At 39.0% G+C, this 115,343-nt stretch carries 93 protein-coding genes, 1 pseudogene and 1 riboswitch (1 of these 95 only partly in view); of the genes and pseudogenes, 56 read left to right on the forward strand and 38 right to left on the reverse strand.

The genetic code is table 11. From position 1 onward, the window contains the following. Positions 1–50 precede the first annotated feature (50 nt). The 7 genes from ALPR1_RS16975 (at position 51) to ALPR1_RS17005 (ending at position 6,872) form a co-directional block, all read left to right on the forward strand. Entirely contained in the window at positions 51–383 is a 333-nt protein-coding gene (locus ALPR1_RS16975; protein WP_008202531.1) for a hypothetical protein, read from the forward strand. A 44-nt stretch (positions 384–427) separates the two neighbouring features. Then, the gene (locus ALPR1_RS16980; protein WP_008202533.1) at positions 428–2,602 is read left to right on the forward strand and encodes a TonB-dependent receptor; all 2,175 of its coding nucleotides are present in this window, start codon (positions 428–430) and stop codon (positions 2,600–2,602) included. A 153-nt stretch (positions 2,603–2,755) separates the two neighbouring features. After that, positions 2,756–4,066, forward strand: a complete 1,311-nt coding sequence (locus tag ALPR1_RS16985; RefSeq protein ID WP_040302964.1) for an aminotransferase class I/II-fold pyridoxal phosphate-dependent enzyme — start codon at positions 2,756–2,758, stop codon at positions 4,064–4,066. A gap of 95 nt (positions 4,067–4,161) precedes the next feature. Continuing rightward, positions 4,162–5,112: an NAD(P)-dependent alcohol dehydrogenase gene (locus ALPR1_RS16990; RefSeq protein WP_040302966.1), complete on the forward strand. Its 951-nt coding sequence runs from the start codon at positions 4,162–4,164 to the stop codon at positions 5,110–5,112. A 57-nt stretch (positions 5,113–5,169) separates the two neighbouring features. After that, positions 5,170–5,883, forward strand: coding sequence for an SGNH/GDSL hydrolase family protein (locus tag ALPR1_RS16995; RefSeq protein ID WP_008202537.1), 714 nt, complete (start codon positions 5,170–5,172; stop codon positions 5,881–5,883). A 96-nt stretch (positions 5,884–5,979) separates the two neighbouring features. Continuing rightward, a complete protein-coding gene (locus tag ALPR1_RS17000) occupies positions 5,980–6,312 on the forward strand; it encodes a DUF3291 domain-containing protein (RefSeq protein WP_008202539.1) in 333 nt (110 codons plus the stop codon). Between the two features lie 131 nt (positions 6,313–6,443). Further along, on the forward strand, positions 6,444–6,872 hold the full coding sequence (locus ALPR1_RS17005; RefSeq protein WP_008202540.1) for a GNAT family N-acetyltransferase: 429 nt from the start codon (positions 6,444–6,446) through the stop codon (positions 6,870–6,872). An 80-nt stretch (positions 6,873–6,952) separates the two neighbouring features. Here the strand turns inward: ALPR1_RS17005 and ALPR1_RS17010 are convergent, their stop codons facing one another. Beyond that, a complete protein-coding gene (locus ALPR1_RS17010; protein ID WP_008202542.1) occupies positions 6,953–8,629 on the reverse strand; it encodes a sulfatase family protein in 1,677 nt (558 codons plus the stop codon). A gap of 197 nt (positions 8,630–8,826) precedes the next feature. After that, entirely contained in the window at positions 8,827–10,527 is a 1,701-nt protein-coding gene (locus ALPR1_RS17015; protein WP_008202544.1) for a sulfatase family protein, read from the reverse strand. A gap of 240 nt (positions 10,528–10,767) precedes the next feature. On the opposite strand from ALPR1_RS17015, the gene ALPR1_RS17020 reads away from it, so the two are divergent. From ALPR1_RS17020 to ALPR1_RS20855, 6 genes are all read left to right on the forward strand, one after another. After that, positions 10,768–12,213, forward strand: a complete 1,446-nt coding sequence (locus ALPR1_RS17020) for a sulfatase (protein ID WP_008202547.1) — start codon at positions 10,768–10,770, stop codon at positions 12,211–12,213. Then, entirely contained in the window at positions 12,210–13,436 is a 1,227-nt protein-coding gene (locus ALPR1_RS17025; protein WP_008202549.1) for a glycoside hydrolase family protein, read from the forward strand. The genes ALPR1_RS17020 and ALPR1_RS17025 overlap by 4 nt, the downstream gene beginning before the upstream one ends. Positions 13,437–13,474: 38 nt before the next feature. Then, positions 13,475–14,122 carry a TetR/AcrR family transcriptional regulator gene (locus ALPR1_RS17030; protein ID WP_008202551.1) on the forward strand — a complete coding sequence of 216 codons (648 nt, stop codon included), beginning with the start codon at positions 13,475–13,477 and terminating at the stop codon, positions 14,120–14,122. Position 14,123: 1 nt separating this feature from the next. Further along, entirely contained in the window at positions 14,124–15,614 is a 1,491-nt protein-coding gene (locus tag ALPR1_RS17035; protein WP_008202552.1) for a sulfatase-like hydrolase/transferase, read from the forward strand. Positions 15,615–15,721: 107 nt separating this feature from the next. Further along, complete coding sequence (locus ALPR1_RS17040; RefSeq protein ID WP_008202553.1) at positions 15,722–16,342, forward strand: ABC transporter ATP-binding protein; 621 nt, start codon at positions 15,722–15,724, stop codon at positions 16,340–16,342. A 587-nt stretch (positions 16,343–16,929) separates the two neighbouring features. After that, complete coding sequence (locus ALPR1_RS20855; RefSeq protein WP_153231833.1) at positions 16,930–17,403, forward strand: hypothetical protein; 474 nt, start codon at positions 16,930–16,932, stop codon at positions 17,401–17,403. Positions 17,404–17,433: 30 nt separating this feature from the next. Here the strand turns inward: ALPR1_RS20855 and ALPR1_RS17050 are convergent, their stop codons facing one another. Then, on the reverse strand, positions 17,434–17,910 hold the full coding sequence (locus tag ALPR1_RS17050; protein ID WP_008202555.1) for a hypothetical protein: 477 nt from the start codon (positions 17,908–17,910) through the stop codon (positions 17,434–17,436). A 197-nt stretch (positions 17,911–18,107) separates the two neighbouring features. Here ALPR1_RS17050 and ALPR1_RS17055 point away from each other — a divergent pair, with 197 nt between their 5' ends. The 3 genes from ALPR1_RS17055 (at position 18,108) to ALPR1_RS17065 (ending at position 21,781) form a co-directional block, all read left to right on the forward strand. Continuing rightward, the gene (locus ALPR1_RS17055; RefSeq protein WP_040303848.1) at positions 18,108–18,842 is read left to right on the forward strand and encodes a LytR/AlgR family response regulator transcription factor; all 735 of its coding nucleotides are present in this window, start codon (positions 18,108–18,110) and stop codon (positions 18,840–18,842) included. A 146-nt stretch (positions 18,843–18,988) separates the two neighbouring features. After that, positions 18,989–19,417: an energy transducer TonB gene (locus tag ALPR1_RS17060; RefSeq protein ID WP_008202557.1), complete on the forward strand. Its 429-nt coding sequence runs from the start codon at positions 18,989–18,991 to the stop codon at positions 19,415–19,417. 78 nt (positions 19,418–19,495) lie between these two features. Beyond that, the gene (locus tag ALPR1_RS17065; RefSeq protein WP_008202559.1) at positions 19,496–21,781 is read left to right on the forward strand and encodes a histidine kinase dimerization/phosphoacceptor domain -containing protein; all 2,286 of its coding nucleotides are present in this window, start codon (positions 19,496–19,498) and stop codon (positions 21,779–21,781) included. 2 nt (positions 21,782–21,783) lie between these two features. Here ALPR1_RS17065 and ALPR1_RS17070 read toward each other — a convergent pair whose 3' ends face one another. Both ALPR1_RS17070 and ALPR1_RS17075 read right to left on the reverse strand, forming a co-directional pair. Beyond that, positions 21,784–23,328, reverse strand: coding sequence for a carboxylesterase/lipase family protein (locus ALPR1_RS17070; RefSeq protein ID WP_008202562.1), 1,545 nt, complete (start codon positions 23,326–23,328; stop codon positions 21,784–21,786). 455 nt (positions 23,329–23,783) lie between these two features. Further along, a complete protein-coding gene (locus tag ALPR1_RS17075; RefSeq protein WP_008202564.1) occupies positions 23,784–25,592 on the reverse strand; it encodes an alkaline phosphatase in 1,809 nt (602 codons plus the stop codon). 252 nt (positions 25,593–25,844) lie between these two features. Between ALPR1_RS17075 and ALPR1_RS17080 the strand changes: the two genes are divergently transcribed. The 4 genes from ALPR1_RS17080 to ALPR1_RS17095 all read left to right on the forward strand — a co-directional run bounded on the left by ALPR1_RS17080 (position 25,845) and on the right by ALPR1_RS17095 (position 30,808). Next, positions 25,845–26,924: a phosphatidylinositol-specific phospholipase C1-like protein gene (locus ALPR1_RS17080; protein WP_008202566.1), complete on the forward strand. Its 1,080-nt coding sequence runs from the start codon at positions 25,845–25,847 to the stop codon at positions 26,922–26,924. Between the two features lie 17 nt (positions 26,925–26,941). Beyond that, positions 26,942–28,774 (forward strand): metallophosphoesterase, encoded by a 1,833-nt coding sequence (locus tag ALPR1_RS17085; RefSeq protein WP_008202567.1) that lies wholly within the window; start codon positions 26,942–26,944, stop codon positions 28,772–28,774. A gap of 301 nt (positions 28,775–29,075) precedes the next feature. Further along, complete coding sequence (locus tag ALPR1_RS17090; RefSeq protein ID WP_202795639.1) at positions 29,076–30,245, forward strand: sialidase family protein; 1,170 nt, start codon at positions 29,076–29,078, stop codon at positions 30,243–30,245. A 98-nt stretch (positions 30,246–30,343) separates the two neighbouring features. After that, the gene (locus tag ALPR1_RS17095) at positions 30,344–30,808 is read left to right on the forward strand and encodes a hypothetical protein (RefSeq protein WP_008202569.1); all 465 of its coding nucleotides are present in this window, start codon (positions 30,344–30,346) and stop codon (positions 30,806–30,808) included. Positions 30,809–30,841: 33 nt separating this feature from the next. Here ALPR1_RS17095 and ALPR1_RS17100 read toward each other — a convergent pair whose 3' ends face one another. Then, positions 30,842–33,451 carry an alkaline phosphatase D family protein gene (locus ALPR1_RS17100; protein WP_050776408.1) on the reverse strand — a complete coding sequence of 870 codons (2,610 nt, stop codon included), beginning with the start codon at positions 33,449–33,451 and terminating at the stop codon, positions 30,842–30,844. A gap of 270 nt (positions 33,452–33,721) precedes the next feature. On the opposite strand from ALPR1_RS17100, the gene ALPR1_RS17105 reads away from it, so the two are divergent. The 5 genes from ALPR1_RS17105 to ALPR1_RS17125 all read left to right on the forward strand — a co-directional run bounded on the left by ALPR1_RS17105 (position 33,722) and on the right by ALPR1_RS17125 (position 39,944). Continuing rightward, positions 33,722–35,176 carry a PhoPQ-activated pathogenicity-related family protein gene (locus ALPR1_RS17105; RefSeq protein ID WP_008202571.1) on the forward strand — a complete coding sequence of 485 codons (1,455 nt, stop codon included), beginning with the start codon at positions 33,722–33,724 and terminating at the stop codon, positions 35,174–35,176. Between the two features lie 6 nt (positions 35,177–35,182). Beyond that, the gene (locus tag ALPR1_RS17110) at positions 35,183–36,370 is read left to right on the forward strand and encodes a glucuronyl esterase domain-containing protein (protein ID WP_008202572.1); all 1,188 of its coding nucleotides are present in this window, start codon (positions 35,183–35,185) and stop codon (positions 36,368–36,370) included. Between the two features lie 89 nt (positions 36,371–36,459). Then, a complete protein-coding gene (locus ALPR1_RS17115; protein WP_008202574.1) occupies positions 36,460–37,470 on the forward strand; it encodes a sialidase family protein in 1,011 nt (336 codons plus the stop codon). Positions 37,471–37,488: 18 nt separating this feature from the next. Further along, positions 37,489–38,421, forward strand: a complete 933-nt coding sequence (locus tag ALPR1_RS17120; RefSeq protein ID WP_008202576.1) for a dihydrodipicolinate synthase family protein — start codon at positions 37,489–37,491, stop codon at positions 38,419–38,421. Positions 38,422–38,450: 29 nt separating this feature from the next. Then, a complete protein-coding gene (locus ALPR1_RS17125) occupies positions 38,451–39,944 on the forward strand; it encodes a sodium:solute symporter (RefSeq protein WP_008202578.1) in 1,494 nt (497 codons plus the stop codon). A 654-nt stretch (positions 39,945–40,598) separates the two neighbouring features. Here ALPR1_RS17125 and ALPR1_RS21105 read toward each other — a convergent pair. The 8 genes and pseudogenes from ALPR1_RS21105 to ALPR1_RS17165 form a co-directional block, all read right to left on the reverse strand. Next, a pseudogene (locus ALPR1_RS21105) lies at positions 40,599–40,751 on the reverse strand (DeoR family transcriptional regulator); the annotation flags it as partial. 177 nt (positions 40,752–40,928) lie between these two features. Continuing rightward, a complete protein-coding gene (locus tag ALPR1_RS17130; RefSeq protein WP_008202580.1) occupies positions 40,929–42,470 on the reverse strand; it encodes an ATP-binding protein in 1,542 nt (513 codons plus the stop codon). A gap of 5 nt (positions 42,471–42,475) precedes the next feature. Further along, positions 42,476–43,264: a hypothetical protein gene (locus ALPR1_RS17135; RefSeq protein WP_008202582.1), complete on the reverse strand. Its 789-nt coding sequence runs from the start codon at positions 43,262–43,264 to the stop codon at positions 42,476–42,478. After that, positions 43,261–44,514, reverse strand: a complete 1,254-nt coding sequence (locus ALPR1_RS17140) for a DNA methyltransferase (RefSeq protein WP_008202584.1) — start codon at positions 44,512–44,514, stop codon at positions 43,261–43,263. The genes ALPR1_RS17135 and ALPR1_RS17140 overlap by 4 nt, the downstream gene beginning before the upstream one ends. Beyond that, the gene (locus ALPR1_RS17145) at positions 44,511–46,763 is read right to left on the reverse strand and encodes a hypothetical protein (protein WP_008202586.1); all 2,253 of its coding nucleotides are present in this window, start codon (positions 46,761–46,763) and stop codon (positions 44,511–44,513) included. Before ALPR1_RS17145 ends, ALPR1_RS17140 begins: the two co-directional genes overlap by 4 nt. Before the next feature lie 744 nt (positions 46,764–47,507). Further along, positions 47,508–48,893: an NAD(P)(+) transhydrogenase (Re/Si-specific) subunit beta gene (locus ALPR1_RS17155; RefSeq protein ID WP_008202591.1), complete on the reverse strand. Its 1,386-nt coding sequence runs from the start codon at positions 48,891–48,893 to the stop codon at positions 47,508–47,510. Further along, a complete protein-coding gene (locus ALPR1_RS17160; protein ID WP_008202592.1) occupies positions 48,890–49,177 on the reverse strand; it encodes an NAD(P) transhydrogenase subunit alpha in 288 nt (95 codons plus the stop codon). Before ALPR1_RS17160 ends, ALPR1_RS17155 begins: the two co-directional genes overlap by 4 nt. 12 nt (positions 49,178–49,189) lie before the next feature. After that, entirely contained in the window at positions 49,190–50,320 is a 1,131-nt protein-coding gene (locus tag ALPR1_RS17165; RefSeq protein ID WP_008202594.1) for a Re/Si-specific NAD(P)(+) transhydrogenase subunit alpha, read from the reverse strand. Between the two features lie 411 nt (positions 50,321–50,731). On the opposite strand from ALPR1_RS17165, the gene ALPR1_RS17170 reads away from it, so the two are divergent. From ALPR1_RS17170 to ALPR1_RS17210, 9 genes are all read left to right on the forward strand, one after another. After that, positions 50,732–52,198 (forward strand): Gfo/Idh/MocA family protein, encoded by a 1,467-nt coding sequence (locus tag ALPR1_RS17170; RefSeq protein ID WP_008202595.1) that lies wholly within the window; start codon positions 50,732–50,734, stop codon positions 52,196–52,198. Between the two features lie 69 nt (positions 52,199–52,267). Further along, a complete protein-coding gene (locus ALPR1_RS17175) occupies positions 52,268–53,251 on the forward strand; it encodes an SAM-dependent methyltransferase (protein WP_153231834.1) in 984 nt (327 codons plus the stop codon). 33 nt (positions 53,252–53,284) lie between these two features. Continuing rightward, positions 53,285–53,788 carry a DinB family protein gene (locus tag ALPR1_RS17180; RefSeq protein ID WP_008202598.1) on the forward strand — a complete coding sequence of 168 codons (504 nt, stop codon included), beginning with the start codon at positions 53,285–53,287 and terminating at the stop codon, positions 53,786–53,788. 443 nt (positions 53,789–54,231) lie between these two features. Continuing rightward, entirely contained in the window at positions 54,232–55,026 is a 795-nt protein-coding gene (locus ALPR1_RS17185) for an SDR family NAD(P)-dependent oxidoreductase (protein WP_008202599.1), read from the forward strand. A gap of 323 nt (positions 55,027–55,349) precedes the next feature. Then, positions 55,350–56,351 (forward strand): Gfo/Idh/MocA family protein, encoded by a 1,002-nt coding sequence (locus ALPR1_RS17190; RefSeq protein ID WP_008202600.1) that lies wholly within the window; start codon positions 55,350–55,352, stop codon positions 56,349–56,351. A gap of 119 nt (positions 56,352–56,470) precedes the next feature. After that, the gene (locus tag ALPR1_RS17195; RefSeq protein WP_008202601.1) at positions 56,471–56,983 is read left to right on the forward strand and encodes a heme-binding domain-containing protein; all 513 of its coding nucleotides are present in this window, start codon (positions 56,471–56,473) and stop codon (positions 56,981–56,983) included. 445 nt (positions 56,984–57,428) lie between these two features. After that, entirely contained in the window at positions 57,429–58,814 is a 1,386-nt protein-coding gene (locus ALPR1_RS21130) for a DUF6600 domain-containing protein (RefSeq protein WP_008202602.1), read from the forward strand. A gap of 116 nt (positions 58,815–58,930) precedes the next feature. After that, positions 58,931–62,068 carry a VPS10 domain-containing protein gene (locus ALPR1_RS17205; RefSeq protein ID WP_008202604.1) on the forward strand — a complete coding sequence of 1,046 codons (3,138 nt, stop codon included), beginning with the start codon at positions 58,931–58,933 and terminating at the stop codon, positions 62,066–62,068. A gap of 177 nt (positions 62,069–62,245) precedes the next feature. Further along, positions 62,246–63,775, forward strand: a complete 1,530-nt coding sequence (locus ALPR1_RS17210) for a SulP family inorganic anion transporter (RefSeq protein WP_008202605.1) — start codon at positions 62,246–62,248, stop codon at positions 63,773–63,775. A 39-nt stretch (positions 63,776–63,814) separates the two neighbouring features. On the opposite strand, the gene ALPR1_RS17215 is transcribed toward ALPR1_RS17210, so the two are convergent. The 3 genes from ALPR1_RS17215 to ALPR1_RS17225 all read right to left on the reverse strand — a co-directional run bounded on the left by ALPR1_RS17215 (position 63,815) and on the right by ALPR1_RS17225 (position 67,333). Next, on the reverse strand, positions 63,815–65,104 hold the full coding sequence (locus tag ALPR1_RS17215) for a serine hydrolase domain-containing protein (protein ID WP_008202606.1): 1,290 nt from the start codon (positions 65,102–65,104) through the stop codon (positions 63,815–63,817). Positions 65,105–65,230: 126 nt separating this feature from the next. Continuing rightward, positions 65,231–66,739, reverse strand: a complete 1,509-nt coding sequence (locus tag ALPR1_RS17220; protein WP_008202608.1) for a S1C family serine protease — start codon at positions 66,737–66,739, stop codon at positions 65,231–65,233. Between the two features lie 165 nt (positions 66,740–66,904). After that, the gene (locus ALPR1_RS17225; protein WP_008202610.1) at positions 66,905–67,333 is read right to left on the reverse strand and encodes an Hsp20/alpha crystallin family protein; all 429 of its coding nucleotides are present in this window, start codon (positions 67,331–67,333) and stop codon (positions 66,905–66,907) included. A 220-nt stretch (positions 67,334–67,553) separates the two neighbouring features. Here ALPR1_RS17225 and ALPR1_RS17230 point away from each other — a divergent pair, with 220 nt between their 5' ends. After that, the gene (locus ALPR1_RS17230) at positions 67,554–69,104 is read left to right on the forward strand and encodes a ubiquitin carboxyl-terminal hydrolase family protein (protein WP_153231835.1); all 1,551 of its coding nucleotides are present in this window, start codon (positions 67,554–67,556) and stop codon (positions 69,102–69,104) included. Next, positions 69,101–70,099, forward strand: a complete 999-nt coding sequence (locus tag ALPR1_RS17235) for a mechanosensitive ion channel family protein (protein WP_040302969.1) — start codon at positions 69,101–69,103, stop codon at positions 70,097–70,099. The genes ALPR1_RS17230 and ALPR1_RS17235 overlap by 4 nt, the downstream gene beginning before the upstream one ends. A 96-nt stretch (positions 70,100–70,195) precedes the next feature. On the opposite strand, the gene ALPR1_RS17240 is transcribed toward ALPR1_RS17235, so the two are convergent. Then, on the reverse strand, positions 70,196–70,387 hold the full coding sequence (locus tag ALPR1_RS17240) for a cold-shock protein (RefSeq protein ID WP_008202612.1): 192 nt from the start codon (positions 70,385–70,387) through the stop codon (positions 70,196–70,198). 88 nt (positions 70,388–70,475) lie between these two features. Between ALPR1_RS17240 and ALPR1_RS17245 the strand changes: the two genes are divergently transcribed. Further along, positions 70,476–70,967, forward strand: a complete 492-nt coding sequence (locus ALPR1_RS17245) for a SixA phosphatase family protein (RefSeq protein ID WP_008202613.1) — start codon at positions 70,476–70,478, stop codon at positions 70,965–70,967. On the opposite strand, the gene ALPR1_RS17250 is transcribed toward ALPR1_RS17245, so the two are convergent. The 5 genes from ALPR1_RS17250 to ALPR1_RS17270 form a co-directional block, all read right to left on the reverse strand. Next, on the reverse strand, positions 70,964–71,698 hold the full coding sequence (locus ALPR1_RS17250) for an SDR family NAD(P)-dependent oxidoreductase (protein ID WP_008202615.1): 735 nt from the start codon (positions 71,696–71,698) through the stop codon (positions 70,964–70,966). The genes ALPR1_RS17245 and ALPR1_RS17250 overlap by 4 nt on opposite strands. A 36-nt stretch (positions 71,699–71,734) precedes the next feature. Continuing rightward, positions 71,735–73,129: an ATP-dependent protease ATPase subunit HslU gene (gene hslU / locus ALPR1_RS17255; protein ID WP_008202617.1), complete on the reverse strand. Its 1,395-nt coding sequence runs from the start codon at positions 73,127–73,129 to the stop codon at positions 71,735–71,737. A gap of 112 nt (positions 73,130–73,241) precedes the next feature. Beyond that, complete coding sequence (gene lon / locus ALPR1_RS17260) at positions 73,242–75,692, reverse strand: endopeptidase La (RefSeq protein WP_008202619.1); 2,451 nt, start codon at positions 75,690–75,692, stop codon at positions 73,242–73,244. 378 nt (positions 75,693–76,070) lie between these two features. After that, on the reverse strand, positions 76,071–77,390 hold the full coding sequence (gene rseP, locus ALPR1_RS17265) for an RIP metalloprotease RseP (protein WP_008202621.1): 1,320 nt from the start codon (positions 77,388–77,390) through the stop codon (positions 76,071–76,073). After that, entirely contained in the window at positions 77,390–78,556 is a 1,167-nt protein-coding gene (locus tag ALPR1_RS17270; RefSeq protein WP_008202622.1) for a 1-deoxy-D-xylulose-5-phosphate reductoisomerase, read from the reverse strand. Before ALPR1_RS17270 ends, rseP begins: the two co-directional genes overlap by 1 nt. Positions 78,557–78,783: 227 nt before the next feature. Between ALPR1_RS17270 and ALPR1_RS17275 the strand changes: the two genes are divergently transcribed. Both ALPR1_RS17275 and ALPR1_RS17280 read left to right on the forward strand, forming a co-directional pair. After that, positions 78,784–80,226, forward strand: coding sequence for a S1C family serine protease (locus tag ALPR1_RS17275; RefSeq protein WP_008202623.1), 1,443 nt, complete (start codon positions 78,784–78,786; stop codon positions 80,224–80,226). Positions 80,227–80,382: 156 nt separating this feature from the next. Beyond that, entirely contained in the window at positions 80,383–80,796 is a 414-nt protein-coding gene (locus ALPR1_RS17280) for a nucleotidyltransferase substrate binding protein (RefSeq protein ID WP_008202624.1), read from the forward strand. 82 nt (positions 80,797–80,878) lie between these two features. Here ALPR1_RS17280 and ALPR1_RS17285 read toward each other — a convergent pair whose 3' ends face one another. Then, the gene (locus ALPR1_RS17285) at positions 80,879–81,931 is read right to left on the reverse strand and encodes a YncE family protein (protein ID WP_008202625.1); all 1,053 of its coding nucleotides are present in this window, start codon (positions 81,929–81,931) and stop codon (positions 80,879–80,881) included. Further along, complete coding sequence (locus ALPR1_RS17290) at positions 81,928–83,787, reverse strand: TonB-dependent receptor (RefSeq protein ID WP_050776410.1); 1,860 nt, start codon at positions 83,785–83,787, stop codon at positions 81,928–81,930. The genes ALPR1_RS17285 and ALPR1_RS17290 overlap by 4 nt, the downstream gene beginning before the upstream one ends. Positions 83,788–83,916: 129 nt before the next feature. Further along, a riboswitch (cobalamin riboswitch) is annotated at positions 83,917–84,131 on the reverse strand. A 97-nt stretch (positions 84,132–84,228) separates the two neighbouring features. Here ALPR1_RS17290 and ALPR1_RS17300 point away from each other — a divergent pair. From ALPR1_RS17300 to ALPR1_RS17340, 9 genes are all read left to right on the forward strand, one after another. After that, on the forward strand, positions 84,229–85,374 hold the full coding sequence (locus tag ALPR1_RS17300) for an ABC transporter substrate-binding protein (protein WP_008202627.1): 1,146 nt from the start codon (positions 84,229–84,231) through the stop codon (positions 85,372–85,374). Continuing rightward, complete coding sequence (locus ALPR1_RS17305; RefSeq protein ID WP_008202628.1) at positions 85,364–86,392, forward strand: iron ABC transporter permease; 1,029 nt, start codon at positions 85,364–85,366, stop codon at positions 86,390–86,392. The genes ALPR1_RS17300 and ALPR1_RS17305 overlap by 11 nt, the downstream gene beginning before the upstream one ends. 2 nt (positions 86,393–86,394) lie before the next feature. Next, positions 86,395–87,363: an ABC transporter ATP-binding protein gene (locus ALPR1_RS17310; RefSeq protein ID WP_008202629.1), complete on the forward strand. Its 969-nt coding sequence runs from the start codon at positions 86,395–86,397 to the stop codon at positions 87,361–87,363. A 129-nt stretch (positions 87,364–87,492) separates the two neighbouring features. Continuing rightward, complete coding sequence (locus ALPR1_RS17315; protein ID WP_008202630.1) at positions 87,493–87,942, forward strand: MarR family winged helix-turn-helix transcriptional regulator; 450 nt, start codon at positions 87,493–87,495, stop codon at positions 87,940–87,942. A 63-nt stretch (positions 87,943–88,005) separates the two neighbouring features. Beyond that, positions 88,006–89,010: an NAD(P)/FAD-dependent oxidoreductase gene (locus ALPR1_RS17320; protein WP_008202632.1), complete on the forward strand. Its 1,005-nt coding sequence runs from the start codon at positions 88,006–88,008 to the stop codon at positions 89,008–89,010. Positions 89,011–89,024: 14 nt separating this feature from the next. Then, positions 89,025–89,345 carry a 2Fe-2S iron-sulfur cluster-binding protein gene (locus ALPR1_RS17325; RefSeq protein ID WP_008202634.1) on the forward strand — a complete coding sequence of 107 codons (321 nt, stop codon included), beginning with the start codon at positions 89,025–89,027 and terminating at the stop codon, positions 89,343–89,345. 65 nt (positions 89,346–89,410) lie between these two features. Further along, positions 89,411–89,731 carry a hypothetical protein gene (locus tag ALPR1_RS17330; RefSeq protein WP_008202636.1) on the forward strand — a complete coding sequence of 107 codons (321 nt, stop codon included), beginning with the start codon at positions 89,411–89,413 and terminating at the stop codon, positions 89,729–89,731. Positions 89,732–89,909: 178 nt separating this feature from the next. Further along, entirely contained in the window at positions 89,910–90,359 is a 450-nt protein-coding gene (locus tag ALPR1_RS17335) for a YybH family protein (protein WP_008202637.1), read from the forward strand. Positions 90,360–90,420: 61 nt separating this feature from the next. Beyond that, entirely contained in the window at positions 90,421–90,678 is a 258-nt protein-coding gene (locus ALPR1_RS17340; RefSeq protein WP_008202638.1) for a hypothetical protein, read from the forward strand. Positions 90,679–90,791: 113 nt separating this feature from the next. Here ALPR1_RS17340 and ALPR1_RS17345 read toward each other — a convergent pair whose 3' ends face one another. Further along, a complete protein-coding gene (locus tag ALPR1_RS17345) occupies positions 90,792–92,720 on the reverse strand; it encodes a TIGR00341 family protein (RefSeq protein ID WP_008202639.1) in 1,929 nt (642 codons plus the stop codon). A gap of 206 nt (positions 92,721–92,926) precedes the next feature. Between ALPR1_RS17345 and ALPR1_RS17350 the strand changes: the two genes are divergently transcribed. Together ALPR1_RS17350 and ALPR1_RS17355 are read left to right on the forward strand one after the other, a co-directional pair. Beyond that, a complete protein-coding gene (locus tag ALPR1_RS17350) occupies positions 92,927–94,465 on the forward strand; it encodes a M20/M25/M40 family metallo-hydrolase (RefSeq protein ID WP_008202640.1) in 1,539 nt (512 codons plus the stop codon). A gap of 138 nt (positions 94,466–94,603) precedes the next feature. Beyond that, complete coding sequence (locus tag ALPR1_RS17355) at positions 94,604–95,341, forward strand: Dph6-related ATP pyrophosphatase (RefSeq protein WP_008202641.1); 738 nt, start codon at positions 94,604–94,606, stop codon at positions 95,339–95,341. Here the strand turns inward: ALPR1_RS17355 and ALPR1_RS17360 are convergent. Genes ALPR1_RS17360 through ALPR1_RS17370 form a run of 3 tightly spaced genes read right to left on the reverse strand, consistent with a single transcriptional unit; the run spans position 95,333 to position 100,232 of the window. Further along, positions 95,333–96,685: an AGE family epimerase/isomerase gene (locus ALPR1_RS17360; RefSeq protein WP_008202642.1), complete on the reverse strand. Its 1,353-nt coding sequence runs from the start codon at positions 96,683–96,685 to the stop codon at positions 95,333–95,335. The genes ALPR1_RS17355 and ALPR1_RS17360 overlap by 9 nt on opposite strands. Positions 96,686–96,714: 29 nt before the next feature. Beyond that, positions 96,715–98,835 (reverse strand): methylmalonyl-CoA mutase, encoded by a 2,121-nt coding sequence (gene scpA / locus ALPR1_RS17365; protein ID WP_008202643.1) that lies wholly within the window; start codon positions 98,833–98,835, stop codon positions 96,715–96,717. Next, the gene (locus tag ALPR1_RS17370) at positions 98,832–100,232 is read right to left on the reverse strand and encodes a methylmalonyl-CoA mutase family protein (RefSeq protein WP_008202644.1); all 1,401 of its coding nucleotides are present in this window, start codon (positions 100,230–100,232) and stop codon (positions 98,832–98,834) included. The genes scpA and ALPR1_RS17370 overlap by 4 nt, the downstream gene beginning before the upstream one ends. A gap of 362 nt (positions 100,233–100,594) precedes the next feature. Between ALPR1_RS17370 and dnaA the strand changes: the two genes are divergently transcribed. Continuing rightward, positions 100,595–102,013, forward strand: coding sequence for a chromosomal replication initiator protein DnaA (gene dnaA, locus ALPR1_RS17375; RefSeq protein ID WP_008202645.1), 1,419 nt, complete (start codon positions 100,595–100,597; stop codon positions 102,011–102,013). A gap of 16 nt (positions 102,014–102,029) precedes the next feature. Here the strand turns inward: dnaA and ALPR1_RS17380 are convergent, their stop codons facing one another. From ALPR1_RS17380 to ALPR1_RS17390, 3 genes are read right to left on the reverse strand one after another with little or no spacing between them, the layout of a single operon-like run. Further along, positions 102,030–102,770 (reverse strand): DUF3298 and DUF4163 domain-containing protein, encoded by a 741-nt coding sequence (locus tag ALPR1_RS17380; RefSeq protein WP_008202646.1) that lies wholly within the window; start codon positions 102,768–102,770, stop codon positions 102,030–102,032. Continuing rightward, positions 102,767–103,768 carry a methylmalonyl Co-A mutase-associated GTPase MeaB gene (gene meaB, locus ALPR1_RS17385; protein WP_008202647.1) on the reverse strand — a complete coding sequence of 334 codons (1,002 nt, stop codon included), beginning with the start codon at positions 103,766–103,768 and terminating at the stop codon, positions 102,767–102,769. Before meaB ends, ALPR1_RS17380 begins: the two co-directional genes overlap by 4 nt. Further along, complete coding sequence (locus tag ALPR1_RS17390; RefSeq protein WP_008202649.1) at positions 103,765–104,172, reverse strand: hypothetical protein; 408 nt, start codon at positions 104,170–104,172, stop codon at positions 103,765–103,767. Before ALPR1_RS17390 ends, meaB begins: the two co-directional genes overlap by 4 nt. Before the next feature lie 54 nt (positions 104,173–104,226). On the opposite strand from ALPR1_RS17390, the gene ALPR1_RS17395 reads away from it, so the two are divergent. From ALPR1_RS17395 to ALPR1_RS17405, 3 genes are read left to right on the forward strand one after another with little or no spacing between them, the layout of a single operon-like run. Further along, the gene (locus tag ALPR1_RS17395; RefSeq protein ID WP_008202650.1) at positions 104,227–104,766 is read left to right on the forward strand and encodes a CopD family protein; all 540 of its coding nucleotides are present in this window, start codon (positions 104,227–104,229) and stop codon (positions 104,764–104,766) included. Continuing rightward, positions 104,763–105,413: an SCO family protein gene (locus ALPR1_RS17400; protein WP_008202651.1), complete on the forward strand. Its 651-nt coding sequence runs from the start codon at positions 104,763–104,765 to the stop codon at positions 105,411–105,413. The genes ALPR1_RS17395 and ALPR1_RS17400 overlap by 4 nt, the downstream gene beginning before the upstream one ends. A gap of 1 nt (position 105,414) precedes the next feature. Next, complete coding sequence (locus ALPR1_RS17405) at positions 105,415–105,864, forward strand: c-type cytochrome (RefSeq protein ID WP_008202652.1); 450 nt, start codon at positions 105,415–105,417, stop codon at positions 105,862–105,864. On the opposite strand, the gene ALPR1_RS17410 is transcribed toward ALPR1_RS17405, so the two are convergent. Further along, complete coding sequence (locus ALPR1_RS17410) at positions 105,861–106,283, reverse strand: hypothetical protein (RefSeq protein ID WP_008202653.1); 423 nt, start codon at positions 106,281–106,283, stop codon at positions 105,861–105,863. The two genes, ALPR1_RS17405 and ALPR1_RS17410, sit on opposite strands and share 4 nt — an antisense overlap. A gap of 127 nt (positions 106,284–106,410) precedes the next feature. Between ALPR1_RS17410 and ALPR1_RS17415 the strand changes: the two genes are divergently transcribed. Further along, positions 106,411–107,244, forward strand: a complete 834-nt coding sequence (locus tag ALPR1_RS17415; protein ID WP_008202654.1) for an aminotransferase class IV — start codon at positions 106,411–106,413, stop codon at positions 107,242–107,244. A gap of 130 nt (positions 107,245–107,374) precedes the next feature. On the opposite strand, the gene ALPR1_RS17420 is transcribed toward ALPR1_RS17415, so the two are convergent. From ALPR1_RS17420 to ALPR1_RS17440, 5 genes are read right to left on the reverse strand one after another with little or no spacing between them, the layout of a single operon-like run. Then, entirely contained in the window at positions 107,375–107,815 is a 441-nt protein-coding gene (locus ALPR1_RS17420; RefSeq protein ID WP_040303862.1) for a hypothetical protein, read from the reverse strand. Positions 107,816–107,845: 30 nt separating this feature from the next. Then, a complete protein-coding gene (locus tag ALPR1_RS17425) occupies positions 107,846–109,090 on the reverse strand; it encodes an ABC transporter permease (RefSeq protein WP_008202656.1) in 1,245 nt (414 codons plus the stop codon). After that, positions 109,087–109,719 carry an ABC transporter ATP-binding protein gene (locus ALPR1_RS17430; RefSeq protein WP_008202659.1) on the reverse strand — a complete coding sequence of 211 codons (633 nt, stop codon included), beginning with the start codon at positions 109,717–109,719 and terminating at the stop codon, positions 109,087–109,089. The genes ALPR1_RS17425 and ALPR1_RS17430 overlap by 4 nt, the downstream gene beginning before the upstream one ends. A 1-nt stretch (position 109,720) precedes the next feature. Next, positions 109,721–110,896: a hybrid sensor histidine kinase/response regulator gene (locus ALPR1_RS17435; protein ID WP_008202661.1), complete on the reverse strand. Its 1,176-nt coding sequence runs from the start codon at positions 110,894–110,896 to the stop codon at positions 109,721–109,723. Positions 110,897–110,950: 54 nt separating this feature from the next. After that, complete coding sequence (locus tag ALPR1_RS17440; RefSeq protein WP_008202662.1) at positions 110,951–114,373, reverse strand: sensor histidine kinase; 3,423 nt, start codon at positions 114,371–114,373, stop codon at positions 110,951–110,953. 129 nt (positions 114,374–114,502) lie between these two features. Here ALPR1_RS17440 and sucD point away from each other — a divergent pair, with 129 nt between their 5' ends. Next, positions 114,503–115,343 carry the 5' portion of a succinate--CoA ligase subunit alpha gene (sucD, locus tag ALPR1_RS17445; protein WP_008202663.1) on the forward strand. Its footprint extends 41 nt past the window's final position, so 841 of the gene's 882 nt are visible here — the first part of the coding sequence; it begins with the start codon at positions 114,503–114,505; its stop codon lies off the right edge, out of view.

Below are 115,343 nucleotides of genomic sequence, written 5' to 3' on the forward strand. Positions count from 1 at the left end.
AAGTTGAAATTTGACTCTTATTTCTATCGATTGATTTTTACCTTTGGGGCATGAAGGTTTTCGCGATTTTATTGTCACTTTTTTCTTTTTGGCTGACAGCAATGCCTTGCTGCAGCGAAGAAAGCAGCTGCGATACCATCGAGCTAAAACAAAATTCAGACTCAGAACCCCAAGATGATTGCAATGATCATTTGCCCTGCTCACCTTTTTATTCCTGTGGAAGTTGTACGGGATTCTCCGCTGAAAACTTCTCATTCCCTCCACTTCTTTCCTCAGAAGAAGTTAATATTGAGCCCAATGCAGAATGGAGTGTTCCCTTTTCGGAGCAACATAGAAAGAGAATCCTAAAACCCCCAGGCAAAGCTCTCCCCTTATTTGCCTAGCTCAGTATGAGCTTTTCTCCTTTCTTACCCATTATTATAACACCATGCTAAAATATCTGTTAGTAGGCATACTCCTATTTGCCAGTAACTGTGTCTTTTCACAAACCACCTATAAAGCAAAAATCATAGATAAAGATTCCGGCACTCCATTGGTTGGAGCGACCATATTGGTTAAAGAAATTTCGCTTGGAGCAGTTTCAGATGAAAATGGAATTGTGACAATACAAGAAATCCCTGCTGGGAATTACACTTTGGATATCCGATTCTTAGGCTATGAAACTCAAAAAGTCAATCGAACTTTCCCACTAGAAACTTCCGATAAACCAGAGGTATTTTACTTAGAGCATGCGCATGAAGAAATGGAAGTTTTGGTTGTTCGTTCCAATCGAAGTTCCAGAGTAATAGAGGACGTGCCCACTCGAGTGGAGATTATCGCCGGGGAGGAGCTCTCCGAAAAAGGGAATATGAAACCCGGTGACATCCGAATGTTGCTCAATGAAAGTACCGGCATTCAAACCCAACAAACTTCCGCTACGAGTTACAATTCCAGCATCCGTATTCAAGGTCTAGATGGTAAATACACCCAGTTACTACGAGACGGTTTGCCCTTGTATGCAGGCTATTCTTCGGGATTGAGTCTGATGCAAATTGCACCTTTGGACTTGGCGCAGGTGGAAGTTATCAAAGGAGCTTCCTCCACCTTGTACGGGGGAGGAGCCATCGCCGGTCTGGTCAATTTGATTTCTAAAACTCCCGAAGATAAACCTGAACTGTCAATCATGCTCAACGGAACTTCTGCATTGGGCTTGGACGCAAGTGCTTATTATGCTGCTAAAAAGGGAAAAATCGGAACTACTATTTTCACTTCCTATAACAAAGGAACCGCATACGATCCTGCAGAAATTGGATTGACCGCGATCCCTAAATTTGACCGTTTCACTATTAACCCCAAGTTATTTTGGTACATGAATTCGCAATCAAGTTTAGTCTTGGGCTTGAATCTGATGCAGGAAGATCGATTGGGAGGAAATATTGATTTCATCGAAGGAGAATCCATGATCAACCCGTATTTTGAGAAAAATACAACAGACCGTATTTCTACAAGTCTCAACTACCAAAACCAACTCAGTGAAACCTCGCAGCTTACTGTCAAAAACAGTTTGAGCTTTTACGATAGAAGTATCGAAGTTCCAGATTTCCTCTTCTCCGGAAAGCAATTCTCTTCTTTTTCTGAGGTAAATATCAATACTCAAGGAGAAAATTCTGAATGGATTGGAGGTTTGAATTTATGGACAGATCAGTTTACCCAAAAAGAGGGAAATGAAGCCCTTCCCTTAGATTACACCCTGAATACCTATGGGGTTTTCATCCAAAATCTTTGGAACGTTTCGGAACAATGGACGCTGGAATCTGGATTTAGGCTAGATTATCAAAAGGATTATGGGGCATTCCCTTTACCTAAGATTTCTGCCATGTTTAAGCCAAGTGATGCACTCACTTTCAGATTGGGAGGAGGATTAGGATATAAATCTCCAACAGTTTTCACAGAAGATGCTGAGAGAAATCAATTTCAGAATATCCTACCCATTGATCCTAAACTATTCGAAGCAGAAAAATCGGCAGGAACCAATCTGGATATAAATTATAAAGTAGCTATCGGAGATGAACTTTCTTTGGTCGCCAATACCCTTTTCTTTTATACCAGAATTCAAAATCCATTATTGCTGACTCCAGCAGGTAGTAATTATGAGTTTCAGCAGCCACAAGGAAGCCTTGAAACCCAGGGAGTGGAAGTAAACATGAAGTGGAATTACAAAGATTTCAAACTTTTTGTAGGCTATACTTTTGCTGATGTGCAGCAGCAATATAATGACATCAAATCCACCTATCCTTTGGTAGCAAAACACCGGATCAATAATGTGTTGATGTATGAAAAGCATGAAAATTTCTGGATAGGATTAGAAGCTTATTATTTTAGTCCCCAGCAATTGAATGACGGTAAAAGCGGAAAATCCTATTGGATCGTGGGCTTGATGAGTGAAAAGAAATTTGGAGAGAAGTTCTCGATCTTCCTAAATTTTGAAAACTTCCTAGATACCCGACAAACTCGATTTGATACGATTTATACCGGCAGCCTTTCAAATCCGGAGTTCCGGGACATTTACGCTCCAGTCGATGGCTTTGTCATCAATGGGGGAATTAAATTCAGACTATTGTAATTGTAATCCTGATAGGCCTCAGAAATTCTCTGGGACTTTATTTTTTGTGATCGGCCAAATCAGATATCAAGAAATTTCTTAATACTACTATTACTAAAAATTGCAAATCATAAAACCTATTCCTAGCTTTTGAATTCAAAAAAAATAGCCAAAATGAGTCAATCTAGCTTGTCCCAAAAAGGGCAAACCGCTTCCGAAAGTCCAGCCAGAGTAGATATGGAAATATATTTTGAAGCGCTCGATAACCCATACCATCCTACTGACAACCCTAAGGGTGCTCTTCCCATGAACGTTGCAGAAAATCATCTCTGTTGGGAAATGCTGAGGGATAGAATTCAACAAGTGACTCGAGAACATGAAATTCCTGATTGGGTGGCTAGCTATGGTGATCCTGCTGGCATTCCTAGATTTAGGGAGGCCACAGCGAGCTTTCTTGAAAACCACCTTTTTGGAACTCATGTAAATCCAGACAGCTTGGCTTTTTCTGTAGGGGCTACTTCCGTAATAGAAATGACCTCGTTTTTATTGGCTGACCCCAGCGACACAGCTGTCATTCCAGCACCTAGTTATCCAGTTTATACAGGAGATATCGGAGTTATTCCCGGGGTAATAAGATATGATCTACAAACGCACGAGGAATTAGAAGAGTTAAAAAATGGGATCCCCATCAATACTCAAAAATTAGAGCAAGCAAAAAAGGATATCGAAGCCAAAGGAAGTCGCTTTAAAATCTTAATCCTCACGAGCCCAGACAATCCCACAGGAGGAATATACAGCGAAAAGCAACTGAGGGAAACTGCAGATTGGTGTATAGCAAATCAAATTCATTTGATTGTCAACGAAATCTATGGTCTTTCATTGATCGACATTTCTCATCCTGAAATCAAAGAGGATTATCCCAACCCAATTGAATTTGTTTCTTTTGGCAAAATCATGTCTGAATATCAAAACCCCTATCTCCATTTTTGGTACTCGTTTTCTAAGGATTTTGGCGTTTCAGGATTCAGAATTGGTTTACTCCACTCTTTTAACGAGGAATTAATTCAAGCTTATCGAAATGCTGGTTTAAGCCATTCGATCTCCAATTATACGCAATGGGTGATGAGTGAAGTTTTGGAGGACAAAGCTTTTCTAGAGCAATTTTTCTCTACTTACCGAGAGCGCTTGACAGAGTCCTATTTAATCGTGAGAAAATCACTCAAGAGGATGAATATCCCATTTAACCCTTCTTTTGGAAGTCTTTTTGTCTGGATGGATTGGTCAAAATTCCTTTCCGAAGAATCTGCAGAAGGTGAGGAAAAATTATGGATGGAGATCTATCAGCAAACCGGTGTATTACTTACCCCCACCAATGGCTTTGGCCATAAAAAGAAAGGCTTATACCGAATGGTTATCACTAGTCTAAACCAAAGTAAACTCCAGGTTGCCATGGACAAGTTAGAGGACTTCACCAAGAAGAAATAATTCTTAAAAACCATTATTTCAGCACAATAGCTAGAAAACCCAATAGTTATTGAACCAATAATCTCTATTTTTAAAAGTCTTCAATGAAGTCTAGCATGAAAGCAATTACAAAGCATCACTATGGAGGGCCGGAGGTTCTTGGTTTAGAGGAAGTAGAAAAACCTAGGGTTAAGGAAAAGCACTTGCTGGTAAAAGTGAAAGCCAATTCAGTCAACCCCGCTGACTGGCATACTTTGAGAGGTGAGCCTTACTTTGCCAGATTGAGCTTTGGTTTATTTAAGCCAAAAGATAAGATTCTAGGTGCTGACTTTGCTGGAATAGTGGAAGAAGTAGGTCAAGGTGTAAGCCAATTTAAAGTAGGAGATCGTGTTTTTGGGGAATATCTAGATGGAGGTTCATTTGCGGAATATGTCTGCGTTCCTGAATCGGTATGTGGATTGATGCCAAAGGATTCAAGCGAAATTGAAATGGCAGCTGTTCCCATTGCAGGATTAACGGCCCTACAGGCAATAATTACCCATGGAAAGCTGGAGTCCGGAGAAAACGTTTTGATCAATGGATCTTCTGGAGGTGTTGGCCATTTTGCTGTTCAAATTGCAAAAGCTTATGGAGCCCATGTGACTGGGGTTTGCTCAAGTAGAAATGTGGATTTTGTCAAATCACTAGGTGCAGACCAAGTCATTGCTTATGATCAAGAAAGCATCCATGAACACAATGGAAACTATGATTTGGTGCTGGACACTCATGGAAATCTAAATTTTGCCGATTACAAAAGAATGGGAAAACGTGGAGTCTTGATTGGCTTCACAGGTATGGGACAAATGATGGGAGTTTTATTGAAAAAATTTCTGAAAAATTTCCCCATTGCTTTGTTTACTGCCTCTGCAAATACTGATGATTTGGAAACATTAGCTAGGCTTATCCACGAAGGAAAAGTAAAACCACATATCGAAAAGACCTATCCTTTCACACAATTCCCAGAAGCTATAGCCTACATAGAAAACATGAGAACCCGAGGGAAAGTGACTGTTACTTGGGAGATCTAATTTTTGAAAAAGGGAAACTTAAAATCACTAGTCCTTAGCAGTAATCATTAACCCAAAATGAAAGAATTCATACTACTTTTCTTAACCTTAGTAACTTTTTCATTACATACAATTCAAGAAAATAGAATTGCAGATAAATCAAGCTATTTAGCGGATGTAAAAGAAGAATTAAAAAAAGAGTGGCCAAAAAACAGAACCATCAACCTTGTTTTTCATGGACATTCTGTACCCTCAGGTTATTTTAAAACACCGATTGTCAATACATTAGAAGCCTACCCCTATCAATTACTGAGCAAATTAAAAGAGCAATACCCTTATGCAGTGATCAATATAATCAACACTGCCATCGGAGGAGAGAACTCGGTTAGAGGGGCGGAAAGGTTTGATTCAGAAGTGTTAAATCACAATCCGGATGTTCTATTGATAGACTATTCCCTAAATGATCGAGGTCCAGGGTTAGAAAAAGCACAATTGGCATGGGAGGAGATGATTGAAAAAGCACTCAAAAATGACATTAAAATCCTCCTGTTAACCCCTTCTCCAGATCAAAGAGTGAACATTCTGGACGAAGAAAGTGAACTGGAACAGCATAGAAGTCAGGTGATCAATTTAGCGAAAAAACATGGCCTTGGACTGGTAGACAGCTATCAATTATTTAAAGAGGAAGTAAAGGAAGGAAATCCTATTTCTGATTACATGTCTCAGGTAAACCACCCAAATAGCAAAGGGCATCAATTGATTGCTAGTGAAATTTTTGAGTATTTTAAATAAGCTACCTTCTCAAGTCGATTTGAGTCAGATTCTTATGACATTTTCTTAAATTCAAGGGAACTCAAAACGGAAATTGAAAAAAGCCAAAACCTTCCTATGAAAGCAACAATAACATCATTGGAATTAAAAAGTCCATTTCATTTTTTTGCTTTGGCAGCAAGTGCTTTAAATATTTCCAGACAATTAAAAGCCACGAATTGCAAGGAATTTAAAAAGAGAGGTTTTTGGATGAAACACTATACCATGACTCTTTGGGAAAGTGAAAATGAATTGAAAGAATTTGCGAGAAGCGGAGCACATCTTGAAGCCATGAAAGCAAGTAGTCAGATTGCCAAGGAAATCAGAACATTCACTTTTGACACCGAATCCCTCCCAAATTGGGAGGAAGCAAAATTATTATTGCAAAAAGGAAAGGTGATAAATTTTTAAAATCAGCTTCAGAAAGGCAATTCGAGAAATACTTTTTTGCAGAAAAACTCAAAATATCCCAGACAGCTGAAAATCTTCCTGAAAAATTGAATTTACTTTGTTTGTTTTTTAAGAAACACGATTGTAAAAAGATGAATATTGTAAAATTCAAAGAGGAACATAGAGATCAAATTCTGAAAGTATGGGAAGATTCTGTTCTCAAGTCACATGACTTTTTAAATCCAGATGATTTTCAGGAAATCAAGAAATTAGTAAACAGCATTGATTTCAATGATCTCGAGGTGTACTGCTTAATAGATCAAAATAAGGTACATGGTTTTATTGGAGTAGCTGATCAAAATATTGAAATGTTATTCATAGCCCCTTCCCACTTTGGACAAGGGCTGGGTAAACGATTAGTCAATTTTGCTATCCTTGAGCTTGAAGCAAAAAAAGTTGATGTCAATGAACAGAACAGAAATGCAGTAGGATTTTATCAAAAACTAGGGTTCCAAACTTTTGAAAGAACAGAGTTAGATGATCAAGGCAGAAACTATCCTTTACTAAGGATGAAGCTTTAAGGATATATTTCATTCAGAGAACATAAAAAAAAGGAGCCACTGCAAATTAGTGGCTCCTTTTTGTTTCTTAGCAAAACTTATCAATCCTTTCTTCGCTCCAGGATCTTTTCTACTTTTTCTTTAGAGGTCCCGTAGATTCTTCCTTCCGAAGCATCCTCTACATAGCGATCAATATATTGCTGACTAAGCTCTGGGCTGTCTTTGTATTTGACGCGCATCTTCTCCAAACGCTCATGAAGGTCAGCTCGAACTTCTGCATATTCCGGATCATCATACACATTCTTCAGCTCTTTAGGATCTTTATTACGATCGATCAACTCCCATTCATCTTCTACAAAATAGTAGTGGATCAATTTGTAGTCTTTCGTCACGATCGCATAGTGCCTGTTGACCATATGTTCTGCAGGGTATTCGTAGTAATGATAGTACACTTCATCTCGAGTCCACTGATCTTCATTTCCAGTTAGGAGTGGCATCATGCTTTCTCCTTGCATATCAGCCGGAGCGTCTACCCCTGCGGCATCCAAAAATGTCTGTGCGAAATCTAGGTTTTGGACCATCGCATCGGATTTAGTACCTGCTTTGGCTTTTCCTGGCCATGCAACAATCAAAGGCGTTTTGAAGGACTCATCGTAAACAAATCGCTTGTCAAACCAACCGTGCTCTCCCAAGTAAAATCCCTGATCAGAAGTGTAAACGATAATGGTATTTTCCAAAAGATTGTTTTCCTCTAGGTAATCAAGAAGCCTTCCTACATTTTCATCCACAGACTTAATGGTTCCCAAATAGTCTTGCATATATCGTTGGAACTTCCATTTCATCATATCTTCCTCAGTCATGGAGGGATATATTTTCTTAAACTCCTCGGCTACTTTTCCATAGGCTTTGTCAAAATTTGCCTTCTGTTCTGGAGTAAACCTTTTCCAATGATTGACAAATCTACCTTTATCATTCCTAATTTCCTCTATGCCCAGTTCATCCATCGTTTCTGGGTAAAGCTTGTTATCACCTGACCAACCCATATCCTTCAAAATGCTCATTTCAGCTTCAGCAGCAGCATTTGTTCTACCAGAATAATCGTCAAACAAAGTAGCAGGCTCTGGGAATGTTCTATTCGTGAATTCTTCTAAATGGCGCTCTGCCATTAACCAGGCTCTATGCGGTGCTTTATGTAGATACATCAGCATAAATGGGTCTTCTTCTTTTCTTTCATTAGAAAGCCAATCCAAAGTCATGTCCGTAATAATATCTGTTACATAACCCTCCACTTTGATATTGCCTTCATTCTTGGTGATAAAATCAGGATTGTAATATGAGCCTTGACCCGGCAAAATCTTAAACTGATCAAAACCTTTTGGATTATTCCCAAAGTGTAGTTTACCAAACATAGCCGTCTGATATCCACCATCTTGTAATAGCTGAGGGAAGGTCACATTAGTAGTATCAAAAGGATAATAGTTATCAATCTTCCCATTTAAATGCGAGTGTTTACCCGTCAAAATGGTGGCTCTTGAAGGAGCACATATCGAATTGGTAACCGAGGCATTGGTAAACAAAATCCCCATATCTGCAATCCTATCGATATTTGGAGTTTCGATCAGGCTATTATCATAAGCCGAAATCGCCTGATAAGCATGATCATCAGACATGATGAAAATGATGTTGGGACGCTGAGATTTTTCTTCCTTTGCTTCTTGACATCCTGTCAAAAGAGTGATTCCTAGAAAGAATGAAAGAATTAAATGAATGTATTTCATTGGGATTGGTGAATGGATTACGTTTTAAAATCCTCCTTACCCCCTTTTGAAGGGGGAATTGGTTAGAGGTATAATTGAAAATTTCAGATTATTATAAGTAAATATTAAGGCAAATCGGTCAACGTTTTTTAGGCATTGAGAACTGTTTACTGATCACTGAACCCTGTCTGCTGCGACTGCTCACTGCTCACTGCCTACTAATTTTCTGTCGAAAGCTTTCTATCCTTAAAGATCTTATCCAGCAACTCGGTATTCTTCCCTCCTGCATAAGAATTATTCTCCTGCAAGTAATCTAAATACTCATTAAGGTAGCGTTGAGAAATCTGTGAATTATCTCCATACTTTTCTCTCAATCCATCTAGTTGCTCGTGAAGCTCCGCCTGGATCTCGGCATAGGCTGGGTCATCATACACATTTTTGAGCTCCATTGGATCATTCTTACGATCGATAAGCTCCCATTCGTCTACATCAAAGTAATAATGAACCAACTTGTAATCTTGAGTCACGATTGCATAATGGCGCTTCACCATATGCACAGATGGGTATTCATAGTAATGATAATACACGGCATCCCGGGTCCAATTATCTAAATCTCCGGTCAATAATGGCAAGAGGCTTTCTCCTTGCATATCTGCAGGTGCTTCGATCCCTGCTGCGGCCAAAAATGTCTGTGCGAAATCCAAATTTTGAACCATCTCATCCGATTTGGTTCCAGCTTGAACTTTACCAGGCCAAGCCATTAATAGGGGTGTTTTAAAGGACTCATTGTAAATGAATCGCTTGTCAAACCACCCGTGTTCGCCTAGATAAAAACCTTGATCAGAAGTATAGACGATGATGGTATTATCCATTAAATCATTTGCTTCCAGATAATCCAAAACACGACCTACGTTTTCATCAACTGCTTTGATGGTACCGAGGTAATCCTGCATGTAGCGTTGGTATCTCCACTTCATTTTATCTTCCTCTGTCATGTTAGGATACGCTTTTTTGAAGTCTTCTATAACTTTTTCATAAGCCTTATCCCAAACTGCTCGCTGCTCAGGGTTCATACGACCAACTTCACCTTCAAACGCCGCTTTATCCCATCCCGAGGTAGGTTCAATCCCCAATTCGTCCATGACTTCTGGACGAATTTTAGAGTCACCAGCCCAGTGCATATCTTTCAACAGGTTCATTTCTGCTTCTTTTGCTGCTCTTCCTCTTCCAGAATAATCATCAAAAAGCGTTGCTGGCTCCTTAAATGTTCGGTTGGTAAATTCCTCCACATGTCTTCCTGCCGGCAGCCATTCTCTATGCGGCGCTTTGTGTAGGTACATCAACATAAAAGGATCTTCATCATTTCTTTCATTCTCCAGCCAATCCAAAGTCATGTCAGTAATAATATCTGTCACATAGCCTTCTACCTGAATATTACCTTCATTTTTGGTGATGAAATTCGGGTTATAATATTTACCCTGTCCTGGTAAGATTTTATATTGATCAAAGCCTTTAGGACTATTTCCAAAATGAAGTTTACCAAACATGGCAGTCTGATATCCTGCATCTTGTAGAATTTGTGGGAAAGTCACATTGGTCGTATCAAAAGGAAAGTGGTTATCCACCTTACCATTAATATGTGAGTGCTTTCCTGTCAATATTGTAGCCCGGGAAGGAGCACAAATAGAATTCGTTACAGAGGCATTCGTAAATAACATCCCCATATCTGCGATTCTATCAATGTTAGGGGTTTCTATCAGCGTATTGTCGTAAGCTGAGATGGCCTGATACGCATGATCATCAGACATGATAAAGACGATGTTCGGCCTTTTTTGCTCAGTTTTCTCCTCTTGGCTAGTGCAGGATATCAGCAATGGAATCGCGCATAAGCCAATAAGCAAGGATGAAATATTTTTCATAAGAATATAGTATAAATTGGGTATCAGGGTTATTCGACTCTATCAAATCTAACATTAATCTATTCTGTGGCAAAAGCCGAGATCTTGTCGGGAATAGACTTTGTAAGAGGTGAACCTTTCAAGATAAGCTTAAAGTGTGAATATATTTTAAGCTTTAAATCTTTCCTAATAAAATTGGTGCATTTGGACTAATAGTTATAATTTGGCTAACCCAAAATTTATTTATTGACTCAGTTTCCTATGCAAAAGATTTTAATTTTTATTACGTTTTTGCTCTCCATCTCATCTTATGCTCAGGAAGCAAAGAAGCCAAACGTCCTCTTTATTATTGCTGATGATTTGACCACCACTGCAATTGGAGCTTATGGAAATCCCGTTCCCAAAACCCCAGTTATTGATCAGCTTGCGAAGGAAAGTACCGTATTTTCACATGCTTATAGTCAATACCCTGTTTGTGGCCCATCCCGAGCTTCGATGATGTTTGGGTATTATCCCAGCGCAACGCAAACTTATGGCTATGTAAGTGGTAGAAAAAATGTAGGCTCAGACCGACCTTCTTTGGCAGAACTTTTTAAAGAAAAGGGCTATTACACCGCCCGAGTGAGCAAGATCTATCACATGGGCGTGCCAGGAGATATAGAAAAGGGCTCAGATGGTCAAGACGATCCAGCTTCTTGGACAGAGAAATTTAACTCAAAAGGTCCCGAATGGACCGCCGAAGGCAAAGCCGAGTTGGTGCAAAATAATCCTGATGGCAGCATAGAGCGAAAAGGTGGCAATGTGATGACGATTGTCCAGGCAGATGGAGATGACCTTGTTCATTCAGATGGAAAAACTGCTAAAAAAGCCTCTGAATTAATTCGTGAACATAAAGACGAACCCTTCTTTTTAGCGGTTGGGTTTGTTCGTCCTCATGTCCCTTTTGTCGCCCCGGCAAGCTACTTCGACCCTTACCCTTTTGCAAAAATTACTACACCAAAACAAGCTCCGAATGATTGGGAAGATATCCCTGAGCGTGGTATCAATTATGTCACCAGTGTAAATGCGGAGATGAATCAGGAGCAGAAGCAAAAAGCGATTGCAGCTTATTATGCTTCTGTTTCTTATATGGATACCCAAGTAGGAAAAGTACTCACAACGCTAAAAGAAGAAGGCTTAGAGAACAACACTATCATTGTGTTTACATCTGATCATGGGTTTCACCTAGGCGAACATGAGTTCTGGATGAAAGTCAGTTTACATGAAGAGTCTGTAAAAGTCCCTATGATGATCAAAGTGCCTGGGAAAAACCCTGCGGTAGTCCACTCATTTACAGAACTGATTGACCTTTACCCTACTCTGGCCGATTTGGCTGGATTGGATTACCCTAAGGCTATTCAAGGGAAAAGTCTAAAGCCTTTAATAGAAAACCCAAATAAGAAAGTTAGGGACATGGCATTTTCTGTCAGTCAAGGAGGGAGGTCATTTCTGGTCAGAACGGAAAAATGGGCTTATATCCAATATAACGAAGATGCTTCCGCTGGAATGGAGCTTTTTGATATGGAAAATGACCCCAAGCAATTCAACAATTTGGCGAATGACCCAGCATATTCGAAAGCCCTTAAAGAAATGCAATCAAGACTAATCCAAAAGCTAAAGAAAGTCCGAAAAAATGATTTGGAAATTGACTACAACTCTGCGAAATGAAAAGTTCGATTAAACAAATTGCACTTTTTACTTTCACACTGTTAATAAGTGGTGAAGCATTTTCTCAATTTCAGGTCAAGACTCTAGCAGTAGATGCAGAATTGGTTCAAACAGGTAAAAGCACATTTTTGGATGGCCCCTCTGTTTTAAAACTGAAGGACTATTTTGTTTGGGGAGGATCTGTAGTGGAAGGAAATGATGGGAAATACCACATGCTTTTTTCTCTTTGGGAAAGTGGTGATGATAAAGATAGCTTCACCCAATCTTGGGTTTTGGAAAGTAAAATAGGGTATGCTGTTTCTGATTTTCCAGATAAAGATTTTCAATTTCAAAAGATTATTCTCAAAGGGGCAAGGTATGAAGGGAATAAGGATGCTTGGGACGCACAAGGTGTCCATAACCCTCATGTAAAAAAATTTGATGGTAGCTTTTACTTATACTACATAGGGGGAAAAGACCCAGGAAAAAAAATAGCACCAGATGTGGATAAGCGAAATAGAGTACAACAAAGTCAGCAAATGGGAGTCATCCGATTTGATTCATTCCAAGACTTGTTAAACGGAGAATTTAAGCGATCCAAAAACCCCATTCTCAGCCCAAGAACCCGAGTGAAACCAACAAATGTGGTCAACCCCTCGCCCAAAGGGACTATTGCAAAACCAGACAACTTAATTGTTGTCAATCCATCGGTAGAATATAATCCCAAGACCAAGGAATACATGCTCTTTTTCAAAGGAAATATCTATGAACCCTCTTGGAAAGGTGTTCATGGGGTGGCTACCGGCCCCAGCCCTTTGGGACCATTTAAGGCTAGAGATGAATTCATCTTTGATGTACGGATGCCAGACGGGAAAATCGCTAGCACCGAAGACCCCTATGTTTGGTTTTCAAGTAAACACGACAGCTTCTTTGCAATTGTGAAAGACTTTTCAGGAGCGGTGACTGGAGGAGAAAAGAAGGCTTTGGCTCTTCTTAAATCCCATGATGGAATTAAATGGGAAACGACAGAAAATTCTTTATTTATGAAGCGGGAAGTCACATTAAAATCTGGCCAAATAATTCAATTGGACAGAATGGAAAGGCCGCAACTTCTTTTGAATGAAGACGGAGTACCACTCTATCTCTATTGCGCTGCCGCCGTGGAAAATGTGAATCCTAAAAATGATGGGAGCTCATTTAATTTACAAATACCTTTAGCCTTGGGAAACAAAAACCAAAACTGATTTCACTCATTTTTAAGTATTAACAATCAATGCCAATAATGGAAAATAAAATTAAGACGAAGGACAAAATACTTCTGGAAGCAATTACACTCTATAATGAGCAAGGAATCCAAAATGTCACCAGTCGTCATATTGCAAGCAGAATGGGCATAAGTCATGGGAATTTAGACTACCATTATAAGACTAAAGAAGATATCATTTTGGCTATTTACTGCAAAATGAGAAATGAAATGTCTGAGTCCTATGTAACTCGTGATCCTGAAATTAGTGCAATAGGTCATTTCCACCTTCTTATTCAACAACTAGAAGAATTTCAATACAAATACCGGTTTTTCAACCTTGATGTTTTGGAAGTGACTAGGTCTTTTCCAAATGTTTCAAAAATAATTCAGGAAACATTTATTAAAAGGAAAGAAACAACAATTCAGCTATTTCAGGAATTTATTTCTTCAGGATTTTTGAAGGAAATGGAACCAGCTGAACTGCAGCGCTTGGAACATATTATAAGAATGATCATCACTTTTTGGCTTTCGCAAAGAGAGGTAATGACCTCTTACAATTTTTCAGAAATGGGTTCTATGGTCAAGAGTATTTGGACTATTTTGAATCCCTACCTTACTGAATCTGGGAAAGCAGAATATCAAAAAGCAATAAATAATCATGGGGTTACCACTATATCAAATTAACATGAAAATCAAAAACTATCTACTTGCGCTATGTCTCGGCTTATTTATAACGCTAGGACTAATTAGTTCAGCTACACATGCCCAACAAAATTCGCAAAAACCCAATGTACTATTCCTTTTTGCAGATGACCAACGTGCAGATGCTTTAGGAATCAACGGCAACCCATATATCCAAACTCCGACAATCGATCAGCTAGGTCGGGAAGGGAGCCGATTCTCTAATGCTTATGTGATGGGAGGAGTACATGGAGCAATTTGTATGTCTAGCCGAGCCATGCTTTTCAGCGGTAAAAATCTATATAAGGTAACCGACAAACTCAGCGGAGAGCATACCATGACCATGAGCTTTGCAGCAGCAGGCTACAGAACCTTTGGAACAGGAAAATGGCATAACGAAAAGGAAGCATTCGAAGCTAGTTTTCAGGAAGCCAAAAACGTGTATTTAGGCGGTATGGCCGATCATTATGACCTTCCTTTAAGGGATTATGGAGCAGATGGAAAATTAGGCGAGCCTACAAGAAAAGGTTTTTCCACTGAGCAATTTGCGCAAGCAGCAATTGACTTTATCAAAGACCATGGCCAAAGAAACACTGATCAGCCTTTTTTCTGTTACGTAGCTTTTACGGCACCGCATGACCCCTATTCCCCTGAAGCAAATTATATCAACCATTACCCAGATGGGACACTTCCACTTCCAGGAAATTACATGCCCTACCACCCATTTGAATTTGATCATCTGACTGTTAGAGATGAAAATTTAACTGGATGGCCAAGAAAACCCGAGGTAATACAGATGATTTTGTCAGATTACTATGCCTTGGTAACACACTTGGACACTCAGATTGCAAAAATCCTGAATACGCTCAAAGAAACCGGGCAATATGACAATACCATTATTGTTTATGCCGCAGATAATGGCTTGGCAGCTGGAAGCCATGGTCTTCTTGGTAAGCAAAGCCTTTACGAGCATAGCTCAAAAGTACCCTTGATTATCAAAGGTCCTGGCGTCCCTCAAGACCAAGAATTGGATGCTTTTGCTTATATCCATGACCTCTACCCTACCTTGGCAGAGTTGGCAGGTATTCCTGACCCAAGTGACATCGACGGGGTAAGTTTAGTTCCTGTAATCACAGGCGAACAGGATGGAGTGAGAGATGCACTTTTCACTTCTTACCGAGGCACGGTAAGAGCAGTGAGAAACAAAAAATATAAGCTTATTCGCTATCCTGAAAGAGATTACACCCAATTATTCGACTTGGATGCCGATCCTTTGGAAATTAACAACTTGGCTGAGAATACTGAATATCAAAGTAAAAAATCCGAGATGTTTGAGTTGATGGAAAAATGGCAAAATAGCTTCCAGGACACGGTAAAATTGACTGCCGATAAGATCAAACCCATGAAATATGATCCGGACACTTTGGTTAGAAAACCAGATCAATGGCAACCGGAATATACTTTGAAAAGGTATTTTGAAGTCAATAAAAAATAAATGAGCTCGAAAGGCCAGTTTTTATTAAGAACTGGCCTTTTAACTTTTTTAACTAGGTAGGAATAGGTATTTCACCTTATTTTTAACTGCCTACCAATTTCAATTATATGCTAAACCTCCACAATTTCCATAAATCTTACTCAACAGGTTTTAGCATAAGTGTGGATCATTTGGCTTTGGATTCAGGCATTCATTTGATCAAAGGAGCCAATGGTTCAGGAAAGTCTACTCTACTAAAGGCGATAGCAGGAATTCATGATTTTAAAGGAGAAATAAACCTACTGGGTGTTTCTATCAAAAAGGACCCGGTTTCTTATCGAAAAATGGTGAATTTCTCGGAAGCCGAACCGGTATTTCCAGAGTTTTTAAGTTTAGATGAACTGATCAATTTTACTACTTCGATCATTCATGAGGATAAAAACCAAATCCTAGAATTGAAAGAAAAGTTGGATATCAGAGATTATTCTGAGAATCCCATTTCCTCTTATTCCTCCGGGATGCTAAAGAAATCAGCCCTGCTTTTGGCTTTTTTGGGAGAGCCCAAACTGATTATTTTAGATGAGCCATTTACGACTATAGACTTGGCTACACAGGATCATTTGAAAGAGCTGATTTTAAAGAAACAGGAAGAAGGAGTCAGTTTTATCCTTACTTCTCATATGGCAGATTTTGAAGATTTCTTTGCTTACCATTCTGTTCATGAAATCAAGGATGGATCAATAATTTGATAATGAGGGAGCTCTTGCTTAAATCTTTTGTTTACCCTTTTTACAAGGCCTATTTAGGTTTCTTCATTCTAATCCTGACGATTTTTGGTGTTTTCATGGAATTGAAGCAGCATCTTATGCTGGCAGAAAAAATACTGCTGAGCCAAAAGTGGTTCACATTTCTTTTACTTGCTTTCGCGATTTATGTGGTTCTCCAATGGAGTTTTCAAAAAAAACTTATCCACGATCCCAGATACCGACAATTTCAAAAATTTTCGTTTCTAAGCTTTAGAGATTTTGTGCTTTTTTTCTCACCGGTTTGGTTAGCTAATCACAGCTTACTTCTACTCTATTTTTTATTACTTTTCTTTACCGGAATTCCTTTGCTGGCCTGGTCTAAACTAGTCATTCTCATAATCTTTTTAGGTGTTTCTTATGGGCTTTCCTTGTATTACACCTTTCTCAGGTTTAGGAATTTTCATCCGGAAAAACTGGTTCAAAACAACCAAATCATAAAGGAAAAACCCTTTTCGATCTGGTTTCTATTTCATTTAAAAGAAAACAGACCTTTACTATTACTTCTAGTAAAAGGTTTCAGTCTATTTATCTTGAGCGGCTTTTTCTATTCTTTTTTTGCAGGGAAATACGATGCGAGATGGCTTGCCTTTGGATTGCTGATTAGCTGTTTTATTCATTATCCGATCTGGCTGGAAAAATGGGAGTTTGGAGAAAGAAAACTCTACTTTTTTAGAAATCTACCATTGAGGTTTATGCAAAAAATCCGTTTGGAACTTTTGACAATCTTGATGCTGACCCTACCTGAAATAATTTTGATCTTATTCCACGGGAGAGCAATTGAAAGCAATTCCTCCCTAATTTACCTTATCTTTTTTTGGCTTGGCCTCCATCCAGGCATGAATGCACTGTGTCATTTGGCTCAGGTAAAACAACAATACAACCTACTCTATTTCGCTTTTTTTGGAGTCTTCTTAGCTATCATATTCGGATTCAATCTGGCTATCCTGGCTTTGGTTTTCCTTATCTCTTTTGGGTATAGTATTCATTCTCCTCTCAGGATATAAAAAAAAGGGAGGTTAAAACCTCCCTTCAACTTAATTAGTTACTCTTTTGAATTGGATATCACTGAAACAGATATCTCCTTCACATCCTCTTGGAAATAACAAAACAGATTGGTCTTCTATGACTTCAAATGGAATATTACCAAATGAAGCAGGATTATCAAACAATTCATCTTTGGGAACATAGCTTCCGCTAGCGGTATACATGGTAGTCGCATATTGATAATCTGGGACGGACACCTTTCCATCCTCAATCAAAAAGGTTCCTTCTGCATAAAACTGGTAACCAAGATCCTCCTCTGAGCCAGGTTCACGAATTGTTCTAAAGTAAGACATCGTTCCATCAGCTCTATAAATCATCGTTGTAACTGCATCTTTATCCCAATCATCCACATAATAAGATTGTTGCCATTCCCCTATAATCGGTGAATTAATTTTCTCTACATCCTCATTACAGGAGGAAAAAACCAAACAAATGATTAAAAAATTGAAGTAAAACAGTTTTTTCATGGTTGATTTTCATTGGTTATTCCTCATCATTACGAAAGAGATTGTTTAAATGTTAACAACTTAGTTTGAAAAATTCAATTTTTCATTTCTCAAATTAATCTGTCCTTGGATTAGGTTTAATAAGAGAAATCGTAAGAAAAACTTTGGAATCCTGTGGGGCTATTCTTTTATTTATCGAACCCTTAAAATCCGATTCCTTGAGTCAAATAAATATTCTTATTGTTGAAGATGAATTAATCATCGCAGAAGATCTAAAAGATATACTTGAAAGCCAGGGATATCATGTCTCTGGAATTGCCGTAAGTGCTAGAGAAGCCTTACAAATTATAGAAGAGCACCATATTGACATCGCGTTACTGGACATAAAAATCAAAGGTGGTAAAGATGGAATTATGCTAGGAAAGGAAATCCGTGAACATTACCGTATTCCCTTTGTCTATTTAACTTCACATGTAGATACTGCTACACTTTCTAGAGCCAAAGAGACATTCCCCTATGGCTACCTGGTAAAACCTTTCAACGAAAAAGAAATCCATGCAACTATTGAAGTTGCGATAAGTAATTTCGCATCAGAAAACACCAAAAAAGAATTAACAGACTCCGCAGATGAATTCGTTTTAAAAGACAGCCTTTTTGTCCGGTCCAATGGGATGCTAATAAAGCTTAAATTAGAGCAGATAATCTATTTAGAGGCTGATGCGAATTACACTCAAGTGTTTTTAAAAGATAAAAAATACGTCGTTAGATCCACTTTAAAAGACTTAGAACAAAAACTCAACCCCAATTTTTTCGCAAGAATTCATAAATCTTTCCTTATCAATTTAGAGAAGATTGAAGCAATCGATGCACAGTCGGTTCACATAGGAGGTAAAGAAATTCCTATCTCAAGGTCTCAGCATAGTTGGTTAATCAATCAAATTAAAACTTTGTAGAAAGTTTATTTTGCGAGGAATTTTATCAATTTACATTTCTCGACAGTTCATCTACAAATCCTATCTGTTGATCCCTAAAGCAAGCTTGCGAAAGCTTAAATAGGCTACATTTTAATCAGTAATTGTTTAACACAAATCAATTATTGATGAAAACGATCAAATTTTTACTCCTGCTTTTAGCAGTTTCTTGCTTTATTTTAAGTTCCTCTGCACAAAATGAATTGGCCATAAATTCTACCGCTGAATTAAATCCTTCAAAGAAAGGAAAAAAACTCACCGCGGCACCGACTTTCTATGGAGGCAACCTAGAACTTTCTAAGTATTTCAATAATCATCTAGCCTATCCTGAATTAGCCAAAAAACAAGGAATAGAAGGTAAAATTCTAGTCGAATTCACAATAACCGAAAAAGGTGTGATTCAAGAAATCGAGCTTTTAAATTCCTTAAGTGAAGATTTGGATAAAGAGGCGCTTCGGTTGGTTAGAAATATGCCCGATTGGCAGCCTGCCTACCAAGATGGAAAAGCCAGGCAAGTGAAATACCAATTACCGATACTTTTCAAATTAGATAAATAGAAGATGATAAATACCTGATACAGGATGACAAGCTAGGGGAAAGGGCAGCAGAAGGGTGATAGTTTTATACTAATCGTTATGAAAAATCTAGGGTTTTGGTTAGGTTCAATTGAATTATTTAAAGCCTGCTTACCTACCAAAAAAGTTCATACGGTGAAAATACTTAAGTTTTTTGTGATTATTTTTTTAGTCTGCCCTTTTATTTCCAAAGCTCAATCTGAAAATTGGTCTTCAGATTCTTTATCAATTTATGATTCTAAAATTCAAGAAGAACTCAATGAAGAGAACTTCGAGGATGTCAAAACCCTTTTTAGTATTCTCTATGAAAGAGGAGCGAGTTCTCTTGAACCTGCCATCTACGAGTACTTTTATCAAGCAATAGAAGACCCGCGGATTAAGAAAAGTGCCGAATTACTCGCAAGGATCCAACACAATCTTGGCAACTTAGAATTCTATAGATCAGATTTTAAAGCCGCAAAAAATGCCTTCAAATTAGCTTTAGCCAACTATCAAAAAGCCGGAGAAAAAGAAAGTGCTGCGGGTATGGCTATGAACTTGGGGATTATTCAGGAGCGTGAATCCAATTATGACTCAGCTTTAGCTGCATATGATCAGGCATTACCCATTTTTCAAGAATTAAATGATACATCGGGGGTAGCAACAGTCCTCGAAAACATAGGACTCGCTCATAGCTACAAGGGAAACTACGAGTTGGCACTTGATTATATGGAAATGACTGACTCTGTATTGAAAACCAATACTCCATTAAATTCGGGTCGATGGACGAATCTTTTCTACAATAAAACGACGATCTATAATTCTCTAGGGGAATATGAGTATGCTTTATTTTTCGCTTTGAAAGGGCTAAAGTTAAGCGAGGAACTTGAAGATCCCCGCAGAATCAACATTGGGTATATTATGCTTGAGGACACCTACGATAACCTTGAGGATAAAGAAAACTGGCTGAAGTATGTGATGCTGGCGAAAGTATTTGCCGAAAATTCCGAGAATGGACTACGAGTCGCTGATTTAAATTTCAAACTCGCAAGGTATCATTTGGAATCTGAGACCTTCGATTCGGCCTCCTATTATGCAGAGAAGGGCATGGAATATTACCTTGAAAATAATTACGCTGAAGGGAAAACCCGTGGACATATTTTAATTGGTAAGATCTATTTTTCGCAGGAAATGTATCAGAAAGCCATCTCTGAATACCAGTTGGCACTTCAGAGTATGAGCAATGAGGACAGCAGGGAGATTGCCTCTGTGAGTCATAATCTTGGAATTTCTTATTCCCGAATCGGAGATTATGCAAAAGCCGATGAATATCTGAACCAAGCATTAAGCTATCGGCTCGATTTTGGGCAAAAAAGTTCACTGGCTCCCACTTATCTGGCGCTTTCAGAATCAAATCTAGATCGGGGAAACTATAAAAATGCCTATGAGTTTTTTGTGAAATATAAATCCTACGAAGACAGTATTTTGGATGAAACCAAAACCAAACAAATCGCTGAATTACAGACCCAATACGAAACAGAAAAGAAAGACCAAACCATCGTAGAGTTAGAACAGAAATCAGAAATTCAGCGATTAGAAGCAGAAACTCAAAAAAGCCAAATATACCTTAGCTTAATTGGGATTGCCCTATTAATAGTCATTGTAGCTGCTCTTTATTATCGTTCACAACTCAAGCAAAAAGCTAATCAAGAACTGGCAGCAAAAAATAAAGAAATAGAAAAGCAAAACTCAGAAAAAGAGTTGCTGCTGAAGGAAATCCATCATAGAGTTAAAAACAATTTACAGATCATCTCCAGCCTTCTAAGCATGCAAACGAGGGGAGTTCATGACCTTAAAGTAATTGATGCTATGAAAGAAAGTCAGAGTCGTGTAAAAACCATGGCTTTGATTCATGAAAAACTCTACCAATACGAGAATCTTTCCAGCATTAATATGCAAGAATATATGAAGCAACTCAGCGATTTCCTGACTCAGACTTATGGCCGGAATAAGGAAATTGAAGTGATCATTGAATCTGAAGAAATTAACCTGGACATTGATACGGCAGTACCACTCGGCCTAATTACAAATGAACTTTTAAGCAATGCCTTAAAATATGCCTTTGAGGAATCTCAACAAGGAACAATTAAGATCAGCTTAAATCAAGTGCGAAAAGACAGTTACCTTTTGATAGTCAGTGACACCGGCAAAGGCTTGGACAAGGATTTGGATATTGGTAAAACCAGTTCTTTGGGCTTGAGACTGGTGCGAACATTAACCCGTCAAATCAATGGTAACTTATCCATATCATCTGATTCCGGAACCACCTTTTCTATTGAATGGGAAAAAGAAGATTTAGCTGCCTAATGCTATTTTAAATAAATGGATTGCAAAAACTGGATCTGCTCCAAATGCGGAGGTTTAATAGGTTGAATTTCCTCCCCCAACTCCATCAACATGGGGTTATCCGAAGAAAATGCAGGCCATTTAGGTAATCCTTCCCCGTTTGGATCTCCATTTTTCACAAAATTCACCCAGTACTGAGACATCGCATCTTCCAGTTTATAATCTACTTCTGTAAAAGGTCTGTTCCAATACTTCAGGGTATGAAAAGAGTAGCTAAACTCAGCAGAATGAAATGCTCCGTAATTCGGCTCTCCTGGTGGTACTCTCGTAAAATGGTACAAATAGGATGATTCCGGTGCCAGTTCAGATTGGATTTTAGCCCATGTAAAGTTTTGATACCCAAACATCATTTCAGACAGGACCGCCTGAGTTTCTTCTAGCTCTTCTTCCGAATTGGCAGGAAAAAATTTCAAATATTCTTCATAGCGATCAGGGTATTTCTGCTTAGCTGTCTCCTGAAATTGTGCTGGTATTTGAGGACCAGCAAAAGATACATTATCATCCGCATTCCAGCCGGTCAGCAATTTCACAGCGTTTGATGCTCCACTTGTAAATGCCTCATCAAAATTTATTGGAATCACATAATCATCTTTATAAGGCCAAAAACTCCCTCCGGCTGCCAAAAGAGAATCTGCGGGAATCATCCTCATTTCATCAATAGAGGAAACACCCAATTTCTGCATAAATTCTTCTCCTCCTTTTTCTACAACCTCTTTTCCTATTCCTCCTCGTGCTCCGTCAAAATTGAACATCGCTCCACTTTGGGCAATAGCTTTATTAAAAAGCCCTTTCGCTAAGGGAGAACCTACCAAAACATTGACACTCATTGATCCTGCAGATTGACCCGCAATAGTTACATTATCAGGGTCTCCTCCAAAAGCTGCAATATTATTCTTGACCCACATCAACGCTGCAATTTGATCCAAAAAAGCATAGTTTCCTGAAGTTCCAGAACTTGAATTCTCAGATAATTCAGGACTGGCGAGAAATCCAAAAACTCCTAGTCTATAATTGATCGTTACTACTACAATCCCTTTTTTGGCTAATTCTTCTCCATCGTATAGCGGAACAGTCCCCGAACCACCTGAAAATCCTCCTCCGTGAATCCATACCATCACAGGCCTCTTTTCTTCCTGATTTTCTGCTCCAGTCCAAACATTTAGATATAGGCAATCTTCTGAAATAGGGGCTGGTGGAATTAAAAACTCTTCTGACCAGGCAAAGAATGGCACTGGAGGTCTTTGAATTGCAGATGGTGGATTATCGACAGTTACTTTGATTCCTTCCCAAGGTTTAACAGGCTGGGGCTCTCTCCACCGATTCTCACCTATAGGCGGTGCTGCAAAGGGGATTCCCATAAAAGTTTTAATTGAATCCTCTCCTACCAATTTACCTGATATCACTCCATCTTGAGTTTTTAAGGAATTGACATCTACTTTTGGTACTGGAGCTTCTTGACTACATGCCATCAAAAAACCTAAAAAGAAGAAAAGGAGACTATTTTTCATGAACGGAATGGTTTGAATACCTACTTGTTTGTCTAAATCTAATGATTTAATGATTCAGAGTGAAACATTAGGTTTTCCCACGACAATACTTTCATAAATATTGAGTCCAGGACCTCATTAAAATGGCCGAAAACGAATGCAAAACTTGTTCAAATTCGCACACCTTTTTCATATGAAATAGCAGATATGCTCTATAATGGCTAATTTCTTAAGCTGGAATGCCTTTTGCATTTTAAGTGATTAAATAAAATCAACTATGCTTAGTTTCTTACTCTGGTGTATTCTTTTTGTCCTTTGCTGGCCAATAGCATTAATCGCCTTGATTCTGTATCCTATCTTTTGGTTACTATTATTACCATTCAGGCTACTTGGATTTGCAGTTGATCTGTCATTTGATTTGATCAGGAATATATTTATGCTCCCATTTACTTTGCTAGGAAAAAGGTAAGGTGCTTTTAATAATACTTTTTGACTAGGTTCATGATTTTATGAAATACTTCAGTGTTTTCGTAAACACCCCTAAATTCATCTGCATGAGCTCCATAGGCAAAAATCGGCACCATTATTCCTGTATGATCATCACTATGAAAAGCTAACTCCACTGTATGGGAGGAAATATCCCCTTGGGGAATAGAAACTCCTCCTGTCTCATGATCTGCTGTAATCAGAATCAAGGTTCCAGGATGTTCATCGGCGTATTGGATTACTTTTCCGATCACTTGATCAAAATCAAGCATTTCAGAAACTATCATCGAGCTGCTATTGGAATGACCTCCTGAATCAATATTAGCAGCTTCCACCATCAGGAAGAAAGGCGATTCCTTTTGCTCCAAAAAGTTAAGTGCTACACTGGTGCTTTTTAATAAATAATCCCCTCTTCCATCCAACTTTTTAGGCAAGGATCCATTGGCAGCAAAAAAACCAACTCGATCACCGGATAAATCCTCTAAGCTTTCTGCGAGTCTAAAACCTTTGTTTTTCAAGTTTTCCAACTCAGAAGTGAAATGGCTTTTCCCTCCACCAATAAATAGGTCCAAATTACTACTGGGTAAGTAGGCTGCGATCTGTTCTGAATCATCTCGCTCCGGGTGATGTGCATAGAAAGAAGCAGGGGTAGCTCCTGTTAACTGGTCTGTGGTTATAATCCCAGAATTAAACCCAAAAGCATCCAAAACATCTGGTAAATTACTTAAAGGGTTTCCATCAGGACCTACACCAATTGCTCTATTATTGGTTTTTTCTCCAGTAGCATAGGCAGTGGCTCCAGCAGCAGAATCCGTAGTAAAATCATCAGCAGCCTGAGTTTTTATCAAGCCCATATTTTTTAGCTGCGTAAGACTCAATTCATTGTCATTTGAAAATAGAGCAGCTGAAATCTGGGCAAGTCCATTACCATCTCCGATCATTAAAATCACATTCTTTATTGGAACCTGGGCTCCATCCACTTCGAATTTAGGTTGATATACTTTTGAAATTTCTGGATTTAGATAAACATTCTCTCCCAACTTACTTAAATACTCAGCAGCTGCGATTGGGTGGTCAGTATTGATATAATCTTCACCCATTTCAAAGAAAGCCTTCCAGGCAGATTTACTATCTGGGGATCCCCAAAAGCGCACAGGCTTACCAAAACTGTGAACCAAATCAATAAAATCCTGGACTTCTTGTCGTTCACTTTCTACCATCCTCCCTTTTCCATTCCATATAGAAAACTGTCGAAAGCTAAGGCTCACCATTCCTATTTTATCCCAAGGCAAATCTTCAGTCAACACTTTACTTTGGTAATCAAAAAACATCCATTCAGGATACTTGGAGTAATCTTCAGGCTTAGGCCTATTTCCTGAAATAATCAGTTTTAGCCCAAATGGATTTTTTGAGCTATACATCATATTCTTATAGGCTTTCATGCTTTCTTCCAACACTTCCAATGTGGTATATGCCTCTGTTTTTAAATCAACAAGTAAGTGAAAGTTGATCTCTGTAATCAAGCCATTTTCTAATCCTTCTGTAATGGGATCCAAATACAAGCTTTCAATGGTTTGATCTATCTTGATACTTTCAGCTTCATGAGCCGCCATAAGCTTTCCATCTTTTAAAATCACATCCACCTCAATGGAGTTTGCTCCTGCACTAAAAGCTGTCCAAAAAGGGACCTTCTGCAGGTAATCGTTATGAGAATGAATTTGAAAAGGGTTGGAACTCTGAGCAGTCAGCTTAAAAACTAAAGTCAGGAGAAAAAGAGTTGTTGATAAGAATGTACGCATTCTCAAAAATAAGGCATTCAATAGAAATTAAGGCTTGAAAGCCATGAATAAGTAAAGACTTAATATATCCATAAAGTAAAGGATCAAATGAACATAAATCCCAAAAAACAAGAAACACCTAACCCATTGATTTACAGTATAATTTTAAACAATTCGATTTATTTTATCCATTTCAATTCATAACAATAAGTTGAAACCCTATGTCAGGGTTTTTGCTAAAAAAATTGATAATTGCAGACTAAACAGAGAAGCATGAAACCCCTATTCCAGTTAATCCTATTTTTTGCTTGTACCCATATTTCATTGAATCTAAGTGCGCAAGACCTTTCCATAAATCAGACTCAAGTAATCGGTAGCCATAACAGCTACAAAAGTGAAATGTCCCCCTCCTTATTAGAATATTTATCCAAGGTAAACCCAACCGCTTCCCAAAGCCTAGAATATGCTCATATCCCCTTTGAAGCCCAATTGGATTTAGGTTTAAGAAACTTGGAATTAGATGTTTTTCATGATCCTGAAGGAGGAAGATATTCAAATCCGAAAGGGTTAGAAATAATCAAATCCAGTGGTGAAGATATCCCAGATTATGATCCAGGCGATGCACTTTCTAAACCTGGACTAAAGCTTTTTCACGTCCAAGACCTTGACTTCCAGTCTCACTACCTGCTCTTTGCTAATGCCTTGAAAGCTTTGAAAAACTGGAGTGAAAACAACCCTGATCACACTCCTATTTATGTTTTGATCAATGCCAAGGATGGAAATATTCCAGGTACCCGCCCTGTACTTCCTTTCACAGCTGCTGCTTTAGACAGCATTGACTTGGAAATCAGAACACATTTGGGAATGGATCATTTGATTACTCCTGACTTGGTTAAAGGAGAATTTGAGGATTTGGAATCTGCCGTTTTAGCTGGCAACTGGCCGAAGCTTGATGATGTGAGAGGAAAATTCCTTTTTGTCTTGGATGAAAGTGAGGAGAAAATTGATCGATATCTAAGCGCTAAGCCTGAATTAAAAGATGCTGTGCTTTTTGTCAATAAAAAAGAAGGGAATCCTACTGCTGGATTTAGAATCATCAACAATGCTGTGAAGGATGAGGCTTACATCAGAGAGCTAGTCAAAAAAGGCTATATGGTCCGAACACGAGCAGATTCTGATACAAAAGAGGCTAGGTCGAATGACTATAATACCTTCGAGAAAGCCAAAGCATCTGGAGCACAAGTAATCTCAACCGACTATTATCTGCCATCTACCTTCTTCAAATCGGATTACAAAGTTAATTTCGAAGGAAATACTTTCGAAAGGCCAAACCCTATTTTGGTCAAAAACTAGAATTAGCTCTTCCCATTTTGAATAAAAAACAGCTCATACCCATCCTCTTCAGTGCCGCCTTTCAACTGGCATGTTCAAACTCCAACCTACAGGCCCAATCTCAGTCAAGAGAAATCGCATTCCTTTCAGATGTACACTTGCAAGATGTATATGCAGATCTTAATTCAGATGAATTTAAAGGGGTGTTAAACCCTAAAACTGGAAAATTTGCAACAATACGTACCATGAAGAGCCAGTTGAATTCTACTAGATTATTCAACGAAAATTATTTTTCATTTATCAGCGCTTTGGAGGATTTAAAAACTAAAGGGATAAAGTTGGTGGTGCTCCCGGGAGATTTTACAGATGATGGGCAACCCATGAATGTTCTTGCTTTGAAAAAAATCCTAGATCAGTATTCCGCTGATTCAGGAATGCGGTTTTTCCTGACCACTGGAAATCATGACCCGGTAAAGCCCTTTGGAGGAATAGCCGGTAAAAGTGATTTTCTAGGAACTTATGGCGGGCAACAGGCAATAGCTGGTTCAAAGGAAGTTTATCCTAGCACCCATACAGCAATATCCGATCAAATTAATTATTGGGGATACCCTGAAATCACAGAGACTCTTTCAGCCTATGGTTTTTTCCCAAGCCAAAAAGATATTTTTTGGACCCACCCTTTTGAGGAATTCGATTATGATAATTACAATTTTGAGCAAGTTCAAGCTAACTCCCATCTAGAAAAAAGGGTGTACGCCTCAGGTGAAAATAGGCTTACATTGCCTGATGCAAGCTATTTAGTAGAACCAATAGATGGCGTTTGGCTTTTAGCTTTGGATGGAAATGTTTATACTTATAGTGGAAGTGAGTGGAAAGGTTCGTCCGTAGGTTTTAATCAGGCCGCTTTCCACAAAAATCACCAACTTGACTGGATCAGTAAAGTCACTTCCGAAGCAAAAAAAAGAGGCAAAACACTCATTTCCTTTAGCCATTATCCATTGGTGGAGTTTCATGATGGAGCTTCAGAGGAAATGAAGTCCCTCTTTGGAAACCAAAAATTTCAACTTGCAAGAGTGCCCCATAGAGAGACATCCAATCTTTATGCAGCTGCTGGTATCCAGATTCACTTTGCCGGACATATGCACATAAATGACACTGGAATCTTTCAAGACCATAGAACCAAAAATACCATGTATAACATTCAAGTACCTTCTTTAGCTGCCTTCCCCCCAGCGTATAAAACTGTCAAGACTACTGATGTTTCCAATTTGGAGATCGAAACAATTCCCCTCACCGAAGTTGACCATATGAATGAGTTCTTTGACTTATATCGAATGGAGCACAAGTGGTTATTTGAAAAACAAGATCCGGGAATTTGGGACAGTACAATTCTCGCCTCTCAGGACTATATGGAGTACACCCGAAATCATTTATTAGAACTTACAAAATCTAGGTTTATTCCATCGGATTGGCCTGAAAATCTTGCTATTCTCCTTCAGAACCTTTCCCCACAAGAACTGATAAACTGGGGTGAAATGAATGAAACCCAGGGTGAGAGTTTTCTTCAGGAAAAATTGAAAAAGCTAAAAGCAAGTACCAAGAGTACCCTTCCTTATCATTATCTCATCGATGATTTTTACCTTTTGAAAAATGGGGATGAATTAGGGAAAGAGATGATTTCTGAAGACAGAATCAGATTATATGAAAATATCTTCTACTCGTTAAGCCAAAAGAGTCAAGGCAAAGAACCGAGTCTGAATCGGGAGTTAAACCAGTTTTTCGGAATCTTCGAGAAGTTATATCATTCTAATCCTTCCGATCATTTTGCCATTGATTTAAAGAATAATACGATCAAGAAAATAGAGGACTGAGGCAAAATCCTTAACGGACCAAAGCTAAAAAATGATCATCTTTTTTAATGTCAATCCCACCACTAATTATCTACCAATAACATTCCAGTGACACATTATAACCCGTATTAACATAAAGGTTCTTTTCTTAACTTATCATAAGATCATCCACAAATGCCAAAGGCATTTTCAGTATCAACCCCCTCACCTTTCATTTAAAATCATTCAAAAACAACCTTTCTCTAGTTAAATTAATAAGAGAATACCACAGCAATTGTGATAACTTAAGCCTTCATTTCAATTTAGATCATTTATAGAACTCATGATGAGACATTTCTATTTAATTTTCTTGCTCACTTTCCTTTTGGTTGAGTCAAATTTCGCTCAGGAAACCGTCGTCTTCAAAGGAGGAACCGAAGGACATAAGGTTTATAGAATCCCAGCGATCATTTCTCTTCCCAATGAAGACTTACTAGCCTTTGCAGAAGGTAGGGTAAATGGAAGTGACGATTTTGGGGATGTCAATTTAGTCTTGAAAAGAAGTCATGATTATGGAAAAACTTGGTCTGCAATCCAAATGTTAGTGGACTATGATTCCCTTCAAGCAGGAAATCCAGCTCCTGTTGTTGACATGCTTGACCCCAACTATCCTGAGGGAGTGGTTTATTTATTTTTCAACACAGGAAACAATCATGAATACGATATTCGTATGAACCGAGGTGTAAGAGAAGTTTGGGTAATGAAGTCATTCGATTTGGGAAAAACCTGGGAAGATCCTGTCAACATCACGAGTCAAACTCACCGCCCCAATAACCCCGATTTTAATCCAGATTATACTTTCAAAGACGATTGGAGGCATTATGCCAACACACCAGGCCATGCCTTTCAGTTTCAGCAAGGGAAATATAAAGGGAGAATTTATATAGCAGCAAATCATTCCAAAGGAGATCCCCAAGATAATTTCAGTGAATATCAAGCCCATGGTTTCTTCACAGATGACCATGGTAAAACCTATGGAATATCCGAGCCCATTTCCATTCCAGGATCTAATGAATCCATTGCCGCAGAGCTTCCAAATGATCGAATGATTATGAGTATTCGAAACCAAAAAGGGGATATTCGCCAAAGAATCCTTGCCTACTCATCGGATGGTGGGGATACTTGGGATTCAGAGGAGTTTGAAGAAGAACTCCCAGACCCTGTTTGCCAAGGTTCCATTATTTCACTCACGGATTCTAGGGGTCGCTTTATTCTGGTACATTCCAATAATGCAGACACATTAAACCGAAATAATTTATCGATAAAATTCAGCTATGACGAGGGTAAAACTTGGCCTAAAACTATGTTGATCGATGGAGTTGAAGATCCAGGGAAATCGGCCTATACAGCCTACAGTGATTTGGTAGTACCCAAGCAGAACATGATTGGAATCATTTATGAAAAGAATAATTATTCAGAAATCGTCTATAAATGGATAAAATGGGTCTATTAAAAATAAGTCTCTGACCTTCGAAATTTTAAAAACCTGATTTTTATCATTGGAAGGCTTTCTGGGAAAGTTTAGGTTTCCACTCCTTAAACAATAAACCCATGAAAATCACCTCACAATTAGGACGTCTATCTTTATTCACCATTTATTTCTGGTTTGGCATCTTAAAAGTTCTTGGCTATTCACCTGCAGAAGCACTTGTCCAAAACCTTTTCAGCCAAACGATAGGTACTTGGCTTGATTTTAATCTATTCTGCATTGGCTTCGGCTTTTTTGAATGTGCCTTGGGTATACTTTGGCTCTTTCCAAAACTCAGCAAAATCTCCCTTTACATTTTAATCGCCCATATGCTCACCACTTTCTTACCTGTCTTAGTTTTGACAGAAGAAATTTGGCAGTCCTGGTTTACCCCAACACTTGTCGGCCAGTATATCATTAAAAATCTTGCTTTGATTTCATTGGCCCTGTTTATTTCAAAAAGCTATGAACAAGAGCAATTAGAGTTAAAAAGAGAATCTAAATCATTAATGAAATTTGAAGGCTTTACCAGCAAACTTGTTTCTTAAAAAAAAGCCCGGTTAAACCGGGCTTCACTATTTTCAGCTAAAATCAAAAATTAGGGGATCGGATTGCCTCTCCGCTATTTCAATCTTAGTTTTTTCAACCTTTTTCCTGGATTCTGTATCTATCAAAATAACCTGGAAAGGGTCATTTGAGAAAACCTTGGGCGTAAAACTGTCCCCTTTTAATCTAAGGGCATATTCTAACTCACCTGTTTTTTCATTGACCAACTGAAGCAAAGGCCTCTTCACTCCTCTTACCTGAATTTCTGGCAAATACCCAACAGCCTTTCTTGCATAGTTGTCATCTTGGGAAACCTCAATAGGCCAGCCCTCATATTGTCCTGTGGGATTAGAAATTGGATCTACATTTCTTGGCCAACATTCAATTTTCATTTTCCTGTTAGACTTATCGAAGGTGATAATACCGTAACCTGTTCCTCGGTCATATATCCGCGAGGGTTCAAAACCGGTTTTATAAGGGTTCGCAACCGCATGAATCGTCATCTTGTTTCCAAAGCCATCCATAAAATCACCGGTATTTTTTTCTTTCCCTGGGATCGGCTGATGGTCTTCTGAAACCTGTGGCCACCATCTTCTAGGCCAAAGGTTATTCAAGGCAGGTCCAGCAAAGGCATACCCCGAATCTCTAAACTCATCTACTCCATAGTGTACCGTACTTGCCAAATGTTGATCTCCCGCGATATGTAATGCAAAAGCTTTCCGAATAACTCTCACCGCCTCGTCTCTGCCTTTTTGAGGCCAACCATTGGAATCCATATCCGAAGTAGGCGCATCTCCTGTGACATATTCGCCTTTTTCAGGAATGGCTAAACTTGGGACTATTGAATCTATGATACTCCCTTCAGGCAAAGTGGCAACAGTACAGAAATTTGTTTGCGAACAAACGGCTTTCATCTCTACTCCATTATCCCAATTTTCAGCCCAATTCTTTAAGAAATCCATCTGCCTTTGACCTAAAAGTTCAGCATCGATATCATAATACTTTTTGATATCAAATTCGGTGTTTTGGATAAATCCATTCTGAATTTTAGCCTCTTCGGGAAGTACATTTTTAGGTGCTGATTTGAATTTCCTATCTTCTAAAATTGCAAAACTAACCCCGCCATAACTCCAGTCTGTGTAATATACATTGATCCCCTGCTTAACAGGTCTTGGATCATAAGGGTCCGGCAAATGGCTGGTTTGGGTCGCTTGGATCATGTTGACCCATTCAGCTGCCATTTTATAGCCTCCCTGATCCTGAGCCACATACCCCCAACCTTGGTCAGAAGGAGCATGCTTGCCACCTTCACCCCAAACATTTCCATGATATACATCATGATCATCCGGAATAAATGCAGTAGGAACTTTTCTGAAAATATTTCTATAAGACCAGCCAAACATGTACCATTTACGCAGGTAGTCTAAGCTAGACTTTTCTATTCTATCTGTCTGGATTCCAAAACCTCCCGTACCCTCATAAAACTGGTCTCCAAGAAATAAGGCCATGTCAGGCTGATGCTTTTTGACATGAATGGATACTTCTTCATCTGGAAACCCATGATCAGCATTACAGCTAAACACGGCCACCTTCAACTCCTCGGTTGATGCTGGTTCTGCGGCGATCTCTCCATAAAAGTCAAAATCCTGATTCCTGTTTTTTAATGGGACTTCTAAATGAACTCGAAAAGGAAATACCTTATCTTTTTGCCAATCCTGAATTCTAAATTGAGCAATTCGCCCAATTGGGTCTAAATCTGATTCCTGAATACTTTGCCAAGCCTCTCCTTCCTTTATTTGAAGTGAGATTTTCAGGCCCTCAATTTCTTCAACAGGAGCCAGTTGCGCCGTCATTTTCAATATTCCTTTATGCAAGGTGTACTGTGCAAAGCAAATTGGCCCAAAAAGCTGATCTGCTTTTTCGACGATTTTATCTCCGCTAAACATCCAATCTCCAAAAGAAGCCAGTGCCTTTTCTCCTCCCAACTTTTGAGGGCAGTGGGATACTAAAGCTATATTCCCCACTAGTACTTCGGGATCAATATCGGATTTAACCAAACTTACTTGAGGGTCTTTTTCTCCAAGGATATTTGCACTAAGGACTAGTTTGTATTTTCCCTCCGCATATTCTGCTTTCAAACTCAAATTGATGTCTTGGGCTAGATCGATTGTGTCTCTAGAGGTGTTTTCACCAATAAATAATTGACCTGCCCCATTTACCCCAACATCAAGGCCTTCTCCGAAAACCGCAGCAGATCTATAATCAGGAAACCTTCCTTTCGCACCTAATCTAAAGCCAGCATAAGCCTCCGCTTTTCCTATGAGATCGGAATTATTCCAGAGGATTGAAACAGACTGTTCAAAATCTTTTGATGTATCTCCTAACTGATGAGTAAGCACATGTAGTGCTCGGTTGGGAGCAGAAATAACACAGCTTGCTTTCCCCTCAAGTAATTCCCAATCCTGAAGACGATTCCCCCAAAACTCCGGCCCTATCCATTTCATATTGGGCCAATTTTCCCAGGTACTTTTAAATGCAGCCTCTTTAACCCCCAATAGTTTTTTGAGGCTTGTGAATGCTTGAGGTAAAAACATTGGGGTGACAGAGCTTAGGGCCATTGCCTTTACGGCGGTTCTTCTTTTCATAGTAATTATGGTAATCGGGATTTATTTCTTGTTTAACATTTTTCGGATTAACGAAACTCTTCCTTTATTGATATTCTAATATCTTACATTTCGAAGCAAGAAATAGAGGGTACATTTTGCAAAAAGAGGGCAGAAATTAGGCTATTTTTTCTAATCAACCGAAAAAACGACCATTCTATTACCTTCTCCTGATAAAATTCGATTTCTCTAAATTGCTCATCTTAGTTTAAATCATTAGCTTTTTAAAAATTAACATAACCCAATTATTTGATGAACTTCAATTTTTCAAATCGTATACAATTCATACTTGGCCTGTTGATCTTTTTCACATTTTTTGAATCCTGTGATCAAGCTCAGAAAAAAGAAGAGGCCCCGCCCCCAGAAAAATCAGATAGTATTCTGAAAGATTACGTGATGGCACCTGATACTGCATTTAAATTTGAAGTGGTCAGAACCGTTACTGGACAAGACTATGATTTTCATGTCTTAAAAATGACTTCCCAGCATTGGCTAAGTCCTGATCTCGTAGATCAAACAGAATGGTGGCATTGGGTAAGTATAGTCGTCCCTAGAGAAACGAGCTTTGAAACTGGTTTGATGTGGATCGGCGGAGGAAGTACCAAGACAAAATTACCTGAAGAACCCGATCAGTTGATTTTACAAGCAGCTTTGCAAAGCAATTCCATTGTAGCCCAAGTTCATAACATACCCTTCCAACCCTTGACTTTCAAAAACGATCCGGAAGGCGCAAGAACTGAGGATGCCATCATTGCATATGGCTGGAGGAAATTTCTGGAAGGAGGCGCAAAAGATGAAGATGCTATTTGGCTGGCAAGACTCCCCATGACCAAGGCTGTGAAACTGGCGATGGATGCCACTTCGGAAATTGCCAAAACCTACTACGATATCAATCTAAAAAACTATGTAGTGGCAGGTGCTTCCAAAAGAGGGTGGACTACCTGGACTACAGCTGCAGTGGATGATCGAGTTGTAGCTATTATCCCTATTGTGATAGATATGCTAAACCTGGAGCCTTCCTTTAAACATCATTGGAAAAACTATGGTTTTTGGGCACCTGCTGTAGGAAACTATGTCAGTGAAGGCATCATGGAATGGATGGGAACACCAGAGTTTGATAGGCTCTTGGAGATTACCGAACCTTACTCCTTTTTACCTGAATTGGATATGCCAAAATTACTGATCAATGCCGCTGGAGATCAGTTTTTTCAACCAGATAGCTGGGAGTTTTATTGGAATGACTTAAAAGGAGAAAAACATGTGCAATACGTCCCAAATTTCGGTCATGATTTAAGTCAATCAGACGCCTTGCCCAATATGGTTTCCTTTTATTCCTCCGTGATCAATGAAATTGAAAGACCTAAATACCAATGGTCTATCGAAGGTGATAGGATATCCTTTCAGGCTGACAGTTCTAACCAGCCTATTTCTGTAAAAATTTGGACCGCATATAATGAAAGCACCCGGGATTTTAGAGTGGATGTCTTTGGACCCAACTGGACTTCGATAGAAATGGAATCCCAGGAAGATGGACTTTATGAATATCAAATGGAACAACCTGAGACAGGCTACAAGGCATTTCTGATGGAAGTCACTTTTGCAGGGCAGGCTCCTCTGAAAGTAACTAGCGGAGTGGAAGTCTTACCGAGAACCTACCCTTTTGAATACACAACTCCTGAACGGGAAGCTAATGCAAACTCAAATTAATCTCCCATGCTCAAATCACTATTTTTCACTGCTATCCTGGTCATTTCCCTAAACTCAATACTTATGGCACAATATGACGTCAATGAAGATGAAAGTAAAGTTCCGCCTTTAGCCCTCCCCGACCCTTTTATTAGCAAAGAAGGAAAGGTAATCACGAGCATTTCCGAATGGGAGAACATTAGAAGACCAGAGCTAATAAACCTTTTTACTGAGGAAGTATACGGTCCCATACCTGGAGACTTTGATGAAATAAAGTTTGAGGAAGTTTCTGAGAGTCAAAACCCATTGGAAGGGTTGGCTATTTTTAAGGAAATCGATATTAGGGTATCAAGAAAGGGTCAAAAACACAGCATGAGACTGAATTTATTTCTACCACAAAATAGCAGCAAACCCTCCCCAGTAATTCTGCTGGTCAATCACAGAGAAAAAAGTGAGGATGGTAAAATTGCTGAAGATGGCTACTGGCCAGTAGAAAACATAATCAAACGTGGATTTGCTACAGCATCTTTTCATGGCGAAACAGTTGCTCCAGATGATGCAGAACGATTCTCCGAAGGCGTTATTTCTAACCTTTATCCAGAAGAGCTTCCTAATCCAGCGGGCATGAGAACATTTGGGGCTTGGGGATGGGCTGCCATGAGAGCGATGGATTATTTTGAAAAAGATCCTTTGATTGATGCAAAAAAATCAACCATCGTAGGTCATTCACGGTCAGGAAAAACTGCTTTATGGACCGGTGCCATTGACGAAAGATGGTCGGTTGTTATTTCCAATGAATCTGGCTGCGGAGGAGCTGCTCTATCACGCCGTAAATTTGGAGAAACTGTCAAAATCATCAATAATGCTTTTCCACATTGGTTTAATGACAACTTTAAAAACTACGCAGATCATGAGGAATCCTTACCTATTGATCAGCACATGTTAGCCATGATGATGGCTCCTAGATCCGTTTATTTTTCCAGTGCTCGTGAAGATCGATGGGCAGACCCCAAAGGAGAATACCTATCTCTAAAAATCGGTAGCAGAATTTATTCTGAAATATATGAGCAGCCTGTTGCTTTTCCAGATGATTTTGAGAATCTCAAAGCCCCAGTATTACAAAAACATTCTGGATATCACATTAGAGAAGGAAAGCATAATTTAACTTTAGAAGACTGGAATCACTTCATGGATTTTATTGAGTTAAACCAATAAAAATTCAGGTAAGCACAAGACGGTTATTTAAACTATTTATTGCTTTTTGAAGCATTAATTTCAATTCATACACTTTAGCCCTAGCCTTTATGACCTACCTGATAAGCCTTTTTTTCCTGCTGGCTTTTAACAATAACTACCACCCCCAAGAAAAAGTAGAGGTCAAAATTCTAAAATCAGAATTCATCTATGAAAATGCTCCTTTTCCATCTTGTCATGCCTCCACTTTAGTTGAGACTCCTGATGGGATTATGGCAGCTTGGTTTGGTGGCACCTACGAAAGGCATCCAGACGTCAGCATATATACCGCATTATTATCGGATGGATCATGGTCAACCCCAAAGATGGTTGCCGATGGTGTGGAAAACAAAGATTTCAGAAACCCTACCTGGAACCCAGTTCTCTACAGAAATCCAAATGGACAGCTTGTACTTTTCTACAAGGAAGGACCAAATCCCAGAGAATGGTGGGGGCTATACAAAACCTCAGATGATGGAGGGAAAACTTGGTCAAAAGCAATACAAATCCCTCCCGGGATGCTTGGTCCTGTGAAAAACAAATCTGTTACCCTGGCAGATGGAACACTACTTCATCCCAGTAGCTTTGAAACCAATGGGGTTTGGAGCATGCACGTGGAAACCACAACTTCAGATATCCAGGATTGGAAAAAGATAGCTATAGACAACGGAGCTTTTCATGCTATTCAACCTACTGTATTAACCTATCCTAATGGAAAACTCCAGATGTTGGCAAGAACTCAGGAACATGTCATTGGCACCACTTGGTCCACCGACGGTGGAAAAACCTGGTCTCCAGTAAGCTCCACAGGTCTTGTACACAACAACTCTGGGATTGACGCGGTAACACTTAAAAATGGGGTTCAACTTCTGCTTTGTAATCCGATAAAAGAGGGAAGAAACAAGCTTTCATTGATGATGTCTGAAGACGGCGTTAATTGGGAAGAAATCCACGTGATGGAGGACCAGCCCGAAGGTGAGTTTAGCTATCCAGCAATTATCCAAGCCGAAGATGGCACTGTGCACATGACCTATACTTACAATCGGGAGAAAATAAAATACGTTTCCCTGTCTTTAGATTAAAAAAACTCTCCCAATTCTATGTCATTAATTACTCCAATTCAAGGGATCATTCCACCCATGGTTACCCCGCTAAACTCTGATTTTTCTTTAGATGAAGCGAGTTTACCAGTATTGATCGAACATATCATTTCCGGTGGTGTTCATGGCCTATTTATTTTAGGCACTACAGGAGAATTTGCCAGTTTGAGCAAAGAAGTTAAGAAGAAACTCATCGAATTAACTTGCCAGATTGTGAATAAAAGAGTTCCGGTGTTGGTCGGGATTTCTGACTGCTCATTTCAGGAAAGCATAGAGCTTGCAAGTTTGGCCAAAAAATCCGGAGCTGATATATTAGTTGCTACCAATCCCTTTTATGTGAATGTGGATCAAGACGAATTGATCAACTATTTTTCTCGGCTCGCAGATGAGGTTGCACTACCGCTTTTCCTCTACAATATGCCTTCCCATACCGGAATTCATTTAGAGTTAGAAACTATCAAATCACTAGCGAAACATTCCAATATTATTGGGATCAAAGACAGTTCTGGCAATAAAGAATACTTCCAACAGCTATGCGAAGCTTTTAAAAATCAACCTGGATTCACGGTCCTGATGGGACCCGAAGAGATTTTAAAAGAAGCCATGGAAATGGGTGGATCTGGAGGTGTCACCGGCGGAGCAAATCTTTTCCCAAAACTGTATGTACAATTTTATGAGTCCATCAAATCTGGGAATCTAGAAAATACTAAGAAGCTCAATGAAACAGTTCAGTTTTTAAGTCAAAACCTTTATCAACAAGGCACCTACAAGTCAAGCTATTTAAAGGGACTGAAAGCTTCCTTAAGCTTTGAAGGGCTTTGTCCAAATGTATTGGCTTTACCGCTCACATCCTTTGATGAGGATGAAGTCACCTCTTTAAAAGAGCGATATGCTGCCGTTAAAGAATCCGTCAATAGCAATTTATCTAAATGATCACCAACCTTTAATCTGCCATTCCCGACATGGATCTTCCCATTTTTGACCTCCTTGTTTTTTTAATCTATATGTTGGCGATAGTTGGCTTCGGGATTTCCTTTTCCTTTCGAAAAAGAACTTCATTGGACTTTACTACTGGGGGAGGAAGGCTACCCACTTGGGCGATAGGCATGTCAATTTTCGCCACTTTTGTGAGTTCAATCAGCTTTCTAGCCTTGCCGGGAAATGCCTACTTATCGAATTGGAATGGTTTTGTGTTCAGCTTATCAATTCCACTGGCAGCATGGATTGCAGTCAAGTTTTTTGTTCCCCTTTATAGAAAATTGAATAGCGAATCAGCTTATTTCTACTTGGAGCAGCGTTTTGGTCTTTGGGCAAGAGTCTATGCCTCTGTTTGTTATTTATTGACTCAGTTAGCCCGTATGGGGACCATCCTGTATTTATTGGCATTACCCATGAACGCACTATTTGGGTGGAGCATACCCATGATCATCATTATCACCGGAATCTCTGTGATTGGGTATTCCATGATGGGTGGAATTGAAGCCGTCATCTGGACCGATGCTATCCAAGGAATTGTATTAATTCTTGGGGCAATCACCTGCTTGGGCATCATTTTCTGGGAGATCCCTGGTGGGCCAACAGAAGTTTTTCGAATTGCTGCAGAGGGAGATAAATTCAGTTTAGGGAGCTTCCAATTAGACTTTACAAGCGCTACATTTTGGATGATTTTAGTTTATGGCTTATTTATCAATCTGCAGAATTTCGGGATAGATCAGAATTACGTTCAACGCTATATCAGCGCTAAAAATGAAAAAGAAGCCATCAAATCTACTTGGCTTGGAAGTCTACTCTATGTTCCGGTTTCCTTAATATTTTTCTTCATCGGAACAGCTCTTTTTGCTTTCTATCAAGCACAGCCAGATCTGCTTCCAGCTACTATTTCGGGCCTTGAAAACAGCGATAAGGTATTTCCTTATTTTATCGTCTCTCAATTACCTACCGGTATTACAGGATTGTTGATCGCATCGATTTTTGCAGCTGGAATGAGCTCAGTTTCTACCAGTGTAAATAGCTCTGCTACAGTCATACTTTCTGACCATTATAAAAAGTACATCCACCCTAATCCTTCAGAGAAAACCTCTTTATTCGTTTTGAAAGCAGCCTCTGTCCTAACAGGCCTCCTAAGCATCTTTGTTGGACTTGCTTTCAATGGAGTAGAAAGTGCTTTGGATGCTTGGTGGGCCTTGGCCTCCATTTTTAGCGGAGGAATATTAGGCTTATTCCTACTTGGGTTTATAGTAAAATCCACCCAAAGTAATCAGGCCGCCATTGCCGTATTAGCTGGAGTATTGGTCATCTTTTGGATGAGTTTGGGAAGCTTTTTCTTGACAGGAGATCTGGATATTTATCAAAACCCGCTCCATAGCAATATGACGATCGTTTTGGGAACATTGACCATTTTTATACTAGGTTTCTTGCTTACGCTTTCCGGCAAAAAGAAAAAACCAAGCCTTTAAGACTTGGTTTTTCTGGTTTTAAATCACATCAATATTCAAAGACACTGTGTTTTCAACTAGCAATTTTGCCCAGCTCTAATGAAAATCAGGTCACTAGCACAAAAGTTTATTAAAGTTAACATTTTCAAGAAGTTACTCCATATAAAACAAGTTAAGTTTTTTTTACTAGATCGGTCCTCTGTATGAGCAGTAGCGGTTGGTGTATGAAGCGTTTGGCATTTCGAAGCACTTCATTTTCAGTTTACCGTAAATTTCATTAATTGCTCTACATTTCATTTTAACCACTTATTGCCCAACGGTTAGTATAAGAAGCGTAGGGGAGTTTTGAAACACTGCACTTTCTGTTTACCACTTAGCCAATCCAAATATTTTTATAATTCAATTTACTTAAACATTATCAAAATTTTGGATTGGTGGACTATCTGAACTCTCGAACACCACCGAATTCCCTATGTTTTTTTAGCCCATGTGGTATGCCGTGTATTTTCCCTTTAGTAGCAGAATGTTTCGGTTTACCACTGTGCGATGGGCAGCCATACTCTTTGACAAGTTTTGGTTTGCGGGGTTGCATTAAGCGATTTGGCAATATGTATAGCTGAGAAGGGTAGGCTGCTTATTGGACATTTATCGAACATTCACCTTGTTATCGGACATTTATTGGACGCTTCTACCTTTATAAAGGTATTTGGATGTTTTTAAATCGCCTGTTTTTATCAATAAACCCTTTTCTACTAAATCAATAATGTCTCTACGAGCATTTCGATCGCCAATATCAAAGTTTTCAGCATAAGCAGTAGTTACTATTTCTCCCTTCGATTTCCATAACGGTCTCGGCTATGAAACGTGCCCCGAAGGGCATGTTTTTATAGCGATTGTTGTAGGTAGTTTTTTTTCTTTTTTCTGGTTAGTGAAGGAATACTCATTTGCAATTTTTGGATTGTGGGCTGGCTTGTGCAAATTGCAAATGTGAATGACTTGTGAAAATTACTCTCTCGAATCACCTTCATTACGTTCTTTCTCTATTTCAAATGGAATCCGCAATAAGTTGTCTTTTATGAATTTGACTGTATCATGTCCTATTTTTCCTGTCTTATTCCAAGCTTTCCATTCAGACACGCCATCGTAAACAACATGCCTTAGAAAAACGAGTACACCATTATCATCTTTTATCTCTTGCCAGTGTGGGTGGTTTGGGTTAAAGACAACAACTAATTCATAGTTCTCATTATTTTTTGTTGCCGAATCAGATATTACGTAAGGATCAAATGGAGACATATCTTCATCAGTATAGAGTTTTACAATCAAACTCCCCAGTTTGATAATTACAGGTTCTGATATTCTATTCACTACAGCCTCTAACAAGAAATTATTTGCTTTTTCTAAAGCAATTTCTGGTGGGATTTCAATATTCTCTATGAGATCAACGGTTACTTTGTTTTCCATTTCATGATGCAAATTGCCCATGGCTACTTCAATAGTCTTAACATCGGATATATCTACAGACTCCCTTACTCGTCTTGTTAGGGCTATCCTAACGAGTTCTTTAACTTCTTCTTTTAGTTTGTTTTCTAGTTGTTCTTCTTGTTCACCAGACCACAGAATTTGATCTTTTGTATGACTGACATCGAAACCGTCAATAAAAATTTCTCCAATGAGCCTTTGATTTACCAAATCATTCCTACCTCCATCTTGCTCACCAAATATTTCACTTGGACGATAATTTGTATTTATAACCCTTTCGGATTGAACAAGGGCAAAGCCAGCCTGACCTCGATCACCTCGATTTAAAACGCCTGCCCAACCTTTAACAGGTTTATCGTCAACAACAAATTCAAATTCCTTTTTTGTTCTTTCACCTTCAAAGTTTTCAACTAAAAGTTCGTCTAGGTTTTTCCAGCTTAAGTATTTATCCATCCACTTTATTTCTAATTTCTCAGAAATTAAATCATAGCGATAGATTGAAGATAAATAAGAACTAACCTTAGATAAGGTTCTACCCACAAACCTTCTATGCAAGCCCCAAACTCTAATAATTGTGTAATGTGAATCTTCTGGAACGTCCGTTTCATTCAATTCAAGAGAGATATTACCCTCCTCTATTTTTTCAATATCTACAAGAATGGAGAATTCTTTTTTACTTCCAAGTCGAGAAGTAGTAACAGACCATTTGTCACCAAGCCAAAACGAAGAGGTTTTTAGACCTAAACCGTATTTGCTGCGTCCTGTATTGATTTCTGGTTTTTGACCTGTATTAAATGCTCTTTTTAGGACTGCTTCATCCATCCCAATGGAGTTGTCCTTAATTTCAAAGTAATCATCTGAGAGGTTTTCTCCTCTATAGTATTCTATTAGGACGTGTAAGGTCTCACCATCTATTTTAAGTTGCTCGTCTAGAACATCTTTATTTTCATGATAAGCTTGAGTAGAGTTATCTATATATTCTGCCAGTGCATACCATAGCTTATAAGATAGCCTTTTATATGATTCAGCAATATTTGCGGTAAAAGTTAAATTGAAATTCTCCATTCTGGTTAGTTTTCTTTAATGTAGTACTCACTATTCTCTGATTTAATCAGATAGTATTTCTTGTTTATATTCAGAGGATTCTGCCCTTTCGGAATTAGATAAGTTGTATTTCCATCATCCAGCCTTTCCCACTTAGTTTTTCGTCCATTATCAATGACTATTAACTCCTCACCATTTCCTACATTCAGGATTTTAGGTGATGATACAGTCAGCATATTTGCGGGATATTTTGGAAATTTACATCTTGAACGAGCAATTTCAATTACTGGGTACTCTCCATCTATTTTGTATGCTTCGACCCCATCTGGATGATCAAACATTCCGAATACTAAAAGCCCAGTTCTTGGGTAAGATTTAGCTTCATTTGCCCATTTTGGGTATTCATCGACCATTATCAATACTCCAGGATCATCTTTGAGGATTAATTTCTTCAATCTCTTTTCACATAAATCGGAGTTTTTGCCAACTAAGTATGTTGATATTTCACTTGCATTGTATCGACCGTGTGAAAAGACTCGAATCTGAGTTTCGGTGTGTCCCTTGAATGGCTTTTTGCCTAGCTCGATCTCAATGACGTACCACCTACTATAGTCTTTTTTAATTAAGCATAAATCTGGCTGACTTGATTCTCCGTTATACTCAATAGTCTTTTTGAGAGGTAGAGTATAGTATTCTGGGAATACTTCCTCTGAACGGGCGATAATTGTACGTTCGAGTGTGTCTTCTACATAAGTTCCAGGTTCGAACTCTTCATACCAGTCATCTAGGATAAGTAATTTTGACTTTCCTTTCATATTCTATCACCCATAAAATGTTTTGTGCTTTCTTTTATCAAATCATAAGTTAAGTCCGATTCTCCATTGAGTCTGTGGTTTTCTTTGAATGGATTAATATCTGACAGGATTACGATTCTGTCCGTAGCTGTCGCTTTTCCTTTTGTTTCTCCCCATATCCGAGTGGTTTTATCAAATCCTTGAATATAGTCTGAGAAAATCCAAACGTTTTTAAAAAGCTTATTTTCTTTGACCATAACCGCGAACTCTCTAGCTAGTGGTATAACACTATCCTTTGATTTAGCAACATCGCCTATCACAAAAACACCAACTCCATTGGGTTTAAGCAGCTTTTTAAATTGACTTACTGTGTCTTTTGAAAACTTAATCCATTCAAACAAATTCAGATCATCATCTAGTTCTTCGGAAATCAATTCAGGATTGGCATCTAAAAACCAAGACCTAATCCAATTTTGGCGAGCGTAGTTGACTATGCCTAAATAAGGTGGAGAAGTAAGGATTAAATCAACTTTGCCTTTCAGTTTTTTAAACTCAGGTGTACTTGAAAGCGTTTTAGCATCGCTTCTATAAATCGAACTTTGACTTCTAGGAAAAGTGTGTTTTTCAAAGGTTCTTTTGATCTTCTCCCTGAGCAATTGAAAAGTGTTACGATATTCTCTATTGAGTTGGTTAGTCTGAACAAAGCGTCTCACATATTCAGGTGACATACTGAATGTATTAGGCATACTAATGGACAAGTAACCTGAACTCCCATCTTTTCTTTCTCCACCATGCATAATACCTAGTATAGTTCCAACAAGGATTTTTTCTTCCTTGCTTTTAGGCTCTTTTAGCATGAGTTTTAAGTAGCATAATTCTGCTAGAGTCCGAGGGTGAAAAATCAAATGGATTTCATCTGGCTGAGCTTTTGCTTCGGGCAGAAACAAAGGGTAGTCATAATTTTCTTCTAGCTCATCAATTAATTGCAAAATAGCTTCGGTGTCAGCTTGAACAGATTTTGCATGGCTTAAAGCAAGGGCAATAGGGTTTAAATCAGAAGCTACTGATTTCCGATTTAAAATTCTCGCTTCAAGAATCGTTGTTCCCCTTCCTGAAAATGGGTCATAAACAAGGTCTCCTTCATCGGTAAAAAACCTAATAAAGTAACTCGCCAAACTTGGTGGGAAGGAACCAAGATAGGAGCAGAGAGAGTGCAGAGGGTCATTGCTTCTTTTGTTTGCCCAAGGTGTAATATAGTTTACTTCATTCATGTCATTACACTGTCCTTTTCAACACTTTCAGTTATAATTGGCTCAAAGAAGTCGTTTATCATACCGCAAACAGTTTCACTTGCGTTTTTCAGGTATTCGTCACGTAATTTCTCAACAAATTCTCCTTGAAGTGACTCTTGATCTTCAGAGAATAGTTTTGACGGTTCTACTTTGTTCGCCATGAATGCATAAAAGGAAATATGCTCTAAGTACTTATTCTGAATGCTATCTACAGCTTCTTCACTGTAACGTTGAGCACGAGCGACAAGCTTTGTCAGATTCTTATTTTCAGCTGAAACATAAATGATAACTCCATCTTGATCGTCAAGAACTTGAGCTACACTTAAATCATTCCATTCATTTTCTTGGAACCATGGGTTATTTCTGTCTACAAATTCCACTTGGATATTTGGAGTTTTATTATCCCCGTCTCCTGAAGGATTGGAATCTTCTGGTCTTTCTATGGCAACTACGTCAACTGCAGAATTGAATGACTTTTGCCTAGGCGGTCGCAGTTCTAAAGTGATTTGGCCTTCATCACCAATTTGTGTTTCATCTGAAACTCTAAAGTGAGCCAATCCATAGCCATCAACTACACGAGCTGTTCCCGTGAACATACCGAAAGATTGAGGCTCAATAAATGCAACGAAAGTTTCAGCTTTATTGAAGTAGCTTGGGTGAGCATCTGTTTTGAACTTGATTGCGAAGCTTTTGTTTTGATACACTTCTTTGGGAGAAGGTGTAACAATCTCAAAAAATGTTGGTGGGTCTTCAACTGGAATCTCAGGTAATTTCTCACTATTATGTGATTCATTTGTTTTTGTGGCGGTTACTGAATTGCCACTTCCTGAACTTTTTAAGAATGTGTTGATTCTTCGGGCTAATCGCTTCCTTAGATTATCAAGTGCCGAAGTATCTTCTTGTGTAAAATAGCGTTGTTTCCTTTCTCTATCTAGTCGCTTCAATTCATCATCTGCTGCAAGTGTATCTAGGGTTAATTTTTTTAATTCTTCAAGAATTGAAGTGTCTCGAAGTGATTCTCTTGTGCTGCTGAAAAGCTGTCTTTTGGAATCATTATCCATGTTGTCAGCTTCAATTTGAACTATCAAGTAGTTGTCAAGGAATGGTAGTTTTAAGTCGTTTTTGATTAGCGTGTTACCAATGACTCCTTGTTTTTGACCATTGAATGTGATAACAATTGGTTGGGAAGGCATCACATAATTTTTGATCCTTGTTTTTGGATTATCACCTGTGGTGTTTAATACCCAATAGTAGATAATCACCTTCCCGTCCTTAAAAGTCAGAGGCACTTCTTGGCGGTAGTCTAAGAAGTCTGTATTTGTCAAGAGTCTATTATTTCCTGTAACTGTTCTATTTACGGGCTTTGAACCACGTTCATCCGAAATTGTAAATGGAATAATTGGGTCAAATAAGTAATTGTGAGCCAAATACCAAAGGCCTGTTCCTGGAGCAGTCATATTTCCCTTGAATTTGCCCAAGTCCATCATAATATGTCTCACTAATGTGCCTGGTTCAAATTCTTTATCGTCAATTTCAGTAACAAATGGTTGTCCAGTGCCTTTGTCGACCATGTATTCGTACCACTCATGCTTGTCTTTATTGACATCGCCTGGGTTTATACGGACAATAGTCCAAGCTACTTTTGGTTTTTTACGTTTGTCTCCGAAGAATGGTCTTGAAATAATTAGTGTCAAATTATTGTAGGATAAAGCAGTTGAGCCGCCTTGTCCATAGGCTCCCATCAAGTGTAGTTTGCCAATTTTATTGTTTCCATTAAGGTCAAGAATCGTCTTAGAAAACTGTTCAGGTTCTAATCCAATACCCAAATCTCTAATCTCGACTGTAGGTTTTGTTTTTTGACCTGAATCTGTCAATGTTACCTTGACTTTGGGCGAAAGACTTCTTAGTCTTTCATCATTGCTGTCTGAAATCTTCGAAATTTTACCTTGTTCAATATTGAACCATAATTCGCTCGCTCTTCTTGGCGTTTTAATATCTGTAGGTTCTTCTTGGTCAATCCATTCTTTTTCGAGAACGGCATCAATTGCATTGGTAATTCTTTCAGTTACTCCTGCAGCAGGGTCGGTTCCAATATTTATAGTCGCTAGATTGTTTTTTCTATTTCCAACTGGTTCAAAGCGATATTTCGCTTTGCCAATTTTCATTATCACTTCTCTGACTTGCTCTGGCTTGTGTGCTGCAAGAAGGCTTTTAAATATTTCTTTCATCGCTAAAAGTTGAATGAGTCAATGTTGTTCTTTAAGTTCTTTTTATAGAGTGTTTCCATAGTTTTTAGCTCATCCTTTATTGCTTTAATCATTTTCTGAACATCGTCTTCTGAGTATTCATAATTGTTAATGTTTGAGCATTTCGATAAGCTGCGAATCCCTGCAAGGAGCTTGTCTACTCGCTTAGAGGCTACACGCTTAAATCTATCTTTCTTTAGTTCAGAATTGTCCATAGTTCTGATATTTATTCAAATATAGCGTCAAAATTAATATTATTTACTACATAATACAATATATAGTAGTTTTTCTTTTCGTGGTTGGGAAGAAAACAGCTCTTTTGGTTTTTCAGCTTTGGCTTTGGGTGTCGGCAAAAACCAAATGTGCTTGAATGTGCGTTGGCTTTTTTTGTATGCTGCACAACACCTGTATATACGTAATTGCGTATATATCCATTATAGATTTTGTGCTTAGTCTAATTTTATACATCTGACTATCAGTGTTTTAATTTGATTACCCGACAACAAATGACAACAAACGTTTGTTGTCGGATAAAGTGAATCGATATCAAAAAAATCATCTAATCTCTGATACCTAAACAAAACCATAAGAACGGTATCAAAATCTTTAGTTCCTATACCCAGTACTGGGTATTTTTTTTCATTTTTAAGGGGGAAAACCTAAAAAAAAAGGGGCTACCAGCAATGCTGATAGCCCAGGTATAGGTTTGAAAACAAAAAAATAAAATCACATTTCCTTCATTTCAGTCACCACTTTGGTGATCGTCTGCTTGGCATCACCAAATAGCATAAGGCAATTTGGATAGCCAAAGAGTTCATTTTCCACCCCTGCATAGCCTTTGCCCATACTTCTTTTACTGACGATCACCGTTCTGGCTTTATCTGCATTCAATACCGGCATTCCATAAATTGGACTTTGTGGATTATTTCTTGCAGCTGGATTTACCACATCATTCGCTCCCACGATCAATACCAAATCGGTATTTTGAAAATCATCATTTATTGATTCCATTTCAATCAATTTGTCATAAGAAATATTGGCCTCGGCTAAGAGCACGTTCATATGTCCAGGCATCCTTCCAGCGACCGGGTGAATTGCAAATTTGAAGTCTATATTTCTTTTCTCGCATTGCTCCATTAATTCACGGATCACATGTTGCGCTTGAGCTACGGCCATTCCATAACCCGGAACTACAATCACAGAAGAAACAGAGTCAAAAAGCATGGCTGTTTCCTCTACTCCTACCTCTTTCACAGTGATGGATGGCCCATCACCTGCGGGACCAGAAGTAGTCTGTCCGAAACCTCCTAGCAACACATTGATTAGAGAGCGGTTCATCGCTTTACACATAATCTGTGTCAGGATAATCCCTGATGCTCCTACCAAAGAACCCGCTACAATCAGAACATTATTATTCAAAATGAAACCAGTGGCGCAGGCTGCCATTCCTGAGTAAGAGTTTAATAAGGAGATTACCACTGGCATATCCGCCCCTCCAATGGGTATCACGGTCAATACTCCCAAAACCAATGCAATGACAATCAATACAATGATCAAAATAGGGTCTGATTGATCCATCACATTAAATACGGCAGCTGTTAAAAAGCTTAGAAACAACACCAAATTGAGCGGGTGTTGACCTTTGAAAGTGATGGGGGAACCCGAAATATTTCCATTCAATTTTAGGAAAGCGATAATTGAACCTGTAAATGTCAGACCTCCAATAAATACCGAAACAATAATACTGATGACTGTAACCAGCTCAATGGATTCCATTTGAACGGTGGTACGAAGGAAGTAATCTGACAAGGCAACAGTAAAGGAAGCTAAGCCACCAAAACCATTGAATATGGCCACCATTTCAGGCATTTTGGTCATTTCCACCTTGTTGGCATAATAGAGTCCGATTGCAGATCCCAAGACAATACATCCAAATATTTCCACCATGGAAATAACCTGGATTTGAAGTAAGGTAGCGATGATGGCAATCAACATCCCCAAGGCAGACAATCTGTTTCCCTGCCGAGCGGATTTGGTTTTATTCATCATTTTGATCCCCAGCACAAAAAGGATGGAGGCAACCAAGTAAGCTATTTGAATAGTAATACTCATTTTTTCTTGAACATTTTAAGCATACGATCAGTAACAGTGTATCCACCCACCACATTGATGGTAGCCAATACCAGTGCGGCCATTCCCAGCCACTTACTTATGGTCACATAACCCATTTCATTACAGGCCAATAGTGCTCCCACGATGGTGATACCTGATATGGCATTCGACCCAGACATTAAAGGAGTATGTAAGGTGGGAGGAACTTTTGCAATCAGTTCAAACCCTAGAAAACTTGCCAGAACAAGTATATATATCAGAATAATCAGTGCTTCTGAGCTCATCTTTTGAGAAGTTTATTTCGATTGATTAATTATTTTATTGGTAAACTCATGTACCGTTTCGCCTTCGTAGGTAATCAAAACACCTTTAGTGATTTCTTCTTCCCTATCCAGGTTAAAGCCTTCGCTGCTTGCCAAATGCATCAGCAAAGTAGAAATGTTAGTGGCATACAGCTGACTGGCATTCGTAGGCAGTAAGGACGGAAGATTTGATTCACCCACGAGCGTAACTCCATGTTTGACTACAGTCTTATCTTTTTCAGAAATCTCACAATTCCCACCTGATTCTACGGCCATATCTACTATTACAGCCCCCTGTTTCATGGACTTTACCATATCTTCAGTAACCAAAATCGGTGATTTTTTACCCATGACAAGAGCAGTGGTAATGACTAAATCTGACTCTTTAATTTTACTTTGAATCAGTTCTTTTTGCTTCTGCAAAAACTCTTCAGAAACTTCCGACGCATATCCACCTTCTACCTTCACTCCTTCTGCCCCTTCCACAGTCAAAAACCTACCTCCTAAGGACTCCACTTGCTCTTTTGTTTCTGGCCTTACATCGGTCACCTCCACAATTGCACCCAAACGTTTTGCTGTCGCAATCGCTTGAAGCCCAGCTACCCCGGCACCAAATATCAATACCTTGGCGGGAGTAATAGTACCAGAAGCAGTCATCATCAAAGGGAAAATCTTCCCTAAATAGTTTGCTCCTAAAATCACCGATTTATACCCTGCCAAATTTGCCTGTGAACTTAAGGAGTCCATTTTTTGAGCTCTGGAAATTCTAGGCACAGCATCCATAGAAAAAGAAGAAATTTTCTTCTGATTCATGGCATCGAGAACCTCGGGATGGTTGTAAGCATACATCAAGGAAATACAAGCTGTACCTTCCTTCATTTTGGAGACCTCCTCTACTGTAAAGATATTCACCTTTAATAGCACTTGAGAATCAAATACATCTGACTGGCTGATGACTTGAGCACCTGATTTCTTATAATCCTCATCAGAAAAATAAGACGCCATTCCAGCTTCAGGTTCTACTGAAACCTCAAAACCTTTCTTAATCAAAAGTTTTATGACATCTGGGCTAAGTGCCACCCTATTTTCGAATGCTTTGGTCTCTTTTAAAACACCTATTTTCATTTTATAGTAGGTTGAGTAATTCTTTAAAAAGCGTTTAACTCTATAATATATTCAAAGAAAGTCTGAATTAACTGCTAAACCCACCTGCATTATCCTGAATTCTTCCACTTTCTTGATATTTTCTTTGGATAATCACCATATAGCCAAAACGCTATTTTAAACCAAAAAATAACCATTCAACATAAATTATTTTAAAAAACCATCATTTTTGAAACCAGTTTTTTGGAAATCGACAAAAATCACGATCATTCTTAGGCTTTTTATGCCCTAGATCATTTAATCTTACAATAATCTTTAGAAAATATCCTTTACCACTGATCCTTCTAGATTTACAGTTTAAAGACATTCAGGGTTTATTCCAGAAGATAAATCCCTATTTTAGATTCACTTGTTTTACCTAATCAATAATCCATGAAACATCCGAAGAAAAGTTCTGAAGGGCAAAGCCGTCGGGATTTTATTAAAAATGCCGCAGTGGCATCCTCTTTTTTCATTGTACCAAGACATGTTTTAGGCGGAGTCGGCTTCACTTCACCTTCTGATCAGTTAAATCTAGCTGCGATTGGAGCAGGTGGAAAAGGAGCTAGTGATATTAGAAATGCCTCCGTCAATGGAAGAGAGCGAGTAGTAGCACTTTGTGATGTAGATTTTTCTGGGTCTGCAAAATCCTCCGTGGAGAGATTTCCTGATGCTAAGCTATATGCGGACTTCCGAAAAATGCTAGACACAGAAACAGATATTGATGCTGTGACTATCTCAACTCCTGATCATGTTCACGGCCCTGCCGCTAAATATGCGATGGAAAGAGGAAAACATGTCTATGTACAAAAGCCAATGACCCATAACATCAAAGAGGCAAGAATGCTTACTGAGATGGCAAGGTCTCAAAAAGTGGTCACCCAAATGGGAAATCAAGGGGGATCAAACCCTTTGTTAAATTTAGTCCAAGAATGGATTGATAAAGACCGTATAGGAAAGATTGCCAAAGTAGAAGTTTGGACAAACCGTCCTGTTTGGCCTCAAGGTGGTCCATTTCCATCTCCTGCTCCAGGCAGCAAACCCGATGCATTAAACTGGGACCTGTGGTTGGGTCCAGCACCTGAAATTCCTTATACACCAAACCTTCATCCATTTAGCTGGAGAGGCTGGTGGAATTATGGTACAGGGGCCTTGGGAGATGTAGGTTGCCACTTGATCGATATTCCTTTCCGTACCCTTGGTTTACACTATCCAACAGATGCTGAATGTAGCGTTGGTTCTGTATTTAGTGAGATGTGGACGCCAGATTATCATCCCGATGGATGTCCAGCATCCTCTTTCATTTCATTAAACTTTAAAGAAACACCCAAAAGCAAGTCTCCTATAAATATGACTTGGATGGATGGAGGAATACGTCCAGCTCACCCTGACATTATTCCTGCTGACCATGATATTGGCGGAGCAAATTCAGCAAATGGCGTCTTAATCATTGGTGATAAAGGAATTATTTCCACAAACATTAATGATTCTTCGCCGCTGATGCCTAAACTATATCTTAATGACGGCACACAGGAATTCGGTCCTCAGACCGAACCAAATGATGAGCCAGAATACGGACACCAAAGACTATGGGTAGATGCCTGTAAAGCTGGATTTGGAAGCACAGAACATAAAGGCTTAACCTCTTCCTTTGACTATGCGGGTCCAATGACAGAAACAGTTTTGATGGGCAACCTTGCCATCAGAAGTTACCTGCTTAGAAGAGAAAACTCAAAAGGAGATATGGAGTTCTTTGGTCGCAAGAAGTTACTTTGGGACGGTGATAAATTAAGAATCACTAACCTGGAAGAAGCTAATCAATTCGTAACAAGAACTTACAGACCCGGCTGGGAAATGTAATTGATTTATAATTATCAAAGCCCTTTCAGTTTCAAATTGAAAGGGCTTTTTTAATGAATCACTATGCAAATGATTGAAATCAAAAATTCATTAAGAAGAATTTTTCATTCTTATGCTAAAGAGACTTTAGACTACCATGATTTAAAGGAAGCCACAGAAATATTTAAAACATCACTTTTCAATTGGCACTCAAAAAATTTCTTGGAAAACTTAGACCGTGAAAACCTAATCGCTGAAAACGGAATTGCCATTGGTCCATATTGGGCAGCAATGTGCCTTGATGATTTGATGAGAACCAGGCAATTCATTCGTGGGATTACTAAAGCCTTTGATGAAAAGCTTAAAAAACAATCCTCAATTGAAGTTATTTACGCTGGAACCGGGCCGTTTGCCAACTTACTTCTACCCATATTCCAAGAATATAAAACACATCAGATCCGCTATACTTTAGTGGAAATAAATCCTATTAGCTTTTCAATTTTACAAGGTTTTATGGAAGAGTTTAACCAGGAAGATCTGGACATTACCCTCGTCATGGCAGATGCCAGCAAGCTAAAGTTAGATCCAAAGCGAAAACCTGACATTATTATTAGTGAAACTATGCAAGCTGGCTTAAAGTCTGAACCTCAGATCGCAATTTCTCAAAACTTATTAAATCAAGCTGATGAGGACTCTATACTAATTCCTCAAAACATAAAATTAAGTCTTGGATTAAGTACCAATCGAAGCTCAAACAAGGAATACAAAATAGAGGAGTTTTATAAGACCTCCTTGGTAATGGAAGTAAACAAGTCAACCCTAAAAAAATATCCCAATGGATTCCCAGAGGTCCAAACTAAATTCTTACAAAAAGATTTAAATATAAACAGTCACTTATCACTATTGACAGAAATTCAAATTTTCGAAGAGGAGGCCTTAAAAATCAATCAAAGTGGTCTAACAAATCCATTAAACGTGGCAGCACTTAGTCAGCAAGACATAATTGCCGATTACATTATTCACACAAAGTATCAGCTAGGTCAAAATCCAGAATTAATCATCAAAATCATGTAAATTCCCTGTAATGAAAACCTAACCTCAGACATTATGAAAACGCTCTTTAGTTTTGCTATCATTTTTCTAGCTGGAGTCATTCCAACTTTCTCTCAAACCACCAATGATTTTTTAGTCAAGCAGCTTGAATATTCACATTCCAGTGAAAACTGGTTCGCTCCTATTAATGTGGCAACTGAAGGTATCAATGCAACACAAGCAAATTGGCATGATGAATCAGAAAATCATTCAATCGCTCAATTAGTTTCCCACTTGGTCTTTTGGAATGATCGGCTTTTACAAGCTATTAAAGGAAATCCAGCCCCTCAATTTGAAGGAGACAATGAAGAGACTTTCTCAGAAATATCGGAAGATGAGTGGACGAATATGGTAGAAAAACTAGATCAAATCATGAATGAGATCGAGGTGGAGACAAAAAAACTCGAAGGCAAACAGCTCGAAGGATGGAGTGAAACTTTGGCAAATATCGCAGCTCATAATGCTTATCATACCGGACAAATCGTTTATATACGAAAACAAAATAATTGGTGGCGATGATTTTTTATGATTATCCGGAATCTTGCCAGTGCCCAAAATTTCTTTGCTCACCTTGCCAGAATATAGAAGCAAGCAAAATTTTTATGATCTCATTATCATATGATGCTTATGAATACTTATTGGTAAAAATTGGTAATACATATAATTAATAAAGAAATTTTAGTCCCCATTGGGGTCAAAGCTTTGTTACCCAGGGTTTCAACCCTGGGTAATAATGGATTAGATTTCTCCAAGCGCTGGCCCGGGATTTTATTTCTGAGACAAATCGTTTTGCCAGCAAGATGGAACCAAATCTTATGCTTTTGGATAATTACTGGAATAAAAGCGGATATACATATAATTTTTAATCGAATTCAGTAAAACTCACTTTTATCGAATTATCTTAAAAGGACTTTGGTTTAAGAAAAGTAAATAGATAACATTTTTCCCTAACCAATTATACAATGGACTTAAAACTCACAGACAAAAAAGCCTTCATAAGTGGATCTACGGCAGGTATCGGTTATGCCACAGCGAAGAGATTTCTGGAAGAAGGCGCTGAAGTCATCATCAATGGAAGAACCGATCAAAGTGTGAATGAGGCAGTATCCAAACTCAAACATGCTACAAAAAGTCAAAAGATAAGCGGAATTGCTGCAGACTTCTCAAAAGTGGAGGAAGTTAATCATCTCCTGGAAAAACTACCAGAGGTTGATATTTTAATAAATAATGCCGGAATTTTCGAGCCAAAAGCTTTTGAAGAAATCAGCGATGAAGATTGGTTTCGTTTTTTTGAAGTGAATGTCATGAGTGGAGTAAGACTCGCAAGACACTACTTCCCAAAAATGCTTCAGAAAAACTGGGGTAGAATAATCTTTATCTCAAGCGAATCTGGAGTTTTTATTCCTGATGAGATGATTCATTATGGTATGACAAAAACAGCTCAAATCAGTATTAGCAGAGGCTTGGCTGAATTAACCAAAGGAAGCAATGTAACCGTAAACTCCATACTACCAGGCCCTACTAAATCAAAAGGGGTAGGTGCATTTATTGAAGACCTGGCAAAAAGCGGAAACACAACGGAAAAAGAAGTGGAAGATGATTTCTTTAAAAACATGAGGCCAACCTCGTTGATCGAGCGTTTTGCCTCTGTTGATGAGATAGCAAATACCATCGTATATTTCTCCAGCCCTTTAGCCTCTGTGACGAATGGCGCAGCGATCAGAGCGGAAGGAGGTCTTGTCCGCTCTATTTTATAAAAACAATAAAGATTGAAGACGGGTGGCTTTGAATCATCAGAGTCACCCGTTTATTTTTTAGTTGAAATTAAAATCATGCGATTAAAAATTTGCTAAAGGATAGATATACCCAATAAAACCTCTTTTTTTTGAGACTATTAATCTAAAATTAGAGGGGGAATTCAATTACAATAATTCATAACTTTAGCATTGCTCTAAAACGAATTAAGAAAATGAAAGGCTACCTTGCCACATTTGATGGGTATGTAAAGGTGGTTTTTATCTTTTAAATCAATTCAGCTAGGTACAACAATGAAAGCCTAGCTACAATTTTTATTATCAAGATGAAAAAAATAAAAGACTCTGAAGTACGATGGGGAATCCTGGGAGTAGGAAATGTTTGTGAAGTAAAATCAGCGCCAGCTATGAATATCGTCCCAAACAGCAAACTGGTAGCTGTGATGCGAAGAGATGAGGAAAAAGTAAAAGATTATGCAACGAGGCATGGCGTTTCCAAATGGTACACTGATGCTCAAGCTTTAATTGATGATCCAGAAGTAAATGCCATTTATATCGCTACCCCACCCTATGCGCATGCAGAACTTACTAAAATGGCAGCTAAATCCGGAAAACCCATTTATGTAGAAAAACCTATGGGAAGGACATTTTCGGAATGCCAGGAAATGATCAAAGCTTGTGAAGATGAAAATACACCGCTCTACGTTGCTTATTACAGAAGGGAGTTGCCACATTTTTTAAAAATTAAAGAATTGATCGATGATGGAGCCTTAGGGGAAATAAGAACGGTTCATATCAACTTAAAACAAGTTGTTAAACCCACAGTTGTTGCCAACTTGGACAATAATTGGAGAGTGAATCCTCAAATGTCAGGAGGAGGTTACTTCTTTGATTTAGCTTCACATCAGCTAGACCTCTTGGATTTTTTCTTTGGTAAAATCACTCATGCCAATGGATATTGCTCCAATCAAGGGGGAGCTTATCAAGCGGAAGACATTGTAATGGGAAGTTTCGTTTTCGAATCAGGCGTTTTAGGGTCAGGTAATTGGTGCTTTACCGCTTCTGCATCAGATGAAATAGACCAAGTCATCCTATATGGAAACAAAGGATCAATCCATTTTGAAACGTTTGGAAAAGGAGAATTCACCTTGAAAAAGGAAAATGGAGAATTAGAAAATTTTCAATTTGACCTCCCTAATCATATTCAAGAGCCACTAATCACTACCATCGTAGAGGATTTATTAGGAAAAGGCACTTGTAATAGCACCGGAGAAACTGGAGCAAGAACAAACTGGGTGATGGATGAACTTGTCAAACAAGTGGTCTAAAACCTGGATTATATTTTCCAGATATCAATTTTACCATTAAATGAATCCTTTAATGGATTAAACCTATTTGAATTACGGAAGTCAAACAAGTATATTTTTAAAGCCAAACTCACTTTGTCATGATCAAAAAAATAACCATTGGCATTGTCATTATTCTTGTGGCAATTCAATTCTTCCCTACAGACAAAAATCTAAGTGATGACAACACATATCACATTTCGAAGTCTTACGACCTTCCCGATAATGTGAATATGATCCTTAAAAATGCTTGTAATGATTGCCATACCAACTCTACCAATTACCCCTGGTATAGCAATATTCAACCTATTGGATTTTGGTTAAATGGCCATATTACAGACGGCAAAAGGCACCTAAACTTCTCAGAGTTCACAAACAGACCGCTGGCTTACCAAAATCATAAACTTGAAGAGACCATAGAAATGGTCGAGGAAAAGGAAATGCCACTTCCTTCCTACACCTACTTAGGCTTACATTCAGAAGCAAACATGACGGAAGAAGAACGGCAAGTTTTAATAGATTGGGCAAAAGAACAAATGGCCATGCTAAAAGCCACCTACCCTGCGGATAGTTTGGTTATGAAAAGACGAGGACCTCCTCCTCCACAGCAATAGAATTATTCAGTTCTAAGCCGTAAACAAAAAAAGTTTACGGTTTTTTTTATTTATTTTTTTTCAGTCAGCCTATACTGAATTGCCATTTTTATAGTTTTTAAAACAAGTACTTCTTAAAAATAATGCCACACCTACTGCTGACTTATTTCAAAAAAACAGGGTTAATCCTCAATACTTATTTAATTTTTTTATGTAATTATCGATATTCACTGCTTATTTTTAGATCATCACCTAATAAACACCCTAAACTTTACTTCTTTTTACTCCGTTAATGACTCTTAATTGAATTTATTTTAAGAAAGATGAAAAATTGGAATGATTTTGGTTTTAGTATGCATGCATCCTTTTTTATAAAAAATGCATCTATTAAAAAGACACCTATGATATAAAGAATCAGCAAGCTCCAAAACCTCCAACTCCACTTGACAAACTAAACCACAAAGCAATGAAACAGAAAAACTTAAAAATCGGATTTGCAGCCACCTTGGCCCTTTTACTTACCGTTGGTTTGTTTAACCCAAGGCAAGCAAAAGCAGAAGCGCCTTATGGAATATCATTTCAGGTATTTTATGATGAATTAATGCCTTATGGTGACTGGGTCAAAGATGCTAACTATGGTTACATATGGTTGCCGGCAGTAAGAGCTGACTTTCACCCGTATGGAACAAACGGGCATTGGGTGATGACAGAATACGGGAACACCTGGGTTTCAAATTATGACTGGGGTTGGGCTCCATTCCACTACGGAAGATGGTATTTTGATGACTATTACCAAAGTTGGGCTTGGATCCCTGGGTATGATTGGGGACCTGCATGGGTAAACTGGAGAACAGGCGGAGGATATTATGGATGGGCCCCATTAGGTCCAGGAGTCTCAATAAACGTGAGAGTTAACATTCCAAGTTATCACTGGGTATTCCTTCCGAATCATAGAATCTATCATCAGCATGCCTACAGATACTATGCTCCACGTAAGACCAAAATCAAGATATATAACAGAACGACTATCATAAACAATACGGTCGTCTATAATAATAATCAATATGCTGCTGGCCCAAGTAGAAGAGAAGTATCAAGAGTTACGAGAAGAAATGTACCTGTATATTCTGTAAGAGGTAGCAATAAACCTGGTAGAGCTGCTGTTTCCAGAAATAGCCTAAATATCTATCAGCCAAATATGACCGCCTCCAGAAACAGATCTGTAGATGCCAGACCAAGCCGAGTTGGCACACCAGAGCAAGTAAGGACTGCTAGATCCAATTCGAGAAACGCATACTCAAACTCCCCTTCCAGAAATGCAAGAGGAGAAGCTACCACTCGAGGAAGATCTGCAACACCAAGCGTCAGAGGAAATCAGGAAATTAGAAACTCAAGAACTCCTGCCAAGGCAAACAGCAAAGACAGAGGGTTTGAAATGAAGCCATATGATGGTAGCAGAACTAGGACTAACGCTCCAAGTACAAGGACTCAATCTCCAAACAACTCAAGAGCAACTACTCCTAGAACTCAATCAAAACCAACTGTTCGGTCTACACCACAAAGGTCTAGCGGAGCTAGAGTTTCTCAGCCTCAACAAAGAAAGCAACAAACGAGAACTCAACCGACTCAGAGGACTAAGGCCTCAACTCCAACTTCGAGATCATCGAGAAGTAAGGTGTCCAGCCCAAGTCAAAGCAGAACAAAAAGTAGTCCTCAGGTGAGATCTTCTCGCTCAAGTAATGTGAGAACTGCTCCGAAAAGAACGAGTAAATCCAGCACTTCTTCTGCAAGAAAATCAACTTCAAGATCATCCAGCAGCAGAAGCTCTTCCAGCTCAAGAGGGAATAATTAAAAGCTTTTGAATTACAATTATGCAGCATGAATCTACTCATGCTGCTTTTTTTATTTCAAGCCAAATAGTAGTGTTTGCAGTTTTTAGTAATTTGATCATTCAACCACTAGCCAAACATGAAAACTCTTTTTTCTATCATTCTAATCCTAGCTGGATTTGCTTCTTATGCTCAGGAAACATTCAATAAAAATCTCCCCTTAAAATATAGAAATATAGGCCCATTTAGAGGAGGAAGGTCTGTCACTGCCACTGGCGTAGTAGATGACCCGCTTGTTTATTATATGGGAAACACGGGAGGCGGAGTATGGAAAACCACAGACGCTGGTCAACATTGGGATAATATATCAGATGGATTTTTCTCAACTTCTTCTGTTGGAGCCATAGCAGTATCAGAAAGCAATCCTAACATAGTCTATGTTGGAATGGGTGAACATGCCCCTCGTGGTGTTATGACTTCTCATGGCGACGGAATGTATAAGTCCACCGATGCAGGAAAAACCTGGAAAAAGATTGGACTTGAAAAAACACAGCATATTTCACGGATTCAAATTCACCCAAGCAATCCAGATATAGTTTACATAGCTGCGCAAGGAGCTTTGCATGCGCCTAACCCGGAAAGAGGCATTTACAAATCCACTGATGGTGGAGAAAACTGGGAATTGGTACTTTTTGTAGATGAAAAGACAGGTGCATCGGAACTTTCCATGGATATGAATTACCCTGAAATTCTTTATGCTGCCATGTGGGAACACCAGAGAGTACCTTGGAAAGTAATTAGTGGCGGACCGGGAAGCGGCCTTTATAAATCAACAGATTCCGGGAAAACTTGGAAGAAAATCCATAAAGGTCTACCAGAGGAAAAAGGTAAAATGGCAATTTCAGTTTCACGGGCCAACTCCAATAAGGTATATGCTTTAATAGAATCTGACACCAACCAAGACAAGGGAGGCTTATTTGCCTCTGATAACGCAGGAGAAAGCTGGAGAATGGTCAGCGGAGACAATAGACTCGTTCAGCGTGCATGGTACTACATAGAGGTATTTGCAGATCCCAACGACGAGAACACGGTTTATGTAATGAGTGCCCCAGCCCTACGATCTATTGATGGAGGAAAGACATGGGAAAATTTACCGAGTGCTCATGGAGACTACCATGACCTCTGGATCAACCCCAAAAACTCCAAAAACATGGTTTTGGCCGATGATGGAGGTGCAGCAATTTCTTTTAATTATGCCAAAACTTGGTCTACCCAAAACAACATGCCCACCGCTCAATTTTACCGTGTGAATGTTGATAATCAATTCCCTTACCGAATCTATGGAGGTCAGCAAGACAACACTTCTGTGGTAATCAATAGCATCGCTATGGGAAGGGGATCTATTAGTGAAGAGCATTGGAATTCTTCTGCCGGTGGAGAAAGCGCCTTTTTAGCATTCAACCCTGATGATCCAAGATACGTCTTGGGCGGCAGCTACTTAGGTACCATTGAGGTACTTGATATGAAGTCTAAGGGGAGTACAAACATCATGATAGAACCTATCCAATATTTAGGTAGAGAGGCTCGAGACATGAAATACCTATACAACTGGAATGCTCCTATTATTTGGTCACAACATGAACCCAACACCTTCTATCATGGCGCACAATACTTACTTAAAACCCAAGATATGGGAAATAGCTGGGAAGTTGTATCCCCGGATCTAACAAGAAATATTGATGAGAAACAAGGCAATGGAGGTGGGCCATATACCAATGAGGCTGTAGGAGCAGAAAATTACGGAACACTTTCCTATGTCGTTGAATCACCACATGAGAAGGGAGTAATTTGGACTGGCTCGGATGACGGATTGGTATACCTTACAAAAGATGGAGGAGAGAATTGGGAAAATGTAACTCCTTCCGGCTTGGAAGAATGTCTTATCAATGCAATTGAAGTTTCACCCCATGATCCTGCAACAGCATTTATAGCCACCACTCGATATAAATTTGACGACAAACGACCTGGCCTATACAAGACCAGTAATTATGGTAAATCATGGACTCCGATTAATAGCGGTATTCCTGAAGGCTCCTTCACGAGAGTTGTCAGGGAAGACTCACAAGTAGAAGGCCTTTTGTATGCAGGTACAGAAACAGGCATGTTTATTTCCTATGATGAAGGAAGTAATTGGAAACCCTTTCAGTTAAACTTGCCAGTGACCCCAATCACGGATTTAATCCAAAAACATGGAGATTTGATTGTTGCCACCGCGGGACGTTCATTCTGGATATTGGATGACCTTAATCTGGTCAGAGAAAAGAAAGAAAGCGTAGAAACACCCGTCATCTACACTCCTGAAGAAGTTATTTTAGGCAATTGGTACAGTCCGATGAATGGCTCCCTAGAAAACTTTGATGGAACTCAACCCTTTACTGGAGTAAACCCAGCCAGCGGCATGGTGATTTATTACCACCTTCCTGAGGAGATCAATGATTCCACAGAAATCAAACTTGAAATTCACGATTCCAATGGAGAATTAGTTAGAACTTTTAGCTCCAAAAGAGATCAAGATTTTAAATCTTATGCAGGAGGACCATCTTCCGAACCAGTTCTTTCCACCAAAAAAGGAATCAACAGATTTGTCTGGAATTTGAGCTACCCAACTATGCCCGGAGTAGATGGTGCTTACATCGAAGCGGGTTATGGGGGCCATACTGCTATTCCCGGCAAGTATAAGCTTACCATAAAATCAGAATTTGACGATGCTACAGTGGAAGGAGTCATCGCCAAAAACCCACTGTATGACATCAGTGAGAAAGAATATCTGGAATACCATGTATTTATGCAGGAAATGGAGGAAGAGCTTACGATCATGCATGATATGGTAAACACTGAAATGGATTATCAAAATCAGCTGAAGTCCTTCATTGAAAAAATTGAAGACAAGGAAGAACTTAAATCTCTTAAAGCTGAAGGACAAAATCTCCTGAAAAAGCTTCAGGACTGGGATGAAAAAATGATTCAACGTAAATCAAAAGCTTATGATGACGTAGAAAATTTCCCAAACAAATTCACTGCTAACTACATGTACGTCATCAATCAATCTGACAGCTCTATTCCAAAGATAAACCAAGGTTCAAAAGATAGGCGAAGTGAACTGGAGGAAGAATGGAAAACCCTGAAAGAAGAAGGTACTACTTTGCTTGAAACAGATATTCCTGCCTTCAACCAACTTGTACAAGAAAATGGTATTGGAGTTCTATTTGTTAAATAAAGGATTCTAAACAAGCCCACAGGAAGCCTCCTGTGGGCTTTATTTTTTCATTACTTTTTTATCGGATATTGCCAAATAAAATTCTGTTTTAGCAATTTTCTCTATCTTTGCGCTTCGATTCATTAAATCTCCCCTCTTGCAAAGCATTCTTTTGGAAGAGTTACTCAAACCTATTTCATGAAAAAGTATTTCAACTTATTTGATTTCAGCCAACGTGTTGACTACAAAACCGAAGTTCTCTCAGGACTTACTGTAGCAATGGCCTTGATTCCAGAAGCTGTTGCTTTTGCTTTCATCGCTGGTTTATCGCCTTTAACGGGCCTTTATGCTGCATTTATGATGGGCTTGGTCACTTCAATTTTAGGAGGAAGACCCGGAATGATTTCAGGTGCAACTGGCGCAGTAGCTGTTGTCATTGTCTCTTTGGCTGCAAGCCATGGGGTAGAATACGTTTTTGCTGCTGTGGTTTTGGCTGGTATTATTCAGGTAGCTGCAGGAACTCTAAGGTTAGGAAAATTAATGAGATTGGTTCCTCACCCAGTTATTTTCGGGTTCGTCAATGGCCTAGCAATCATCATTTTCATGTCTCAGCTTGATCAGTTTAAAGATGCTACTGGAAACTGGCTTACAGGATCAAACATGTATATTTTACTTGGCTTAGTAGGATTAACCATGTTGATCATTTGGGGCTTACCAAAGCTTACGAAAGCAGTTCCAGCATCTCTTACAGCCATTTTAGTTGTATTTGGACTGGTTTCTTTCTTAAATATTGACACCAAGACCGTGGGTGATATGGCGACCATTAAAGGTGGATTTCCTCCTTTCCATTTACCAGCTGTTCCATTGACCTTCGAAACACTTCAAATCATCTTCCCTTATTCTGCTATTGTTGCGGGAGTGGGTTTGATCGAAAGTTTGTTAACCTTAAATATTATTGATGAAATCACCGAGACAAGAGGTAGAGGCAATAAAGAGGCTGTAGCTCAAGGTTTGGCCAACATGCTTTCTGGTGTGTTTTCCGGAATGGGAGGTTGCGCGATGATCGGTCAGAGTTTGATTAATATTTCTTCTGGAGCAAGAGCAAGACTTTCGGGAATTGTAGCTTCTGTCATGCTTTTAGTATTCATCATGTTTGGTTCAAGCTTGATCGAACAAGTACCAATGGCAGCACTTACTGGTCTAATGATCATGGTTTCTATTGGAACATTTGAATGGGCGAGTTTAAGAACCTGGAATAAAATGCCAAAATCAGATGTATTTTTAATGGTCTTAGTAACCTTGGTAACTGCAGTTCTACACAACCTTGCCTTGGCAGTTTTAGTAGGTGTTATTTTAGCAGCTTTGGTATTTGCTTGGGACAATGCTAAAAGAATCCGCGCCAGAAAATATATAGACCAAAATGGTGTCAAGCATTATGAAATGTTTGGACCATTATTCTTTGGCTCTACTACAGCTTTTGCCGAAAAATTTGATGTAGCAAATGACCCAGATGAGGTGATAATTGACTTTGCTGAAAGCCGTGTCGTGGACATGTCTGCGATTGAGGCCCTAAATAAAATAACAGAGCGCTACCAAAAGGCGAATAAAAAACTTCACTTGAAGCACCTAAGCCCGGATTGTAGAAAACTCATTGAAAATGCCGATAAATTGATTGATGTCAATGTCATCGAAGACCCCAACTACAAGCTTGCGGTTGATAAGATTTAAAAAAATAAGGGTAACCATGATTTTGGTTACCCTTATTTTTTACTCTATGGCAGAAAATACCATCTGCCTAAACTTCCATCCCGATTGATCTCCAGTTCCGCCCTGAGTTTGTTTCATCAATATCCCAATGGTATTGGTAACAGGGTCTGCAAAGTATTGGGTATTAAAATATCCACCCCAATCAAAAGTCCCAAGACTCCCAATTCCACCTTTAGCAACTCCCTGCTGATCCACGAGACCAAAAGCTAAACCATAGTCTTTGCCTCCATTTCCAAGCAAATCCCCAACTTGATTCGACATGATGGTTTTAATGGTCGTCGGACTCAACAAGCGAACGCCATTATAGGTACCTCCATTTAAATACATCTGCAGGAATTTCGCATAGTCTAAAGCAGTGGAGGAAAGCCCAGCTCCTCCAGAAAAGAATGTTTTCGCTCCTTTTTTAGGATAATCTGTATCATAAAAAGTTATAGGATAAGCTTCCCATTCTCCGTCAACTTTACGATGAACTGTTACTAATCTCTCTCCTTGTGAATCGCTCAGGTAAAATCCAGTATCACTCATTCCAAGTGGATCAAAAATTCTGGTTTTTAAGAACTGGTCAAATGGCATCCCTGAAACAATTTCAATGAAATACCCCAAAACATCTAATCCTAGGCTATAAGTATACTGGCTCCCCGGGTCATGATGCAATGGCAATTTTGCCAACTTTTTGATGTTATCACTTATTTTCACAGGCTTGGTAGTAAACAAATCTACTATACCAGCTTTGTTATAAATCATCTTAAAACGCTCATCCCCATCAATCACACCATATCCAAGACCGGAAGTGTGAGTGAGCAAATCGCGAATTCTTATTTCACGGGAAGCAGGCCTACTGGAGTAGGTAGTATCTCCATATCGAAAGTTTGTCAATACCTGCGGCTGAGCAAACTCAGGGATAAATTTTGAAATTGGGTCATCCAAACTGAACTTTCCTTCTTCCCAGAGCATCATGACTGCAGTGGATGTGATGGCTTTCGATTGTGAAGCAATCCTAAAAATTTGATCCATTTCCATTTCATTCCCAGAAGGAACGTCAGCAAATCCTTTGGCAGCTTGATAAACAATCTTACCATCTTTAACTATCATAGCTACCAAGCCAGGCACCTGATTGCTACTGATGGTCTCCTCAAGCATTCCGTCAATCTTTTGTATTCTTTCTTTTGAAATACCAGGCATTACTTGATCACCCAGTGGAGTAATATTTACACTATGCTGCCCAAGCACTGGCATGGACAGTACCAAAAAGATAAATAGAAGCAGTTGAGTAGATGGGGCTATTTTCATATTGATTGGGTTTTAGAAACCTTAAGCTAATGAATTCCAATTAGTCTTCGATTTTCCTGGTGGAGAAAAAATAAAAAAAGGCAGGCCAGAAAATTCCAGCCTGCCTTATAATCAATCAATCAACAATCAATCTAATTCTACTTCAAAATAATACTCTGTACCATTTTGGAACATTCCTAGCACAACTACATCCTCACCTGATTTCTCATTTAAAACTTCTAGCAGTTGTTCTACATCAGTAATTCGGGTTCTTCCCTCATCACTAATAATGGAAGTAATAATAAATCCTGGTCTCGCTCCGGCATCTCTCCACTCAGATTCTCCAACTACACTGATCATCGCTCCACCATTTAATCTTAAACCTTCTTTAACCTGACTTTTAAGCTCTTCGAACATCATTCCACCAAACTCATAGGTTTTAGGAACTTCTTTCTTCACAATTTTGGTGTCACCTTCCATATTCTTCAAAGTGGCTTTTGTCTTATTAAGCTCTCCATCTCTTAGATATTCAATCTCCACTTGATCACCAGGTCTTTTTCTAGCCACCATTTCTTGAAGGTTAGAAACATTTTTGGTTTCTGTCCCATCCACACCAACGATGATATCACCTGACTGAAGACCAGCCTCAGCTCCACCACTATTCTCAGTTACTTCGCTTACATAGACACCTTGATCAACTCCAAAATCCTTTCCTAAAGCCTCTCCTAATTCAGGACTTACGCTTTGAATTCTCACTCCTAGCAAGCCTCTTTGAACAGTACCATATTTCATCAGGTCGTCCATTACTTTCTTGACTAAGCTTGAAGGAACAGCAAAAGAATATCCATTGAATGTTCCAGTACGAGAAGCTATTGCAGTGTTAATACCAATAAGTTCGCCTGCTAAATTCACAAGGGCTCCACCCGAGTTTCCTGGGTTTACAACAGCATCAGTCTGTAGAAAAGATTCTACCTGCATATTGTTCTCGTCACTTAAGATGTTAATGTTTCTGGCTTTGGCAGAAATGATACCTGCTGTCACAGTAGAGTTTAAATCAAAGGGATTTCCTACTGCTAACACCCATTCACCGATTTTCACGTTATCAGAATTACCAAATTTCACAAATGGTAATCCTTCATCCTCTATTTTCAATAAAGCCAAATCGGTGGTAGGATCTGTTCCCACTACTTTTGCAACATACCTTTTGTTATTCTCGAGAGAGATATCAACTTTTGTGGCATTTTCTACCACGTGATTGTTTGTCACAATGTATCCATCAGGCGATATAATCACTCCTGATCCAGAGCTTTTTCCTATGGGTCCACGACCTCTTCCTCTTTGATCTCCTTCTGGCATTGGTAAACCAAAAAATTCTTGAAGCGGGTCTTTTTGTCTATTTCCTGAAGAAGTATAAGAAACTTCACTCACGATATGTACTACTGCAGGCGTAACAACTTCTGCAGAGGCGACGAAATTAATTCCATCAGGAATAGTAAAATCTTCTCCTGAAAGTAAATTCACAAAACTTGTTTGCTGCTTTTCGTCAAAATTTGTGGCACTTTGGGGCTGTATCAAAAAGCCCACGCCTGCCAAGGCGACAATGCCTCCGATTAGAGAGGCAAGAATGATTCCGATAAAGAATTGCTTTTTGCTCATGTTGTTTTTTTATTTAGTTAACTTCCAAACGTCTTGTGGTTAAAAACGATCCAAAAATTAATCCTGATTAGCTCATTTTTACTTCAAATTAACAAGAATTAACCGCTTTTGAAGGCAGTTATGAATATAACCAAAAATAAAAGAGCAGGTTTCCCCGCTCTTCAATTATTTTACTTCAATAGCAGCTTTTACCACTTTTTTCTCTTTTTTGGGTAGAGTAACTTTCAATACTCCGTCTTCATATACCGCCGCAATATCTTCTGCGTGAATATCCTCAGGCACATAAAACGACCTGCTGAAAGAACCATATTGAGTCTCTAAACTATGGTAATTTTTACCTTCTTTTTTCTCTTCAAACTTTCGCTCTCCAGAAATCGTCAACTTACCCTCAGTTAAGTCTACTTTGAAATCTGATTTTTTGACACCTGGCACTGCTAATTGAATTTCATAGGATTTTTCATCCTCAGATACATCAACCGCAGGATTGAAATGCTTTATGGGAGTACCCATGTTTTCGTTAAAGAATTTGTCTAACATTCCGCTAAATGTATTTGGGAAATAGGGCTCTGTTTGATTAAATCTTACTAGTTTCATTTTTATATTGGTTTAGTGTTTAAGTTTTTTACTTCTAATTAGAAAAATCTGTTCCAAGCCAATTTTCAAGTCATTTCGTCAGGAAAAACTAGAATTCATTTAGAAATAGTGTCAATATGGCTTATTTTTAAGCGAAATCAACTTTAAAAAGGCTTTCCAAAAGCGCTGTTTTTATTCTAAATCTTTAAAAATCCCTATATTAACTTCATAAAACCTATATATGAAACACGCCATTGTTCTAGCATTCTTTACGCTGATACTTTTTCCGGATTTAATGGCCCAACAGGAAAGTTCAGAAGCTGATAGTGTAGCCCAAAGTGATATCGACTCTGAAAGCAACTCTTTAATAGACAGTTTATTTATTAAAACGGACACCATCCAAACTGAAACAGAAAGTTATCAAACCTTAGGTTCTGTTTTAAATAAAGTAATCAACAAGGCACAGCAACATGCGATTTCGCTAAGTGAAATAAAACTTAAACTCTCGGAAGATTTTGATACAGTAAGGTTAAGTAAAGACCTTCCATCTATTCATGACTTAGCTATCAACATTAAAGGGAATGTTATTGAGGATCAAGAATTTATCAACTTAAGATATTTAAAAGGCTTAGACAATTTGATTAATACATTAAATGAAGTTAATCAAGGACATATAAAAGAAATCAACGATCGAGTAAATGAATTCAATGACTTGAACATTAAGATTACTGAAATAAAATCTGACAGCTTATTCAATCTTTCTCTAAGAGATTCAACTCTCGTTCCCATTATTAATTCTGAACTTAAAACTCTTAGAAACACTCTTAAAAGTATAGACAGCACTTATCTAAACAAGGAAATCACATTAGTGAAATTTCAAGCAGCTGCCAGTGAAAACGCAATTTTGTTGATGGAGCTAAGGGAATTTTTGATTTCTAACCAGCGAAGATTAGCTGAGGAGTCATTGACCAAAGAAATCAATTACCCATGGGAACCCTCAAAAAATGAACAGCCCTTAACATTTTTTGAAATCACCAAGCAGTCAACCCTGATTAATTTTCTTATCCTTGTTTTGTTCCTTGGGAGAAATTACATCGCTTTTATACTAACAGTTTTAGTCTTTATAAGCGTATACATATTTTTAAAGAGGGTAGTCAAAAGGATTTCCAATGAAAATGAATTTGCCAGCCTCATACTGGATCGGGTTAAATATTTCAAAAATCATACTTTAGCAGCCACCTTTGTGCTTCTGATACCCTTTTTCTTTGTTTTCTTTCATAAACCTCCTTTGATTTTTGCTTCCCTGCTTTCTCTCCTTCTTACTATAGGTTCAGTTTATTTAGTCAAAGGTCAGTTCGGAAAGCAATTCCATAAATATTTTCTCCTCTTTTTAACTCCTTACATTTTAATTGCTTTAAGTGGTCTCCAATGGAAAATAGCTTACCAAGAAAGATGGTTTATACTTTTATGCTCCATTTTATTTATCACCATGGGCATCTTAATTCTCAAAGACTTAAGATTCAAAAAGTTCACTGGTTCCAAGTTTTTAAGAATAGCCACCATCTTTTTATTGATTTTTCAGACTGCTAGTCTGGTTTTAAATATTATTGGCAGGTTTAACCTATCTAAAACCTTTGCCGTGACAGGAGCCGTAAATTATTACAGAGCGGTCGGATTGTTTCTGTTTATTTTGGTCACAATGGAGGCAGTTTACCTGATCATTGAATACAATAAAAAGGAACCAATGGTTTCACTTCGTTTTTTGATTTCCAGGACCTCCAAAAGCGGATGAAAGGCTTATTAATTGCCTTTTCTCTTTCAATATGGACTTATGGACTTGTTTGGCATTTAGGACTCTATGATAAATTTTACAACAGCATAGAGGGTTTCCTAACGACCAATCGAACACTTGGAAATACTGAGTTCCAGTTTGGGAGCATTTTATTATTCATCATCATACTTTACATCTCCACCTTCCTAGCAAATAACATTGCCTATTTCGCTTCCATGAAGGATCAAAGTACCACTCGGACCAGAAAACAGCGACTGGGGAGTTCTGTACTGTTAATCCGTCTAGGGATTGTCTTTTTAGGCTTTTTTATAGCGGCTACGGCAGCTAAAATCCCCTTAGATAGCATAGCTATAGTTTTGGGAGCCCTGTCTGTGGGTATTGGTTTTGGTTTACAAACTATCATCAATAACCTTGTTTCAGGTATCATTTTGGCCTTTGAAAGACCCATACAAATTGGGGACGAAATAGAAGTAGGACAAAACATAGGTACCGTCAAAGATGTGGGTATCCGGGCCAGTAAAATCCAGGCTTACGATGGCTCTGAAGTAGTTATCCCCAATGGAGACTTATTATCCCAAAGCCTTATCAACTGGACCTTATCTGATAAACGCCGAAGAATAGAGCTTTTTGTAGGTGTGGGATATGGCTCAGACATGAAAAAAGTGAAATCCGTTATTGAAGGCGTATTAGACAGAGATAAAATCCTTAAAGCGCCAAGCCCAAGGGTGTTGATGCAAGACTTTGGATCTTCCTCCGTAGATTTCAGACTTCTTTTTTGGGTTGAAACCATGGACATTTGGATCGATATGCGATCCGAAGTAATGAATGCAATCTTTGAAGCTTTCGGAGAAAACGACATAGAAATCCCGTTCCCAAAGAGAGACCTCTATATCAAAGGATTACCCGGTATGTGGAAAGAAAAAATCAGCGGGCCTGGAGAAGGTTTGCCATCAGATCTAAAAGATATAGACGAAGAACCACCTACTCAAGAATAATCTCTTCGGTAGATTCTAACCGTTCTCAAAAATCAAAAAAACCCCTGAAAAATTTTATCAGGGGTTTTTTGTGCACTCTAATTTCAAAATCTATAATTATGCGATTTTAACATTAATTGCATTAGGTCCTTTTTTGCCATCTTTGATGTCGTAAGTTACTTTGTCATTTTGAGCAACCTTGTCGACTAGGCCGGTAGCATGAACGAAGATGTCGCTTTGAGTTTCGTCATCAACGATAAAACCAAATCCTTTGGCATCGTTGTAAAATTTTACTGTTCCGGTAAACATAATAAATTGTGATAAATTGTAATTGAAAGTACGCTAAATGTAAATATTCCTTGAAACAAAACAAAACAATCATTTTTTATTTGAAGAAATGAAAAAAATAATTTTGATAAGGCACGGAAAATCAGCATGGAATAATCCATTCTTGCAAGATCACGACAGACCATTGGCCGAGAGAGGGCTAAGAGATGCACCAAAGATGGCAATGCGTTTAAAAAACAGAGATGTCAAGCCGGATCTATTTTTGACCTCCACAGCCAATAGAGCCATGAAAACCGCGGAGATTACTGCCGAGGTTTTAGGGCTTCCAGTGAAAATCATTCATTCTGAACCGCAATTATATCATGCCTCTCCTGAAATAATCCTAAAAATAATCAGGAATCAAAATGATAAATACAAGACAATCTTGGTTTTTGGTCATAACCCAGGCTTCAATTATTTTATTGAATTAATGGGAGAAGACATAAACAACTTACCCACTTCCGGGCAATTTGGATTTACTTTTAAAACTGAAAAGTGGGAGAATATCTCTCCTCAAAATGCTAGCTTTTGGTTCTTTGATTTTCCTAAAAAATCAACCTAAGGCAAATCAAACTTTCTTACATCCTGGATGACATCTTGAAACTTTGAGGGATTATCAAATAAGTAGGCGATTTTCTGCGCAACTAGTCCCGGACTACTCAATTTATTATCTTTTTTAAAATCAATAAACTTATCTAATTCGGGAAAATCCTCCACAGTAGATTCGCGAATTTCTCCTTGCATCCCAGTATCTACTATACCCGGGGCCAAACTGAAAAAATGAAAATTATCTGACGCACTCTCTTTTGCAGCAACCTCTGTAAACATAGCCAATGCAGCTTTGGTACTACAGTAGCCAGACCAACCTGCCACTGGTCGAAATGCAGCCCCCGAACCAATATTACAAATGATTTTCTCAAAAGACTTTTCCTTGTATCGTTTGATAAAAGCATTGGTCAGGTACATGGGAGCAAGCAAATTCACATTGACTTGAGAGCGTAGCGCTTTTGGGTTTACTTTTCCCAGTGATTTGATTTTACCTATCCAGCCAGCATTATTTAGCAGTATGATCCTATCAAATTCTTCATCAGGAAAGATCTGATCCAACTTAGACTCTAAAATATCCAAATCAGCCAAATCCAGGCTCAATTGCTGGAGCGTAGGTGATTTGATCTCTAATTTTGTTCGGGAAATCGCCAAAATTTGAAAAGAATCCTGCTTCAGATAGTAATCTAAAACCGCTTTCCCTAAACCCTGGCTATGACCTGTGATGATAAGGAGTGATTTCTTCATAATAAAAAAAGGCACCAAATGATGCCTTGTTTTTTGTTATAAAATATATTGTGAAAGATCTCGGTTTTGAACCAGCGAGGATAGTCTTTCCTGCACCATTTCTTTCGTTACCATGATCTTAGAATTTGCCTTTATGGTATCTGGAACGTCAAACAAGAAGTCATTTAACAAGTGACTCATAACCGTATGAAGTCTTCTGGCGCCGATATTTTCAACCTCTTGATTGATTAAAAAGGCCAATCTTGCTATTTCATCGATTGATTCTTCATTGAACTCCAAATAAACTTCTTCCGCCTCAAACAATGCTTGGTACTGCTTAGTCAAAGCATTCTTTGGCTCTCTCAGGATCATCGCAAAATCCTCCTGAGTTAAACTCTGAAGCTCCACTCTAATCGGGAATCTACCTTGCAACTCAGGAATCAAATCAGATGGTTTAGCCACATGAAATGCTCCTGCCGCGATAAACAAAATATGATCTGTATTGATGACACCATATTTGGTATTTACAGAAGACCCTTCAACAATCGGAAGCAAATCTCGCTGTACACCTTCTCTGCTGACATCAGGTCCACCTCCATTTTTACCTGATTTGGAAGCAATCTTATCTATTTCATCAATGAAAATTATTCCATTGTTTTCAGCCAGCTTAATCGCCTCTTCCTTAACCTCATCAAAATCAATCAATCTGGAAACTTCTTCTTCCATCAAGACTTTTCTAGCCTCAGAGATACTCAGCTTTCTCTTTTTGGTCTTTTTCGGCATCATACCCCAAATCATGTCCTGAAGACCAGCCATGCTCGCATCGTCAATCATACCATTGCCAATCATGCCTATTCCTGTTGGAGAAGAGGCTTTGACATTGATTTCGACCTTCCTATCATCCAACTCTCCATTTCGAAGCTTCTCGCGGAACCTTTCTCGGGTTCTTTCATTTAACTCTTCATCCGTATTTGGCTCAGAATTGGTATCTGCAGGAACTGCATTTCTTGTGAAACCGGCACTTTTTACAGGTGGAATCAAAATATCCAAAATCAATTCCTCTACAGCCTCAGCCGCTTTCGCTTTGACGGCTTCATTTTTCTCTTCTCTGACCAAAGCCACGGCTTGCTCTACCAAATCTCTCACCATGCTCTCTACATCTCTTCCCACATATCCTACTTCGGTGAATTTGGATGCTTCTACTTTTGTAAAAGGTGCATTCGCTACTTTCGCCAGTCTTCTGGCAATTTCAGTTTTTCCCACACCAGTAGATCCGATCATCAAGATATTATTTGGTACAATATCTTTCTGGATGTCAGATTTGACCATTAATCTTCGAATTCTATTTCTCAGTGCAATGGCAACATTTCTCTTGGCATCTTTTTGACCTATGATATATTTATCTAACTCACCAACAATCTGTCTGGGAGTAAGTGATATGATTTGCTCCATGATAATATGTTAATTCAACTGTTAGGCTTTAATCTGTAACCAAAACCTAAAGCTGAAAGTGAAAATATGGTAACTCAGAAAGGACAAAGCATCGCCTGTCCTTCCTTTCGCTTTATGATTTAGTCTCAGGTGACAAAGTGAAAGTCAAAGGTCTTGCAACCTTGGTCTTCAACAGTGCTATTTCCAACACCTCGTCTACCCGATCTACAAAATGAAAATCTATACCCGTAACATATTGAGGGTCGATTTCCTCTATGTCACGCTTATTCTTTTTACAAAGAATAATTTCCTTGATACCGGCTCTTTTCGCAGCCAGAATCTTCTCTTTAATACCTCCTACAGGCATCACCTTACCAATTAGGCTTATCTCACCCGTCATGGCTACCTTGGCTTTGATTTTACGCTGTGTAAACACAGAAGCCATCGCAGTCAACATGGTAATCCCTGCGGATGGACCATCTTTTGGAACTGCTCCAGCAGGAACGTGAATATGTAAATCATATTGATCAAAGATTCTATGATCAATACCCAAAGTTTCTGCTTTTGATTTCAGGTAAGAAAGAGCTGTAACCGCGGATTCTTTCATAACATCTCCCAGTTGTCCAGAGAGTGTTAATTTCCCTTTACCTCTACTGAGGCTAGATTCTATAAATAAGATTTCTCCTCCTACACTGGTCCAAGCTAGGCCTGTCACAACTCCAGCCACAGAATTATCTTCGTAGGTCTCTTTATCGAAAATCTCAGAACCTAGTATTTTTCGCACTGCATCAGGAGTGATTTTTGGACTGTACTCCTCCTCCATCGCAATGGACTTTGCAATATTTCTAATCACTTTCCCGATCGCTCTTTCAAGGCTTCTTACACCTGACTCACGAGTATAATCCTCTATGATTTTTACCAAAGAAGCTTTATTGAAGGAAATATCTTTGGACTTCAAGCCGTGTTCTTTGCGTTGCTTTGGCACCAAGTGACGCTTCGCAATTTCCACTTTCTCCTCTTGAGTATAACCTGTCACTTCAATGATCTCCATACGATCACGTAAGGCAGGCTGAATACTATCCAAAGAGTTTGCTGTGGCGATAAACAGGACTTTGCTTAAGTCATATTCCACTTCCAAGTAATTATCCAGGAAAGTACTGTTTTGCTCTGGATCCAAAACCTCAAGGAAAGCAGAAGAAGGATCTCCTCTAAAATCAGAAGATAGCTTATCGATCTCATCCAACACATAAACTGGATTTGAAATCTTCACCTTCTTCATGTTTTGAATGATCTTCCCTGGCATAGCACCCACATAGGTTTTTCTATGACCTCGGATTTCTGCTTCATCATGCAGTCCTCCCAGAGACATTCTTATGTATTTTCTTCCCAAAGCTGCTGCAATAGATTTCCCTAAGGAAGTTTTACCTACTCCAGGAGGGCCATACAAGCATAAAATCGGGCCTTTTAAGTCATTTTTCAGCTTCAAAACTGCCAGATACTCAATGATTCTTTCTTTGACTTTTTCCAAACCAAAATGGTCTTTATCCAAAATAGCTTTGGCATTTTTTAAGTCAAAATTATCCTGAGTAAACTCATTCCATGGCAATTCAACCATGGTTTCGGCATAATTCAATGCAATTGGATATTCTGCTGCTGAAGGGTTTATTCTCAGGATTTTATCCAGTTCTTTTTCAAAGTGTTTCTTCACTTCTTCTGGCCATTTTTTCAAATCCCCTCGAGCACGTAAATCTTCCACCTCTTTTTCTGGACCTTCTTCACCCAGTTCGGTTTGAAGCACCTTCATCTGCTGGCGGAGAAAATAATCCCTTTGCTGCTGATCGATATCGGTATGTACTTTCTTTTGAATCTCCGACTTCAACTCCAGCATTTGGATGTCCTTCATCATAAATTCCAACAACAATGTAGCTCGGTCCACTCCATCATTGATCTCCAATAATCTTTGCTTGGACTCTACCGCAGCATTGATATTAGAAGACAAGAAATGTGTTAAGAAAGAAGTGTTGTCAATATTATCAAGAGCTACCTGAGCTTCTCTTGGAATTTCCGGGTTCAGATGTAAAATCCTTGTAGCGGCTTCCTTTAAAGACTCCTCTAAAGCTCTGATTTTCTTAGAGCTTTTAGGGAAGTTCTCTTCCAGATAGTTCACTTTAGCAATAAAATAAGGATCATCCGTCACTTGCTCATTGATCTCGAATCTCTTTTTACCCTGGATAATAATGGTAGTATTTCCATCAGGTAAAACGATCATCTTTATGATTTTGGCAAGAGTACCTACTTGATAAATATCATCCCAGGCTGGATCATCAATATTAGGGTTGATCTGTGCACAAACACCGATCAACTTATTCCCTTTCTGGGCTTTCTTTACCAAACGTATAGAACGCTGCCTTCCAACTGTAATCGGAATGACTACACCTGGAAATAAAACAGTATTTCGGACAGATAAAATAGGAAGTTCATCCCCATAAGATTCAGTTCCTTGCTCCTCATTTTCATCATCGGTAATCAATTGGATCAGATCACCTTCTCCGGCAAATTCACCGGTCATTAAATTTTGGAACATTGGATTTTCGAATTGACTCATATAGACATAATGACAGACGGTCTGTCAGGATTTAGCTAACTTATTAGAAGTAACCTTTAAATCAAAAGGTAGCTGCTATAAGGTCAAGGTGTATGCCAAAAGAGGATCTTGCCAGATTGGCAGGCAATCGCTGTTGCATTTAGACTTGACCCGTTTACGATAAGTTTATCTTTAAAACGACAGCTTTAAGCGAAGGGAGATAATTTACAAATTATTTACTCCACCCACCTTCCTACTTTACTGGCAAACTCTATAAAAGTTTAGTAAAGCGCACTTCTTTTTATTTCAATTAAATCCCTGTCGGCATAAAAAAAACCGGAGCTTTCACCCCGGTTTCTAATTGATATTTTGATTGGATTAGTCTCCAGTAAATAACTTCAGAACGTCATTTCCAATGGCAAAAACCATGATTGCTAAAAGGATAACCATTCCTACTTTTTGTGCATTCTCAAGGAATGAATCAGAAGGAGCTCTTCCAGAAATCATCTCATAAAGCAAAAACATCACATGCCCTCCATCTAATGCTGGAATTGGAAGCAAGTTCATAAATGCCAGCAACATAGAGATCAAACCTGTAATGGTCCAGAATTTACCCCAGTCCCAGATATCCCCATAAATTTTTGCCATTCCAATAGGACCACTTACATTCCTGGCAGAAACTTCTCCAGTGAACATTTTCCCCATGGCAACAGCATTATTTATCACCACTGAAAATGCTTTACCAGTCCCTTTGACTATAGCTTCTTGAAACCCATATTTTCTACGAACAGGCTCAATTAAGGCGTTAACGGCAATATCTATGGTACCTCGGTCTGTGACAGCGACTTGGGTTTGAGTAGTATCTCCACCTCTCAACAAGGTCACTTCTGCATTTTGATTTTTAGACTCAGCCAAAGCAGTTTGCAACTGGTCAAAATATTGAATCTCCTGCCCATTGATGGCAATGATTTTATCGTCTGTTGTAATACCTGCTTTTTCAGCTGCACCACCCTTATCGATTACAGATAATTGGAATGGATACCTAATATCCACAAATTCATCGAGTGATTTTTTACTACTAAATGAATTAATAAACCCTCTTGGAATATCTACTTTTATGGTTTCCCCATCACGAATCACGGTATAATAACCGTCACCTTCCAATAAGGCTCCGGGTCCTGAAAGCTCACTTAAGCTAACATAAGGCTCACCATTCAAGTCCACTATCTTATCACCAGTTTGCAAGCCAATGGACTGCCCTAAATCATAAGCGACAATACCATTTTCAATTACCTGATCTCTCGAAAAATAGGTTTCCCCATTATTATAGACCATTACCACAAAAATGATAATTCCGGTAATCACATTGACTATGATCCCTCCTAGCATAACAATCAATCTTTGCCATGCAGGCTTAGCTCTAAACTCCCAAGGTTGCGGTTCAGCAGCAAGCTGCTCGGTATCCATGGACTCATCCACCATTCCGGAAATCTTCACAAAACCACCTAGCGGAATAGCTCCAATTGAATATTCTGTTTCTCCCCATTGAAATCCAGCGATTTTCGGAGGGAACCCGATAGAAAATTTTTCTACTCTCATGCCAAACATCTTGGCTGTGAGCAAGTGACCCAACTCATGCAATCCTACCAGGATAGACAATCCCAGGACCAGCTGACCCACCATTATTAATGTATCCATTATACTTTACGCTTAATTAATTGTTCTGTAATTTCTCTCGCACGTCTGTCCGTTTCCACATAATCCTCAAGATTAGGCTGTAAGATAAACTCAGTTTTCGAAAGTGTCTCCTCTATCAGGTCTGACATTTCCAGAAAACCTACCTCATCTTTTAAAAATGACGCTACTGCTATTTCATTTGCTGCATTCAGGATACAAGGAGCATTCCCTCCTTTTGCTAATGCATCGTATGCCAATTGTAAATTCTTAAATGTTTTCAAATCCGGCTGCTCAAATGTCAATTGAGGATACTGCATGAAATCAAATCTCTCAAAATCACTTTTCAGTCTATCAGGAAAACTCAGTGCAAACTGAATTGGAATACGCATATCTGGCAATCCAAGTTGTGCTTTTAATGACCCATCCTCAAATTGAACCAATGAATGTACGATACTTTGAGGGTGAACAATCACTTCAATCTGATCTGTTTGAAGTCCAAAAAGCCATTTTGCTTCTATCACTTCCAGTCCTTTATTCATCATAGAAGCTGAGTCAATGGTGATTTTGGCTCCCATATCCCAGTTGGGATGCTTCAAGGCCTGAGCTTTGGTTACTGACTCCAAATAAGCTCTATCCTTACCTCTAAAAGGTCCACCTGAAGCAGTAAGGATAATTTTCTCAATAGGATTCTGGAACTCTCCAACCAAACATTGGAAAATAGCCGAATGCTCTGAATCTACCGGGTAAATATTCACACGATTTTCCTTAGCCAGAGCAGTAATTATCTCGCCTGCCACAACTAAGGTCTCCTTATTGGCCAGTGCAATTTGTTTCCCTGCCTTGATCGCCTGTATCGTTGGAATCAGTCCTGAATACCCCACCAATGCAGTCAAAACCACATCGATGGTTTCCATCTCCACTACTTGTGCGATGGCTTTTTGACCGGCATATACTTTTATATCATGAGGTATTAGTGCCTCTTTTACTGTCGTGTATAGAGATTCATTGCCTATCACCACAGCATTTGGATTAAATTCCAATGCCTGCTGGATCAATAAATCAGCATTGTTTTGAGCAGTAAGTACTTCAACGATGAATTCTGAAGAATGCTGGCGAATTACCTCCAAGGTTTGAGTACCGATACTTCCTGTACTACCCAAGATGGCTACGCGCTTTTTTTCTGTCATTCTTTTAGTTTTGAGGGCAAAATAAATATTCCTGAATTTAGGCATTTACCCAATGAGCTGACAAAATTACAAGATGCCTAGACTTTTCCTTGTACAAACCGTCAGTTTTTCCCAAATGGGCTAATTTTTGCTCATTTTTTTTATTAAAAGGGCTACACTTTCTTAAAAAGTGTGAAGTCTTCCAACACATTTTTCTTCACTACGTCAAATTGATAAATTCATTAATTATGAAAAGTCTTATCAAAACTACCGGAGTATCTTTCCTAGCGGGACTTGCAGGAGCTGCAGTTTGGACCCAATTAAACTTGAACGAACCAGCTTATCCACCCAGCTTTTCGACCCACAATAATCCAGAGATGAGCTTGGTCTCCAATTGGGATAAACCCTCGACCAGTACAAGGACCAACCCTCCACTATCATTTGTGGAAGCCTCAGAAAACAGTACTCAATCAGTAGTCTTTATCAAAAACTTTTCTGGTACAGACCCAAGAAGGTACTCCATGTTTGATTACTTCTTTGGTTCTGGACCTTCTCAACAAGTAAGTTCTGGTTCTGGAGTGATCATTTCGGAAGACGGGTACATCGTCACCAACAATCATGTCATCGACCGGGCTGAAACAATAGAAGTCATTCATCAGAAAAAAACATATAAAGCCAAGCTTGTAGGCACAGATAAGAACACGGATATAGCGGTCCTCAAAATAGAAGCAACTAACCTCCCTGCTATTAAAAAGGGAAGTAGTAGAAACCTTCAAATAGGCGAATGGGTTTTGGCGGTAGGAAACCCTTTTAACCTCACTTCTACTGTAACTGCCGGGATTGTCTCAGCAAAAGAGCGTCAAATCAATATTCTTGGAGGAGATTTCCCTTTGGAAAGTTTTATACAGACCGATGCACCAATTAATCCAGGAAACTCTGGAGGAGCTTTGGTGAATGTGAATGGAGAATTGGTTGGAATCAATACCGCAATTCTTTCACGTACAGGATCCTACACAGGTTATGGGTTTGCTGTTCCCGTGGACATCGCTATGAAAGTTTCCAATGACCTCATCGAATACGGAGAAGTTCAAAAAGCTATCCCGGGCATTGAAGCGGTAGAAATCACACCAGAACTCGCTGAGGAAATGAACATCAACACCTTAAATGGAGTGATCGTCACACATGTAGTCAGGGATGGGGCAGCCGAAGAAGCTGGATTACAAAGGAATGATGTGATAACCAAACTTGGGAACCAAGAGATTTCCGGAATGGGTAGCTTTGAGGAAGCCCTATCTTATTATTATCCTGGACAAAATCTGCCCATCACCTATTCGAGAAACGGCAATCAAAAAACTGCTCAACTTAAACTCCAAAACCTCGAAGGTGGAGAAGGGATTCTTAAAAGAGAGTACTACAGTTCCACATTATTAGGAGCAAAACTAGAAGCGGTCAACACGATCGAAAAAGATAAAATGGGGATAGATTATGGGATCAAAATTACCGGTATGACGAGAGGATACCTTAGGGATTTAGGTCTAAGAGAAGGGTTTATTATCACTCAAATCAATCGTGAGCCTGCACTTGACCCTAAAACTGTCGGCAAATTCCTGGAAGATTATAGTGGTAAATTGCTGTTAGAAGGAGTTGCAACGAGTGGGCAACCATTTATGCAAAGTTATTCTATTCGATAATATATTTTGGGGAGCCAAGGAATGTCTCATGGCTCCCCATATTACCTGCTTCTTAAATGGATAAAAGTCGAATTATTGATCCATTTTTTAATAGTAAATCAAGTCATTTTTCGTAATTTAAATCAGAAACTTTTGATGACTTTATTTTAGAAACCCATGAAGACCCTACCACAATCCTGTGAACAATGCTTGGAAGAATTTGATTCTGCATTGGAAGACTTGAGGGTGTACCTTCAACGAGCAAAGAAAAATGGCTTACCGGAGCCTCAGGCACGCGAGCTTATTGTCACCTTTGAGGTTGCTCACGAATTAGCTTTAAAATTGATGTCAAAGTTTCTTCTGAAACAGGGCAAAGGCCCCTATTCAGGTTCCAGAGATTTGACTGCAGAGGCTTTTCATGCCGATATCATAGATGACGGTCAAGGCTGGCTGGACATTGTTATCGATAGAATTAAATATAATCCAGTTTATGAGATTGATACGCAAGAAAAGTTTCTGCATAACATTCAGCATAAATACATTCACTTATTCGAGCGATTTGAAGAAACCATGACTAAAATCTTGAATTAATAATTCGGGATTCCTGCAATAAAAAGAGCGGTTAACTTCCCCAGTTAACCGCTCTTCTTTTTTAAATAAAATAGATTTATTCTTAGTAGAACAAGAATCCTGAAGGTCCTCTCCCCACTTCAAAATTTCTTATTTCAGTCCCATCTTTTGAGTAAACTGTTACTGTTCCATTACCTTGAAATCCATTTGAATTTGCCAAGTACAGCTCATCTCTAGATTGGTCAAAACCGATTCCATAAAAACCTGAACCTTCGATCCAATTTAAATCCAATTCAGGCCCAACTACAGAAACTCTAGCCACTCCATCTACATAATCAGGCCAGCCAGTACTGGTGAGCAAGTAAAATAAATCATCATTTCCAAAAGCAATTCTTCCCGTTGCATTTGCTACAGGCAATGTACTTGTCGTCGCTTTAGTCAGGTTATCCATGTGAAATGACTGAAAGTAAACTTCTTCCGAATCAGTAGAATACAACCAAAGCCTTCCCTCAGACTCAAAAAATTGAGCGGGATGACCATCTACTTCCAATACTTTTATCACTTCCTCTTTTTCAGCATCAATTACTTCTACTTTCCCCTCTTCAGAGCCGGCGACAAACACATATTTACCATAGGTAAATAGATCTTCCGGTTTATTGGAAACTTCAATTTTCTTGCTGACCATTCCGCCATTTACTCCATCTACTACAGCAATGTATGAATCTGGAGTGGCGTAGGATTCATCATATGGACCATAGTCAGAAATGAAAAGCTTGCTATCTGCCACAGCTATAGATCTAGGCTGGTCTAAATCACCAGAAACAGCTCCTAAACTTTTGAACGTTCCGGCATCTACAACTTCAACTTTACCGGTATTTGCTACTAAGTACAAAGCGCCGTTTACAGGAACCATGTCTTCCAAAATCCCTGCAAAAGGCCTCATGTTTTCAGCCTCAAAAATATTGGATTTTAGTACTTCCGTGCTCGGATCCAAATGATATACTTCCCCATCATTGGTCCCAAAATTCCCTTCATTCATGATGAGAATCCCCTGTTCATATTCTCCAAGAGGTTGTTCCGATCCTGAATCATTACAGGAAAAAAGGATGACACTGAGCAAAAATGCCCAGGATAGCTGGTTGAATTTTAACTTCATAAATTGATTGATAAATTAAATTGAAAAGATCTTCCGGGCATGGCCCGCAGGTAGAGCACCTGATAGTCAGTATTGAATAAATTATTGATTTGAATGCTGATAGGCAGGGTCACTTTTCCCCACCTTAAGTTTTGGAAAGAAATCCCTAAATCAAAAAGCTGATAGGGATCCATCAACCTGGGATTATCTGCTGTAATGGCCCTTTGCCCCACATAATAAGTACTCAAATAGGTTGAAATCCCCCCTTTGCCAAGTCGTAATTTGGCATTTGCCTGGTGCTGGGGAGTATAGGGCAGCTGTTTTCCAATTGCAGGATCATTTTCACTAATTCCTTCCGTTGTCACAGCTCTGCTAAAAGTGTAAGACCAATCCAGCCCCCATTTCCAGTCACTAATATTTCCTAAAATACTCCCCTGATATTCCACTCCCTGATTGCTCACATGTTTCAAATTTTCAGGAGTCCATACAGACCCTTTCGGTAGCCAGATGATCCAATTATCCACACTCATCCGATAATAGGTAAGCCCGTTTTGCCATTGAATATCACCCTCCACCTTCCAGTCAATCCCTAACTCACCACTCCAACTTTCTTCTGGAAGTAGTTCAGGGTTGCCTCCTGGCTCCCAAAATCGATCGTTGAGAGTTGGGATTTTAAACCCTTTTCCAATCGAGGTTTTTAGTAAAAGTGAATGCTCTCCTCGTTCCCAAAATCCCCAATCCATACCAATACTAGGTGTCAAAGGCATCAAATCGCCTTGATACATAACCTCTCTGAAATTGGTAGAAAAAGCAAGATTCTCCTTTGCTTGATATTTGAGAGATAAATACCCTTCCAACCTATCATCTTTCTTATCATAGCTACTCAATTCAGCTACCACTCTGGTATATCGTAAACCTCCCTTAAAAGTCCATTTATCTGAAAAGGCTTTATCCCAATCACCTCCTAGAAAATACTGACTCGTTTTGCTTAGCCCTCCGTTGAAAATCAATTCATCTTTCACCATCCCAGTCTTGAACTGTAATACGGAACCATTTCCAAAAATGGAATAATCAAGAACTGCTTTTAAACTTTGATCTTCTTGCTGGTCATGTGAGGTAGAGCCCATCACAGGTTGTATTTCTCTATCAGCTTGGTTAAACCATACCGATGCCTTGAGTTGCTGATTACCTTTCAAGTTCCAAGCTAGATCTTGAACTAGGCCCCATTGTTGTACTTGAGCATGATCTTCTTTTCTTTCTGGCGTGCCGATTTGGCCCAGATCTTTGAAAGTGAAATTATTCTTCGAAAACTCACGATAGAGCTTTGTGGAAAGGCTTAGTTTTTCGTTGGAAAAAGAGCCTTTTAAGTAGGTATTTGCTTTCCCGAAACTTCCAAATTGCTGGCTTAGTGAGGAATGAACACCCTTTGAAAATGAGGAAGCTGAGCCCAAATGCACACTCCCTCCAATTGCTTCATTTCCAAACAAGGCTCCGGCATTCCCAAATTGCAGGCTTGCTTTATCTATCGCCACAATTGGAACAATGGAGAGATCGCTTTGACCCAGAGAAGGGCTATTGATGGGGATTCCATTCCAAAAAACTGCGGTATGTCCAGCAGAAGTGCCTCGAAATGATGGGGAGGCAATCATACCTGCCCCATATTGACGAACAAACACGGGCGACCTTTCCTGCAAAAGATCAGATAAAGTCCTGCCCTGAAATTCTTTTAGCGTCTCTGAATCCCAAGCCTGAACTTTTTGACCCTGTGAAAACCGGTCTAATTCTGGGGCATAGACAGCCACCTCCTCCAGCAGAAGCGTATCCTGAGGTACCGGATTATATCCGAGCATTGCAAATGTCCACAAAAGCAAAATCATGCCTAATCGAAATAAACTGAGCGTTATTCGATTCAGACTTGAAGAGAAAATAGAAGAATTGAATCTTTTCGAAATCTGCATAGCTGATTTCGAGTTCGGTAAATCCTCCCTTGCTTTTCCTCCGAAAGCACAGAATCATCGAAATGGCAGGTCTCCTGGCTTGCTCAATTTTGTCTGCCTTCTCAGTTCGAAAAACACTGAACCAATGGCGAGGATGACAAAATCCTTTGTGGAAAATCCACTGAGCTTACAGTTGCGGGGACAGCTTCGGTTTCTCACCGAATTCCCTATTAATCCCAATTCCAAGTATGCTGTTCATGGGAACCAATTTCGCTGCAAACTTAAAGAGAATCCTATCAAAAAAGAACTTCCCTAAATTCTTTTTTTTGGAACTGGAAATTTCTCAAGCTTACTTTGAAAATTGATTACCTCTCCACCACCATGCATAAGCTTTTAAAACCCCCCTTTATTTTTGGTCTGATTTTCAGCATCTTATCATGCTCTCAGCAGCATGATAAAAAGGAGTTTACTTTAGAAAAAATTGAATTAAAGTATGCCAAAGGATTCCAACTTTTCAAAGGAAATGGCTTTTGGGAGATTGAAGTTTCTCAACCTTGGACGGGTGCCGAAAAATCTTTTCGGTATTTAATTTTAGAGAAAGGAGAAGAAAAACCAACAGGAGATTTTGACGCAGAAATACAGCTTCCTGTTTCTAAAATTGTTGTTACCTCCACCACCCATATTCCACATCTGGACATGCTAAATTCCTCCGATAAATTAATCGGATTTCCAGATACAGATTTAATATCTTCCAAAAAAACAAGGGCATTGGTAGACGCTGGAAAAGTGATGGATTTAGGCTCTGGTCCATCTGCCAATCCCGAAATGACCATAGATACCGATGCCGAATGGGTGATGATTTCAACCCTTGGGGATGATATTCGGTATTTGGATTTATTAAAAAATGCCGGAGTCAATCCTGTCATTAATGGTGAATATGTGGAACAGCATCCCTTGGGTAGAGCCGAATGGATAAAATTCACTGGTGTTCTTTTAGGAAATTTTGAGAAAGCAAGTGAGATTTTTGAAGAGGTAGAAAACGATTATTTCGAGGCAGTAAATCTCACGGAAAACATTCCAGATGACAAGCGTCCTTCCGTTTTAAGCGGAGTGATGTACCAAGACATCTGGTATGCTCCAGGAGCCGACAGTTGGGGTGCCAAAATCCTACAAAATGCTGGGGGAAATTATATTTTCAATGATCAAAAAGGCTCCGGAAGCCTACAGCTTAATTACGAATTTGTCTTAGACCGAGCAATAGACTCAGAGGTTTGGATTGGTTCCTCTGATTTTCCATCTATAAAACAGATGGGTGAGATGGAGCCCAGATATATAGCATTTAAAGCTTTCAAAAATGGAAATATTTATTCTTACACTCAGAAAAAAGGTCCGACTGGAGGACTGGAGTATTTTGAATTGGGATATATGAGACCAGATTTGATTCTAAAAGATTTGATCAAAATACTTCACCCAGACTTAATTCCAGGTTATGAGTTGTATTTTTATCAGCAATTGGATGAAAAATAATAAGACCACATTATTTCTAGTTGGAGGAGCAATACTCCTAATAATAGCTTTCCTGCTCAATGTGAGTTTGGGTTCGGTATATATTTCCATTCCAGAAATTATTCAAGGGATTTTTACTGGAGAATGGGCAAAGACCTCTCACTCACAAATCATTTTGAATTATCGCTTACCAAAGGCCTTAGTGGCGATTTTAGCAGGATTTGGACTGAGTCTGAGTGGTCTTCAAATGCAAACTTTCTTCAGAAATCCACTTGCAGGACCATTTGTACTCGGAATTAGTTCGGGAGCAGGCCTTGGCGTCGCAATACTCATGTTGGCTGGTACAATATTCGGTTTTGCAAACAGCTCTGACTTCAATGCCTGGGCGATCGCTTTGGCAGGTACTTTGGGTGCAAGCCTTGTCTTACTTGCTGTTATTTTTGTAGCCTGGAGAATCAAAGACAGTATGACCTTACTCATAGTTGGGTTGATGTTTGGCTCTGGAGTATCTGCTATTATCTCAGTTCTTTCCTATTACTCAAATGCCGAATCCTTAAAGCTTTTTACTGTTTGGTCCATGGGAAGCCTAGGGGGCTTAGGTTGGTCTCAAGTCTGGGTTTTATGCATCATCATTTTACTGGGAATAATTCCAGTAATTGCCTTAGTCAAATCCTATAATGCCATGTTGCTAGGCGAGTCTTATGCCAAAAGCATGGGAGTAAACCCAACTCGCGTTCGCTGGTTAATGATTATTAGCACAGGGCTATTGGCAGGAAGTATCACTGCTTTTTGCGGACCTGTGGCGTTTATTGGGATTGCTGTTCCCCATCTAGCAAGAATGGTTTGGAAAACAGCTGATCACCGGATCTTATTTCCTGCTGCAGGAATATTTGGCGGGATTCTTTTACTTCTATGCGACTCCATCAGCCAGCTGCCGGGATCTGCTCAAACATTGCCAATTAACGCAGTTACATCACTGATTGGGGCTCCAATTGTGATTAGTTTAGTTTTAAAAAAGAACTTCAGCAAAGAGTTTTGAGTATGAAAAAGGCCGTGATCATTGGACGAGATTTAAGCTTGGGATACCCAAAAGGAGATACTCAAAAATTGATTTTAGAAGGATTAGATTTTGAGCTGAACGCCGGTGAACTCACCTGTCTTCTAGGTCCAAATGGGGTGGGAAAATCTACTTTGATCAAAGGTATATTAGGAGACTTACCCGCTTGGAAAGGGGAACTAACAATCCAAGGAACCAATGTTTCCAACATCCCAAATCTGGAACTAGCAAAAAAGCTTTCTGTCGTATTAACCGAGCCTACTTTTCCTGGTAATATGACAGTAAGCCAACTAGTTTCCTTAGGCAGAACTCCCCATACGGGTTGGTCCGGAAAACTCGATAAAACTGACAAAGAACAGGTAGAAAAGGCGCTGGATTTAACGAAAATAGGCTACCTAAAAGACGAAAGGATTACGGAAATCAGCGATGGTCAAAGGCAAAAAGCCATGATTGCCAGAGCTCTCGCTCAAGATGGAGAAATCATGATTTTAGATGAACCAACCGCGCATCTGGATTTGGTCAATCGCTATGAAATCATGCATCTTTTACAAGAAATTTGTCACCAGGAACAAAAAGCCATTTTGGTGGTCACTCATGATTTGGAGATTGCCCTGGAAACCGCAGATCGATTTTGGTTACTAAATTGTGGAATCCCCCTTATTTCTGGTTTGCCTGAGGAATTGGTCTTATCTGGAAAAATCAATAGTCTTCTCCCCGGAGATAAGTTTCATTTTGACCCTGAAAAAGGTAAAATCGAAAAGAAAGCGCTCCCTCCATCTTGGGAAATAATAGGTGATCCTTCCTCGGTATTTTGGATTCAAAAAGCCCTTTTAAAGCGTCAAATCCCCTCACTTGATCAAGTCATAGAAGTAAAAAACACACCTTTTCAAATTAAGTTTAATGGGAAGATATTCGACAGTCTGGAAAGCTTCTTCGAAAATCTCAAAATTTAATAGCTGCCATACTTCTCAAAACCATTGATTTCCTTAGTTTTGTCAAAAATATCACAAACCCTATAATTTTTATAGAGAATAGTTTTAACAATCCAGAAATTTCATATATTTGTCACACTAATTATTTGTATGACACACGAGCAATTTGCAAGGTATTCGTTTCTTCTGGACCGTACAGCGCGAAAAGTGAAACAGTATGCCCAGCATCAGTTTAAATCAGGAGATTTTGATGTCACAGTCGACCAATGGGTTGTATTAAAAAACCTATCAGAAAATCGAAATCTCAGTCAGACTCAGTTGGCCCAACTTGTATTTAAGGACCACCCAACGCTGACACGGATTATAGACTTGTTGTGTAAAAAAGGATATGTAGAGCGTCTTCCCCACCCCATGGACAGAAGGAGTTTTCAACTTCATTTGACAAAATCGGGAGAAAAGAAAGTAACAGCTTTACGTCCACAAATTTTAGAAATCCGTGAAAAAGCCTGGGAAAATCTCAGCGAATCGGATTTTGAAGAGTTTAAAAGAATCCTGAACACCATCTATAAAAATCTTGGTGGGCAAGGAGCAGAAGAATAAGTAGTTAAGAGCGATTATTAATAAAGCATTCATCCGGGATTTACCCTTTAAAGTCAAAAAACCATGATCAACACTGATATTTGTATCATCGGAGCCGGCCCAGTTGGCCTTTTTGCAATTTTTGAAGCAGGTTTGCTAAAAATGCGTTGCCACCTGATCGATGCACTTCCACAGGTAGGCGGGCAGTTGTCAGAAATCTACCCTCAAAAGCCTATTTATGATATCCCAGGATATCCTGAGGTAAAGGCTCAAGAATTGGTGGACAACTTGATGGAGCAAGCAAAACCATTCAAGCCAACTTTTTCATTGGGTGAGCGAGTAGATCATTTAGATAAGCAGGAGGACGGCTCTTATATCGTTACGACTAGCGATAAAACACATGTGCATGCGCAGGTGATTATCATTGCTGGTGGACTTGGATGCTTTGAACCAAGAAAGCCTGCTCTCGAAAACCTTGAAACTTTCGAAGGAAAGGGAATCACTTACATGGTGAAAAACCCAGAAACTTTCCGTGATAAAAAAGTAGTATTAGCAGGTGGTGGAGACTCTGCACTGGACTGGACTATTTTCCTTGCTAATGTTGCAGAAAAAGTGACTTTGGTACACAGAAATGAAACTTTCCGTGGAGCACCCGATTCAGCTGCGAAAGTTTTTGACTTGGCCAACCAAGGTAAAATTGATTTGATATTGTCTGCCAACTTAAAGACTGTTGGAGGAAATGGTACATTAGATTCTGTCACCCTATTGTCTAAGGCAAAAGAAGAAATAAAAATTGACGCCGATTACTTGATTCCACTATTTGGATTAAGTCCTAAATTAGGTCCAATAGCAGATTGGGGATTGAGCATTGATAAGAATGCTATTGAAGTAGACACACGCGACTACTCTACTGGAGTGGAGCGAATCTATGCAATTGGTGATATCAACACCTATCCAGGTAAGTTGAAATTAATCCTTTGTGGATTCCACGAAGCTGCCATCATGATGCATTCTGCTTTCAAGTATGTGTACCCAGACCAAAAATTAAGTTTCAAATACACAACCGTTAATGGTGTAAATACATTTTAATCGTATTTTTGACAATGGTTAATTTCACAGTAGAAGATCACGACGGGAATCGTCAAGAAATAGAAGCCCCAGATGATATGGGCTTTAGCCTTATGGAAATTCTGAAAGCTTCAGAATATCCTGTTTTAGCCACTTGCGGTGGAATGGCACTTTGTGCCACCTGCCATGTGGAAGTTTTGGAAGGAAAAGATGAATTAGGAGAAGCAACCGATATGGAATTAGACCAGTTGGAAAACTTGCCTGAATATTATCCTACTTCTAGACTTGCCTGTCAAATCCGCATAGGAGATATTTTAGAAGGATCCGTGATCAAATTAAGAGGAGAAGATCAGTAAGTTTTTACTGTGCTAAATATTCTTAAAGCCACTCAGAAATGGGTGGCTTTTTCTTATTTTAAAGCATGAAGAAAATATACTTGTTAGGTATTTTATTCTTATTCATATCTAAACTGATAGCTTGTGAATGCGCAAATGTGAGATTTGACGAGGCATTCAGGAGATCATCGCATATTGCCTCGGGCAAAGTTCTTGAAATCAGTTCATACGATATAGACCCCACTCTTTTACAGGTCAAATTTGAAATTTATGAGGAATTCAAAGGCTCAGGCTTAAATGAATTCTATATCTCAGATCCTCAAAAGGCAGATGGAATGTACCATGTTTACCTGAAAAAGGGGCAGGAATTACTAGTTTACAAAATTTATTCTCGTAATCTCCAATAAGTATCTTGAAGTATCTAAATCATATCATCTCGATTTTTACTAGCTTCTTCGATAATATTTTGAATCATTTTTTGATTCATCTCACAATAGCAGGCTTCTAACTTGAGGTTTCGATCCTTTTTTAAATGTTTATTGCAGAAGATGATGTAGATTAGGTATAATTCAATCAACCTCAAAAATGATGTATCGCTTAATCATATTTGCCTTTTTTATACTTTTATCAAGTACCTCCTTTTCCCAAACTTCTCCTCAGTCCAAAGCTGAATCTCAAGAAATACTTAACCTGATCAATTCCTATTCTAAGTCCAGAGACACAAAAGACACCGTCTTGCTTAAAAAAATTCTTACCAAAGACATTGACCAGTTGGTATCATCAGGAGAATGGCGATCAGGAATTGATACTGCGATCAAAGGAATGATGGAAAGCTCTACCAGTAACCCAGGTGAAAGGACCCTTCATGTGGAAAGAATACGGTATTTAAGCGATGAGGTTGCGCTAGTTGATGCTCGATACGAAATCAAAAACTCAGATGGAAGTGTCCGAAAAATGTGGAGTAGTTTCACAATTGTCGATAAAAAAGGCTGGAAAATTTCGGCCATCCGAAATATGCTTCCGGCAGGAAATTAACTTTTGAAAGGTAGCGTTTTAGGCTTTTTACACGTTTCATTGATGAAATTCAAAGCTAATTATGCGAAAGCTATTCATTCCCCTTCTTCTAATTTTAAGCAGCTGTCAGCTTTTTGATAGTGATCAAAAAGAGTATGAATTATCAGAAATGGATGAGTTATATGAGAGGATCATTTCTATTTCTGAATCAAAAAACTGCACTGATTCTTCTAATTGGAAATTCACTGCGATAGGAAGCAAAGCATGCGGAGGGCCAGCTAGCTATATTGCCTATTCTTCAGAAATTAATGAGAGTGAATTTTTAGACTTAGTCAAATAATACACTAAGCTTCAAAATGAATACAATATCGAAAATGGCATTTTCTCAGACTGCATGTATGTAGGTCCACCTTCTAGAGTTTCCTGCGAAAACGGGAAAGCAGTTTTGACCTATTAATTGGTGAAGATGGTATTGCTCACACCCCCTTGCTCCCCTTCTCCGAGGCGAATTCCTAGTGTCAATTCCAACTCAATTGGTTTTCCTATTTTTTCTTCTATTTCTGATCTGATTTCTTGAAAATCCTCATCCTGAAGATCAGTTTCAGATAAAATGGTGACAGCAAGTCTTAAAGGCTGCATTTTTACTACAGTCACATTTCTAAGCAATCCATGAGGAATCTCTTTTCCACTTAACTCCTGAATAATACGATTTTCACTCACCATTTTGGTAAAACTTAACGCCAAAGGAGTGGCAATCAAGACCAATAATACAACACTGATGATCAAGCCTTTTTTCGCCAGGCGAAAGGGGCTAAACCCTAATGCAAGGAAAGTTAATGCTGCTGCCACAACGATCCCAGCCAAATTGGTTCCAAGCAAAAGCATTGCTCCAAAAAACACATTCCAGTCAGCCCAACCTAAGCCGATTCCAGCCACAGCCAAGGGCGGCACCAAAGCCACAGATATGGCTACTCCCGCCAAGGTTTTTGCAATTTCTTCCTTGCTATAGGCATATGCGCCAGCCATTCCTGAGGCCACCGCAACCCCCAAATCCAATAAATTCGGGCGTATTCGGGCAAGGATTTGATCATTCAAAATCTGAAGCGGAGTAATCCAGGTAATAATCATGGAGAAAATCAATCCTAATATCACTCCCCAAAAAATCGTCACTAAACTATTTTTGATCAGTAAATCATCCTGACGAAGCATCCCCATAGATAGGGAAATAATAGGTGCCATCAATGGAGCTAAAATCATGGCCCCAATGACTACTGGGGAGGAATTACCAAATAATCCAAAGGTTGCAATCATCGTAGATAGCACCATCAAAACCAGATAACTTCCCGTGGTCTGTGAATTTTGTCTAAGAAGTTTAAACAAGTCCTTAAATTCCTCAGAAGTAGCATGCCTTACCCATGGCAAGTAACCTCTAGTCAATTCCTCCTTCAACCTACCTGTAGGAAGTGTGCTTAAGTTTTGTATTTCCTTCCCATCACCAACTTCCTCTTTTCTTACACTGGCCCCTGGCAATAAATGCACCGGGTTCTTTATCATTTGGATATTGATCTCCTCCACTTCTTTTTCTTCCCCATCAATAGCATAATGGATTTCACTATCCACTTTAAGGTTGATTTCTTCGGAGGCGACATACCCTACAAATCTTGGAAGTCGATTGCCTTTAATCGGAAAAAACAAGTTTTGCAAACCAAAGCGGATCATTGAAATCAAACTCTTGGGAGCTAAAATCAAAACATGAATCAACTTATCATTTAAACCGGAATCTTGAATAATTCTCTTGAAAACAACATTACTTTGACATTGGGCGACAGCAAGAATCCCCATTGAGGCTGTGGAGACAGTTTTTTTCTCCTCTTCTTTTTGAGGAAAACTTATATCTACGGCCTGAAGTTTCACTCTTCTAAACAGCTTGGTAAACTGTGTAATTCTATTTTTTAAATCCTTCCAAAAACTACCTGACTTATCCCCATAAAAAATACTTAATGACTCACCGATCACCAATGAATTCAAAACTAACTCCTCATTTACCACCATCAAGTCAATAGGTGGAATCTCTTCCGCTTCATGAATTTCCTCAAGTGCTTTTTCCATGCTCCGGTTGATTCCAAAACCTTTTTGTCCATGAATCAATTCGGGATGTGGTAGCAATGCAATAAATATTTCTTTCTCCTCTAATTGAGTTATTAGCTCTTTCAATTGAGCATCTGAAATCAAGCAGATAAGTAGATCCCCTTTGGAAAAATCTGAGATGTTAAGGTTCTGAAAAGCTATTCCATCATTCGCCCGCTCTCCAAAGTTTTCTTTTGCCTTTTCAAGGACATCCTTTTCTAGCTCATTGTCATAAATAAAAATGCCATTGTCCATCTTTTAAAAATCGCTTGGGTTTAAAATTCTTCCGGAGAACTTATAATTTCCTAAAATTCGATCAGCAAACAACATGTTTGATAAATTATTTCCTACCTACCTGATTGAACTCAAACTATCATTTTTCTTCACCATTTATTTAATTTATCAGGAATTCATCACTTTCTAAGCTAAATTGGAAAAACCATCTACCTTATAAACACACCATGAAAAAACTATTACTCGCGCTTCCAGCACTGTTTGTTGCAAGCTTTGCATTTTGTCAGGAGAAGATTGATCAAAATGCCATAGAAAAGATTAAAAATGAAGGCCTTAACAACTCTCAAGTTGAAAATATAGCCTTTGAGCTTGTGGATAAAGCGGGGCCTAGACTTAGCAATTCGGAAGGTTATGTTAGAGCCACAGAATATGCTGTCAAGCAGCTCACAGATTGGGGACTGGAAAATGCACATACTGAGGCTTGGGGTGAATTTGGCCGAGGCTGGGAAATGGAGAAGAGCTATGTAGCCATGACCAAACCCTATTACATGCCATTTATCGCAATTCCAAAAGCATGGACGGAAAGTACAGCTGGAGAAATTAGCGGAAAAGTGATTCTCATCGACGCAAAAACAGAAGAGGATCTTGAAAAATATAAGGGGAAATTAAAAGGGGCAATCATTGCTGTTAAACCCACTGGAGATGCCAGCCCAACATTCGAGGCAGATGCTATTCGTTTTACTGAAGAGCAGTTAGACCAAATGGCAGAGCCACCAAGTGAAAGCGGCGGAAGCAGCTATACTCCAGAACAAATCCAAGCTTTTAGAGATGCCAGAGCATTTGCCATCCGTGTAGGAGAATTCTTAAAGGAAGAAGGGGCAGCATTAATTATTAAAGGCGTAAACGGAAGACATGGCACATTATTCACCAGTAGTCCTCGAGGTTACCTCAAAGACACACCAGAGGGAATTCCTGAGTTGGAAACAGCTCCGGAAAATGTAAACCTGATCGCCAGATTATCCGAAAATGGTGTAGAAGTAGAAGTAGAGGCAGAAATCAAGACCCGATATTTAACTGATGATCTTCAAGGATATAATGTCATAGCGGAAATCCCTGGCTCTGACCCTAGCTTAAAATCAGAATTGGTTATGCTGGGTGGACACCTGGACTCATGGCATGGAGCTAATGGCGCCACTGATAATGCTGCTGGATGTATTGTAATGATGGAGGCAGTCAGAATACTGAAGGCAGCAGGTCTTAAGCCAAGAAGAACCGTTAGAATTGCCCTTTGGGGAGGGGAAGAACAAGGACTTCATGGCTCTAGAAATTATGTAACCAACCACTTTGGTGATCGAACGACTATGGAGCTCTTACCCGAACATGAAAAGCTTTCTGGATATTTCAACATTGACAACGGAACGGGTAGAATCAGAGGGATTTATCTTCAAGGCAATGAGGCGATGAAACCTATCGTAGATGAATGGTTTAAACCTGTTGATGATTTGATAGAAAACAGGACCATTACACTTCGAAATACAGGAGGGACGGATCATCTAGCTTTTGATGGAGTAGGACTTCCAGGTTTTCAATTTATTCAAGATCCGATCGAATACAGAAGCAGAACGCATCACACCAACATGGATACCTATGAGCGTTTGATGATAGATGATTTGAAACAAATGGCAGTCATAGTGGCGACTTTTGTATATCAAACCGCACAAAGAGACGAAAAACTACCTAGAAAAGAATTGCCTAGTAGAAATTGATCTTTTGCAGCATCAGAAAGCCCGGTTGCTCCTCATGAGAATCGGGCTTTCTTTTCTATACAGGTCAAAATCATCCCAAAGAAAGGTTTGCAGATATTCATATTTTTGAATTAGTTTCGAGTAAAATTTCACACCGTTATGACGAAGCAAAAAGCTATTTTTAATTGGAGCGGAGGTAAAGATTCAGCACTTGCACTTTACAAAACTCAGCAAGCTGACAACTTCGAAATCCTTTCTCTTCTTACCAGTATCAGTCAAAAACATCAACGCATATCCATGCATGGAGTAAGGAAAGAGCTTCTTCTGCTTCAGTCTGAAAGCATAGGATTGCCTGCTACAGAAATGATGATTCCAGATGTTCCGACCATGGAGAATTATGAAAATGCAATGAGAATGGCTTTAACGCCTTTAATAAATCAAGGAGCGGAAGTCTCTATTTTTGGAGATATTTTTTTAGAGGATTTAAGAGAATACCGAGAACAAAAGCTTTCTGAAGTTGGACTAAAAGGAGAGTTTCCTTTATGGAAACAACCTACTGGAGAATTGATCAAAGAATTTATTGATTTGGGCTTCAAAACGATCACCACTTGTGTGAATGAAAAATACCTGGATCAGAGTTTTGCAGGCAGGGTCATCGACGAAGATTTTTTGAAAGACCTGCCAAAAAATGTGGATCCATGTGGCGAAAACGGGGAGTTTCATACGTTTGTTTTTGATGGGCCTATTTTTTCAAAACCCATTCCTTTTGAAATAGGCGAAACAGTTTATCGTAAATATGAAGCTCCAAAAAAGGAAGACTCAAATGACTGTTTTCAGGATGATCATAAAAAAGAAGATCCTTATGCCTTTGGATTTTGGTACACAGATTTAATCTAATTGGCCGTCCATCTCCCTCAACCTATCAATACAATGATCCAGAGATCGGTAATGATGATAAATACCCTTCCAAATATTTCCTTTTCCCACGGTTTTGAGTTCGGGTTGTTTATCTAAACCTCCAGAATACCAGTCGCCATTTTCATGGTCAATCAAATAGCTGTCTGTATATTCCCAAAGCACTAAAAATTTCTGATAATAGTCATTTGGATCCTCTGGGTACAATTCGGCCATTAGTAAAAGCGCATTCATCCCTTCCGCTTGTGCCCACCAATTTTTTGTATCATGGGTAATTCTAAACCCGTCTTTAAAATAATAGCCTTCGTCATAAAACCCTCCTACTTCAGCATCCCAACCTTTTTCCAGTGCATGATCTATCATCTTTTTAGCAATTTGATGTGTAGTTTTATCATTATCCCACCCCAAGGTTTCCGAAGCCTCTATCAATAAAAATCCCGTTTCCACATCATGTCCAAAGGAAACATGATCTAGGTTGTGATGTTCCAAAATCACTTCATCAGTGGAATCTACAAAAGTCAGAGGAGTCCAATCAGGGTAAAGAAATAAGGTCAAATAGCCTTTATCGGTCACTATCTGGTCCCTTATCAGCAATAACATTTCCTCCAAACGCTCATTTAATAAAGGGTCTGGCCAAACATGATACAATTCAGTAAAAGCCTCGAGAATATGAATGGAACTGTTTTGATCTTTATATCCTAAATCAGAAAGGGAAGATGTATCATCAGGCCTGACGATGGGTTTTCCATCAGGTTCCAAATGCTGAAAATAACCTCCATTTATTGAGTCATGTGCATGCTGGTCTAGCCAATAAAACGCATCCTTGGCAAATTCCAAACTGGCAGAATCTCCAAATGCATCATAATAGGCAGCAAGGGCAAAAATCCCAAATGCATTTCCATAGGCAGTTTTCATGGGATTCCCTATTGGATTCCCTTGCTTGTCTACCAGCCAATAAAAACCTCCATTTTCTGCATCCCACATTTTATTTTTTAGGAAGTCGAAGCCATGAGCAGCTCCTTCTTTGTAATAATCAATGGCGGGATATTTTTTTGAAGCTTTCGCGTTTGTCCACACATGCCGGGACTGGGTGACAATCATTTTCTCCTGTTTTTCTCCAGGTTGAAAATCATATGTGAAATTGCTCAAAAAACCTCCATCAATTGTATCCATGGCTTGTGGATACCATTTATCCAGAACTTCTGTTTTCAAGTGATGCTCCATCTCATCCGCTAGATTCTCTTTTGAATGATCCCTTTCGATATTTTTTTCGCAAGAAATCAAAAAGAACGAAGCCAGGACAAGGAAACTTAAAGCTTGATTCATAAATGAGGAATGGTAGTTTATTTTCATTTTCAGTCTGTCATCAATTTCTCCAAAATTTTGATAGCAGCTTCAGAGAGAACTGTTCCCGGACCAAAGACTTCAGCAACCCCGGCATCTTTTAGGAAATCATAATCTTTTGTAGGAATAACCCCACCTGCAACTACCATGATATCAGGTCTGCCTAACTTATCCAATGCCCCTATTAATTGAGGAATTAATGTTTTATGACCTGCAGCCAAAGAAGATGCACCTACGATATGTACATCATTTTCAATGGCCTGCTCAGCTACTTCTTCAGGGGTCTGAAAAAGAGGACCTATATCTACATCAAAGCCTAAATCAGCGAACCCTGTAGCAATTACTTTTGCCCCTCTATCATGACCGTCCTGCCCCATTTTCGCAACCATGATTCTAGGCCGACGACCTTCAAGTTCCTCAAATTGATTTGACAGGCTTAAGGCCTTTTTGAATGATTCTTGGTTTTCCACTTCCTTTGAATATACGCCTGTTATTGATTTATTATGAGCTTTATGCCTTCCAAAAACCTCTTCCAAGGCGCTGGAAATCTCTCCTAAAGTAGCTCTATTTCTGGCTGCACTTACCGCCAAACCCAATAGGTTCCCTTTTCCTGAATTTGCAGCATCAGTCAATGCTTGCAAGCTTTTATCCACTGCTTGTTGATCCCTCTTTTCTTTGATGGCCTGAAGTCTGGCTATTTGAGATTTTCTAACTTCTGCATTGTCTACATCCCTTACCTCTATCTCTGACTCCCCATCTACTTTGAATCGGTTAACTCCTACAATAATATCTTTTCCACTATCTATTCTAGCTTGCTTCTTAGCAGCAGCTTCCTCGATTCTTAATTTTGGAACACCTGATTCAATCGCTTTGGCCATTCCTCCAAGGCTTTCCACTTCCTCTATTAAACCCCAAGCTTTCTGCACTAGTTGATCGGTCAAATACTCAACATAATGTGAACCTCCCCAAGGATCCACCGCATGGGTAATCCCCGTTTCATCTTGTAATACAAGCTGGGTATTTCTAGCAATTCTTGCCGAAAAATCAGTAGGCAGAGCAATTGCCTCATCCAAAGAATTGGTATGTAAAGATTGTGTTCCTCCCATTGCTGCCGCCAAGGCCTCCACCGCTGTGCGCGTAACATTATTAAAAGGGTCTTGCTCAGTAAGTGACCAACCTGAAGTTTGACAATGGGTTCTTAAGGCTAATGATTTTGGATTCTTCGGGTTAAATTTTTGAACAATCTTAGCCCAAAGCATTCTTCCTGCTCTCATTTTTGCGATTTCCATAAAGTAATTCATCCCAATCGCCCAAAAAAATGAAAGCCTTGGAGCAAAATCATCTATATCCATTCCCGCTTTGACACCAGTACGCAAATACTCCCAGCCATCTGCCAGCGTGTAGGCAAGTTCAATGTCTGCTGTAGCTCCGGCCTCTTGCATATGGTAGCCAGAGATGGATATTGAATTGAATTTGGGGATATGCTGAGAAGTATATTCAAAAATATCTGCAATGATTTTCATGGAAGGTTGGGGAGGATAGATATAGGTATTCCTCACCATAAACTCTTTCAAAATATCATTTTGTATGGTACCACTCAATTGCTCGGGCTTAACCCCTTGCTCCTCTGCAGCTACAATGTAAAAAGCCAAAATGGGAATTACCGCTCCATTCATGGTCATGGAAACAGACATTTGGTCTAAGGGAATTTGATCAAAGAGAATTTTCATATCCTCGACCGAATCAATAGCCACACCTGCTTTACCAACATCCCCTAACACTCTTGGATGATCCGAATCATAGCCCCTATGGGTTGCTAAATCAAAAGCCACAGAAAGCCCCTTTTGCCCGGCTTCCAAATTCTTCCGATAAAATGCATTGGACTCCTCTGCCGTAGAAAATCCGGCATATTGACGTATCGTCCAAGCCCGCATTGCATACATAGATCTATAGGGACCTCGTAGGTAAGGTGCCGTTCCAGCTATAAAATGAATATGCTTGAGATTGGCTATTTCCTTAGGATCAAACTCAGAAGGAACCTCTATTTTTTCGGCTGTTTCCCAAAACTTTTCAGAGAGTTCTGTCTTCCTTTCCGGATGATATACAGTCCAATTTTTCAGATCAGGTCTCATGAGTTCTTTTGTTTTTCCATTTCCAATAAATAGGTTGCCCGACTTGGTCTTAGCTCAAAGTCCTTTTCTTGAAGACCCTCAAAATCCTTTCTGTCTTCCTCTTGACTAGACAAGTATTTATTAGCACCTACTTTGACAATTCCCCCCTCTAATATTTCCTTTTGGATTTTATCTCGTTCCGATCTTACAAGAAAATGAATTTCTCTCTTGTGAAAACTTTCTAGCCAACCTCCATTGTCTTCCAAAAATTCTAGCTCTTCTAGGACTTTTGCTTTGATATCCTTTATGAGGTTTTCTAAATAATAAGAACCTGCGGACGGATCCATAACTTTATCCAGATAAGCCTCCTCCTTTAAAACAGCAGAAATATTTCTAGCCACTCTACTTTCTAATTGGCTTGCCTTTTCCCTTTCCAATGGTCTTACAAAAAGGGTATTGGCTCCTCCCAGTATTGCTGCCATGGCTTCGTAAGTTTGTCGAATTAGATTTGTGTTTTTATCAAGATAAGACTTACTCCATAAACTTGTTGTTACGACCAAGTGAAGTTCAGAAGGGTTTATTTCCTGCCCCATATTAAAGGCGAGCTCTAACAATAGGAGTCGTAGTGCTTTTAATTTTGCTATTTCTGGAAAATGGTCATCACCCACAGCGGCATAAAAAGCCATATTATTATAAAGCATCGCAGGTGAAACAGCCTTTTTTATCATGGCATCCATGAATTCTATCATCTCCCCCATCCCCAGATAAAGCTGCTGAATTCCATTTGCCCCAGCATCAGCATATCTAACGGTATCCAAGCTTACAGGATAAAAGTCTAGGTATTCTGAAAAACGGTTTATCATTTCCACTGCAAGATCAATCCCCTCTTCAAAACCTTCTCCTTTATTAAATAACTCGGATGCAGGACTCCATAAAATCCCTCCTTGTAGCATGCTTGGTTTGATTTGCAGCTTCTCTACCCATTCTACCAGCTGGTTGAAAACGAGTTTTGGGTTTTTAGGAATAAAGTAAAGCTGTACAAACTCTGTCATCACTCCTTTCAAAAGCTCATGAAGATTCTCATCTCCCTGAAGATGTAACACCAACCCTTCAGCCCCATGATCCAAAACATGAAGAATTTCCTCATTTGTTTTTTTCTCTTCCCCCGGGAAAACAGGAACCACATTATTCCAAACTCTTGGTGAAGTACCTGGTAAGGTCGGGGCTTCATGAAACTTTAAATCAGCTAACTTTTCAGGTAAATCCTCCAATGTATAAAAAGGTTGAGAAGGAATTTCTCCCCAAACTTGCTGAACTAAATTTTGATCAAAATCTTTTCCTTTCAGGTCTTTTTTTACCTGATCGATCCAATCATTTTTACTTTTTGGAGAAAAATCAAAAAAAGGTTCTTCAATCATGGGTGTATGTTATAGTTGGGTTTAATTTAAATATGGCCTCTATTCAAAAATAACCATTTGATCGGGAAAGACACGAAATGAATCATCTTGAAATTACCGTCTTCGAACGAACCTTGTAATTCATTGAAGCTCAAGTCAAAACAAACCTGAAAATTGCCTCGGAATATTATTTTCTCAAAAACCGGTTTGATTATTAATTGTTTGGTCAGATTTTAAATACAAAATTTGATTTCGCGGATTATTTCAAAAGTGTAAAAAATCACATTTTCAAGTCTATTTGAATTTTTTATTTACCTGATTTTTCTTCAAATTTGACACCCCTGTTATCTCAGGGGTCATCAGATTTTCAGAAATCTTCTCTAATGAGTTCAGAAGCTAGCGCAGTTTGGAATGAATGTTTACGTGTTATAGAGCAACACGTCAATGAGCAGAGCTTTTCAACTTGGTTTAAGCCTATTAATCCTGTAAAACTGGAGGGTACAAACCTTACGATTCAAGTACCAAGTCAATTTTTCTTTGAATGGCTTGAGGATAACTACGTACAAGTTTTAAAGCTGGCCATTAAAACTACACTCGGTCAAGGTGGAAGGTTAGAATATGCGGTAGTGGTAGACAGAGGAAATTCTTCAAACCAGCCTTATGTAGTTTCCTATCCTCAGGGAAATAATTCAAAAAAAGGAGCTGCTGCACCAGTAGAAGAGCAAAGAACTCCTTTTGAGATGAAATCTCTGGATGCTGAGGCATTGACCAAAAGTAATCTTAATCCCAACTACACCTTCAGTGCTTATATTGAAGGAGATTGCAATAGACTAGCAAGATCAGCTGGCTTTGCAGTAGCTACAAAACCTGGAATTACTTCTTTTAACCCATTAATGGTGTATGGAGGAGTGGGATTAGGAAAAACACACTTAGTTCAGGCGATCGGAAACGAAATAAAAAATGGTCCTGAAGACAAGTTTGTGCTTTATGTTTCTTCAGAAAAATTCGTGAACCAGTTCATGGATTCTATCAAAGACGGAAACGTAAAAAGCTTTACCAATTTTTATATGCAAGTGGATGTATTAATCATCGATGACATCCAGTTTTTGGCAGGGAAAGACAGAACGCAAGAAATGTTCTTCCATATTTTCAACCACTTACACCAAAACAAAAAGCAAATCATCATGACCTCAGATTGTCCTCCAAGGGATTTGAAAGGTCTTGAAGAACGATTGCTTTCCAGGTTTAAATGGGGATTGACAGCTGATCTGCAAATGCCTGACTTCGAGACGAGAGTTGCGATCATTCGTAGAAAAATGCAGTCCGAGGGGATATTCATTCCTGACGATGTAGTAGAATACCTCGCTTATACAGTTGACACCAATGTTAGAGAACTAGAAGGAATCTTGATTTCTTTGATTGCTCATGCTTCTCTAAGCAGAGTGGAGATTAGCCTGGAGCTTGCCAAAACCGTGATGAAAAACATCATCAAGGACATCGAAACGGAAGTAGGTATAGATTACATCCAAAAAACAGTTTCTGAATATTACGGGATTGCCTTGGATGACTTGAAAGCCAAAACACGTAAAAAGGAAATCGTGGTAGCGCGTCAAGTAGCCATGTATTTCTCAAAAGAGTTCACTAACCATTCTCTAAAATCCATTGGCTATCATTTTGGTGGCAGAGATCACTCTACCGTGATCCATGCAGTTCAAACTGTCAACGATTTGATGGAAACAGACAGTTCTTTTCGAAATGCAGTCAATGAGCTTAAAAAGAAGTTCAAAATGCGTTCTTATTAAAGGAGCATTCCCCAGACTACTTCCTCACAATACCATTTAATTCACTTAAGGGAATTTCTAAATCCGTGTAGCCTAGCGCATAAGGTCCTATTTCATAGGGATTGTAAGTCAGGTAAAAGGTATCGCCTTCATAGCCCATCGCAGAAGGAAGGAAAAACCCTGTTTCAGGAATAAAAAATCGATCATCTTCGGCAATGGTTACTCCCATAGGAATATCATGAAATTCCCTAAAAGCAATTCGAGTCTTTTCCAATAGCTTGTCTTGATCCAATATGAATTGATCTTTAGAAAGTAATTCTCCCTTGGTTTTGGAGAAAATCAGGTAATTCACAGAGGAATTAGGGTGAGCTCCTCCAGAAAAATCACTCGAGGAAAATTCAATACTGACCAAACTATCTGACTCATAAGTTTTCGTCGCATTTATTGTATTGAACCATTCTCCTGGGGCATCAGGGAAATCTTTTTTGAATTCCTCATAAGACTGGATAAAATCATCAGAAGCAGTCTTTAAATCAGCAAAAACTGTATCCTGTCGAAAGTAGACCATCAGGTGATTCATCACTTCATCATTTATCCTTTTCCCTACTTCAGTTTCGGCAGCGACTGGATAGGAAACAAAGACTTTTGCGCACTTTTCATCTTCACAACTCTCGGCAGAAAACTCTGTTGTATGAAACACCAATTCCTTTTTGGATTCATTTCCCGGAGAAGAGCATCCTAAAGCAATGAGCAATAGTAAATAGTAGAAGGATTTCATTTGAGTTGGTTTGCGTTGCGAAAGAATAACCCAATCAATTCTCTGGCCAAAACCAAGGGGCTAACTTCTCCTTTTGCCACTTGCTCCTTACTTTTATCCAGTTGTTTCTGAATTTCTGGATCTCCATAAAACCTATTTCCCAAAAGCGTTTGAAGGTTTTCTTCAAGCCAGTTCAACCTTTGGGAGACTCTATTTTCCTCTTTATAACCTGAGGTTTTTGCTTGAGACTCAAATTTCATGATCATTTCCCAGGCCTCATCTATCCCTTCTTTGGTGTAGGAAGAGGCTGTCAATACCTGAGGATACCAACCATTGGCTGCAGGAGGAAACAAATGTAGTGCACTCTTGTAAGAGCTTATCGCTTTTTTAGCCGCTGATTTATTTTCCCCATCTGCTTTATGAATGAGGATTCCATCAGCCATTTCCATAATACCTTTTTTGATCCCTTGAAGCTCATCTCCTGCTCCTGCCAAAACTAGTAACAGAAAAAAATCCACCATTCCTTTTACCGCGGTTTCTGATTGCCCTACCCCTACGGTTTCTATCAAAATAACATCAAAGCCAGCAGCTTCGCAAAGTAACATAGCTTCTCTTGTTTTTGCAGCCACTCCTCCAAGTGTATTTCCTGCAGGGCTTGGTCTTATAAAAGCCTTTTTATTGGAGGCTAAAGTTTCCATTCGAGTTTTATCTCCCAGAATGCTTCCTTTATTTCTTTGACTACTCGGGTCCACAGCCAAAACGGCCAGCTTTTTCCCATTTTCCAAAAGCATATTGCCAAAGGATTCAATAAAGGTACTCTTGCCAACTCCAGGAACACCTGTAATGCCAACCCTTAGCGAATTGCCAGTGGAAGGCAGGATTTCCTGAACTAGCTGGGAAGCTAGTTCTGCATCTTCCTCCAGCTTGCTTTCTACCAAGGTGATGGCTTGGCTTAAAACTACTCGATCTCCTGAAAGTACGCCCTTCTTATATTCGGCTAATGTTAACCTCCTCCTCATTCTTGGTATCCGTCTTTGAATTTCACATCGCCCATGGGCCCCTTTTCATAAGTAGCAATCACCTTTCCTTCTAGCTCTGAGGGAAAATAAGGTGCTTTTGGTGCCAGCTCGACTTCATTGTTCACCTCTTCCGAAAAGAAGAAAACGATCGTCTTACCATATTTTGTATGAGGTTGGAAATCTCCAAATTCCTTCATCCAACCTGTTTCTGAATCCAAGGATCTAACCGCCATCACTCGGACTACAGGCCCGGTGTTATTTTCATTTCTATAGCTGGATAGCATCTCATATTTCCCATCAAATCTCTCCAGACCAGGTTGAGTAAAACTTTCTTTCCCGATCCAAACGACCAGGAAAATGACAATTGCTATGATAAAATAAAAAATGATTTTGGAGCTTTTCACGAACTTTGAAGGGTTTACAAGGTTTAGGCCTTAATTTAGCCGAAAATTCTGAGAATGAGTTTCGAGTACATAAAGGCTTTACACATCATATTCGTAGTCACCTGGTTTGCAGGGCTTTTCTATATCGTCCGTTTGTTTATTTATCAAACAGAAGCTATGGAACGCCCTGAAAAGGAAAGAGACATATTAAAGCCGCAGCTAGACATGATGGCCTCACGACTTTGGTATATTATTACTTGGCCCTCGGCAGTGTTAACGTTAATTTTTGGAACCTGGGTACTAAGCTACCGTATGGGTTACTTGGAAATGGGATTTATGCAGGCAAAGCTTGCCTTTGTACTTCTGCTTTACCTATACCACTTTGGTTGTCATAAATTATTCAAAGAAATTCAAAAAGGAAGAACTAGATGGACTTCCACACAGTTGAGAATATGGAATGAAGCATCCACTTTATTACTATTCGCCATCGTATTCCTTATCGTCCTAAAAAGTACCTTAAGCATGGTTTGGGGTCTTTTGGCTCTGATAGGCCTAGGGGTCACGATGATGATTGCTATCAAACTGTATAAAAATTACCGAAATAAAAATTCATGAAATCTAGACTACTAATTCCTTTCTATTTTCTATTGGCCACTACCTTTTGGCAGTGTAATTCAGCCACAGAAAATCAAGATGAGAGCCCTCTACCTATCTTAGGTAATTCACATGTTGAAGAAGTGGAAGTAAACGGTAAAATTCAAAAAGATACTGTTTACCATAAAATTGCTGATTTCAAATTTGTCAATCAGGATGGAGATTCTATCAGCAATGAGAGTGTCAACGGTAAAATCTATGTCGCTGATTTCTTTTTCACGACTTGTCCGACGATCTGTCCAATAATGAAGAAAGAAATGCTGCGGGTGTATGAAGAATACAAAGACAATCCAGATTTTGTCATTCTTAGTCATTCGATTGACCCAAAGCATGATACGCAAGAAGTGCTGAAAGATTATTCTGTCAAACTTGGTATTCCTGATGCCTCCACTTGGAACTTCCTTACGGGAGACTCAGAAAAGATATTTGAAATAGGTCAAACCAGCTATTTGACCACTGCAATGGAAGACCAAAACGAAGCGGGAGGATTTCTTCATAGTGGCGCTTTTTTATTGATCGACAGACAGGGAAGAATCAGAGGAGTGTATGATGGTACAAAAGAAGATCAGGTAGATCGTCTGATTAAAGATATCCCAAAAATACTTTAAGATGATTCAAAAAATCCTGGTGTTTGGGTTGCTTGCTTTCATGATCTCTTGTGCTCCAAAATCTTCCAAAGAGAATAATCCTTTAGCAGAAATTTCGGATCCAGAAGTCATGAAATATGCTATTGCAGGAAAAACGCTATACGAAAATCATTGCGCAAACTGTCACCAAAGCAATGGTGAAGGTTTAGGTAATTTAATCCCTCCGCTTAAAGATGCTGACTACTTCAAAGAAAGCATCCACAGAAGTGTGCGGATCATGAAATTTGGCCAGAAGGGCGAAATCCAGGTAAATGGCAAAACTTTCAATCAAGACATGCCTGCAAACCCAAGGCTCACCCCCTTGGATATTGCTCAAATAAGCACCTATTTATATAATATTTGGGGACTTAGTGAAGGAAAAATCACTTCTTCAGATGTAGAAAATTATCTAAAAAATTCGCCTGAAAATTAATCTTTCAGGATTTCATCAGCTTTCCCTAACACCTCTTTAAATTCATCATTTACTGCGGTCGCTTTAATCAGCTGTTCGTCAAGATAAACCTTCAATTCCTCAGGGGTTCTTTCTCCATCTTCTATATCGTATTGATGCATCCAGTCAAACATTCCTTCATAGGTAGCATCCAAGTCATAGGCAAGTGATTTAAGCTCTTGAATTCTTGCAGAATCAGCCTCTTCCGTTTCTTGTAAAGACTTGATTTCAAGATTTGCCTGTCTCTCTAGAGTTTTTAGCTTCCCCATTAATGGCATCACCTCATCGTGAACTTCCATGATTTTCAGACGCATTAATTCATTCTCTTCTTTAAGGCTATTCCCACAAGAACTAAGAAATATAATAAGCCCTAAAACAAAAAATGGAATATGTCTTTTCATGATTTATTAGAATTAAGCCTTAAAGGTACTATTTATTCTTGTTTTAGTCTAAGGAATAAGTAATAGTAAAATCTACTTTTTTTAAATTTTTAAACTGTATTTTTATGTCCTTATAAATCACCAGTATATGAAACCATTTTGTTTTGCCGATGGGCAAATTATCGAGTCTAAAAATGCAATTATCCATCCTATGGATTTAGGTATCATTAGAGGTTATGGCATTTTTGATTTTTTTAGATCCGTCAACTATAAGCCGCTTTTTCTAGATCATTACTTGGATAGGTTCATGAGTTCGGCTGAGAAAACTTTCTTACCTATGCCCTATTCCAGAGAAGATTTAAAACAAATCATCTCTGATTTAACAGATAAGAATGACATGGAGCAAGGTGGTTTTCGAATGGTTTTAAGCGGAGGGCTCTCGGACAATCATTTTTCACCAGCAGACGGAAAACTTTTTATTTTCCCGGAGGAGCTACTATTCCCAAGTGAGGAAAAATACAACAACGGGATAAAACTTCTTAGCCTGGAGTATGTACGTCCTATCGCCGAGATCAAGACAACCAATTATGCGTTAGCAGTCTGGGATAGCATCCGATGGAAAAAAGAGGGCGCCGAAGATGTATTATACCATCTCAATGGGCAAGTAAGCGAAAGCTCCAGAAGTAACTTTTATATAGTAAAAGACGGTGTATTGATAACGCCAGACCAAAACATTCTTTTGGGTATTACGAGAAAACATGTGCTGCAATTGGCAGATAAAGTAGAAATAAGACCACTAAGCATGGAGGAAACATTGGCAGCTGATGAAGCTTTTATCAGTAGTACAACCAAAGTATTGCTGCCAGTTACCCAAATTGATGATCATACCATAGGCACTGGAAAACCAGGTCCTATCACATTAGATATTCTAGAAAAATTCAGAGCACTGGAAAAACAAATGACTTCCTCAAAAGTCCTATAAAACCACTTCACAAGCGAAATATGTTGATTTTTAAGAAAAAAAATTGGCGAAGAAGTCTGCCTTACTTAGGACAGATTTCTTCGCCATTTGCATGTCATAAGGATACAATTCCTAAAGGATAGCTCTCGTTTTATTCTGAAATCAATTTCGCATCCTGAAGAATATACATCAGCTTTTCGGGGTCTTTTCCATTCAGAACAAGTTTACCACGAACTTTCACTCGCTTGGAGGTATATTTAATAGGATCTGTAAGCATTACCTCCATGACTGTTTCTGGTCCTCCCGAACCACAAAAGAAACATTCCGCCAAAGGTAGGCTGGATAAAATAATATGTTCAGGTTTAAACATTCCTTCAAAAGGAATAATATACCCATCTGCCTCCACTACCGTACCTTCCAAGTTTTTGGATTCATCCGAAAACACGGGGACATATAGTTCTCCAAATTGGTCTTCACTGATTTTATAAGAAACTTCGGAAAGACTTTTCCAGACATTTTTACTCTGAGCCATTGCACCTAGACTGGTCAAGGCTATCATACCTAATGCTAAGACAGCTATTTTCCCTCTCATTTTCATATCTCCTTTAATTTCATTCGCTAATTACGCCTTTGTAAGTTGCTTTGCAATACTTGTTTGATAAGCTGCAAAAGCTGGTATAACAGAGGCGAGTATTCCTACTGCTAACGCATAAAGTACCACCCAAAGTTCTGATTTGATCATCAACCAAGGTTGAATACTTACCATCACGCCACTTTGGTTTTGACTTACCAGCAAAGCCAAAAAGCTATGACCAAGAATGATTCCTAACAAAGCGCCTAACAAAGTTAACACAAAGCCCTCTAGAAATATCAATTGCAAGAGTTGAATCCTAGCCCCTCCAATTGCTCTCAAAATGGCTAAATCATATTTTCTTTCCTTCAGGGAATTGTACAAGGCAATAAATATTCCAAGCCCGGAAATCCCTATTAAAACGAAAGCCAAGCCTCTTAAAAGACTAATCCCAACTCCTAAAAGTTCAAATAATCGAGACATTTCAAATGAAGGAGATGCTGCTTGCATATTGGTTCTTGAATTAACCAGCCTTGGCAACTGAATAGCAGCCATCGGGTTTCTATATTGGATCAATAAGTTGGTGATCTCTTTGGGCTCATCACTTTTTGGGAGTCCATGAAGAGTGATTTCTGAACTGGCTAGCTCCTGATGTTCTACTTCCTCATCTTCCTCATGCTCTTCTTCATGTGTCAACCAAACCGATTCAATACTTGTTAAAATCAACCTGTCTACCACCGTTCCTTTTGGAGCAAGCACCCCAGTTACGTGGAAATAATTAGCATCATGATCATGGCTACCTTCACTGATACCATGGCTGCCTAGAAATTCATCTCCAACTTTTACTCCCAGCTTGGTGGCTACTTCTGAGCCCAGAACAACTTCAAAAGGTTTGGTCCATGATCCTCCGGAATTAAACTCCACCTGGTACAATTCCAAGTAGTCTAAATTTGTCCCTACAATCCTAAAACCCTGATAATTATCCCCTAAAGCCATGGGAATGGCATTTTTTACCAAACGATTTCGCGTTAAATTTTGGGCTTCTGAAAGGGAGATATTTCCAGTAGGAAAGTCTATATGGTACACCCCAGAAAGTATCAATTGCAGTGGACTTCCTTTGGCTCCAACTACCAAATCTATCCCCTCTGCATCTTGATTCATTTTCTTTTCCAACTGCTCCTGCATCAATAACAAAACTGTGATGATGGCTAAACCTAAAGCAAGAAGCAATACATTGAGTCCTGTGGCCAAAGGTCGAAAAGTCAAATATTTCCAGCTAAGCTTAAAAAGATTCATGAGGCCTTTACTTCAATAAATTTCGAAATATGATTTTTCACCCTTTGATCATGGGTTACGATGATCAAAGCAGCATTGATTTTTTCTGCCTGACTCTGAAGTAACTTGATAACTTTTTCCGTGTTGACATCATCCAGACTTGAGGTAGGTTCATCGGCCAAAATCAATTTTGGTTCGTTCGCCAAAGCTCTTGCTATAGATACTCGCTGAGCTTCCCCTTCACTTAAGGTCTGAACGGAAGATTTTCTTTTTTCTGATAGACCGAGGTCCTGAAGGATCTGTACTAGCTGACCATTCTTTTTCTTCCCAAAATAATTAGCCATCTGGAGATTTTCCAGCACATTCAAAGCTGCAATTAGGTGAGGTTTTTGGAAAACAATGCCAATATTTTGACCTCGAAAAAGATCCAGCTTTTGTCCAGACAAGGAAGAAAGCACCTTCCCATCTACTTTCACTTCCCCTTGATCAGGTTTCGCTAATCCAGCAAGTAAATTAAGTAAGGTCGTTTTGCCACTTCCGGATTTACCTAAAACAAGTAAGCTTTCTCCTTCAGAAATTTCAATATCCTCAAAATGGATTGTCTTTTGCCCTGGATGAGTAAAGGCCAATCCTTTCGTTTGTAATAACATACTATTTTACTGGTATGGACACATAAAATGTGGTTCCCTTATTTTCTTCGCTTTCAAATGTAATCTCCCCTCCTAAGACCTCCACACATTTTTTGACAATTGACAACCCAAGCCCTGATCCTTCTCTAATTCCTACGTTGTGAGCTCTGAAAAAACGATCGAAAAGCTGACTTTGCTCCTTCTTTGGGATTCCAATTCCATAGTCGGTAAACGAGCCTACTAATTTCCCATCTACATAATCCAAAGTAAAGTTGACTACTTGCCCGTCTTTTGAGTATTTGACGGAATTGGAAAGTAGATTCTCAAACACTTGGTAAAGGAGCTCACTATCAGACACTACCGTTTTGGGAAGACTTCCAAGACTAACTTTAATCGTCACCTTGTTTTCAATTCCTGCTCTTACCGTATCCAAGACCTCTTTTACAAAAGCCCCAACAAACATTTTCTTGGGTTTGTATTCTACTTTATCAGCATCCGCTTTTCCAAAGAACAATACACTTGTCAACAAATTATTTAATGCCCGGACAGAGTTTTCAATTTTGGAAGCATGCTTGGAAATTTTGACTTTAAAAGGATGATCCCTTTCAGCATAAATCTGTAACAATTGTGCGGAACTCAAAATTGATGTCAATGGTGTTTTAAATCCGTGAGACACATTTAACACAATCCTTGACTTCAGTTCGTTGATCTCTCTTTCCTTTTCTAATGCTTTGGTCAACTCCTTGTTAGCTTCATGTAAATCAGCTGTTCTTTGCTTTACCTTTTCTTCTAGCTCATTGTTCAGCTTCTGAAGCTCCTTTTCCTTCCGATCCTTAAAAATCGCAAGCTCAATCACCATATTCAATTCACGAATATTGAACGGTTTGATCACGTAGGCACTAGGATTGGTTCCTACGACTTTATTGAGTGTATCTGCATCGGAGCTCGCACTGAGATATACCACGGGAATGTCATATTTTTCATTGACTATTTCGGTGGTTTTGATCCCATCTAATTCTCCAGCAAGGTTGATATCCATCATCACAATGTCAGCAACATTCTCCTCTAAAATATCTAATGCTTTCTCTCCGGAATCAGCGATTCCAATGATCTCATGGTTGTTTTTTTCTAAAGCCCTTTGAAGCAAAAGAGCAGAAACAGAATCATCTTCTACGATGAGTATTTTAAGACTGAACATTCGTGAATGAAAGGGTTAAAAACTTTTTTAGTGTTTGAAAATACAAATTAAATATTATGTCAAGGGTATTTCTAAGGTAACTAAAGTACCTGAATTCTTTACGCTTTGGATATGGATCTCACCATTAAGTAATGCCATCAAGCTTTTAGTAATATTAAGACCAAGCCCTGTTCCCTCATAAAGCCTGTCATTTCCAGTACTTTCCTGCTCAAATGGCTGAAAAGCTTTATTTAAAAATTCCTCAGACATCCCTACTCCTGAGTCTTCCACAGAAATCAACAAATTGTTCTTTTTCTTATCTACAGCCACATTTATTCCTCCCTGATCAGTGTATTTGATGGCATTACTGACGAGGTTATTAATGATCATTTCTAGGAATCTCTTATCGATATTCCCTTTAAATGATTCCTGTAGAAATTCTGTATGTAGTTTTAATCCCTTTTTCAAGGCCAGATTCTTGAGTGGAGCAATGACTGATTTTAAAAACTCATTAATATCAGCCTCGGAATAAACCACTTGCATTTTATTAGCTTCAATTTTAGCCATGTCCAAAATTGAATTGATGGTACTCAACAACCTTTCGCCACTTTGTTGGATAATATCCAGCTGAGAAAGCAGGATGGGATTGTCCTGATTCATCATCATAATATGTTCTGTTCCTCCCAAAATGCCGTTCAATGGAGTTCTAATCTCATGGCTAATATTTGACAACATACTCGTCTTATACCTATTTGCCTGCTCCGCTTTTTCCTTAGCATCCCGCATTTTTTGTTCTATCGCTTTTTTGGAAGAGATATCTCTAAACACACTTAAAATCAGGTTTCTTCCCTGAAAATCTTCCTGGATCAAAACTGAATACACTTCCATTTCCACAGAACCTGTTTTCCAAGGCACAGAATTTTCAAAAGTTAAACCGGCACTACTTTTTTTGATAACTTTCCTCGCAAAGGAATTTACATATTTATCAAAATAGCTTCTGTCACTGAAGAGATCTACAACATTGGATTTTTCAAGTTCAGAGATATCCTTTTTTACCAAGTTGGCAAAACTTGGATTTGCAGTAACAATCTTCTCTCCATCCAATGTCAGAATCAAGCCATCTTTAGAACTACTCCAAACATTTTTAAACTGCACTTCAGCGATCTCTTTTTCTTTACTTTCTTTCGCAAAGGCGGTTTGAAGTACCCCCACAGTTTTAAACTGATTGTAAAAAGTATTGATCAGAATCCCCAAGGCAATTAGTAAAATCACACATAATATGATAAACCATAACTTCAGGTAAATCGGTTTTGAAATGGAAAACTTTTGGGATTTGACGATTTCGGATGACTGTTCTCCTTCATACGAAGCCATTAACTCAATTTGATAATCGCCATAGGGCAAATTAGGTAGAAATATAGTGGTGGTTTTCGGGTCTTTAATGACCTTCCAATTGTCCTCAGAGCTTAATTTGTAATGTACCCAAAGCTCTCTGGCTTGGTTAAAACCAATGGCATTGTATTTTACCTCTAAGGTATTTTGAGTGGATGGGAATTCCTTCTCTTCCAAAATGACCTCATTGTCTGAAATCAAATGTTGATAATAAACATTAGGAGATCCTTGATCCGGAAAGTCTTCTTCCGAAAAGAACAAAGAAAACCCCTTTAATGTCCCAATCATTATTCTACCTGAACCTGTTTCCAGCAATGCTCCCCTGTTGGTTTCATTTCCCACCAAACCGTTTCTTTCATTGAAATGAAGAATTTCATTATCATCAATGAGAAAAACTCCGTCATCAGAACCCACCCAGAGCCTTTTTTTACTGTCTTTCAGTAGTCCAAACACGGGCCTTGTGATCGTTTTCCCATTTAATTCGAAAGGCTTTACTTTTTGGTCAGTTAATACATATAGCCCTTTTTGAGACCCAAGAAGAATACTATCAGGACTCACTTCTAAAAAATCAAAGCCATCCGCGATCATTAGTTTTTCATTAAAATGAACGGGTTTTTCAGAAGCCAATCGACTGGCTTTCATTACCATATATCTTCCATCGGATAGTTTCCCCGTTTTCCTCAAATAAAAATAGTCATGCCCCAGAAGCTCTAAAACTTCTGATCTAAGGTCATTCGAATAAATCTTCGAACTTGGTTCATTCAAAGGGTAAATGTAAACATGTTGTGGTCCAGTGATAATCAAGGTATCATTTTCTGCCACCACAGAGGAGATATTATCTTCATTAATTGGCTCAAAAAATTCAACTTTTCCTGTTCCTATAGCATACCTGCCAACACCTGCCCAATTACTAGAAAACCAAACATTCCCTTTTCCATCGTTAGAAAAATTCACGATTCTATCTGTGGGATTTCCTTCAGGGTTTGAATCTCGGAAAATAGTTTCCACTGATAACCTAGAATATTTTTGAACCCCATTATTAAAACCAAATAGGTACTCTCCATTTCCAATATTACCAATCGCGGTTATTTCTTCTGACATCAAGGAAGTTTGACCAAGGCCATAATTCTGGAACACCAAACTGTTGAAATTCACAAGCCCCCTGCTTGTTCCCACCCATAGGATTCCTTCTCGATCCATCAAAGCGCTATTTATAGAATAGGCTCTCAGCTCATCTTCTAAATCAATCATTAGGGGGAAGCTGAATTTTTCACTCGCTTTAAAAAGCTGAGAATTAAAGTGATAAAACACTGATTTTTGATGAAAGAACAGATCATAGGAATCTTGAACAAAAAATTGATCTTTCGAAAAGTCTTTAGCGACAAACTCTGTTGGAACTAAAGGCTCTTTCCCTTTAGCCAAATAATCTTTACCCAAAAAATAATAATTCCCATCTGCCTCATTTTTTTTCATCATTAATGGTGGAGTAGGCAAAGGAATACCACTTAATTGGGCTTTTTCCATTCTTCCATCATTTAATAGAAAGACACCTTTCGTAAACTCTAAGTAATCAACACCATCATAAGAATTGGCAGATGTCATCATTCCGAAGACTTCCATGTCCCTATCCAATTGACCGATTGGTCCATTTTCTTCCCAGAAAATCAATTGATAGCCAGTATCAAGAAAATACTTTTTATTATTCCCTTTCCCAATGGTTTGAAAAGTAATTTTATTACTCAATTTATCACTGATATTGGTACCCAAATCAATGAACTCCCAATTGCCATATCCGCCTTTTGCTAGTTTGGGTTGACCTGAGGCATTATAAATCCACATGTGGCCATCTCCGCCTCTATGAATAGCGATTTGATTATTAAACTCCTCTTGGATGGTATCCGGTAACGGATAAGTTTCAATTCCATCGGAATAGAAAATACCTAATGAAGTGGAAAACCACATTCTTCCCAAGGTATCTTGTTCGATTTGAATGACATTCTGAACGGGCAACTCCACCCCTTTTGGTTGGGGGTCATATTTAAAATTCTGTGTATACCCAGAAATAGCCAATCCGAAACAAAAAAAGATTGTGGCAACTATTCTCATTATTAAGACTTACTTTGGCTCTAAGATATAAAAAGTATTTCGTCAGTAAATTCATGAGAGATTGTTATCTATTTCTTTTGACAGCGACCTGATTCTTTTAATTTTGTGCCAAACTTTAGAAATCGCATCATGAGTGTATTAGTAAATAAAAATTCCAAGGTGATCGTTCAAGGATTCACCGGGTCTGAGGGTTCTTTTCATGCACAGCAAATGATCGAGTACGGAACAAACGTAGTCGGTGGTGTTACTCCAGGAAAAGGAGGTTCAACCCATTTGGAAAAACCAGTGTTCAACTCTGTAGAAGAAGCCGTTCAAACGACTGGCGCTGATACTTCCATTATTTTTGTACCACCTGCATTTGCAGCGGATGCGATTATGGAAGCTGCAGAAGCTGGAATCAAAGTAATCATCGCTATTACGGAAGGTATTCCTGTAGCGGATATGATGAAGGCAAAACCATATATCATCGAGAGAGGTGCAACCTTGATCGGTCCAAACTGCCCAGGTGTGATCACTCCTGGAGAAGCGAAAGTAGGTATCATGCCAGGATTTGTATTCAAGCAAGGTAGAATCGGAATCGTTTCTAAGTCTGGAACTTTGACTTACGAAGCTGCTGACCAAGTGGCAAAGGCTGGCTTAGGCGTTTCTACCGCAATCGGAATCGGTGGTGACCCTATCATCGGAACTTCTACCAAGCAGGCTGTTCAGTTGCTAATGGAAGATCCTGAGACTGATGCTATCGTTATGATCGGTGAAATCGGTGGTAACTATGAAGCTGAAGCTGCGAAATGGATCCGTGAAACTGGAAACAAGAAACCAGTAGTAGGGTTCATCGCTGGACAGACAGCACCTCCAGGAAGAAGAATGGGTCACGCAGGTGCCATCATCGGTGGAGCTGACGATACTGCAGAAGCTAAAATGAGAATTATGAGAGAAAATGGTATTCACGTAGCTGATTCTCCAGCGGAGA

It is taken from the genome of Algoriphagus machipongonensis, from assembly GCF_000166275.1.
Lineage (GTDB): Bacteria > Bacteroidota > Bacteroidia > Cytophagales > Cyclobacteriaceae > Algoriphagus > Algoriphagus machipongonensis.

Coding starts and splice junctions, on each gene's coding strand:
- ALPR1_RS16975 (WP_008202531.1), top strand. CDS start 51: ATGAAGGTTTTCGCGATTTTATTGTCACTTTTTTCTTTTTGGCTGACA.
- ALPR1_RS16980 (WP_008202533.1), top strand. CDS start 428: ATGCTAAAATATCTGTTAGTAGGCATACTCCTATTTGCCAGTAACTGT.
- ALPR1_RS16985 (WP_040302964.1), top strand. CDS start 2,756: ATGAGTCAATCTAGCTTGTCCCAAAAAGGGCAAACCGCTTCCGAAAGT.
- ALPR1_RS16990 (WP_040302966.1), top strand. CDS start 4,162: ATGAAAGCAATTACAAAGCATCACTATGGAGGGCCGGAGGTTCTTGGT.
- ALPR1_RS16995 (WP_008202537.1), top strand. CDS start 5,170: ATGAAAGAATTCATACTACTTTTCTTAACCTTAGTAACTTTTTCATTA.
- ALPR1_RS17000 (WP_008202539.1), top strand. CDS start 5,980: ATGAAAGCAACAATAACATCATTGGAATTAAAAAGTCCATTTCATTTT.
- ALPR1_RS17005 (WP_008202540.1), top strand. CDS start 6,444: ATGAATATTGTAAAATTCAAAGAGGAACATAGAGATCAAATTCTGAAA.
- ALPR1_RS17010 (WP_008202542.1), bottom strand. CDS start 8,629: ATGAAATACATTCATTTAATTCTTTCATTCTTTCTAGGAATCACTCTT.
- ALPR1_RS17015 (WP_008202544.1), bottom strand. CDS start 10,527: ATGAAAAATATTTCATCCTTGCTTATTGGCTTATGCGCGATTCCATTG.
- ALPR1_RS17020 (WP_008202547.1), top strand. CDS start 10,768: ATGCAAAAGATTTTAATTTTTATTACGTTTTTGCTCTCCATCTCATCT.
- ALPR1_RS17025 (WP_008202549.1), top strand. CDS start 12,210: ATGAAAAGTTCGATTAAACAAATTGCACTTTTTACTTTCACACTGTTA.
- ALPR1_RS17030 (WP_008202551.1), top strand. CDS start 13,475: ATGGAAAATAAAATTAAGACGAAGGACAAAATACTTCTGGAAGCAATT.
- ALPR1_RS17035 (WP_008202552.1), top strand. CDS start 14,124: ATGAAAATCAAAAACTATCTACTTGCGCTATGTCTCGGCTTATTTATA.
- ALPR1_RS17040 (WP_008202553.1), top strand. CDS start 15,722: ATGCTAAACCTCCACAATTTCCATAAATCTTACTCAACAGGTTTTAGC.
- ALPR1_RS17050 (WP_008202555.1), bottom strand. CDS start 17,910: ATGAAAAAACTGTTTTACTTCAATTTTTTAATCATTTGTTTGGTTTTT.
- ALPR1_RS17060 (WP_008202557.1), top strand. CDS start 18,989: ATGAAAACGATCAAATTTTTACTCCTGCTTTTAGCAGTTTCTTGCTTT.
- ALPR1_RS17065 (WP_008202559.1), top strand. CDS start 19,496: ATGAAAAATCTAGGGTTTTGGTTAGGTTCAATTGAATTATTTAAAGCC.
- ALPR1_RS17070 (WP_008202562.1), bottom strand. CDS start 23,328: ATGAAAAATAGTCTCCTTTTCTTCTTTTTAGGTTTTTTGATGGCATGT.
- ALPR1_RS17075 (WP_008202564.1), bottom strand. CDS start 25,592: ATGCGTACATTCTTATCAACAACTCTTTTTCTCCTGACTTTAGTTTTT.
- ALPR1_RS17080 (WP_008202566.1), top strand. CDS start 25,845: ATGAAACCCCTATTCCAGTTAATCCTATTTTTTGCTTGTACCCATATT.
- ALPR1_RS17090 (WP_202795639.1), top strand. CDS start 29,076: ATGATGAGACATTTCTATTTAATTTTCTTGCTCACTTTCCTTTTGGTT.
- ALPR1_RS17095 (WP_008202569.1), top strand. CDS start 30,344: ATGAAAATCACCTCACAATTAGGACGTCTATCTTTATTCACCATTTAT.
- ALPR1_RS17100 (WP_050776408.1), bottom strand. CDS start 33,451: ATGAAAAGAAGAACCGCCGTAAAGGCAATGGCCCTAAGCTCTGTCACC.
- ALPR1_RS17105 (WP_008202571.1), top strand. CDS start 33,722: ATGAACTTCAATTTTTCAAATCGTATACAATTCATACTTGGCCTGTTG.
- ALPR1_RS17110 (WP_008202572.1), top strand. CDS start 35,183: ATGCTCAAATCACTATTTTTCACTGCTATCCTGGTCATTTCCCTAAAC.
- ALPR1_RS17115 (WP_008202574.1), top strand. CDS start 36,460: ATGACCTACCTGATAAGCCTTTTTTTCCTGCTGGCTTTTAACAATAAC.
- ALPR1_RS17120 (WP_008202576.1), top strand. CDS start 37,489: ATGTCATTAATTACTCCAATTCAAGGGATCATTCCACCCATGGTTACC.
- ALPR1_RS17125 (WP_008202578.1), top strand. CDS start 38,451: ATGGATCTTCCCATTTTTGACCTCCTTGTTTTTTTAATCTATATGTTG.
- ALPR1_RS17130 (WP_008202580.1), bottom strand. CDS start 42,470: ATGGAGAATTTCAATTTAACTTTTACCGCAAATATTGCTGAATCATAT.
- ALPR1_RS17135 (WP_008202582.1), bottom strand. CDS start 43,264: ATGAAAGGAAAGTCAAAATTACTTATCCTAGATGACTGGTATGAAGAG.
- ALPR1_RS17140 (WP_008202584.1), bottom strand. CDS start 44,514: ATGAATGAAGTAAACTATATTACACCTTGGGCAAACAAAAGAAGCAAT.
- ALPR1_RS17145 (WP_008202586.1), bottom strand. CDS start 46,763: ATGAAAGAAATATTTAAAAGCCTTCTTGCAGCACACAAGCCAGAGCAA.
- ALPR1_RS17155 (WP_008202591.1), bottom strand. CDS start 48,893: ATGAGTATTACTATTCAAATAGCTTACTTGGTTGCCTCCATCCTTTTT.
- ALPR1_RS17160 (WP_008202592.1), bottom strand. CDS start 49,177: ATGAGCTCAGAAGCACTGATTATTCTGATATATATACTTGTTCTGGCA.
- ALPR1_RS17165 (WP_008202594.1), bottom strand. CDS start 50,320: ATGAAAATAGGTGTTTTAAAAGAGACCAAAGCATTCGAAAATAGGGTG.
- ALPR1_RS17170 (WP_008202595.1), top strand. CDS start 50,732: ATGAAACATCCGAAGAAAAGTTCTGAAGGGCAAAGCCGTCGGGATTTT.
- ALPR1_RS17175 (WP_153231834.1), top strand. CDS start 52,268: ATGATTGAAATCAAAAATTCATTAAGAAGAATTTTTCATTCTTATGCT.
- ALPR1_RS17180 (WP_008202598.1), top strand. CDS start 53,285: ATGAAAACGCTCTTTAGTTTTGCTATCATTTTTCTAGCTGGAGTCATT.
- ALPR1_RS17185 (WP_008202599.1), top strand. CDS start 54,232: ATGGACTTAAAACTCACAGACAAAAAAGCCTTCATAAGTGGATCTACG.
- ALPR1_RS17190 (WP_008202600.1), top strand. CDS start 55,350: ATGAAAAAAATAAAAGACTCTGAAGTACGATGGGGAATCCTGGGAGTA.
- ALPR1_RS17195 (WP_008202601.1), top strand. CDS start 56,471: ATGATCAAAAAAATAACCATTGGCATTGTCATTATTCTTGTGGCAATT.
- ALPR1_RS21130 (WP_008202602.1), top strand. CDS start 57,429: ATGAAACAGAAAAACTTAAAAATCGGATTTGCAGCCACCTTGGCCCTT.
- ALPR1_RS17205 (WP_008202604.1), top strand. CDS start 58,931: ATGAAAACTCTTTTTTCTATCATTCTAATCCTAGCTGGATTTGCTTCT.
- ALPR1_RS17210 (WP_008202605.1), top strand. CDS start 62,246: ATGAAAAAGTATTTCAACTTATTTGATTTCAGCCAACGTGTTGACTAC.
- ALPR1_RS17215 (WP_008202606.1), bottom strand. CDS start 65,104: ATGAAAATAGCCCCATCTACTCAACTGCTTCTATTTATCTTTTTGGTA.
- ALPR1_RS17220 (WP_008202608.1), bottom strand. CDS start 66,739: ATGAGCAAAAAGCAATTCTTTATCGGAATCATTCTTGCCTCTCTAATC.
- ALPR1_RS17225 (WP_008202610.1), bottom strand. CDS start 67,333: ATGAAACTAGTAAGATTTAATCAAACAGAGCCCTATTTCCCAAATACA.
- ALPR1_RS17230 (WP_153231835.1), top strand. CDS start 67,554: ATGAAACACGCCATTGTTCTAGCATTCTTTACGCTGATACTTTTTCCG.
- ALPR1_RS17235 (WP_040302969.1), top strand. CDS start 69,101: ATGAAAGGCTTATTAATTGCCTTTTCTCTTTCAATATGGACTTATGGA.
- ALPR1_RS17240 (WP_008202612.1), bottom strand. CDS start 70,387: ATGTTTACCGGAACAGTAAAATTTTACAACGATGCCAAAGGATTTGGT.
- ALPR1_RS17245 (WP_008202613.1), top strand. CDS start 70,476: ATGAAAAAAATAATTTTGATAAGGCACGGAAAATCAGCATGGAATAAT.
- ALPR1_RS17250 (WP_008202615.1), bottom strand. CDS start 71,698: ATGAAGAAATCACTCCTTATCATCACAGGTCATAGCCAGGGTTTAGGG.
- hslU (WP_008202617.1), bottom strand. CDS start 73,129: ATGGAGCAAATCATATCACTTACTCCCAGACAGATTGTTGGTGAGTTA.
- lon (WP_008202619.1), bottom strand. CDS start 75,692: ATGTTCCAAAATTTAATGACCGGTGAATTTGCCGGAGAAGGTGATCTG.
- rseP (WP_008202621.1), bottom strand. CDS start 77,390: ATGGATACATTAATAATGGTGGGTCAGCTGGTCCTGGGATTGTCTATC.
- ALPR1_RS17270 (WP_008202622.1), bottom strand. CDS start 78,556: ATGACAGAAAAAAAGCGCGTAGCCATCTTGGGTAGTACAGGAAGTATC.
- ALPR1_RS17275 (WP_008202623.1), top strand. CDS start 78,784: ATGAAAAGTCTTATCAAAACTACCGGAGTATCTTTCCTAGCGGGACTT.
- ALPR1_RS17280 (WP_008202624.1), top strand. CDS start 80,383: ATGAAGACCCTACCACAATCCTGTGAACAATGCTTGGAAGAATTTGAT.
- ALPR1_RS17285 (WP_008202625.1), bottom strand. CDS start 81,931: ATGAAGTTAAAATTCAACCAGCTATCCTGGGCATTTTTGCTCAGTGTC.
- ALPR1_RS17290 (WP_050776410.1), bottom strand. CDS start 83,787: ATGATTTTGCTTTTGTGGACATTTGCAATGCTCGGATATAATCCGGTA.
- ALPR1_RS17300 (WP_008202627.1), top strand. CDS start 84,229: ATGCATAAGCTTTTAAAACCCCCCTTTATTTTTGGTCTGATTTTCAGC.
- ALPR1_RS17305 (WP_008202628.1), top strand. CDS start 85,364: ATGAAAAATAATAAGACCACATTATTTCTAGTTGGAGGAGCAATACTC.
- ALPR1_RS17310 (WP_008202629.1), top strand. CDS start 86,395: ATGAAAAAGGCCGTGATCATTGGACGAGATTTAAGCTTGGGATACCCA.
- ALPR1_RS17315 (WP_008202630.1), top strand. CDS start 87,493: ATGACACACGAGCAATTTGCAAGGTATTCGTTTCTTCTGGACCGTACA.
- ALPR1_RS17320 (WP_008202632.1), top strand. CDS start 88,006: ATGATCAACACTGATATTTGTATCATCGGAGCCGGCCCAGTTGGCCTT.
- ALPR1_RS17325 (WP_008202634.1), top strand. CDS start 89,025: ATGGTTAATTTCACAGTAGAAGATCACGACGGGAATCGTCAAGAAATA.
- ALPR1_RS17330 (WP_008202636.1), top strand. CDS start 89,411: ATGAAGAAAATATACTTGTTAGGTATTTTATTCTTATTCATATCTAAA.
- ALPR1_RS17335 (WP_008202637.1), top strand. CDS start 89,910: ATGATGTATCGCTTAATCATATTTGCCTTTTTTATACTTTTATCAAGT.
- ALPR1_RS17340 (WP_008202638.1), top strand. CDS start 90,421: ATGCGAAAGCTATTCATTCCCCTTCTTCTAATTTTAAGCAGCTGTCAG.
- ALPR1_RS17345 (WP_008202639.1), bottom strand. CDS start 92,720: ATGGACAATGGCATTTTTATTTATGACAATGAGCTAGAAAAGGATGTC.
- ALPR1_RS17350 (WP_008202640.1), top strand. CDS start 92,927: ATGAAAAAACTATTACTCGCGCTTCCAGCACTGTTTGTTGCAAGCTTT.
- ALPR1_RS17355 (WP_008202641.1), top strand. CDS start 94,604: ATGACGAAGCAAAAAGCTATTTTTAATTGGAGCGGAGGTAAAGATTCA.
- ALPR1_RS17360 (WP_008202642.1), bottom strand. CDS start 96,685: ATGAATCAAGCTTTAAGTTTCCTTGTCCTGGCTTCGTTCTTTTTGATT.
- scpA (WP_008202643.1), bottom strand. CDS start 98,835: ATGAGACCTGATCTGAAAAATTGGACTGTATATCATCCGGAAAGGAAG.
- ALPR1_RS17370 (WP_008202644.1), bottom strand. CDS start 100,232: ATGATTGAAGAACCTTTTTTTGATTTTTCTCCAAAAAGTAAAAATGAT.
- dnaA (WP_008202645.1), top strand. CDS start 100,595: ATGAGTTCAGAAGCTAGCGCAGTTTGGAATGAATGTTTACGTGTTATA.
- ALPR1_RS17380 (WP_008202646.1), bottom strand. CDS start 102,770: ATGAAATCCTTCTACTATTTACTATTGCTCATTGCTTTAGGATGCTCT.
- meaB (WP_008202647.1), bottom strand. CDS start 103,768: ATGAGGAGGAGGTTAACATTAGCCGAATATAAGAAGGGCGTACTTTCA.
- ALPR1_RS17395 (WP_008202650.1), top strand. CDS start 104,227: ATGAGTTTCGAGTACATAAAGGCTTTACACATCATATTCGTAGTCACC.
- ALPR1_RS17400 (WP_008202651.1), top strand. CDS start 104,763: ATGAAATCTAGACTACTAATTCCTTTCTATTTTCTATTGGCCACTACC.
- ALPR1_RS17405 (WP_008202652.1), top strand. CDS start 105,415: ATGATTCAAAAAATCCTGGTGTTTGGGTTGCTTGCTTTCATGATCTCT.
- ALPR1_RS17410 (WP_008202653.1), bottom strand. CDS start 106,283: ATGAAAAGACATATTCCATTTTTTGTTTTAGGGCTTATTATATTTCTT.
- ALPR1_RS17415 (WP_008202654.1), top strand. CDS start 106,411: ATGAAACCATTTTGTTTTGCCGATGGGCAAATTATCGAGTCTAAAAAT.
- ALPR1_RS17420 (WP_040303862.1), bottom strand. CDS start 107,815: ATGAGAGGGAAAATAGCTGTCTTAGCATTAGGTATGATAGCCTTGACC.
- ALPR1_RS17425 (WP_008202656.1), bottom strand. CDS start 109,090: ATGAATCTTTTTAAGCTTAGCTGGAAATATTTGACTTTTCGACCTTTG.
- ALPR1_RS17430 (WP_008202659.1), bottom strand. CDS start 109,719: ATGTTATTACAAACGAAAGGATTGGCCTTTACTCATCCAGGGCAAAAG.
- ALPR1_RS17435 (WP_008202661.1), bottom strand. CDS start 110,896: ATGTTCAGTCTTAAAATACTCATCGTAGAAGATGATTCTGTTTCTGCT.
- ALPR1_RS17440 (WP_008202662.1), bottom strand. CDS start 114,373: ATGAGAATAGTTGCCACAATCTTTTTTTGTTTCGGATTGGCTATTTCT.